Origin of the sequence: Flavobacterium magnesitis, assembly GCF_041729735.1 — a bacterium.
Classification (GTDB): Bacteria; Bacteroidota; Bacteroidia; order Flavobacteriales; family Flavobacteriaceae; genus Flavobacterium; species Flavobacterium magnesitis.
In genome coordinates, this window is the sequence record NZ_JBCFQK010000008.1 from 1 (window position 1) to 115,343 (window position 115,343).

Consider the following 115,343-nt stretch of genomic DNA (forward strand, 5'->3'; position numbering starts at 1 on the left):
ATACAATTCTGCGCTAACGTTTACGTATGTCCGAGCAATCGGGTTTTACCAAATATTCCAAATACAAACCAATTTTTCCATTAAGCCAAATACCCAAATTGCTTGTAGCGTGTGTTGGCGGCTCGGTTTTTTTTTATACGTTATTTTTCGGATTATCAATAAATTTAGCTATTCTACTGCTATTTGTCATCAATAAATATCCGATAATAACTTTACATAAGTCAAATATAATCCATCCAGTTTTTGGATAATCTTTGAATAAAGCTTGTTGCTGAAAAAAAATAAATATTTCTCTTAGTAAAATAGGAATATTTTCTACGAACATTAAACCTCCAATTACAATTGTTGCAATTGAAATAATTGTAAAGCTTTTGGAATTTAACTCGATGTTTTGAGTTTCAAAATCTCTGTCAAGTTTTAGCTTTTCGATTATCCAAGATGTTTTATAAACACAAATTTTAAACACAAAATAATAAATAATTAAAATGACTAAAAGGATTAAAATTAATATCGTTAAACTTTCAAAATCTCCAATTTGATAAGCAGAATATATAGAAGAAAACCATTGAGGAATTGTCGTTAATGCTCCCAAAATTAAAAGCAAACCTAAAATTTTCATTAAAATTGTCCAAAAAGTTTTAATCGTCATTTTTATTTATTTTAATTTACAATGAGGTTTTTTAGTTTTCGTTCGGCTAAACTGACCGCCAACGTTCTGGCGCTACACGAGGTTTGGGATTAAAGATGCGAAGTTTTTCGGTTAAACACAAAATTTCCCAAGTACAAAACCATCTTTAAATTCAACCTAATGCCCAAATCTCGTGTAACGGCTGTTGTGCGTTCGGTTTTTTTATTCATTTTGTTTTCCGATTAGTTCAATTTCGCTTTTCGTTTCTTCAACTTCTTTCCGTGTAAATAAAAATGGGAATATTAAACCTAAGATAATGCAAAATAAAGAATATTGCTTAAATGGTTCTACTCGTAAATATTCTGGAAACAGCGGATTTTCTGATGGACTTCCAATTTTTGAAATCAATATGAATAACCCAATACAAAAAGTTAAAATGCAACTCAAACAAATAATTAAGTTGAATTTTAGAATTTCGGATAAATTTTTCCGTTTTCTTTTTTCCGTTAACATTAAACCGCAAATTGGAATTGATGAGATTAAAAGATAATCGAAAGTATTTATGTCAACTCCGAAAAAGTAACCTGTTTTATTTTGTATAAATTTTGCTAGACCAAAAACAGAAGTTGGGCCTAAAATAAAGTTTAGGAATATGAATAACGCAACTGAAATTGAGATTGATAAATAAAGATATTTTTTATTTAAATTATCTAACATTGATTAATTAATTTTCTGTTTTACTTCTGATTTTCTGCGCTCCGCCAAACTGACGCACAACGTCTTGGCACTACAGCGGGTTTGGGACTAAATTAAGACCTATTTTCGGAATTGCCAAATCATCCCAAGTATAAAACCAACTTTCCATTAAGCCAAATACCCAAATCCGTTGTAGTGGCTGTTATGCCTTCGGTTTTTTATTTATTACAATTTCGGTTTCGCTTCCGCACCGCTTTTAAGTCGGAAGTATTTTTAAATTTAATTATTATGAAACTTACTTTAAATAACGAAAAATTTTACCGTGTAATGTACTATTTTTAGTTTATTGCTTTTTTGATATTACTTGTTTCTTATATGAATTTATGGAGTCTTTATAAAGAACAATGTCAGATTTCAAAAGAAAATTTTGTTCTTTCAAATCAGCTTTTTCAAGATTTGAAAAATAATTCAATAAACCAAAAATGATTGCTGTAATTACTGATAAAGCAGTTATTGATAATTGCATTATTTGGAATAAAGATAATTTTTTAGATTCTTTTTCTAGTTTGGCAAAAGTTGTAAATCTCCATCCTTTTTCTGTTAATCTAAAACTTTCTTTTGACGTTCGTTCTAAAAGTAAAAAATCTTTTTCTAATGAATATATAACCTTTTCAGCGGAATTATTGTCAGGCAAAAGATGTAATAAATCCATACCAGGCACAATCTTAGTTTTGTCTGATTTTTTAAAGAAATCAATTACTTTTTCCGCAAGTTCTTTTTGTTCAGGATTCATTTTTTCGGTGTTTCGGTTCTTTAAACTGAGGCATAACTAGTATATAGGTCTGACAAAATCAGACCTATCACCCCTACATAGGGTAGCTTTGTCTGACAAACGTCAGTATTTATTTTTCGCTAATATATAAATAATTCTTACAAAACCCCCTACTTCTTTATCATTTCTCTTAGGGTTTCGAGCTGGATTTCCAGTTTCTGGATATAAGCGTTTTTTTCATCGAGTTCTTTTTTTAGGGCTTTTTCACGTTTGTTCTCGTATGGAAAGGGGACATATTCCCCCAGTTGTGCAATAAAATTGTGCTTGAGGGCTAGACTTAGCTTCCAGAGTATAGCAAACTGTAAGGACTCTTTTTTAAAATATTCGTTCAATCCTGTGGGAAGTATACCGAGTTGTCTGGCTACTTCGGCTTTCTTAATTTTATGATGTACAATGTGATAATGAATAAAATTACCTATTACGGGGTAATGTTCTCCTTTTCCGTTCTTGTATTTGTTGCTGGTGGATATCATCTTTTATTTGCTTTGTGTTATTAGTTTATAACATTTCCCTTAAAAACTAGTGCTAAACACTAATAGTATTGGTTCGAACTACATATATTATTGGTTCAAACTAGATACTTTATTGGTTCGAACTACATATACTATTGGTTCAAACTAGATGCTTTATTGGCTCGAACTACATATATTATTGGTTCAAACTAGATGTTTTATTGGTTCGAACTACCTATACTATTGGTTCGACAAACCAATAAAACAGGTTCGAAGCACCTATACTGTTGGTTCGAACTAGATGTTTTTTTGTTTCTTATCAATCAGAAAAACGACAAAAAAATCGCTTCTTTATGACAGAAGCGATTGTAGCTGCTTTTACTAATTGTTGTATTACTCAGTAGGCATGACAGGTGGTGTTGTAACCGCATTGCCTTTGCTGGCTGCAAAACGAGTTTTGAGTTTATCGACAATGCTGTCGGCACCCAGTACTCCGGCATCGGCGGCAGTGCCAAAGGATTTATACAGGCTCAGTGCTGTATTGTAGGCCTCGCTACCCGCCAGCATTTTAGTATCCTCAATGCGTTCGCACAATTGGTTGGCTAATCCTGAGATTTCGTCCATCTGGGCAAAAAGAGTCAGGTCGTTTTGCATAGTAGGCACCGAAATATAACCGGGAACCAGCGTGGGATTGTTTACAGCTGCACTGAGGGCGTCTTCGGCAAAGGCTTTGTTGTTGACATCTATGGCGTTTAAGGTTTTCCTTTCGTCGGCAGTAAGCCCCACCAGAAAAGGAAGATTGGTCAAAATGGTTTGAAAAGCGGCTTTTACTGCTGTTAGCTGTGCTGCCGTAGCCGTAGTGTTGACACGGTTGTTGAGTAAATTTGACATAAAATAATAGTTTAATGGTTTATAATTAATAAGATTATACACTCAAAGCTAAACTATTTTTCTTTTGGTTTGTAGTTTTTTTAGTTCTTTTTTTGATTTTTTATAAGTAATGCGATATGAAAATGAAAAACGAAGGAACACGCCCAATAAAAATCAAGAAAAAACCTCCTTCAAAACATCAAGCGATTTTGGTCTTTTAAAACCATCCAAATGATAGGAATAATAATCGATAAGAATTTTTAAAACCAATTGTCTTTCGATAACATGAAACACTTTTTGATTGCTGTCCAGTTTTAACTGAATTAGTTTTTTGAACAGATGGGTTTCATGTTCAGTCAAAGAACCCATGGCATGAAACAGAGTGAAAACACCTTCGTTCATTTCGAAAAAGGGCATATCCATATCCGAAATATCAGGATAGAAACCAAAATACTTGGTCATTTCCAGCATTAAAATCAGGTGAAAATTAGCCATTTCATCGTGTTCGTCTAACCAATGCAGGGCGGCTTCTAAAAACTCAAAAAGGGATTCGTTTTTTTCTTCTTCATGAATAGAATGATGCAAAATTTCCGAAATAAACATCACAATGGTACTCTTATAAATATCCGAATGAATGGACTGAAACGGTGCTGCAATTTTAATTTCCTTAAAATGCTCTAAAGTTCCTTTGTTTTTGTGATTGGCTTCAATTTCGAGAATAGTCATTGGCTGAAAATAAGCCATTTTTTGATTGGATTTTCTATTCGAAAAAGCATCCCGAACAAAATACGATTTCAATCCATGCGACAACGTAAAGCATTTTACTATCAGGCTTTTTTCCTGGTATTTTAAAGCCGAAATAACAATTGCCTTGGTTTTTATTTGCATGGATTTGATTTTGCTGAAATGAGTTGCGAAGATAGCTAAAAGTCCTTAGTCCTTAGTTGGTGAGTCCTTAGATCTAAACGCATAAACTAAAGACTATGGACTATGGACTAACTACTAAGGACTAAAAGGCTAAACCACTCCCTGAGCCAGCATTGCATCGGCAACTTTTACAAAACCTGCAATATTAGCTCCTTTTACATAATCTACATAACCATTTTCATCGGCACCATATTGCACACAAGCCGCATGAATATTAAACATAATGGCTTTTAATTTTTCGTCTACTTCTTCTGCTGTCCAACTCAATCGCAAGGAGTTTTGCGACATTTCTAATCCTGAAGTGGCTACACCACCCGCATTAGAAGCTTTTCCTGGAGCAAACAAAATTTTAGCATCATGAAAAACAACAACTGCTTCATAAGTAGAAGGCATATTAGCTCCTTCGGCAACACAAAAACAGCCGTTAGCCACTAAGGTTTTAGCATTTTCTGCATCCAATTCGTTTTGAGTAGCACAAGGCAAGGCTATATCGCATTTTTGACCCCAAGGCTTCTCATTGTCATAATATTTTGCATTAGGATATTTTACAATATAATCACTAATTCGGCTTCTGAGTTCGTTTTTCAAAAACATAATGTGAGCTAATTTATCCCCATCAATTCCATCAGCATCATAAATATAACCTCCAGAATCTGACATGGTAACTACTTTAGCTCCTAATTGTGTCGCTTTTTCAACAGCATACTGCGCCACATTTCCCGAACCTGAAACCACAACAGTTTTATCTTTTAAATCCTGTCCTTTTCTTGCCAGCATACTTTGTGCAAAATATACCGTTCCGTATCCCGTAGCTTCTGGTCTTATTAACGAACCTCCAAAAGAAATTCCTTTTCCGGTTAAAACTCCAGTAAATTCGTTTCTGATTTTCTTATATTGTCCAAATAAGTAACCTACTTCTCTAGCGCCAACGCCAATGTCTCCAGCAGGAACATCCGTATCAGCACCGATATATTTCTCTAATTCAGTCATGAAAGCTTGACAAAAGCGCATGACCTCAATATCTGATTTTCCTTTTGGATCAAAATCTGAACCTCCTTTTCCACCGCCCATTGGCAAACTGGTTAAACTATTTTTAAAAGTTTGTTCGAAAGCTAAAAATTTTAAAACACTCAAATTTACCGTCGGGTGAAAACGAAGACCGCCTTTGTAAGGACCAATAGCCGAATTCATTTGGATACGATACCCTCGATTTACTTGGGTTTGTCCTTTGTCATCAATCCATGCCACACGAAAAATCACAATCCGATCCGCTTCCACCATGCGTTCTAAAAGCTTTTGGTTTTGGTATTTTTCATTTTGTTCGATAAAGGGAATTACGGTTTCGGCAACTTCTAAAACCGCCTGTAAAAACTCTGGCTCGTTAGGGTTTTTTAAAGTAACCCCATTTATAAAATCGGTAATAGTTTGAGACATAATATCTTATATTTTTAGTGTTAAAAACTTTTGCGTCTATTACAAATATACATTTTCTAAGGAAATCCGATTTAAAATTAACTAAATTAAAGAAAGAATTATCTTGTAAATTATGAAAATAAATTATCGGATTTTAATTCTTAAAAAAGTTGCTTTTTCATAAGAGACACTATCCTAATTAGTTTGTTATTATTTTAATAGATAAATAATGTTTTTTATATCTTTGTCCAGACCTGAATAGTTTTAAAATGCTCAGAAATAATTGGCTAACCTTATGCTCTCTTTTTATTTTGCTTGTAATATCAAGTAAAATAAATGCGCAGTTTGGTTTATCTCATGAAATTGGAGTTATTGCTGGTCCAGTTGCTTTTCAGTCGGATTATGGAGAGCGTTATGATTTAAGTACCAATCTTAAAAACTCAGGAATTGGAATAGGAATTATTCATTATCTCAATTTTTCTTATAAGGCAGAATGTAACTGTTATACTCCCGAAACCTATTTTAACGATCACTTTAAATTAAGAACTGAGTTATCTTATAACAAAACCGAGTTTAAACACCATGGCGAATGGGTAGCTCCTGACAAAACTTCACTTGGTGCTGACCAACTCCGCGCGATGAGAGGAAATAGTGCTGTAACCAACTTAGGAGTGCAATTAGAATATTTTCCACTAAGTATTCGCGATTTTACAGCAAGAATAGGAAGTTTGGGTCCGTTTATAAGTCTTGGTGGACAATTTAGTTATTACAATACCGAAGCAACTTCATCATTAGGACCTTTAGGCACTCCGTTAACCACATTTCCAAAATACCTTACTCCAACTGACGATCGTCAATATGGATTTTCAACCGAAAGCGGCAGCGTTTGGTCTATTGTAACCAGCGTGGGAACACGTTATAAACTCGCTCCTTTAAGTGATTTAATGGTTGATTTACGATTTCAATATTACTTCTCAGACTGGGTGGATGGTTTAAAACCCAATCCAACACTTTACAAAGAAAACAAAGCCAATGATTGGTTGGTTTGGTTTAACGTAGGTTACATTTATTACCTTCAATAAGATTAAATACATCTTTCGATTTTTATTTTTAGCAATAAACCGCTATCTTTCAATCCAAGACTTTTTTGAAAACAGACATAAAAGTTTAGCACTTAATTAGCCGAAACATTTTCTTGTTCGAATAAAAAAATATAAAATGAAATATACTTTATTATCTCTATTACTATTAGTATGCATAAGTTGTTCAAAGGAATTGGATTTTGAAACTCAATCTTTTGAAAAAACTTCAACATTAGATTGTACCGAAAATTGTCCAGAAATCCAACTAGAAATTCCTGTTGCTAAAAATTCCAAGATTATTTCTGACAGCATCAATAATACCGTTTTTGCAGCCGTAAAATCCATTGTCGATTTTGGAGACAAGCCTAATAATTCGAGTAATTATGAGCAATTAGCCAATTCTTTCATTCAGGCGTATGAAAAATTAAAAACAGATTTTCCTAAAGACCGTTTTGGCTGGGAGGCTAAAATTGAAGGAGAAGTAAAATACTGCTCGGAAAATATTTTAAATATCGAAATCAAACATTACACTTTTACGGGTGGCGCACACGGTTATGCTGGTTTACGTTCTTTGATTTTTGACCCAAAAACAGGAAAACAAATTCCAAACGAAAAATTATTTAAAAACTGGGAACTTTTTCAAGTTTTTGCTGAAACAAAATTCAGAAACAAATACAAAATCCCAAGAGACCAATCTATAAATAGTACTGGAATGTTTTTTGAAAACGATGTGTTTCAAGTAGCACAAAATATTTTTTTCACAGACAAAGGTATCATTCTTCATTATAATCCCTACGAAATTGCCGCTTATGTGGATGGTTCCAGAGATTTACTTATCAAATACGAAGAAGCAAATGATTATCTGATAACGAAATAAAAAAGAGCTTCCAGTGGAAGCTCTTTTACTGTAAAATATTTAATCAATGAATTAAACTAATTTTCGAATAGCCAAAATAACTCCTATATGAATTCCTTCGTGAAAATTATTAAAAGACATAGAATCGAAATTGTTTTTTAATACAAATCCTGTAGATGTTGAATATTCAGTGAAATTTTGGAACAAATTATTATCAATATCTATCTCCGTTTGTTCGATTGTTTTATGTAATAACGACAAAATTTCATCGACTTCTTCCTGAGAAGCCTCGTGCTCGGTTTTAGTTCCTTTTTTGTATTTCTCGATCAGCTCATCAGAAACCATCATTGGTAAACCTGCTAATTTATAAACTAACACTTGTTGAGTAACGATAATATGCGCCACATTCCAAATCAAATTATTATTAAAGCCTGACGGAACCTTATTTAGTTGCTCTAAAGCAAATCCCTGAATCAATTTAGAAACCATGTTTCTGCTGGTTTTTGTAACCTCTAAAAGTTCTTTCATTGTATTGAATTTGTAAATTTTGGCGTAAAAATAAACAATTAACGTTCTAAATGATTTTTCTTTGCATAAAGAAACAATAATTATGGCTAATAAAATATACTATCTCGCTTCTTGCGACACTTGTCGAAAAATCATCAAATCATTACCAAAAGACAATAATCTGGTTTTTCACGATATCAAACAAGATCCAATAACTGTTGAAGAATTAGAAGAAATGTATGCACTTTCGGGAAGTTACGAAGCGCTTTTTAGCAAAAAAGCACAACTGTACAAATCGATGGGATTAAAAGACAAAGGTCTAACCGAAGATGATTTTAAAAAATACATCCTGGAACATTACACTTTCCTGAGTCGTCCGGTTTTTATTATTGATGGCAAAATTTTCATTGGCAACAGCCAACAAAATATGCTTCAAGTAATGAAAGCTTTGGAAAAGTAGTATTATAAATTAAAACAACCATTTTAGGTACTGCGGACTGAACACTGACTACTGCAAACTTTTCTTTATCTTTGAGCACTTTTTAAGAAACAATATGATACAATCTATGACGGGTTTTGGTAAAGCCACTTTGCAATTACCAACCAAAAAAATAACAGTCGAAGTCAAATCTTTAAACAGTAAAGGCCTGGACTTAAATGTACGAATGCCTTCGTTGTACCGCGAAATGGAATTGGGATTGCGTACACAAATTGCCTCAACACTAGAAAGAGGAAAAGTAGATTTTTCTATTTACATCGAAAGTACCGCTGAGCAAACTTCGACCAAAGTGAATGTACCTATTGTAAAAGCCTACATCAACCAATTAAGAGAAGTGTATGCTGATGCCGATGAAACCGAATTGATGAAAATGGCCGTGCGTATGCCCGACACCATGAAAGTGGAAAGAGAGGAAATTGACGAAAACGAGTGGGCTGAGATCAAAAACGTAATCAGCGAGGGTTTAAATAATATTCTTTCTTTTAGAAAAGACGAAGGTCTTTCGCTGGAAAAAGAATTCCAATTGCGTATTGGAAACATCCGTCAATACATGAACGATGCACTGGCTCTTGATCCGGAACGTGTTCAGGCGATCAAAGACCGTTTGCAAACTGCGATTGATGAGTTAAAAGTAAATGTTGACGAAAATCGTTTTGAACAGGAATTAATCTATTATTTAGAAAAATTAGACATCACTGAAGAAAAAGTGCGTTTGACGAATCATCTAGATTATTTCTTAGAAACCATCAACGGAACGGAAGCTAATGGTAGAAAATTAGGTTTCATTACTCAGGAAATGGGACGTGAAATCAACACTATGGGTTCTAAATCCAATCACGCACAAATGCAAAAATTAGTCGTGATGATGAAAGACGAACTGGAAAAAATCAAAGAACAGGTTTTGAATGTTTTATAAAAGTAATTAGTCCTCAGTGGTTAGTCCTTAGCATAAGAAACTAAAGACTAAGAACTAAGGACTAGGAACTAATCACTAAATTATGAAAGGAAAATTAATCGTATTCTCGGCGCCATCAGGTTCTGGAAAAACAACTATAGTTAGGCATTTATTAAAACAAGAAGACTTGAATTTAGAGTTTTCTATCTCGGCAGCCACTCGTGAAGCCAGAGGCGAAGAAGTAAACGGAAAAGATTACTATTTTATCTCTTTGGACGAATTTAAAAGCCATATCAAAAACGAGGATTTCGTAGAATGGGAAGAAGTTTACCGCGATAACTTTTACGGAACTTTAAAAAGCGAAGTAGAACGCATTTGGGCTCTGGGCAAAAACGTAATTTTTGATATTGATGTTGCTGGTGGATTGCGTATCAAGCATAAATTTCCCGAAGAAACTTTAGCCGTTTTTGTAAAACCACCTAGCGTGGACGAACTAAAAAGACGTTTAAAAGAACGCTCTACTGAAAGCGAAGAAAAAATCAATATGCGAATTGCTAAAGCTCACGTAGAACTGGCCACTGCTCCACAATTTGATGTGATTATAAAAAATTATGATTTGGAAGTGGCGTTAGAAGAAGCGACTCAATTAGTAAAGGAGTTTGTGAGTAATTAGTCCTTAGTTTTTTAGTCCCTAGTCCTTAGAGATACATACTAAGGACTAGAGACTAACAACTAATTAACTAGAGAAATTATAAATTATGGGTGGAGTTAAATCATACAAAGAATTATTAATTTGGCAAAAGGGTATCAAAATTGTTGTTTTAATATATAAACTCACGAAGGACTTTCCTAAAGAAGAAATTTACGCCTTAACAAGTCAGTTAAAGAGAGCTAGTGTCTCAGTTCCGTCAAATATTGCGGAAGGATTTGGACGACAAACAGATAAATCATTTAATCATTTTTTAAATATTTCCAGAGGATCATTAAACGAAATTGAAACACAACTAATTATTGCAAAAGAGTTAGAATTTGTACTGGATGATAATTTATTTAATGAAATTCTGTTATTAATAGAAGAAGAAAGTAAAATGATAAATGCCTTCTCTAAAAAACTTAAAGACTAACAGCTAAGGACTAGGGACTAAAAAAACTAAGTACTAAAAAAATGAAAATAGGATTGTATTTCGGCACTTTCAACCCCATCCATGTTGGACATCTCATTATTGCCAATCACATGGCTGAGCATTCCGACTTAGATCAGGTGTGGTTAGTTGTTACGCCTCACAATCCGTTGAAGAAAAAAAGTACATTACTGGACGATTACCATCGCCTGCAAATGGTTTTTCTTGCCACCGAAGATTATCCAAAACTCAAACCATCGGATGTGGAGTTTAAACTTCCGCAACCTAATTATACGGTAACGACATTAGTGCATTTAGAAGAAAAATATCCGCATCATGAATTTTCTTTGATTATGGGCGAAGACAATCTAAAATCTTTGCACAAATGGAAAAATTACGAAGCTATTTTAGCGCATCATGAGATTTATGTCTATCCACGCATTTCTTCGGAAGAAGAAAGTTTAGAATTAAAAAATCATCCTAAAATCCGCATGATTGATGCTCCGGTTGTTGAAATTTCTTCGACTGCCATTCGGGAAAACATTAAATTAGGAAAAAATATTCGCCCTTTAGTTCCTACTAAAGTTTGGGAATATATTGATCATAATTTGTTTTATAAAAAGTAAATTAAGTTACTTAAACACCGCTTTTGAATATAATAAACTCTTTTAAAAAGTCTTTCTATTGCCTCCTGCTAAAGCAGAAGGCAAATCAAAACAATAATTGAATAATTCAGTTATTAAATAAATCAACTCAAAAGCTTTTTCAATTCTGATTCGATTTCCTGAGCAGCCAAATTAAAACCTGTATTTTTCGCTGACAAAAGATAGGCTTCAGTAGCAGGCATTTGGTCTGTTTTCCACAACAATTGCAATCTTTCCTCTTGAATAAAAGAACGTGCGTTAATATCCCAGGTTACAGCCACACCTGAATTTTTAGAAAGCACTTCTAACATTTCAAACTCTGATGGAATAATGTAATTTGAAACCATTGAAGGCCTTTTTTTATTGAAAACATGCAACCAAAACAATTTTATATGTGGAATTCCTGAATCATGGCTGTACCATTTTTGGTCGTTTAGCCAATTTTCAACGGCGTTATAATCACTATTCTGAATGTCCGATTGTAACTTTGTAGTATCAATATTTTTTGAACCTACTATGATTTGCCTGATGTCACCCAACTTTTTTTGCACCGTGTCAAAGGTGTCATACTTTTTAGTTACAATAGCAAAATCAATCTTTTTAGCATTTACCAATTCGAAAAGCGCATCGTTTTGATGAAAGCTGAAATCGATATAATCGAATTTGGAAATCAAAAGACTAGCCATACTATTAAACAAATGTTTCGAAATACCTACCGTAATTAACCGATTGGCATCAAATGCTTTAGACCGAAAACCATTCTCTACATTTTCTAAACGATCTAAGGCTTCTATGATCAAATTATTGAGTAACTTAGCGTATTCTGTTGGTTCAACTCCTTTCGATTTTCTATTGAATAATTTATAACCCACATGGGCTTCCAACATTGAAATTTGCTGACTCACCGCTGGCTGGCTGATAAATAGTTCTTTGGCTGCCAAAGAAAAATTTCTGTTTTTATATACCGATTTAAATGTTCGATACCATTCTAAATTCACCATGATATAAATAAATTTATCACAAACATAATTTAAATTATTTTTACTAATAACATATCTGCCGTAAATTCGCAATAACAAAAAACAATTATCATGAAAAAAGCATTACTCACGATTATAATTTTAACTGCTTGTTCGATTACTGCAACAGCACAAAATAACGCAAAGATGAAAAAAGTATTATTTGTAGTTACTAGTCACGATAAACTAGGAAACACGGGAGAAAAAACAGGATTTTGGACTGAAGAATTGGCTGCGCCTTATTATGAATTAGCTGATCAGGGAATTCAAATTGACATTGCCACTCCACTAGGCGGACAACCACCCATTGACCCAAAAAGTGCAGATCCCGCATCGGCAACTGAAGACACAAAACGATTTGATGCCGACACTGAATTATTGGCTAAACTAAAACACACGCTAAAATTAAATCATGTCAAAGAATCGGATTATGATGCGGTGTTTTATCCTGGTGGACACGGACCATTATGGGATTTAGCCAAAGACCGAAATTCGATTACATTGATTGAATCTTTTTATAACAACAATAAGCCTGTTGCTTTTGTTTGTCACGCTCCAGGCGTATTAAAAGATGTGAAAATAAAAGATGAATATTTAGTAAAAGGAAAAAAAGTAACAGGATTTTCTAATTCCGAAGAAGCTGCTGTAGGATTGACTAATGTAGTTCCGTTTTTATTAGAAGAAGTACTTCAGTCCAATGGCGGAATTTATTCTAAAACCGAAAACTGGCAGCCTTATGCCGTTGAAGATGGATTATTAATTACAGGACAAAATCCAGCTTCCTCTAAACTAGTAGCACAAAAATTATTACAACAATTAAATAAATAAGATACTAAGTCTCTAAGTGGCTAAGAAATTAAGATTTAAATAACTTAGCAGCTTAGAATCTTAGTATCTCTAAAACTAAAAGAATATGTTAAACTTCGAATTATACAATCCTACCAAGTTAGTTTTTGGAAAGGGACAAATAGAAAAACTATCCGAATTAGTTCCGAAAGGCGCCAAAATCCTATTGGCTTATGGTGGTGGAAGCATTTTCAAAAACGGAATTCACCAACAAGTAATGGATAATCTTAAAGGATTTGAAATAGTAGAATTTGCAGGAATTGAACCGAATCCGCATTTTGAAACTTTGATGAAAGCAGTAGCCATTGTCAAGGAACAGAACATTGATTTTATTCTTGCAGTTGGTGGAGGTTCCGTAATTGATGGAGTAAAATTCATTTCGGGGGCAGTACATTTCGACGGAAATCCAATTGATATTCTGCAAAAACATATTTTAATAAAAGAAAATGCAGTGCCTTTTGGAACCGTTTTGACTTTGCCAGCAACAGGAAGTGAAATGAATTCTGGTTCGGTGGTAACAATTGCTGCAACGCAAGAAAAACTGGCTTTTGGAGGTTCGGCTTTGTTTCCGCAATTCTCGATTTGTGATCCAATAGTAATTCAGTCTTTACCAAAAAGACAATTGCAAAACGGAGTAGTTGATGCATTTACACACGTAATGGAACAATATTTAACCTATCCGCATGAAGGTTATTTACAAGACCGAATTGCTGAAGGAATTTTGCAAACTTTAATCGAAGTAGGACCAGAAGTTGTAGAAAATCCTACTGATTATGCTTTGGCTTCTAACTTTATGTGGAGTTGCACCATGGCTTTAAACGGATTAATTCAAAAAGGAGTTCCAAACGACTGGGCAACACACATGATTGGTCACGAATTAACAGCGCTTTACGGAATTGATCATGCCAGAACATTGGCTATTATTGGTCCTAATTTATACCGAGTTTTATTCGAAACCAAGAAAGAAAAACTTGCACAATACGGAAAACGCATCTTTAATTTATCTGGAACAGTGGATGAAATTGCTGATGAAGCCATCAATAAAACCGTAGAGTTTTTCCACACGATGGGAATGGATACCAAACTATCACAATACACAGATGATTACAGCAAAACTGCCGATTTTATTGTTAATCGTTTTGATGAAAGAGGTTGGAAAGCTATGGGAGAAAGACAAAATATTACTTTAGAAAAATTAAAAGCCATTGTAGAAATGAGCTACTAAACAAGTATTTTTTTAACAAAAAAGGCGTCTTCGAAAACCATTCTTAGACGCCTTTTAAATAACACCAAAACTAAATTAACTAATACTAACATTATAAAAAACACAAATTACTTATTTATAGAATATTACAACGAAAACATTACAATTTATATTGTATGGATTCAGAAAAAAATATAAAAAATAATTCTTGACCTAAACTAAAACCCAATTCCAAACAATTCCTCTTGTTTCATTACTACATTTTTAAGTACTTTTGGTTAAACTATAAAAAGATGAGTGAAAATATAAAGTTTGCAGTAATTGGTGGTGGAAGCTGGGCTACAGCCATTACAAAAATGCTATGTGTCAATCTTTCTGAGGTTTCATGGTATATGCGTAATGAATCGGCAATTGAGCATATAAAAGCACACAAACACAACCCAAACTACATTAGTTCAGTGGAGTTTGACATCAAAAAACTGAAACTAACTAATGATATTAACGAGGCGGTTGCTTATGCAGACTACCTTATTTTTGCTATTCCGTCTGCTTTTTTAGACACCGAATTGCAAAAACTAACCGTTTCTCTAAAAGATAAAATCATTTTCTCAGCCATTAAAGGAATTGTTCCCGAAACGAGTTTGATTGTTGGAGAACATTTTCATTTTCAATACGACATTCCTTATTACAATATTGGCGTAATTACGGGTCCTTGCCACGCCGAAGAAGTCGCTTTAGAGCGTTTATCATATCTGACAATTGCTTGTGGTGATGCCGAAAAAGCAAAGAATGTAGCCAAAAATCTAGCTGGAAATTACATCAAAACGAAGATTACTGACGACATTATTGGTACTGAATACGCTGCGATGCTTAAAAACATTTATGCTATTGCAGCCGGAATTGCACATGGTTTAGGTTACGGCGATAACTTCCAATCGGTTTTGATGAGTAATGCGATTCGTGAAATGAAGAAATTCATTCGAAAAGTACACAAGATGAAACGCAACATCAATGATTCGGCTTATCTGGGCGACTTGTTGGTTACGGGTTATTCGGTTTTTTCAAGAAATAGAATGTTCGGAAACATGATTGGGAAAGGCTACACCGTAAAAAGCGCGATGATGGAAATGAGTATGGTTGCCGAAGGTTATTATGCCGCTAAAAGTGCTTACAAACTCAACCAGGGTTATGGTGCCAAAACTCCCATTATAGATGCCGTTCATGAAATTTTATACGAAGGTAAAAATGCCAAAGCCGTATTTAAAAAACTGGTGGATAAACTGGATTAATTTATACTGTTTAATAAAATTTAAAACCGCAAATTCGCAAATTATTAGTTTGTGAATTTGCGGTTGTTATTTTTTGACATTTATTTAAAAATATTCTCGAAGAAAATATAAAATTAAATTACTTTTTAAAGTTTTATTGAAAGTTCCAAATGCCCACCCAATCCAAGCTCAACAATTTTCTGTAATGTAGATAAGCGTACTTCTTTTACATTGTTTTCAATTTTTGAAATATAAGACTTTGTAGTACCACATTTAATAGCAAGTTGCTCTTGTGTCATCCCTTTTTCAAGTCGTGCCTCGTGTATCAAAACTCCCAATTTAAACTGATCATAACCAGACTCTAATTCGTCTCGTTTTACAGTTCCTATTTCACCATAGTGTTTATCTTTAAACTCTGATAGCGTTTTTATATTATCCTTTTTCATTTTTATATTCCTCCATTATTTTAAGTGCTTTTTCAATTTCCTTTTTTGGTGTCTTTTGCGTTTTCTTTTGAAAACCATTTGCTAAAACCACAATTTTCCCTTTGTCAAAAAAGCAAAATATTCTAAAAATATCACTCGATTGTTGAATTCTAATTTCATAAAGTCCATCCGTACTTTCAATATGCTTAAGATAGGTTTCTGGAACTTTGTCAATTTCTTCTATCAAGTCAAAAGTCCAAATTATCTTGGCTCTCACTTTTTCCCTTTGTTTTATGAAAAAATCTTCAAAATAATCTTTGTAAAATACTATTGTTCTATTTTTTGATTTTTCTTTCACACTTTAAAATTACAAAAGTTGTACAAAAGTACAACTTATTTTTTATTTAAAATTGATTATTAAGTCATTAGATTTCAAGTACACAAAATTTCGAATGCTGAAAATCAATTCTGAGCAAACGATTGTGGTTAATCTGAGTGGTCGATAAACAGAAAAAGCTAAAGTTTAAGTAAATTGGCATAACCATAAAACAGCTGTATTTTTGCCAATTAATAAATACACAATATTATGTCAATTCAAAACGAATTAAAAAAAGAAATTTTAGCCAAATGCAACGAATTAGAATTAAGCAAATCTATTAAAGATGTTCGGAAACTTAAGTACGACATCTTAAATTTAGCTTATCAAAAAATAAATATTTTTGTTTTAGACAAATGGCAATATTATGTGAACATCAGGATTTATGAATTAGAAAAAAATTTGAATCTCTCAATTGACGATAAAATTCTATGGTTACACAACGAAATTGAATAATAAAAAAACCGCAAATTCACATTTATAATTTGCGAATTTGCGGTCAATATTTTTTTTAGCTAATAGCTTATCGAACAATCACACCATCTACAAATAGAATAGGCACTTCTTCGGTATTATTTTCGTTAATGGAATTGGCTTTAAAGATAAACTTCTTGTCGTATAAAGTATTTCCAATAAAGAAAGTCAGCATGAATTCGTTATTCAACGCCAAAACACTTTTCTCTACCATTTCTATTTTCACTACTGAAACTGCGGGAACTTCTACAAAAGCGTGACGCAAAATAGAGGTTTTCTTCATTTCACCATCGATAGTTCCAAAAGCTTTAGAAACCACCATGGCACTTTCAATGTTAAAATCGCTATCGTTTACTAGATAAGCATACCATACTTTCTCCATAAAATCATCGCTCCATTCTTGAACGGCAGCAATAAATACGTTTTCTACTTCGGGGATTGTAATATCAGCTTTCATATATTAAGTGAAGAGTCCTTAGTACCTAGTCCTTAGCAAAAAATATTTCACTAAGGACTAGGTACTAAGGACTTTTTTTAAAATTATATTATCGATTTGAATTGCTCTAAGAAACGTACATCGTTTTCATAAAACATACGGATATCGCCAATTTGGTACAACAACATTGCAATACGCTCCACTCCCATTCCAAAAGCAAATCCGTTGTATTCGTCAGGATTGATACCACAGTTTTTCAAAACATTAGGATCTACCATTCCGCAACCACCAATTTCTAACCAACCGGTTCCTTTGGTAATTCTGTAATCGGTTTCGGTTTTTAATCCCCAATAAATGTCAATTTCGGCACTTGGCTCCGTAAATGGAAAATAAGAAGGACGCAAACGGATTTTTGATTTTCCGAACATCTCTTTAGTGAAATACAAAAGCGTTTGTTTCAAATCAGCAAAAGAAACGTCTTTGTCAATATACAATCCTTCCACCTGGTGGAAAATACAGTGTGAACGTGATGAAACGGCTTCATTACGGAAAACACGACCTGGAGAAATAGTTCTAATAGGCGGTTTATTGTTTTCCATATAACGCACCTGAACAGATGAAGTATGGGTACGCAATAAAGTATCGGGATTAGTCTGGATAAAAAACGTATCCTGCATATCACGCGCCGGATGGTATTCTGGCAGGTTCAATGCTGTAAAATTATGCCAATCGTCTTCAATTTCAGGACCTTCAGAAACGTTGAATCCAATGGTTGAAAAGATATCTATAATTTGGTTTTTTACAATAGAAATCGGATGACGAGACCCAATGATTACTGGCTCAGCAGCACGAGTCAAATCGCCATAAATTCCTTTAGATTCTTCTTTGCTTTCTAAAGTTTCCTGGATTGATTTTACTTTTTCCTCTGCAGAAGTTTTAAGCAGGTTAATTACCTGACCAAATTCCTTTTTTTGCTCATTAGGAACATTTTTAAATTCAGCAAAAAAATCTTTTAAGATTCCTTTACTTCCTAAAAATTTAATTCTAAATGCTTCTAATTCGGTAGTATCTTGTGTTGAAAAAGCTTGTGCTTCACCAATATATTCTTTTATCTTATCTATCATTTTCATCCAATAATTGAGAGTGCAAATTTAAGCAAAAGTTGTGAGTTATGAGTCATGAGTTTTTGGAACAAATCACAAATCATCAATCAATGAGCTCTTTTTCTATAAAATAGCTAACTATTGCCTCTTTCATCAAAACCGTTTGTTCCCCAGCCTTCAATGCTGGCAATTCTTCTTTTACTTTATAATGTGGCCAGCCATCTTCATCAAAAAAGTCGAATTCATAAAAACCATAAGGTTCTAACAAACGACAAATGGCAATGTGCATCAGGTTTAGTTTTTCGTCTTTTTTATATTCACGTTGAAATTTTCCTAATTCCTGAACTCCAATTAGAAAAATAATGGCATCTAAATCTAAATCTTCACCTTGCGAAAATTGATTAGAAAGTATATCGACAAGCTTTTCCCAGCGTTCTTTAAGTTGTGTGTCTCTTGACATATTTGAAAGTTAGTAGTTAGAAGTTAGAAGTTAGAAATTGATATTCTGATTTTCTACTATCTAAAATTATTTCGGCAAAGATACCAACATAATTCTTTTATCTTTGCTCTTTATTTTTTTCTCTTTTTACTATGAGTTTTTTAGATATTATTTTGGGTGCTTTATTAGCATTCGCACTTTACAAAGGAACGGTAAACGGTCTTTTTATCGAACTGGCTTCCTTTCTTTCGTTAATTTTTGGAGTTTATCTGGCTGTTAAATTCTCTGTTATTACTAAAAACATTCTTGCTGGTTTTGTGCATTGGAATCCAAATACCATTCAGGTTATTGCTTTTCTACTCACTTTTATTCTGGTGGTAATTGGCATTCATTTCTTAGCAAAAATACTTACTGGAATAGTCGATTTTGCTTTTTTAGGCTGGATAAACAAACTAGGTGGCGGATTATTTCGGGTTTTAAAAACAGTACTGCTCGTTGGAATTGTGTTTTCTATTTTCGAAAAAATAAATTACAATCATTTTTTTGCCAAAAAAGAAACGCTTGACAATTCCATTTTTTATTATCCCATACAAAAAACGGCGGCTTTTATGTATCCTTCTATTGTAGAATGGTATGGCGATTTGAAGAATAAGTAAGTAGATTTCAGACCGCAGAAGGCTTCTGTTATCTGAAATCTATAATCTTATTTCTATTTCACTTCTCGAATAGCATCGCTATCAATCCAGCCTTCGGTTCCATCAGTCAATTCAACTTTTTTCCAATTATCTACCTTTTGTTTTACAAAAACTTTGGTTCCTTCGTGCAAGATTACAACGCTGGCACCCTTGTTTTGAGGCTCGCTTTTTACATCGGTCATTTCTGCAAAAATAATGGCTGGTCTTTCATTTTTAAAATAACTTCTTTCGAAAATAGCAGAAGAAACACTAATAACTAACAATACAAGCATTATAAACATTCCGAAGAAAAAGAGTCTTTTATTCAATGCCAAAGCTGAAAAATAATAGCCTAGAAACGACACTAAAAACAGCACCGAAAAAGCAATAGCAATCCATGCCCAGGTATTGTAATGATAATTTCCCGTAAAATCACGAAGCAGTTTTTCAAAACCTACTTTTGGCACTACTTTTATCTCATCTACGGTACGTTTTTGAGCAAATCTTAAATTATTAGCAATATCAACATCATTAGGTTTCAGTACCAAAGCTTTTTCATAATTGTAAATTGCTGGCGCTACTTTGTTCAATTTATAATAACAATTTCCCAAGTTAAAATACAAATCTGCTGATTGCTTTTTATCACTCAAAACAGAGTTGTAAGCATCAATAGCTTGTTCGTATTTGCCATTTTTATACAAATCATTTCCTTTTTCAAAGCCACTTTGGGCAAAGAAAACCTGACTTACCAACAATAATATGTAAAATATATTCTTCATTTTAGTACTCATTGTATCCTTTGGTTAATCTTTTTTAAGAAAGCTGTTTTTCTAGATCCGAAATTATCAATACTGCTTTTTCGTAATCTTTCTGAATTGTTGCACTGGATGAAGGTGCATACCTTGCTACCTCACAGTTTTCAGTAAGTGCAATAAACTCATTGATTGATTCTGGATTAGCATTTCTAGACAACAAAATTTCCTTGATATTATCCTTACTCATTTCGGAAGTTTCAATATGCAATTTTGCTTTCAGGAAATTATGCATCGCTTTTTCAAGTGCCACATAAAATGGTTCTTTGTTGTTGATTTGTTTTTTTGCTTCCGATAAATATTTCTTCGCCAATCGGTTGTTTCTCTTGATTCTGTTTCCAACAATATCACCATCAATGGCTTCTTTTTTCTTCTTAGCCAAAATAATAACTGGTACTAATCCAAAAGGAATCAGCAACAAGCTATAGAATAAGTTTGAACCAAAGAAATCATTAGCTGTAATGGGTACTAATTCGGTTTGTAACTTGATGTACTTGAATTGTTCGTTAGCCACTACCTGATTTTTTCCTGCTGCTGAATTCGAATCACTAGCTATAACCTGTGTTGGCCCATCCAGAACTTTAACGATTATTTCTGGAGAAGTAATGGTTTTATATTTTCCGGAATTCAAATCAAAATAAGAAAACTGCATTGGTTTGATAGGATAATCACCTTTGTATTGTGGAATAATCGTATAACTATCCGATATTTTTCCTGTCATTCCAGAAAGCGGTGTATTCACTTGTTCGTTATGGACCGGATCATACATTTCTAATGCATTAGGCACAACTGGTTTTGGTAAACTAAATAATTTTAAATTTCCTTTTCCTGCTACACTTACCACTAAATCTAAACTTTCACCATTTTTAAGTGAAGTTTTACTTGGTGTAACTTTAAAATCAAAACTACCCACAGCTCCCGAAAAATCATCTGGTTTCCCTGCTTCCGGCAATGGTTTAACCGTAATAGTTTTAGCTCCCGCAGAAACTCTTTTACTGTCTTCTTTGATTAACATTCGTCCAAACATATCTCTACGATTGGTAGGCAATTGTACATCAATATCTAATGAAAGCGGCTCAATGGTTAGCTTACCTGACTTTTGAGGATATAAAACTGTTTTTTTCAAAACTACATAACGAAATTTTTCCCCTTTAAACATGCCTTCTTCAAGAAATTGCTTGACATCGATATTTTGACTCCAAAAATCATTGTATTTTGGTTTATTTAATTCTTGCCAACGATCAATTCCAATATTATAACTAAAGTATAGCTTATAAACTACCGTAATGGGTTCGTTTAGATAAGGATTTGTTTTAGAAATATCGGCAACGAGATACAAATTATCATCTGCCGAAATACTAGTATCATTAGGATCTTTGGGCTGTTCTACTGCTGCGGTAACATTAATTCTTACTGGAGAAGTTTTATACACTTGCCCATTGTATTCTATGGTAGCCTGTTTGATAACCAAATTTCCTTTTTGATTGGGCATCAAATAATAAGAATAGATTTTTTCAAACGAACTTTTTCCGTTAACCCAGGATTGACTCACTTGCTGACTTGGTCCTGCAATAACTCTAAAACCCTCAAAAGAAGGTTCGTCAAAATTATCTCCATCAATATTCATAACAAAATCCACACGAAGTCTTTCGTTCAAACCCAGTGTGTTCTTGCTTACTTTAGTCTCAAACTGTACTTGTTGAGCCCAAAGTCCTTGAAAACATAATAGTAATAGAATTAGATATCTTTTCATTAATTGTGTAATCGTTTGTATGTTGAATTCTTGAATCAGATTTTGTTAAACTGTTGCATCGAATAAACGATTAAACAATTTAGCAACTAAACAATAAATCTTACCAATCTTTCTCTGTTTGAACGGGTTTCCCTTTTACTTTTTTAGCGTTTACTTTGTCCTGAATTTTCTTCTCTTCATTGTTAACTGCATCCAAAAGATTTTCTAGACGATCTTTAGAAATTCCACCTGGCTGTGGCTTTGGCGGCTGATTTTCATCTTTTTTGTCTTTGCCGTCTTTCTTATCCTGATCCTTTTTGTCTTGATCTTTCTTATCCTGGTCTTTTTTATCTTGATCTTTCTTGTCTTTATCCTGATCTTTTTTATCCTGATCCTTTTTGTCTTGATCTTTATTCTTGTCTTTGTTTTTATCGTCCTTATCCTTAGGTGGCGGATTTTCTTTTAGCATTTTTTTAGCCAAGGCAAAATTGTATCTGGTTTCCTCATCAGTAGGCTTGTTTCTTAGCGCATTTTTATAAGCTTCTACTGCCTGAGTATAATCTTTCTCTTTCATGAACACGTTCCCTAAATTGTGATAGGCTTTGTGTTTTTGAATTCTTGATCTCGCGTTTTTTAAAGCTTTGGCATAAGCATATTTTGCCTCCGAAGCTTGATTTTGCTTATAAATAGCATTTCCTAAATTAAATGGCGAAACCGATCTATTTGGGAATTTTGAATTTGATATTCTATAATTAGCTTCCGCTTCGGCAAACTTATTTTCCTTGTATTCTTCATTTGCTTTAGGCAAAATATTGTCTTTTTGCTGCGCCAATATTCCTCCTAAACTAAGGAATAGCAGTGCAAAAAAAGTAAATCCGTATTTAATACAATTTTTCATTTTCATTTCTTTATGTTCTTCCTCAAAAGTGATTTGCTTTAAAGGAATTAGCATTTATTTTTCGTCGTTAAATAAGTTTAACTTCTTCACCCAATTGGTTTTTTTCTCTAAAAGGAATACATCCAGGAATAAAAGCAAAAATGCAAATCCTAAAAACCATTGAAATTGCGATTGAAAATCGGCCATTTGAGTCGATTCAAATTCGGTTTTTTGAATATTATCTAAGGTTTTCTTGATGTATTCTACCACTTCTTTGGTATTATTTCCGCTTACATAACCTCCCTTTGTGGCTTTTGCAATGGCTTCTAAATCAGTTCGGTTTAATTTTGTAACTACCACTTCGTCATTTTGATCTCTTTGGTAACTTTCTACAACGCCATTTCTTTTTAGCGGAATTGTACCTCCTTTTTCGGTTCCAATTCCTACCGTAATAATACGCATTCCTAGTTTATTTGCTTCTTCGGCTGCAGCTTGTGCACCTTCAGAATGATCTTCTCCATCTGAAATAAGGATCAATAACTTAGAAGTCTTACTTTTTTCATCAAAATAAGTTGACGATAATTTGATCGCTTCATCCAATGAGGTTCCTCTGGAAGAAACAATATCGGTATTCATGCTTTGCAAAAACATTTTTGCCACACTATAATCGGTCGTAATAGGCAAAACTGGAAAAGCACTTCCTGCGTAAGCTACAATTCCTATTCTATCGCTTCCTAATTGATTGATAATTTGAGAAACAACTTGTTTGCTTTTTTCTAATCTATTAGGTGCAACATCTTCAGCAAGCATACTTTTAGAAACGTCCATTGCAAAAACAATATCGATTCCTTCTCGTTTTACCGTTTCTAATTTTGTTCCTATTTTTGGATTTACTAATGCTAAAATCAACCCCAGCAGGGCTAAAACAATAACAACCAATTTGAATACGGGTTTAAAAACCGAACTTTCCGGACTCAATTTTTTTACAATTTCTAAATCACCAAATTCCCGTTGCTTTTTTCTTTTCCAATACATATTCAACAGGAAAAGCAACACTACAATCGGTAGTATAAAAAGTAAGTATAAATATTTTTTTTCGTCTAATTCCATAAATTATTTAAATTCCAAATATCAAAAACCAAATTCCAATTGTAGCAACGAAAGCTGAAAAAATTAAATTCCAAATTTATACTCCAATCATTGGAATTTGGAATTTCAAAAAATTGATTTTTGTTTCATTTAAGAAATATTGATTTTAACTAAAATCAATATTTCTTAAATGAAACTTTTATAAACCGTATTTCTTAATCCAATTTCGAGTAATAGTAAAAATCCAGCCAACCAAACAAAAGGTCTGTATTTCTCGTCATAATCATAAAATTTCAATTCTTCTATTTCAGTAGTTTCTAGTTTATTGATCTCTCCATAAATTTCAGCCAATTTATCATTACTCGTGGCTCTAAAATATTTTCCATCAGTTTTTTGAGCAATGCTTTTCATCAATCGCTCGTCGATTTCTACTTTCATCATTTGGAACAAAAATTGTCCATTTGGACCAATGGCATACGGAAATTCCGCCATTCCATTCGTCCCAATTCCGATAGTATATACTTTTATACCGTATTGTTTAGCAATATCAGCAGCAGTTTCTGGTTCAATAAAACCTGCATTATTTACTCCGTCGGTCAATAAAATAATGACTTTACTCTTGGCTTTACTGTCTTTTAAACGGTTTACTGCTGTGGCTAATCCCATCCCGATTCCTGTTCCGTCCTGCAAAACATTATCGTATTTTATACTTCCTATAGCCTCTTCTACAATGGCTTTATCGCTAGTTACGGGAGTTTTTGTGTAAGCTTCTGAAGCATAAACTACTAATCCTATTCGGTCATTTGGTCTTTCTTCAACAAAATCAGCCGCTACTCTTTTTAAAGCTTCCATTCGGTTGGGCTTTAAATCCTTAGCCAGCATACTTCCTGAAACGTCTACTGCCATAACAATATCAATTCCTTTTGTTGTCTTAGTTTTGTTGCTAATATCAACTGTTCTTGGTCTTGCCAAAGCCACAATTAAAGAGCTTAACGCCAATATTCGAAGTACACTTAAATAGGGTTTTAATTTTGTCCAGAACGATTGTGAGGATTTAAAACCTTTAATCGAACTTATTTTTAAGGTTGCTGATTGCTGGTTTTTCTTTAAAACTAACCAAACAATGGCCAATGGAATTAAAAGAAACAACCAAAAAAACTCTGGATTTAAAAAAGTTATTTTTGCCATTATCTACCTCCTTGTTTTAGTTCGACTGAGCTTAACACTCGTTCTGAAATTTCATTTGCATACTTATCTCCTTCTTGATGTAAAATCAAAACCTGTTGTAAACCTCCTTCTTGGCTAAACAATAAAATTTCATAATACATTCTGTCTTTTTCATTCGTTAACTCATTTACTCTAGTGAAAGTTCCGTATGATTTTATTCCCGTAATTCCTTCTTTAGTTTCATAATCTTCTTGTTTCACAATCATATTTTGTGCGCCTAGAGATTCCATATATTGTAAATAAGCTTCCATAGATTTTTTCAAATCAATTTGCGCTTCCTGTTTGTATTTCAAAGTTGAAACCATCAAATGAAAGGAGTCTATCAAACTACCATACACAAAAGACTGCATTTCTTTAACCAATGCTAATCCTTCTTTAGGCAATGATTTGGTTAAATCAGTTCGTTTTAAAACTTTAGGTGTTTTGATTATTACTGAAGGATTTCCGTACTCACTTCTTACCCATTCGCCTTCTAATAATTCTTTAGATGGATGACCAATAAGATTGTCTTTTACGTAATCAAACCCTCGGGTTGCCATAAAATAAAACGTGGTTGCTAACAATAAGAAAACAACTGCAGCTACACTAACCGCAATTCGGTTGTTTCTTTTTTTCTTTAATTGAAGTGCAATTTGTTTTTGACGTTGTGCTTCATTCAACAAAATATCTTCTTCCACAGGAATCTCAACCGGAATCGAATTGTCTAAAGTTAAAATTGCTTTTTGGATTTTATTTCTATCCTCGGTTATTTCATATTCCAGCGGTTTTGATTTTGCAAATTTTACTAAATCGGCTTGTTTCAACACTCTTTCCAGATTTTCGATAGTCTCTGGAGTAAGCGTCATTTTCTTTCTAACTGAAGCCGCTCTTAATCCCAAAATCAATTCGGATGTTGTACTTTCCATTGCTGGAATTTCTATTGCTTCTTCGATATAATTTCGAGCAATATCAGTCAATTCACTGTAATATTCTTTAATTGCTCCTTTTTGCCAAAGCTCTTTCTTTTCCAGATTATTTAATAAACTTGTAGCTTTTTCTATTGGAGTTTTATAAACTTCTTCCTCAATTTTTTTCTTTTGTCTGTTTTTAAGAAACCAATAGATTCCTGCACCAATTCCAACAATGACAATCAATGCTAAAAGGTATTTCCACCAATCTCCAATGGCATCATTGGCAGGTTGAATATCCTTAATGTCATACATTTTTTGCTTTAAAGTATCTACCTGAACATTCGCCACTTCAACAGCAATCGAATCCGTTTGATATGGTTTTTTATTAATCAGAATTTGGATACTAGGAATTACATAGCGACCCGAATCAAATTGTGCTAATCCGTATTTTTTAATCAACTCATAACGGTCGTTGTTTTTTACGGTATCCACAGGATAAGACTGGATTACTTCCAGAGCACCAATATTTTTTAAATTAGGAAAAACAACCTTAGACAAAGTATCTACGGATGTTTTTACAGTTAATTTAAATTCGGCTCCTATTTTATTTTTTGTGGTATCGATACTTGTTTCTACTCTTTTTTGTTGCGCAAAAACCGCAGTAGAAAGTAGTAGTAATAATATTATTTTTTTCATCCTTTTATTGGGAACTTTTGATTTGAGATTGAAGATTAACGATTTTTGATTTCAGATGTTTCTCGAAACCATTAAATCATTCTTTTTTCAAAATCATTTCATATTTGTTTTAGCCGTTTTAATACTTGATACGAAAATAGAAATTAGTTCATTGGCTTCTATTTTTGCAATCGATAAATTCTTCAGATCTGTTGTTAAATTTGCTTTTTCAATAATTTTTAAACAGACAAAACTTTCTCTTAATTCTTTTAAACAAATCCCCATTTTATGAACGAAATCTTTGCTGCTTTCGGCACTTTGGGCTTCTCCATAATTTAAAGCTGGAGATGTTCCTGAACGAATAATTTGAGCTGCTAAATGATTTCCTGCATAATTTTTTTCAAAATTACTAGCAACAATTATTATAGTTGCTGCAAAATCGATCAATCTATTCTCCAGTTCTTGTTTATTCATTTCTAATAAAATTTTAATTCAAAAACTCTAATTATTTATTCCAACCAAATCTTAAATCAAAAATCATTAATCTTCAATCTGAAATCTTTATCTCGATTTGAAATAACCCAATAACTTGGTTACATAACTTTCGTCAACTCTGGTATTTACTACACCAGAACCCGATTTACTGAAGGTTTCTTTAAAATAATTCAACTGGTCATGATAATATTTCTCATAATTCATTCGAACTGCTTTAGAACCAGTATCTACTAATTGTATCTCTCCAGTTTCAGCATCCAGCATCGGAACCATTCCCAGATTTGGCATTTTTTGTTCTCGAATATCATACACGCGAATTCCAGTTAGATCGTGTTTTTTAGCAGCAATTTTCAAAGTTTGCTCATAATCGTCCGACATAAAATCAGAAATAACAAAAACAATCGCTTTCTTTTTTTGAGTACTGGACAAAAATTTCAATGCCTGAGCAATATCTGTTTTATGACTTTGTGGTTCAAATTCAATCAATTCTCTAATGATACGCAAAACGTGTGATCTTCCTTTTTTAGGTGGAATATACAATTCGATTTGGTCCGAAAATAAAATCAATCCAATTTTATCGTTGTTTTGTGTAGCCGAAAAAGCCATCGTTGCAGCAATTTCTGTCACGATGTCTTTTTTAAATTGATTCTTAGAACCAAAACTCTCCGAACCCGAAATATCAACCATTAACATCATGGTTAACTCTCGTTCTTCTTCAAAAACTTTTACGTGAGCTTCATTATAACGAGCGGTAACATTCCAATCAATATTTCGAATATCGTCTCCATATTGATATTGACGCACCTCACTAAAAGTCATTCCACGCCCTTTGAAAGAAGTATGATATTCCCCTGAAAAGATATGATCACTCAATCTTCGGGTTTTGATTTCTATTTTTCGTACTTTTTTTAAAAGCTCTTTTGTATCCATTTGATTATTGATTGTTGATTAACGATTGTTGATTTCAGATCTAAAATCCAAAATCAGTAATCTAAAATCTAAAATCTTTTTAAGGTACTTCTACTTCGTTTATAATTTTATTGATGATGTCAACCGAAGTAATATTTTCAGCTTCTGCTTCATAAGTTACTCCAACTCTGTGACGCAATACATCATGAACTACTGCACGAACATCTTCAGGAATTACATAACCACGACGTTTGATAAACGCATAACATTTAGCTGCATTAGCTAGATTGATACTTCCACGTGGTGAAGAACCAAAACTGATTAATGGTTTCAAATCAGCTAATTTGTATTTCTCTGGGTAACGAGTAGCAAAAACAATATCTAAGATGTATTTCTCAATTTTCTCATCCATGTAAACTTCACGAACGGCTTGTTGCGCACGTAAAATTTGCTCAACAGAAACTACTTGATTCACTTTCTCGTAACTTCCAGTTAAGTTTTGACGAATTACCAATCGCTCTTCATCCATTTTAGGATAATCAATCACCGTTTTCAACATAAAACGATCAACTTGCGCTTCTGGCAATTGATACGTTCCTTCTTGCTCGATTGGATTTTGCGTAGCTAAAACCAAAAACGGTTTTTCTAATTTAAAAGTGGTATCACCAATAGTAACTTGCTTTTCCTGCATGGCCTCTAACAATGCCGATTGTACCTTAGCTGGCGCACGGTTAATCTCATCAGCAAGAACGAAATTAGCAAAAATTGGTCCTTTTTTAATTGAGAATTCATTTGCTTTAATGTTGTAAATCATGGTTCCTACAACATCGGCAGGTAATAAATCGGGTGTAAACTGGATACGGCTAAAAGATCCGTGAACTGCTTGCGAAAGTGTATTAATAGCTAATGTTTTTGCTAACCCTGGAACACCTTCCAGTAAAATATGGCCTTGCCCTAGTAATCCAATTAATAATCGTTCAATCATGTGCTTTTGACCCACAATCACCTTGTTCATTTCCATAGTAAGAAGGTCTATAAAAGCACTCTCTCTTTCTATCTTTTCATTGATTGCTCTAATGTCTAAAGTCGACGTATTCTCTTCCATAAAATTATTTTTAATACCTTGAATTTAATGCCTTAGTTTTGAGAGTGCAAATTGAATTTTTTTTTACAGGTAAGATGTTAAAAAATGGTTAAAACTTCTGCCAATCCTGCAATTTTAAGGTCGAATTATGATACAATTTCCATAATTTTAAGAACTTTAAGAATTATACTTTTAAAAGCTTGATAAATTGATTTTATTCGAAAAATTAAAACGATAAAAAAGCATCCAATTATCAGAAATTAAAGGGGTTAGAAATGACAGAATAAAAAGGCAATTGTTGTTTATTTCAAAAAATAAATTCGCACTTTTAAATATTTTTTTCGCTTAAAATCAAGAAAAAGGCAACCAATTTTGAAATTAAGAAAATAGTACAACCAAAAAACATGAATAAAACAGCATTAATAACTGGCGCAACTAGCGGAATAGGAAAAGCAACTGCTCAAATTTTAGCTCAAAATAATTACAATATTATCCTTTGCGGAAGACGTCAGGACCGATTAAATGAACTTGAAAAAGAACTCAGTCCAATTACAAAAGTACACTGTCTTCAGTTCGATGTTAGAGATAAAAAAGTGGTTTTCGAAAAAATAAATGCTTTGCCAGACGCTTTTTCTAAAATTGATATTTTAATTAATAATGCTGGAAATGCGCATGGATTTGAACCCATTCAAAATGGAGATCCAGACGATTGGGATGCCATGATTGACATCAATCTCAAAGGACTTTTATATGTTTCGAAAGCGATAATTCCAAAAATGATAGCCCAAAAATCAGGACATATTATCAATATTGGTTCCACCGCAGCAAAGGAAGTTTATGCCAATGGAAATGTCTATTGTGCTACAAAACACGCTGTAGATGCCATCAATCAAAGTATGCGAATTGACCTGAATCCGCATGGAATTCGTGTAGGTGCAATTCATCCTGGAATGGTGGAAACCGAGTTTAGTCAAGTCCGTTTTAAGGGAGACAATGAAAGAGCTGCTAATATTTACAAAGGATTTACGCCTTTAAAAGCCGAAGATGTTGCTGATATCATTCATTTTGTAGTTTCGAGACCGTATCATGTAAATATTGCCGATCTTGTAGTCATGTGTACCGCACAAGCTAATTTTTCGACAGTAAATAAATCAAGCTAATTTCATGATTAACAAAAGACTATTAATAAAAAATTTATTGGCCCACAACGACGAGAATAGTTTTTACGACAAAAAACGTCAGTTGAATTTACACACCAAAGAAGGCAAAGCCAAGTTCCTGAAACACATTTGCGCTTTGTCTAATTCTAATCCAGCCAATAACTCTTATATTGTTGTTGGGGTCGAAGATCAGGACAATGAAATTATAGGAGCTGATTTTTTTGACGATAGTCACATTCAAAATCTAATTAACGCTTATTTAGAAAATCCGCCCAAAATTCAGTACGAAAATGTTCCTTTTCCCAACTTACCGAAAGACAAAGTAATTGGATTAGTAACTATTAAACCAAAAAATAAAATTTCCTCCTTCAAAAAAGGAATTTACACCATTCCCATTCATAGTGTTTTTGTAAGACGAGGCAGCAACACTACTCCTGTTGAAGACAAAATAGAAAAAAATTACCCTAATACTGAAACCGTAATTGACCTTGAAAATAACTCCCGAAATAACATCAAATATACCCTAGACGGTGTTTTTGACTTCATGAATTTCAGGCACAAGGACATGGCGCCAAAATATAAAGTTTTCAAAGAATTATTTGTGATTTGCTGGGCGGGAATTCCTAAAACGGTTCGGGATAAAACCTTCTTATCCCGTGTGGATATTGAATTAATTAATGAGCATATTAAACTATTTTATTCCGCTCAGGACGTAGTTACTATTTCTTTTGACGAAGATACTTTTACCATTATCGAATATGTTCCGCTGGGTTTGAACGATAAGACCAGTTATTATCCACTGGAACAACAAACCATTTATTTTTTCGAAAATGGCTATTATAAAATTGAAAACAAAATGCTTTTTGAACCGCCTGTTTTCAATAAAAAAATGCTTTATCACATTTACAACAACAATGAAGCATTGATAAACAAACTCAAAAAAGGAATTCAATTGACTCCCAGAGAGCTCAAAGATCTTGAAAACTTACCTTCTACTTTTATGATTTGTTACCTCAACGGGTTTGAAAATGCCAAGAAAAAATTGATTGATGCTAAAACCCACTTAAAAGCCTTTCCATCCGTTTATTTATCTTTTAAAGAAGCGATGCGTGTTTTACGAAAAATGAAATACGACGTTCAATAAACACATTTCTCTAATATTCTATTTTTACATTACAAAAACAAAAAAATAAAGAAAGCTGCTGTTTTTTTCTTTCTCTTTTATCTATTTTTATTATATTAGAATTTAAACGCAGATTTCAAAAAAATGAGAACATTAGTTATAGGAGATATTCATGGTGGTTTACGCGCCTTACATCAAATTATGGAAAGAGCTCAGGTTACCGAAAAAGACAAGCTCATTTTTCTAGGCGATTATGTAGATGGCTGGAGCCAATCGCCACAAGTACTCGATTATTTGATTGCTTTAAACACTACAAATGATTGTGTTTTTATTAGAGGAAATCACGACGAATTATTATTGCATTGGTTAAAAGACAGCACCGATAATCTTTTATGGTACAATCATGGCGGCGAAGCAACAGTAATAGCTTACGAAAAAGTGAATAATGAAACCAAGCAAATCCACATTGAATTTTTACAATCCTTACAAGATTATTATCTGGACGATGAACAGCGTTTATTTATTCACGCTGGTTTTACTAATATGAACGGAGTTAATTACGAATATTTTCCAAAATTATTTTACTGGGACAGAACCTTGTGGGAAACGGCTTTGGCTCTGGATAAAAATATGCTTCCAGATGATTTATTGTATCCAAAAAGATTTACCTTATACAATGAAATTTACATTGGCCATACTCCCGTTTCCCGAATTGGAGAAACCATTCCTGTAAAAAAAGCTTGTATCTGGAATGTAGACACGGGAGCAGCTTTTAAAGGCCCATTAACCATAATGGATATTGATAGTAAAGAATATTGGCAAAGTGAACCATTAAGCAACCTATACTTTGACGAAAAAGGGAGAAATTAAGTACATTTACACAAAAAAATTATCATGAAAAAGACATTCACATTATTATTTTTAATTACTGCGGGTTTTATCAACGCACAAGCCTTTATAGGTAAGGGAGATATCAAATTTGACATAGCCGCTAACATCCAAAACGGAGGTTCCGGAATTAGAATTTCTAATGATTATGGTTTAGGCGAAAACATTTCTATGGGTATTTTAACCTCTTATTTATTAACTGTTAGCGAAGATGAATTAGGGAACAAACCTGATTTTGGAGATCGTATCGATTTGAAAGCTCGTTTTAATGCTAACTTAGGAAATGTTTTTGATTTTAACGAAAAACTAGATATCTACCCTGGATTAGATTTAGGATTAAGAAATTTTGGAGCACATTTTGGCCTACGCTATTTCTTTACCGAAGGTTTTGGACTAGTAAGCGAAATAGGATTTCCTATTGCAAAATACAAACCCGAAGCAACTGGCTTTGATCGTTTGAACAATCAATTTACATTTAATATTGGAGCTTCGTTTAATTTGCAATAAATAATACTAAGAGCCTGTTTAAATTTATTTTTTTAATAAATTTTCTTTTCCCCATCCCTAAAGGGTGGAAAATTTCTTAAAAATTCATCAAAATTACATCCGCTGCGGCGGAAGGAGGAAATTAATTTTGATGAATTTAAACAGGCTCTAAGTAAAATATTATTTTTATCTAAAATTCATTCTTTAAACAGACATATTATCACTTTTTATAGAAAATTCGTGTAGAACTAATTCTACACGAGTTTTTTAAATACTTTACATTATTTGTAATGAATATCCCTAATTTTGCACCAAACAAAAGGATGTTTATTATAAATTAGTTATTTGAGATTTTCCCCAAATCAATATTAACAATTCCTTATTTGTTATTTAACGCAGTTAATCTATTTAATATACTGATTATTAGAATCATATATTAAACAACATTATTATAAATAATTCGTTACCAGATAAAGCAATTAACAAATTGCATTTTTATCTTGACGATTAATTATAGCTGTTTTTTAACGAATAACACCTTAAATAAAACAAAATATATTCTATCCATTTTATAATTAAGATTAAAAAGTAGTCCCTATTTCCTTCAATTAATTTTTTAATATTAAATAAATTTTGAGTAAAATATCACCCCCATCCAATGCTTTTTATTTAAAAAAATTAAAATTTGAGCATAGAAAAATAATTCACTATACTTTGCTGGCTAGTGTTATTTTGTTACAAATTATCGCTATTGCTATCTGGTATAACGAAACCAAAAATGAAGCAAAACTTTCCAGTGCTATTGAAGAAATCGCGTCTTCGAGAAAAATAATTAACTACACTCATCTTGCAAACACTTCTTTAATCGAGTCGCAAGAATATTTTAATAATTATTTGAATAACAGAGATAAAATTTCATTCGAAAAATACTCTTCTTCTTTAAACGATATCAGTAACTTATTAGATAGTTTGCGTTTTCTTTCGAGTGGAAACCTGGCTTACAAAAAAATAATTGTAAAAAAAGACAAGACTGAAGCTGAAATTTCAATTTTAAAATCCTCAATTGATTCTATTATTGATAGCCAAATTAATAAAAGTAATGATGATATCTCTAAGCTTTTTAAATTCACAAAATTTGAATCTAAAAAAATTCTGGATAGTATCAAAACTGACTCTTACATTAAAGTCGATAGTGTTTCTCAAAAAGGACTATTAGCCAGACTTGGAGATGCTTTTGCCGGAAGGCTGAATGTTCAAAAAGAACAACTAAATACAGTTGTAACCATGAAATATAAAGACGGAGTAGTTTCTGGAAGTATTGAAGACCAATTAAGGAATGTTTTTTATAAAACGAACAGTTATTACCAGAATGAATTTATCAATTTAAGAAAATCATTGTTAGAATTAAGAAATAAAGATTCTCAATTAATTATGCTCAATAATGAACTATTGAACATTAGCCAAAACATTGTTTTTGATTATAAAAATTCTGCCGAGTTGCTTCAAAAAAGCAATGAAAACAACATAATCAACGAATATAAATCCAATCAGGTAGTTAGAAATTATTCTATCATTTTCTTAATTATTTTAATGTTTATTGTGTCTATTATCCTTCTTAGTTTTACTCATGTCGCTTTTGAATATGAAAAAAGACTGATTGCGGCTCAAAATCAAATCCGCCAAAGTTTAGTTTTTAAAAATCGAATTATGGGAATGATTAGCCACGAAATCCGATCTCCTCTAAGCATTATATCTATGTATAGTAGAAAAGTTCGTTCTCTTATTCAGGAAAAGGAACTCAATGCTACTTTTAAATCTATAGAATTTACAACAAACTCACTGATTCTTTTATCCAATCAAATTTTAGAATACTCTAAAGACGAAAACAGAGAATTAAATTTAAAAAATAAAAATCTTTATCTAAAAACTGAAGTTTACCAAATCATCTCTTCGATGACTTCATTAGCAGAAGTTAAAGGAAACAAAATAAACATTCATTCTAATCTTGATGACAATTGCGAAGTATGCACCGATGCAACTAAAATTCACCAATTATTTTACAACATAATAGGTAATGCAAATAAGTTTACCGAAAATGGAAACATCAACATAACTATCAATATCGAAGACATTTCAGATTATGAAATGAATCTACTTGTTAAGGTTGCTGATGACGGAACTGGTATTAACCAAAACGATTTAAAAAATATTTTTAAATCCTATTATCAAGGCACCGTTTCTAAAAGCGTGAATGATTTAGGTGTAGGTTTAGGGTTGAATCTATGCAAAGAAATTGTCGAATTGTTTGATGGTGAAATCAATATCGAAAGTCAGGAAGGACAAGGAACTACCGTAGAATTCAACTTGATATTGAGTAAAATTTAGAATAAAAATTATTAGTAAAATGAAATTATCAAATAACTGTAGCTTTTTAATCACTGACGACCACAGCATAGTAAGACAAGGAATTTCTATGTTGATTAACGAACTGTTCCTGAATCCTAAAATTTATATGTCAGGAAATTTTAAAGATACTTTTAAAATAATAAACGAAACTAAAATTGACTTATTGATTTTAGACATCAATTTTCCTGATGGAAATAGCATCAGCATTATTAAGGATATTAAGATTATTCAACCCGAAATTAAAATTTTGATATTTACCGCATACAATGAAGACATCTATGCTTTACGCTATTTGAACTCGGGTGCATCAGGTTATTTAAACAAAGGAAGTTCAGAAGAAGAAATGAAACAAGCCCTAACTAGCATGATTTTATCTGGAAAATACTTGACCCAAAATGTAAAAGATAGAATTTTAGATTCTTACATCTCTAAATCGCCTATTAATCCCATTGAGCAATTATCAAATCGAGAATTAGAAGTGGCCAGAATGCTCATTAAAGGCTATGGCAACTTAGAAATATCCGATCTTTTAAATGTAAAAAAGACAACCGTTAGTACTTTTAAAAACAGGATTTTCGAAAAATTAGAAATTGACAACTTAGCCGCTTTAATCGAACTTTTTCGTCTGTACAATGATGATGGCGAATAATTTACACTTCTATTTCTTGTAGAAATAATTCTACAATGCACCATTAAACACTCTACAAAATATTGGTTTATCAGCGATTACTTTTGTTACAACAAACGCAATCAGTTAAGTTTAAAAGACAAAATCTATTTTATACTATTTCGTTTTAATCCAAATCAACACTTTTAATTTTTTTGGAATGTCTTGACTTTTTTAAACTAAAGAAATATGAAATCACATTTTCACAACAGCTATGATACTAAAAATCCAAATGATTTTCAGGAAAAATTATTTAAAGATTTATCAGAAGAGATGTTCATATTTAAACTTTCTCCTGACAACGATTTTCATAAATTATTTATAGACAAATCAATCTGCAAAACATTTGAATTGCCTAATAATCTTATCTCTGATACCATTCTGCCATTATTCTATAATAGGATTTATAAAGAAGATAGAATTAAAGTACTTCGCCTATTTATACAACTTCAAACAACCGAAGAAAAAGCAGAAATTGAATTTAGAAGTTTACTGCCTAAAAAAGGATTATCTATTTTTAAAGCTTATATAAAAACAAAATTAGAAGCTAATGGTAGCACTATTTTTTATGTAACTTTCTTTAGAATTACTTCTATCGAAAGAAATAAATTAGAGGATACTATTTCTAATAATCTCATATCAACAGCTACTGCTTTAAAAAAAGAAAAGGAATTAGAATTATTTCAAACTCTAAAACTATACCGTGAGCACAATAATCGTTTGTTGAATTTTTCTCATATCACTTCTCATAATTTAAATACGCATTCAGGAAATATCAAACTGCTTTTGGACATGATTGATACTGAAGAAAATGCTCAAACAAGAAAAGAATACCTCAATCATTTAAGAACTGTTTCTAATGATTTGAATGAAACAATTGCTGATTTATCACAAATAGTTACTATTCAAAACAACCGGAATGTAATTAAAGAACCTTTGGATTTAAATAGCTATTTAGATAAAAACAGTACGTTAATTAATAATTACGGTTTTGAAAACAAAATCACTATTGTAAACAAAGTCCCAAAAGGTTCTATTATTAATTTCAACTCGGCTTATCTGGCGAGTGTTTTATTAAATTTTAGCACCAATGCTGTAAAATATGCCCATCCGGACCGATTTCCAATTATCACATTTGAGTTTTTTATAGAAAACCAAAAAAAGGTTTTAACCATTACTGATAACGGTTTAGGAATCGATTTAGAAAAACATGGTAATTTATTATTTGGTATGTATAAAACATTTCATAAACATAAAAATGCAAATGGTATTGGTTTATACATCACAAAAAACCAAATTGAATCCATGAATGGAATAATTACTGTAGAAAGTAAAGTAGGCGAAGGAACTACTTTTAAAATTACTTTTTCCGATTAAATAAATGAATAACTAAAACAAATAAGTACTCCAAATGGAAAAATTTGTAATTAGCAAAAATACAAATGGCGAGTTTAAATATGAATTTCTAGATCAATTTGAACAATTAATATTTGGCAAATCAGGTTATAAAAATAAAGCCATGTGTTTAAAAGTAATTGAATCCATAAAACGAAATGCTCAGGAAGATTCTAAATTCTACAGAAAAAGAACTGCTGACAATGAATGCTATTTCAATCTAAAATCATCAAACGGACAAATTTTAGGCATTAGCGAAATCTATCAAGACAAGGCTACTCGTGAAGATATCATTCAGTTTGTAAAAACCACATCAGCTAATGCTTCTATTGAAGATTATTCGAAAAAAGTAACACAAACGGCTTTCTAAATTTTACAAATCAAACTTTATTCCTTGTGCCAATGGTAAAGTACTGCCGTAATTAATAGTATTGGTTTGTCTTCGCATATAGACTTTCCAGGCATCTGATCCCGATTCACGGCCTCCGCCAGTTTCTTTTTCTCCGCCAAAAGCACCACCAATTTCGGCACCTGAAGTTCCAATATTTACATTCGCAATTCCGCAATCAGAACCGGCGACAGATAAAAACAATTCGGCTTCACGCAAGTTGTTGGTCATAATTGCCGAAGACAATCCTTGGGCAACGTTATTTTGAATAGCTATCGCATTTTCTACAGTTCCTGAATATTTTAGCAAATACAAAATAGGAGCAAAAGTTTCCTGTTGCACAATTTCTAAACTATTATCCGCTTCAACAATAGCGGGTTGCACATAACAACCACTTTCATATCCAGCTCCCGAAAGTACCGCTCCATCCACAAGAATTTTAGCTCCTTGGGCAACTGCTTTTTCTAAGGCTTTGCCGTATTTTTCGACAGCATCAATATCAATTAATGGTCCAACATGATTTTTTTCGTCCAATGGATTTCCAATACGCAATTGTTGGTAAGCAGCAACTAGTGACTCTTTAATTTTATCATAAATACTTTCGTGAACAATTAAACGACGCGTAGAAGTACAACGTTGTCCAGCTGTTCCAATAGCACCAAAAACAGCACCAATAATGGTCATTTTAATATCGGCATCCGGAGTAACAATAATAGCATTGTTTCCGCCTAATTCTAATAAAGATTTGCCCAAACGGGTAGCCACAGTTTGCGCTACAATTTTTCCCATTCGGGTAGATCCGGTAGCCGAAATTAACGGAACTCGGGAATCTTTAGTCAATAGTTCTCCTAATTTATAATCGCCATTGATTAAGCACGAAATTCCTTCTGGCAATTTATTTTCTTGTAAAACTTGTGCCAAAATATTTTGACAGGCAATTCCGCAAAGTGGTGTTTTCTCAGACGGTTTCCAAACACAAACATCCCCACAAACTAGAGCCAAAGCCGTATTCCAGGACCAAACGGCAACTGGGAAATTAAATGCCGAAATAATTCCGACTACACCTAAAGAATGATATTGCTCATACATTCGGTGATTGGGTCTTTCTGAATGCATCGTCAAACCGTGTAATTGTCGGGAAAGTCCAACAGCAAAATCGCAAATATCAATCATTTCCTGAACCTCACCATAACCTTCCTGCAAGGATTTCCCCATTTCGTAAGAAACTAATTTGCCTAAGGCTTCTTTATTTTGACGTAATTTTTCTCCAAACTGACGCACAATTTCTCCACGTTGTGGTGCCGGAATTAATCGAAAAGATTGGAAAGCTTCGGTAGCGGCCTGCATTACTTTTTCATAATCGGCTGCTGAAGTTGTTTTTACTTTTGCAATCAACTGACCATCTACCGGCGAATAACTTTCCAGAATTTCTCCTGAAGAAAAAGAGTTCGTCCCTGTGGATGTTCCTTCGTTAATAGCGCTAATTCCTAATTGTTCTAAAGCGGCTTTTATTCCAAATTGTGTTGCGATTGTTGTCATGATAGTTTGTAGGTTTCGTGTTTTAGCCCCGATAGCAACGGCATCCTTTTCCTGATTTCTTTAATCAGGAAAAGATAGAGTGGATAACGGGAAATAGCTCCTGAAAAATTATTTTTTAGCTGTAAATCTTGGATCGGTTTCCATAACGGTTCCACATTTTTCGCAAGTTCGAAGTTCTTCGGAATTGTAAAAATGTTCAAAATGAGGCAGGAAATCTTTTTCGATATTGTTGAGTTCAAAATACACTTCGTGCAACTTGTGATTGCAGCTATCGCAATACCACAACAATCCGTCTGTAAAACCTTGTTGGGCTCTTTTTCGCTCAATTACCAAACCGATAGAGCCCTCAGAACGAACAGGAGAATGCGGAATTCCCGCAGGATGCAGGTACATATCGCCAGGATTAAGTTCCAATACATGACGCTCGCCATCTTCCTGAATAATCACCTGAATCGAACCTTCTAACTGATAGAATAATTCTTCGGTTTCATTGTAATGAAAATCCTTTCGGGCATTTGGTCCCGCAACAATCATTACAATATAATCGCCTGAATCTACATACAAATTTTTGTTACCAACGGGCGGTTTTAACAATTGACGGTTTTCGTCAATCCATTTGGTAAGATTAAAAGGTCTTGAAATTGCCATTTTGAGTTTTTTTTAAGAAAAGCTAAGGTACGAAAAAAAGAATTTTGGTTTCATAAACAAAAAGACCAAACTAATCTAACCGCAAAGAGCGCAATGAGAAATTATTCTTTGTCCTTAAGAACACAAAGCTTTGCGTTCCTTGCGTACTACTTTGAGATCTTTGCGGTTAAAATTCCAAACATTTTTTTTCAAAAAAGTAGTTTGTTTCATATCTATTTAGCCTCTTTAATCAGATAAATATAAACGGGAAAATGATCGCTAAAACCCACTTCGGTTGCCGAATGCCGTTTGGGATAGCCTTTGTATTGTCCAGAATTTTGAATCAAATAGCTTTTGTTAAAAATACCTGCTTTCCAATATTGATAAGTAGAAAAGTCGCTTTTTATTAGTGATTGTGTAACCATAATTTGGTCGAAAATATCCCAGGAATCTCTATAAGCAATAGTTCCTAAACCTTTTTTGGCCATTTCTTCAAATGGATTGTAGATTCCAAATTCAGGAACTTCTTTTTTTTGACCTTTGGCTCCAAGGATTTTTTTAATGCTGTTATTGAAAGGACCATCGTTCAAATCGCCCATTGTAATTACCTTGGCATTGGGATTTATTTTTTGCAAAGAGTCAATTATTTTCCGATTCAGCATTCCCGCCGCTTCCCTAAACGGACTTGATTTTTTCTCACCACCAGAACGCGACGGCCAGTGATTGACAATAATATGAATCTCTTCGCCTTCCAGAAAACCAGTAATTAAAAGTTGGTCACGCGTAAAAACCCTATTATCATAACTATTTTGAACCATTTCATCATCATCTTCTAAAGTAGAAACCAATTCCTGATGCTGAACTTCTTTTTTGTAGATGTAAAGCGGAATATTTGTATAAGAAGTAGGCGAAAAATATTTATTTTGAAACAACAAAGCCACATCAATACCTCTTTTATCAGGCGAATCAAAATGAATGATTCCATAATCCTGCAATGCCATTTGAGGCTGTCGCACTAAATCTTCCAGTACGCCTCGATTTTCAATTTCGGAACAGGCAATAAGTGTAGGCGAATTAGCATTTTCCGGTTTACCAATTTCGGTTAAAACGCGCGTCAGATGCTGCAATTTTTGCTGGTATTTTTTAGAAGTCCAGCGTTGTGCACCTTGCGGAGTCCACTCGTCATCATTAGTTCTTGGGTCATTGATAGTATCAAAAAGATTTTCGAAATTATAAAAAGCTACTGTATGGATTCGGTAACTTTTTTGCTGGGAAAACCCCATCTGTGCTAAAAATAAAAGAACAATTACAATCAACTTCAGTATCCGCATAAGCAACTCTATTTAAGTACTGTAGTAAATTTAATTCATTTTATATAATAAGCATAAATTATTTTCGAATTTCGCTATCTTTGTTTTAATGCTTCACAAAAGCATTTCAATTTTTATTTATTCAGGAAAAATACCACTATGCCTACTCCTCGATTTTTAGTTTTAAACCGAACCTTTAGTTTATTCCTGATTTTAATTTTTCAATCTTTCAACAGTCAAGCCCAAAAACACATGATTACACCAGCCGCTTTACAAAAAGGAGACACCGTTGCCATTGTGGCCACCGCAAGAAAATATACTGATAACAATCTAAAACCCGCTATAGATTTACTCCATAGTTGGGGACTTGAAGTGGTTATTGGTAAAAGCATTGGACTTGACAACAACCAACTAGCTGGAACTGATGAACAAAGAACTGCCGATTTTCAAACACAGCTGGACAATCCAAACATCAAAGCCATTTGGTGTGTAAAAGGCGGTTATGGAACGGTTAGAATTATTGATGCCTTAGATTTTACCCAATTCAAACAAAACCCAAAATGGATTGTGGGTTTTAGTGACATTACCGTTTTGCACAATCATTTGAATACTTTAGGTTATAAAACCATTCACGGAATTATGCCTGTTACAGCTCCAAGAGCAACAGCTGAAGCCAAAGAAACTTTAAGAAAAGCTTTATTTCACGAACCTCTAAGACACGAAATTTCTTCAGATCCTATGAATCGAATTGGCAAAGCCAAAGGCGAATTAGTAGGCGGAAATCTTTCTATTTTATACAGTTTATTTGGCTCTCCATCAGCGATTGATTGTGATGATAAAATTTTGTTTATCGAAGATTTAGACGAATATTTATACCACATTGACCGTATGATGATGAACTTAAAACGAAATGGTTGCTTGGAAAGCATCAAAGGAATTGTGGTAGGATCGATGACAAAAATGAAAGACAACGACATTCCCTGGGGGAAAAATGCGGTTCAGATTATAGAAGATGTAACTAAAAAATACAATATTCCTGTTATATATAATTTCCCGGCAGGACACATTCAAGACAACAGAGCATTGGTTTTAGGAAGCACAGTATCGATAGAAGTTACTCCCGTAAAAAGTACGCTGAAATTTGAGAATTAATTATATTTACATTCCTAAATTATAGATATTCATAACAATAATTTAAATTAACATAATGAAATATATTTTTGATGTTGACAAAATTGTAAAATATCTAGAGAAATTTAAGGACAACCTTGGAAATTTATACACATGGAAAGTACATATTGAAAAATTAGTAGAATTAACAGTTTTAAAATCTGAAGAAATAGATAGCATAAATAAATTAAATCCTTATGAAAAGGAAATAATTTTGAAAAATAAAGTTAACTTAAAACTACATGAATTCCATAAACACGACAAGGATAATTTTGAAAAATTATGTTTATGGATTATCAAAGATTGGGGAGGAATATTAACCGCAAAAGATAGTAACTCAATAAATCTTATCTCTGAATTTTTAAATTCAGAAAATCCAAGTTATAAAAGAATTGCTAGTTCCTCAAAAGTTGGAGCATATATGTATCCGGAAAAGTACATTATTTATGATTCAAGAGTTGCATATTCTTTAAACTGGATAATTTTATCTCAAAATGCTGGAAATGTTTACTTTCCAATTCCAGATGGAAGAAATTCTAAAATGTCAGCTTTTGACATGAATGTTATAATCCGCATGAATAATATTACTAGGTATGTCCCTACTGATTTAAAAGAGCTAACCAAGAGAAAGTATATAAACGAAAGAGACAAATCTTTATATATCCCTGAAAAGGAAGCTTATATGGAATTAAATAAGCTTATTAAAAAAATCAATAATCAGCTTTGGGAAAGTGACAAATTTGATAAATTATTTTATACTGAAATGCTTCTTTTTAGCATAGCTGATAGAGAAATATTTAAAGATATTACAGAAAGAATAGGATTAACTATAAATTAAATTATATCAATGCAATTATTCGCAAAAACCGTTTAACATAAACACTGAACACTATTTCTAATGGCTGAGCACAACGAATTAGGAAAACTTGGAGAAGAATTAGCTGTTGAATTTTTACAAAACAACGGCTATACTATTTTAGAAACCAATTGGACTTTTCAAAAGGCCGAAATAGATATTATTGCTCAATTACAAGATACCCTTGCCATTATCGAAGTAAAAACCCGTTCTTCGATTGAATTTGGTCTGCCTCAGGACTTTGTAAATTCTAAAAAAATAAAACTACTTACGAAAGCCATAGACAACTACGTAGTTGAAAAAAATCTGGATATTAATGTCCGATTTGACATAATTGCCATCCAAAAAGACAATAAATCTTTTGTAATTGAACATATTACAGACGCTTTTTATCACTTTTAACTATATTTTTTGATGTTATTTTTGTAACAAATTGTTTTTTTAATTATATTTGCACATATTTTTAACGATTTGACTAAGTAAATCGATTCAAAAACTAAGTAAAAACACCTATTTGATTATGAAAACTGTTTCATCAATTGTCGAGAATTACATCAAAACAAAACCATTTTTATTGAATGCTTTGTCTCTTGGAATTATCAATTTAACTTCTTTATCCCGCAACATCATGTCGGAATTGGAGAGTGAATTTGGAAAAGAAGTAAAACAAGGTGCTGTTGTAATGTCGTTGAAACGATTAACAGAAGAATTGGATTTTAGACTGAATCATAAGATCAATAAAGTCATTAAAAATATAGGTGAAATCACAGTTCGATCTGCTTTGACTGATTATACTTTTGCAGTTTCGGAAACCGTTTTAAACAAACAAGCCGAATTAATTTCAGATATTAATGCCTTTCCAGATGTTTTTTACACTTCTTCAAGAGGCGTAAACGAAATCAATATTGTGGTAAGTAATACGGTAAATAAATTAGTAGACAAGCATTTTTCTAGCGAAAAATTAATCCAGAAATTAGACAATCTGGCTTCTATAACAGTGAAATTGCCAAAAGAAAATATTGTAGTTCCAGGAATTTACTATTTCATTTTTCAGCGTTTGGCCTGGGAAGGAATTATCATCAACGAAGTTATTTCAACTTCAAATGAATTCACCATTTTAGTTGGCGAAGATCAGGTAGATGTGGCCTTCAAAGTAATCAAAGATTTGAAGAATTAAAAAAGTTTGATTAAACGAAAAGCTGCCTTGTATTTATGATCATTAAAAAATAAATTCATTTTTTTCAACTTTCACAAAACCACAATTTTGTTTTACTCGTATATATACGATAACCTAAATTTATCGTATTATGAAAAAAATAAACTTAAACAATCGATTCGCTTCATTATTCCTTTTGGGAGCATTAGCATTAACCACTTTTTCCTGCAATGATGATAATGATTCATCTAATACAGGAATGGGTTCTGCACCCGATGTCAATTTTACAGCATTGACTAATAACAATAGTATCGTAAAATACAATGCTAAAAATTTGGCCACACCAACTAGCACAAATGCTATTAGTGGTTTACCAAATGGTGAAAAAATAGTAAGTATCGATTATAGACCTGCAACAGGACAGTTGTATGCATTAGGAACTTCTAGTCGTCTTTATTTTATAAATGAGGAATCTGGTTTAGCTACAGCTTTAGGAGGTGCAGTGTTTACTCCAGCTTTGAGTGGTACAACAGCTAATATTGATTTTAATCCTACAGTTGATAGAGTTCGTTTAGTTACTACAACAGGACAAAATTTACGTTTGCATCCTGAACTTGGAACTGTTGCCGCTACAGATGGTTCTATAAACGGAGGAACAAATCCAAGCATTGGAGCTGTTGCTTACACTAATAGTGTTGCTGGCGCTACTGCTACACAACTTTATGATATTGATTTTACACAAGATAAATTATATGTTCAAAATCCTCCAAACAATGGAACTTTAGAAGAAGTTGGTAATTTAACTATTGATTTTGAAGGAATTGGCGGATTTGATATTTCTCCTGATAATGCTACAGCATTGGCTGTTACTTTTAACAACAATGAATCAAAATTATATACCATTAATTTAACTACAGGAAAAGCTGAAAATGTAGGTGTTTTTGGATTAGCAGTTATTGGAATTGCGTTCAAAACAAATCCTGTTGCTTTTGCGGCATCTACAGATAATAAATTGTATCGATTTGACCCAACTAATCCTACTATGAATTCAGTAGCATTTATGGGATTAGCTAGTGGAGAAGTAATTGTTGGTTTGGATTTTAGACCTGCTACAGGAACACTTTATGCAATTTCTAATCAAAGTAGATTGTTAACTGTAAATACTTCAAACGGACAAGTTACAGCTATAGGAACGATACCAGGATTATCAGGTGCTACTTTTGGATTTGATTTTAATCCAAATGTAGATAGAATTAGATTGGTAAGCAATACAGGACAAAATTTAAGATTGCATCCTGATTTAGGAACTATTGTAGGAACCGATGGAATTTTAAATCCAAGTACTCCAGCAGTTAGTGGTGCTGCTTATACAAACAATTTTATAAGTACAGCAACAACTAATTTATTTGTTATTGATTATACTACCAATATGCTTTACAATCAAACGCCACCTAACAATGGTGTGTTAGTTCCAATAGGTGCTTTAGGAATTGATGTTGAAGCTGAGAATGGTTTTGACATTGGTGGTAGTTCAAATAAAGCTTTTGGTTTATTTAAAGTAGGAGGAACAACGGCTGTTTATTCAGTAAATTTAACAACGGGTGCTGCTACAAAAGTGAAAGATTTTAATATCTCGGCAACTGCAATGGCAGTTGGTTTAGGATTCTAAAATTAAAGTTTTTATTAAAAGCCCTGGTTCAGATTTAGAAATTTGAACTAGGGCTTTTTTTATGAATAAATCGCATTGGGAATTTTTTAATTCCCCCCCAACATCTCCATCAATTCCAAAGCTCTTCGGGTTGATTTTACGTTATCAAAAGTCAGCAACAAACGCAAACCGTTAGGGGTTTGTTTTTCTTTCATTTTGCAAATTGAAGAATGCTTTTGCACAAACTGCAATACTTTATGAAAACGATTCGACTGATAAAAATCAGATTGTTGATCGGATACAAAATAACCAATCATCTTTCCTTGTTTCATCACCAGTTTTTCGATTCCCACTTGGGTTGCCACCCATTTGATTCGGATACTGTTCATCAAAGCATTGGCTCTTGGAGGCAAAGGTCCAAAACGGTCAATTAATTTATTTTGGAAAACGACTAATTCTTCTTCGTTTTTAATTGTGCTCAATTCATTATACAAATTAAAACGTTCCGAAATATTGTTAATGTATTCATCTGAGAATAGTAACTCAAAATCGGTATCAATTTGTAAATCTTTTACATATTCCTTGGTTTCAATATCGTTTTCTACTGGATACAAATCTTTGAATTCGTTTTCTTTCAATTCATCGATGGCTTCATTCATGATTTTTTGATACGTATCAAAACCTATTTCATTGATAAAACCAGATTGTTCTCCACCCAATAAATCTCCGGCACCACGAATCTCTAAATCTTTCATCGCAATGTTGAATCCACTACCGAGTTCGCTAAATTGTTCCAAAGCCTGAATACGTTTTCTGGCTTCTTCAGTCATTGCCGAATAAGGCGGACAAATAAAATAACAAAACGCTTTTTTATTGCTTCGCCCCACACGCCCACGCATTTGATGCAAGTCTGAAAGCCCAAAATTATTCGCATTGTTAATGAAAATTGTGTTCGCATTCGGTACATCCAATCCACTTTCAATAATAGTTGTGGCTACCAGAACATCAAATTCTCCGTTCATAAAAGCCAACATCAGTTCTTCGAGTTTCTTGCCATCCATTTGTCCGTGACCAATTCCGACTCTTGCATTGGGAACCAAACGCTGAATCATTCCAGCCACTTCCTTAATATTTTCGATTCGGTTATTGATAAAATAAACCTGTCCGTTGCGCTGAATTTCATACGAAATGGCATCACGAATAATTTCTTCACTAAAACCTACCACATTCGTTTCAATAGGATATCTATTCGGCGGAGGCGTTGTAATTACTGATAAATCACGTGCTGCCATCAACGAAAATTGTAAGGTTCTCGGAATTGGCGTTGCCGTCAAAGTCAACGTATCCACATTAGCAGCAATGGTTTTGAGCTTGTCTTTTACATTTACTCCAAACTTTTGCTCTTCATCCACAATCAGCAAACCTAAATCTTTAAAAACCACATTTTTGTTGACCAATTGATGCGTTCCAATAACAATATCTAGTTTTCCTTCGGCTAGTTGCTTTAAGGTTTCCGACTTTTGTTTGGCTGTTCTAAAACGATTCAAATAGCCAATCGTAACAGGCATGTCTTTTAGTCGCTCCGAAAATGTACGGAAATGTTGGTACGCCAAAATAGTTGTTGGTACTAAAATCGCTACTTGTTTGCTATTGTCCACTGCTTTAAATGCGGCGCGAATAGCTACTTCGGTTTTTCCAAAACCAACGTCCCCACAAACCAATCGATCCATTGGGCGATCACTTTCCATATCGGCTTTAACTTCTGCGGTGGATTTGGTTTGATCTGGCGTATCTTCATAAATAAATGAACTTTCTAATTCATTTTGCAAATAGCTATCAGGTGCATATTGAAAACCTTTTTCCAGTCGTCTTTTGGCATACAATTGAATCAAATTGAACGCAATATGCTTGACTCTCGCCTTGGTTTTTTGTTTTAAAACTTTCCAGGCATTCGAGCCTAGTTTGTATATTTTTGGAGGTGTTCCGTCTTTACCATTGTATTTCGAAATCTTGTGCAGCGAATGAATGCTCACATACACAATATCATTATCGGCATAAACCAGCTTAATGGTTTCCTGTGTTTTTCCTTCGACCTGGATTTTTTGCAATCCCCCAAATTTCCCAATTCCGTGGTCAATATGCGTTACATAATCGCCCACCGAAAGTGTGGTTAGTTCTTTAAGTGTAATATTTTGCTTTTTCGAATAGCCATTCTTGATGCTGAATTTATGATAGCGTTCAAAAATTTGATGATCAGTGTAGCACGAAATTTGGTTTTCTTCGTCAATAAAACCTTGGTACATCGGCAAAACTATAGTGTTGTATTGCTTTCGAATATTTTCCGAATTGGCTTCATCCAAAGTTTTTGACCCTTTTTTTATTGTTTTTGATTGGTGGTCAAGAACCGTCTCATTAACTTTATTTTTCTGAATGAAATTTTCGTCTAAGACGGTTTCAAAAATATCATGAAAACGCTTTGCCTGCGCTTCATTCGAACAGAATAAATAATTTTTATAACCGTTAAAATGATGCTCGCTCAAATTATTCAACAACAAATCAAATTGTTTATTGAACGATGGCTGCGGCTGAATGTGAAATTCGAATTTCTTAGTTGTTCTAAAAATGGCTTTCGAACTCAATTCTACAACAGAAAAATCCAAAGCCCGTTTTACAAAAGCCTGCTGATTCAGGAATAATTGTTCCGGAGTAGCGTGTTTGATATCCTTAGACAATTTCTCGAAAGCTTCTTCTGCTCTCGCAAATTGTCGGTCTAATTGCGATAACAAATCTTCAGTATCCTGAATAAAAATAACCGTTTGTTCCGAAATATAATCCAGGAAACTTTCTCTGTTTTCCTGAAAAACCTTGTTTTCCACATTAGGAATAATGGTAATTTTCTTTTGTTGTGCCAATGACAATTGCGTTGCCACATCAAAAGTTCGAATACTTTCGACCTCATCACCAAAAAACTCAATTCGGTACGGATTATCATTCGAAAAAGAAAACACATCGACAATTCCTCCACGAACTGAAAATTCGCCTGGTTCCGTAATAAAATCGACTCTTTTGAATTCATATTCGAATAACACTTCATTGATAAAATCAATCGAAATCTTATCGCCAACGCTTACTTTTAAGGTGTTTTTATCTAAATCACGTCGCGTCACTACTTTTTCGAAAAGCGCTTCAGGATAACTAACAATTACGGCGGGTTTTTTACGGGAATTAATACGGTTTAATACTTCGGCACGAAGCAAAACATTGGCATTATCCGTTTCTTCAATTTGGTACGGACGACGAAACGAACCCGGATAAAACAACACATCCTGCTCACCTATCATTTGTTCCAAATCATTCAAATAATACGCCGCCTCTTCTTTATTATTTAAAACAACTAAAAAAGGAAGCTCTGATTTTTTAAATACCGAACAAATAACAAAAGAAACTGCCGAACCCAGCAAACCGCTAAGATGCAGTTTTGCTGTATTTTTTTCCTGCAACGAAGCAATAATTTGTTGTGTCTTAGGCGAAGTTTCGTAGAGGGTATATAAGGCAGATTTACTCAACTCTTGGGGCGTTTGGGTTAATTATTGCTCTTGTACTTGCTGGAATAACGGATGGATTGGGCATCATTGGATTATTAGGAATCGCTCGTGCTGAATCCAATAACATTCTTCTCATTTCGTCTTCGCCTTCCTCAACTGGAATTTTACTTTTCTCGGTCAAAATATCCATTTGACGTTGCAAAGTGGCCAATTCTTTGTTGATTTCGCCCACTAATTGCACCACTTTTTTATCTGGAATATCATCTAAATGAATAAACATATCAAGCAAACGAACCTTGGTAATCAAAACCGAAATACGGCTTTTTATTTGTGGTTTATTGAATAATTCTGGAAGATTATTATTCAAAGCCATAGCTTTCTTAGAAATTGCTTTGGCCTTTTGCTGATAAGCACTTATTGTTTTCTTAGGTTTTTGTGCCAATTCCTGAATAAACAAACGCAATTCGTTCCAGGTTTTTACGCCTTCTTCGGTAGCTTCATTAATAGGTTCATCGTAAAAATCCCAGCCTTTTTTGATGTTCTCAAAAATGATTTTCTTCTTTTGAGCATCTTTGGCATTTTCGGCAATTCTTTTTTGATTGTCTTCTCCTTTACAAGAAACTATTAAGACAAGCAAACAAAGAAAGTAGGATAGTTTATATTTCATCGGTATTTTCATTAAACCGCAAAGTTACAAAGTAAATTAATACTAAAAGAGGCAAAAACTTTTGAAAGACTTCTAAATAAACGCACTACTTTTTCTCAAAAACATTATTGGTCAATTGTACATCAGCCATTAAACCACTTGGGTCAATGGTTATTTTTTTGATAGTGCTTTTAGGTTTTTCAATACTCAATTCATATTTCGGATTAGCCCAAGTCCAATCATTTAAAACCGTTCTTTTAATTTTAGGATTTGGATTTTCTTTTTCAAAAAACAGCATGCGCAACGGAATATAAAAACTCTCCTTTGTTCCATCTACATATTCTACTTGTAAATCAATTGGCATTGGCATTCTGCCAATTCGTTCCAAACTTACCATAGTATTTTGACCATTTTCTTTAACCTCGGTAATTCCGTAATCAATTGTATTTGTTGTTTGTGTCCACTCATTCAAATACCAATCCAATTCTGCTCCCGAAACACGTTCGGCAGTTCGTTTGATGTCATTTGGCGTAGGGTGTTTGAATTTAAATTCCTGATAATATCTTTTAATGGTCTTAGCTAAATTATCCTCGCCAATTAAATAACCCAATTGCGACAGGAAAATACTTCCTTTAATGTATGACGAAATACTATACGGTCTGTTCTCATCATATCGGTCAGCATGTGTAGTTTGCGGTTGCTCTTTGCCCGTATTTACTAAATTTGCATAAGCCACATAATTTTGCTTAAACGGATTTTCTACTTTTTTAACCGCCATTTCATTGGTTACAACATTCTGCACATAAGTCGTAAAACCTTCATCCATCCAAGCGTGTTTCGACTCATTAGAAGCTAAAACATGCTGAAACCAGGAATGCCCCAACTCATGCAATGCCGTTCCATAAATTCCTTGAAGCGTTCCATTTCCTAAAATCAGCGTACACATGGCATATTCCATTCCGCCATCACCCCCTTGAATAAAAGAATATTGCTTGTACGGATAATCTCCAATGTGTTTGTTATACAATTCCATGACTCTAACCATCAAAGGCTGGACATTTTTCCAGTTTTCAAGTATTTTTGGATTGTTCTTGTATAGAAAATGCAAATCGATCTCATTTGGTCCTTTGACTACATCATGAATATAATCGGGATCAGCAGCCCAGGTAAAATCATGAACCATAGGTGCAACAAAATGCCAGGTTAAGTTTTTAGTTTTCTTTGGATATTTTACCTCAACTCCATTTTCCTGATAACCATGACCAATTTCGTTCGGATTTTGCAAGTAACCTGTACCTCCTAAAACATATTCTTTGTCAATGGTAATTTTTACATCAAAATTTCCCCAAACACCATGAAATTCTCTGGCTATGTAAGGATCGGCATGCCAACCTTCAAAATCAAATTCTGCTATTTTTGGATACCATTGCGACATAGACAATGCCACTCCTTCTGAATTATTTCTGCCTGAACGGCGAATTTGAACTGGAACTTGTCCGTCAAAATTCAATGTAAAAGTGGTTTTAGAATGGGGCAGAATTGGCTTTGCCAAAATAACTTCTAAAATAGTCCCAATGGTTTTTGTTTTTGCTTCAACACCATCTTGTTTAAAATTACTGATTTTTAAATAACCAATTTCGTCAGGCTTCAAATTCTCAATACGGTTCTCTCTTACCTCTACGCCATTAACTTTCGTTTTTTTCACCATTCTGGCATCAGCATCATTAATGTTTTGTGCTCTGACAGCCATTTCACTTCCCGGTTGAAAAGCATTGTTGTACAAATGATAATACACTTTCTTCAAAGTATCCGAAGAATTATTGGTATAAATCAATTCTTGTGTTCCTTTGTATTGAAAGTTTTTCACATCCATGAACACTTCCATTTTATAATCAACTTCTTGTTGCCAATAAGAAGCATTCTGAGCGATTACAGAAAAGACATTGGATAAAATTAACGCCAGTAAGAGGATTTTTTTCATTGTTATATAATAAAAAAATGGAAGAACGTCTGTCCTTCCATTAGATTCATACTTGTGAAATTATTTTTTTTTAGCCATTTTATTAGCCATTAAAATCGCATTGTATGCGTTTACTATTTTTCCTGTTTTTGACAATTCATTAAAAGGACGCACATCTTTTGGATTTCCTCCTACAACTACTTCTTTATCAATTGCCACACCTGATTCCAGTAAAATATGTTTGACTTGCGAAGCTGATAATTTTGGATAATACGAACGAATTAATGCCGCCACTCCAGCTACATTTGGTGCAGCCATCGATGTTCCTTTCAAAAATTTATAGCTATTTTCGGGAGTTGAAGCATAGATTTTTACTCCTGGTGCAAATACATCTACATTAATTTTTCCAATATTTGAAAAACTAGCTACCACTTGATCTCCATATTCAAAATTCAAAGCTCCAACGGTCACTAAATTATCTGAAATCTCTGTTTTTCTATCTTCAGAATCATTAGGGAAATTATCAAAATAATCAATATTCTTTGCATCATTTCCTGCTGCATGAATAATCAAAACGTCTTTTTCAGCAGCATATTTAATGGCATCAAAAACCCAGTTTTTATGAGGAGAAAAAGCTTTTCCAAAACTTCCATTAATTACTTTTGCACCATTATCCACAGCGTAACGAATAGCTAAAGCAATATCTTTGTCATACTCATCGCCATCTGGAACGGCACGAACAGTAAGGATTTCTACATTATTTGCAATTCCGTCACCTCCAATATTGTTATTTCTTACCTGAGCAACAATTCCAGCTACGTGAGTTCCGTGAAGCGCTTCTTGCTTATCTGGTCCTATCACATTATTATTGCCATAATTTGTATTAGTAATATCATTTGGATTATCACCAAGTACTTTTCTATAATCTGGTTTTAAATTATCGCCACTGATAATTAATTCGTTTTTCTCAATTTCGCTTTTAAATGTATCTTCTAATCCTTTTATGCTCATGCCATAAGCAAACATTTTTTTCATGATTATTTTACTCTTTTGAATAGCATCATCTTGAGTATCTATCGCATCCAATTCTTCAACAGTATAAACACTTTTACCCAATTGATTGGCAATAACCTTATCGGCTTCTTGCATCGCATTTAATTGGCTTTCGTAATGTTTTTTATACAATGGTGCTTCGGCAACGACTTTGTCATTGAATTTTTTGGCTGCCTGATAGGTTTCTTCGTCAGTAATAGTTTTGTCTTTGACGATTCTTTCGTATTCTAGATTTTCTTTTGTAATATCACCTAGAAAATTCCATCCGTGAATATCATCAATATAACCGTTATTATCATCGTCGATTCCATTACCAGCAATTTCTTTCGGATTTGTCCAAACTACCGATTTTAAATCTTCGTGCTCAATATCTACTCCCGAATCTACAATTCCAACAATTACTTTTTCTGATTTTCTATTTTTCAGTAATTCAGCATAAGCCCTGTCCACACTCATTCCTGGAACGGTATCTTTTACAATATCATAATGGTTCCAACGCTTCAACTGCGTTTCAGTTAAAGCCTGTTTTTTGCTAACATTTACAGCTGCGGTTATTTCTGTAAAGGATTTATAATTTGGTAATTTTTGTGCTCCACATCCTGCTAAAACCAAAGCAGATAATAGAGAAAGACAGATAGGTTTTATCGTATTCATGTACATTAATTATTTAGTGCATTTCAAATATAGATTAAAAATAATTTTCCTTTTCGAAAAAAATGAGGATTAACACTAGATTAAGATATCCGCTAAGGAAAAAACTTCCGATAATCGCACCCCTTTTTCAGTATGTTTCACAGTAATTATTGGGTTGTGTGCATCATGTTCCAAAAACAAATAATAATTATTATCAGCAGCAGCATTCATGAATTTTGTTTTTTCATCCATCGTTAAAAGTGGTCTGGTATCGTATCCCATCACATACGGAATCGGAATATGCCCAGCTGTTGGCAACAAATCAGCACAAAAAACGATGGTTTTTCCTTTGTATTGAATATGTGGAATCATCTGTTTTTCGGTATGTCCATCGACAAAGAAAATTCCAAAATCCAATTCTGATTTTTCCAGAAAATCAGTTTCATTTCTTTTGATAAAATTCAGCTGACCGCTTTCTTGCATAGGCAGAATATTTTCGGACAAAAAAGATGCTTTTTCTCTAGAATTGGGTTCGGTTGCCCATTGCCAATGATTCTCATTCGACCAAAATTTAGCGTTTTTAAAAGCAGGTTCGTATCCTGTTTTATCTGAATTCCATTGAACACAACCGCCACAATGATCGAAATGCAAATGCGTTAAAAACACATCGGTAATATCATCTCGATGGAAACCAAATTGAGCCAACGAAGCATCCATAGAATGACTTCCCCAAAGCGAATAATATCCAAAAAACTTCTCAGATTGCTTATTTCCCATTCCGGTATCAATCAAAATCAATCGATTGCCATCTTCAATTAACAAACAACGAGCAGCAATATCAATTAAATTATTAGCATCGGCTGGATTGGTTTTATTCCAAATTGTTTTGGGCACTACACCAAACATTGCGCCTCCATCCAATTTAAAATTTCCTGTTTCTATGGGATATAATTTCATGTTTTGTATTTAAAAATTCTAAAATAATTAGCAATGGCAATTTATGGAAAAAGGAACGCATTTGTAAAAAGAAAATGATGATTTATTGCCTAAAAAATCAAAATAAAATATACTCATTCTAAATAAACATGATAAATAACTATTATCTATTTGCTTATTAGTTATAAAAATGTTATCTATTGTGCAATACCGTTTTTATGCCTTATCTTTGCAGTTAATTTAGACAAAATCAATACACAATGATAAAGGTTTCTGATACTGCCAAAAAGAAAATCATCGACTTGATGAAAGACGATGGTTTTGATGCCGCCACAGATTATGTAAGAGTAGGTGTTAAGAGCGGCGGATGTTCGGGCTTATCCTATGATTTAAAATTTGACAAAAACAAAGGAGAAGACGACAAAATATTTATAGACAACGATATAACTATTGCTGTAGAAAAAAAATCTTTCTTATATCTGGCTGGAACTATTCTTGAGTTTTCAGGAGGATTAAACGGAAAAGGTTTTGTTTTCAATAACCCTAATGCAACTAGAACTTGTGGTTGCGGAGAGAGTTTTTCACTATAAAATAAAAAACATTTAAACCATAAAGATATTAAGTTGATTAAGTCTTAACGGATTTTAATTTTTTAATGGTTTTAAAAAATAAAAAAATGAGTAAATACACAGAAGACGATTTAAAAATCGAACTCGAAACGAAAGAGTACGAGTACGGATTTTACACCAATTTAGAATCGGAGACGTTTCCTATTGGTTTAAATGAAGACATTGTTCGTGCCATTTCACAAAAAAAAGAGGAGCCTCAATGGATGACCGATTGGCGTATTGAAGCTTTCAGAGCATGGGAACAAATGACAGAACCTGAATGGGCGAATGTACAGTATACCAAACCTGATTTTCAGGCAATCTCTTATTATTCGGCACCAAAAACAATAGATCCAAACAAAACTCTTGACGATGTTGATCCAGAACTTTTGGAAATGTACAAAAAACTGGGTATTTCTGTCGATGAGCAAAAAATGATGAATAATGTGGCAATGGATATTGTAGTAGACTCGGTTTCAGTAGCTACAACATTCAAAAAAACATTGGGTGAAAAAGGAATTATCTTTATGAGTATTTCTGAAGCCATCAAAGAACATCCTGAATTAGTTCGTAAATATTTAGGAACTGTTGTTCCACAAAAAGACAACTTTTATGCTGCTTTAAATTCGGCTGTTTTCTCTGACGGCTCTTTTTGTTATATTCCAAAAGGGGTGAAATGTCCAATGGAACTTTCAACTTATTTCCGTATCAATCAAGCGGGAACAGGTCAGTTTGAAAGAACATTACTTATTGCCGATGCAGGTAGTTATGTTTCTTATTTAGAAGGTTGTACTGCTCCAAGTCGTGATGAAAACCAATTGCACGCTGCAGTAGTGGAGCTTATTGCTCTTGAAGATGCCGAAATTAAATATTCTACAGTCCAAAACTGGTTTCCTGGAAACAAAGAAGGAAAAGGTGGGGTTTATAATTTTGTAACCAAAAGAGGAATTTGCGAAAACAATGCTAAAATTTCCTGGACACAAGTAGAAACGGGTTCAGCGATAACCTGGAAATATCCTTCCGTTATTTTGAAAGGTGATAATTCTGTAGGTGAATTCTATTCGATTGCTGTAACTAATAATTTCCAACAAGCCGATACGGGAACAAAAATGATTCATTTAGGAAAGAACACTAAATCAACCATTATTTCTAAAGGTATTTCGGCTGGAAAATCGCAAAACAGTTATAGAGGATTAGTGCAAATTAGCGCTAGAGCCGATAATGCTCGTAACTTCTCTCAATGTGATTCCTTATTAATGGGGAACAATTGTGGAGCGCATACTTTCCCTTATATCGAAAGTAAAAATCCAACAGCTAAAATAGAACACGAAGCAACCACTTCTAAAATTGGTGAAGACCAGGTTTTCTATTGCAACCAACGCGGAATTCCAACTGAAAAAGCTATTGCCTTAATTGTAAACGGTTTTAGTAAAGATGTATTAAACAAGTTGCCAATGGAATTTGCTGTAGAAGCTCAAAAATTATTAGAAATTTCACTAGAAGGTTCTGTAGGATAAAATTAGTTTAAAGTATAAAAAACACATTCGAAAAATGTTAAGTATAAAAAATTTACATGCCTCAATTGGGGAAAAAGAGATATTAAAAGGAATTAATCTTGAAATAAAAGCAGGAGAAGTTCATGCGATAATGGGACCAAACGGAGCTGGAAAAAGTACACTTTCGGCAATTATTGCTGGAAATGAAAATTTTGATGTTACCCAAGGTGAAATCCTATTGGAAAACGAAGATATTTCTGAATTAGCTCCTGAAGAAAGAGCTCATAAAGGAGTATTTCTTTCGTTCCAATATCCTGTTGAAATCCCTGGAGTTTCGGTAACAAACTTCATGAAAACAGCTATCAACGAAACCCGTAAAGCTAATGGTCAGGAAGAAATGCCAGCCAACCAAATGCTGAAAGTAATTCGTGAGAAATCAGAATTATTAGAAATTGATAGAAAATTTTTATCTCGTTCTCTTAACGAAGGTTTCTCTGGTGGAGAGAAAAAACGTAATGAGATTTTCCAAATGGCAATGTTAGAGCCTAAACTGGCTATTCTTGATGAAACCGATTCTGGATTGGATATCGATGCTTTACGAATTGTTGCTAATGGAGTAAACAAATTGAAAAGCGATAAAAATGCTGTTATAGTAATTACGCACTACCAAAGATTATTAGAATATATCGTTCCTGATTTTGTTCACGTATTATACAATGGAAAAATTGTAAAATCTGGTGATGCTAGCCTGGCTTTAGAATTAGAAGAAAAAGGATACGACTGGATTAAACAAGAACAAGAAGCGTAAAATTAGTTTGCAGTTTACAGTTTGCAGTTTGCAAAACTCCTAACTTATAACTCCTAACTTATAACTACAAAAATGGAATTAAAAGAAAAATTAATCTCATCGTTTATGGCCTTTGAAGAACGCATCGATGTGCAATCAGCACTTCATGATGTAAGAACTTCGGCTCTAAAAAACTTTGAAACAAAAGGCTTCCCTTCTAAAAAAGACGAAGCTTGGAAATATACTTCGTTAAATGCCATTCTAAAAAATGACTTTACCGTTTTTCCTAAAAAAGATAGCGCAATAGAATTCAACCAGGTAAAAAAATACTTTATTCACGAAATTGATACGTATAAAGTGGTTTTTATTGACGGTATTTTTAACTCTCACCTATCTTCAACTACTCACGATGGAATTGATGTTTGTTTGATGTCTTCGGCATTGACAAAACCAAAATACAAAATGGTTATTGATAACTATTTTAACAAAATTGCGAGCAAAGATGACAGCTTAACTTCATTAAACACTGCTTTTGCTTGTGAAGGAGCTTACATTAATATTCCAAAAAGTAAGGTGGCCGACAAACCTATTGAGATTATGTATTTCTCAACAGGAAACGAATCAGCATTAATGGTTCAGCCAAGAAATTTAGTAATTGTAGGCGAGAATTCTCATGTACAAATTATTGAGCGTCACCAAAGTTTAAGCGAAAATCCTGTTTTAACCAATTCGGTTACAGAAATTTTTGCTCAAAAACGTGCCATTGTGGATTATTACAAAATTCAAAATGACAATCATCAGGCTAATATAATTGACAACACTTATGTTTCGCAACAAAAAGAAAGTCATGCTTCAGTTCACACGTTTTCTTTTGGTGGAAACCTAACTAGAAACAACTTGAATTTCTACCATTACGGAGAAAGATTGATAAGTACGTTAAACGGAATTACCATTATTGGCGAAAAACAACACGTAGATCACTACACTTTAGTAAATCATGCTGAGCCAAATTGTGAGAGTTTCCAGGATTACAAAGGAATCTTCTCTGACCGTTCAACAGGCGTTTTCAATGGAAAAGTATATGTAGAAAAAGAAGCTCAAAAAACAAATGCTTTCCAAAAAAGCAACAACATTTTATTGAGTGACAAAGCTACCATCAATGCAAAACCACAATTGGAAATTTTTGCTGATGATGTAAAATGTTCTCACGGTTGTACTGTGGGACAATTAGACGAAACTGCTTTATTCTACATGCAACAACGCGGAATTCCGAAAAAAGAAGCCAAAGCTTTGTTGATGTATGCGTTCTCTAATGCCGTTATCGAAAACATCAAAATACCAGAATTAAAACAAAGAATTACAACCATTATCGCCATGAAATTAGGCGTGAAATTAGGATTTGATTTGTAGTTTTAAACGAATTAATACAAAAAGGGCACAGAGTTTTACTAAACTTTGTGCCTTTTGTGATTTTATTAAATTTTGATCAAAGATTATCTGTTTTAGTATTATAAAAGCCTTTCAATAAATTAAACTGATACTACAATCAATCAAAACGAACAATTGCGGCAGAAAACAATTTTAGTTTTAGTACTTTTGTATTACCCTTTTTTCTAAATAATTATGTTAGACATTCAAAAAATAAGAGCTGATTTCCCTATTCTCAACGAAAAAGTAAACGGAAAACCCTTAGTATATTTCGATAACGGAGCTACTTCACAAAAACCTCAAGTGGTTATTGACGCCATTGCAAAATATTATCAGGAGATTAATGCCAATATTCACCGTGGCGTGCATACTTTAAGCCAATTAGCTACTGATGCTTACGAAATTGCTCGTGGCAAAGTTCAAAATCATATTAATGCAAAAAATGCCCATGAAGTGCTTTTTACTTCAGGAACAACTTTTGGGATTAATTTGGTTGCCAATGGATTTGCTTCCATTTTAAAACCTGGTGATGAAGTTCTTGTTTCACATTTAGAACACCATAGCAATATTGTGCCTTGGCAAATGTTATGCGAAAAAACAGGAGCAACGCTAAAAGTCATTCCGATGGATGAAAATGGAGAGTTGATTATGTCTGAATACGACAAATTACTTTCGAATAAAACCAAAATTGTAACGGTAAATCATATCTCAAATGCTTTAGGAATTATCAATCCTATCAAATACATGATTGATAAAGCGCATGAAGTAGGTGCTGCAGTATTAATTGACGGAGCCCAAGCCGTGCCGCATTTAAAACCCGATGTTCAGGATTTGGATTGCGATTTTTATACTTTTTCAGGACATAAAATGTGCGGACCAACAGGAACGGGAATTTTGTATGGAAAAGAAGCCTGGTTAAACAAATTACCGCCTTATCAAGGTGGTGGCGAAATGATAAAGGAAGTTACTTTCGAAAAAACTACCTATGCCGAATTGCCTCATAAATTTGAAGCGGGAACCCCTAATATTGCTGGAGGAATTGTTCTAGGAACTGCCATTGATTATATGAATGAAGTAGGTTTTGAAAACATCCAACAACAAGAATTAGAATTGTTAGACTATGCAACCGAACGTCTATCGGAAATTGAAGGTTTGCGTATCTATGGAAATTCCGCAGCAAAAACTTCGGTTGTTTCCTTTAATATTGATGGAATTCATCCGTATGATATTGGTACTATTATTGACAAATTAGGAATTGCTGTACGTACAGGTCATCATTGTGCACAACCAATTATGAATTTCTACGAAATCCCAGGAACCATAAGAGCTTCGTTCTCTTTTTACAATACTAAAGAAGAAATTGACGCCTTGGTGGAAGCGGTCAAAAAAGCACAATTAATGCTATCATAAAACACGAATATGAAATTACTATCGTTATTATTATTGACTATTTTTCTAGGTAAAGGCTGTGAAGACAATACAAAGCAAAATATTGAAATAGCCCAAATTACCTACACGGCAAATACCAGAGGTTATTATCAGGAAATTAGCATCGAAAAACAAACTGTTAGTATAAAAAACGATAGAAAAGGAGAAGCCGTTCAAATTAAAATTTCTGACGATGACTTGAAAGAATTGGTTGAACTTTTTCAGGAAGTGGATTTAGAAGAAATAAAAGATTTAAAATCACCAACAGAAAAACGTTTTTATGATGGTGCGGCTATAGCCAACTTGAAAATAAATTACGAAGGAAAAAGCTATGAATCACAAAGTTTTGACCATGGTTTTCCTCCTTATGAAATAAAAAAAATAGTGACAAAAATTAATTCATTTGCAAAACAAAATAATGAAAATTAAAGAGATACAAGAAGAAATAGTAGACGAATTTTCAATGTTTGATGATTGGATGCAACGTTATGAATACATCATCGAACTGGGAAAAAATCTTCCGTTAATCAAAGAAGAATCTAAGATTGAAGAAAATTTAATTAAAGGTTGTCAATCCAAAGTATGGTTACAAGGCGAACAAAATGACGAAAAAATAGTTTTTACTGCCGATAGTGATGCGATATTAACCAAAGGAATAATTGCAATATTAATTCGTGTTTTTTCGAATCAAACTCCAAAAGACATCATTGATGCCAACATGGATTTTATTGACGAAATAGGATTAAAAGAACATTTATCGCCTACAAGAGCAAACGGTTTGGTATCAATGATAAAGAATATTAAAATGTATGCTTTGGCATTCGATGCTAAAAAATAAGTTTTCTTAAAACATATAAGTCATATAAGTTTTTTTTTTAAAAGCTAGTGAAAAAGAAGTGATAAGCAATTCTAATTTTTAAAATATGATTATAACACGAAATTATCTTAAAGATTTGGTTTATCAAGTTAATGGAGCAGCTATTGAAGTTCATAAAAGTATAGGTCCTGGTCTTTTAGAAAGTGTGTATCATCAATGTTTAAAAAAAGAATTAGAATTAAGAAAAATTAATTATTCTTCGGAACTATTAATTCCTTTAAAATACAAAGGATATGATTTAGAATCGAAACTTAGATGTGATTTATTTATAGAAAACAATCTCGTAGTTGAATTAAAATCGGTTAATGAAATCAATCCTATTTGTGAAGCACAATTACTCGCTTATATGAACTTATTAAATGCACCAATTGGTTTGTTGATTAACTTTAATGTAAAGAACATTTTTTATGAAGGTCAGAAAACATTGGTAAATGAATTTTATAGTAGACTTGAAGAATAAATTTAACATATAAGTCATATAAGCCAGAAAGCTAATATGAACTTATATTTAACTTTTAAATAAAAACAAAAAACTTATATGACTTATATGGTTCAAAAAGATAAACATATAAGCATATACAATCTAAAAACAAAAACAAAATGGAACAAGAAATAGACACCGCAGAATTAGGAGAAGCAATTGTAAAAAAATTAAAAACCATTTACGATCCAGAGATTCCTGTAGATATTTACGAATTAGGATTGATTTATGATGTAATGGTAAATACGGATTTCGAAGTAAAAATCTTAATGACACTTACCTCTCCAAACTGTCCTGTAGCCGAAAGTTTACCAAGAGAAGTTGAAGAAAAAGTAAAATCGATTGAGCATATAAAAGGTGCTGAAGTAGAAATTACTTTTGACCCGCCTTGGAGCAAAGATTTAATGAGTGAAGAAGCAAAATTAGAGTTAGGAATGCTTTAATAAGAGTGCCCAGTAATCCGTTTTTAGCATTCAGTTAGTAACTGACCACTAAAAACGGATCACTGATTACTTAAAAATTAAGAAATGGAAGAAATAATTAACAAAGTGGCTAATAGTGCCTTGGAAGTATTCGATCTTGAAGATTACTACCCAAAAGGGATTCGTACGCAAATTGATATTTCGCAGTGGTTACTCGAAGGATTTTTATTAAGAGAAAAAGACTTTAGAGAAGAACTAAAAAACCATGATTGGGCACAATACCAAGACCATTATGTGACCATAAATTGCAGTACTGATGCTATTGTTCCAGCTTGGGCTTCTATTTTAGTTGCAATACAATTAGCACCTTATGCTAAAAAAGTCATTGACGGAAACAGTGAAGATATGGATGCGGCATTGTATGAAGAGTTGCTTCCTAAAATAGATTATACGGCTTACAAAAATAAATCGGTGATTATTAAAGGTTGCTCTAGAAAGCCAGTACCTACTCGTGCTTATGTATTAGCGGCACATTATTTACAGCCTTTTGCCAGAAGTATTATGTACGGAGAAGCCTGCTCAGCAGTTCCACTATATAAAGCTAAAAAATAACCAGAAACCCAATACTATCACTATGAAAAAAGCAATTTTATCCCTTGTTTTAATTGTAGCAACGTTTACATTACAAGCTCAAGAAACGGTAAAAGACACCACAAAATTTTGGACAACTAAAGGAAACACCTCATTGTTATTAAATCAATCGGCATATAACAAACAATGGCTTGGCGGTGGAATTTCAAACGTGGCTGGGAATTTTGGTTTAAACTACGATTTCAATTATAAAAAAGGAGATGTAGTTTGGGATAATAAATTCATTTTGGCTTATGGATTGAGTAAAATAAAAGGAAACGAAAGTACCGCAAAAACCGACGACCGTCTGGAATTGAACTCTCTTTGGGGTAAAAAATCAAAGGCTAAAAACTGGTATTATTCGACGTATTTTAACTTTAAATCGCAAATGGATATTGGTCTTGACATGAATGGCGTGAAAATTTCTCATTTTTTCTCTCCCGCCTATTTTCAATTTGGACCTGGTTTCTTGTGGAAAAAAGATGATAATGCAAGTATTAACATCGCTCCTGCAGCTGGAAAGTTAATTATGGTTCATAAACATTTTACAGAACTTGGACCTTCTTTTGGTGTTTTACAAGGAGACAATACCCGTTTTGAATTTGGAGCCAGCGTTACAGCTTATTACAAATTTGTTGCTCTTACAAATGTTTCTATAGAGAATCGTTTGAATTTATATTCTAATTATTTAGAAGATCCACAAAATGTTGATATCGACTACCAAATGAACGTAGTGATGAAAATCAACAAATACCTTTCGGCAAATATTGCTTTACAAACCATCTATGACGATAATGCTATAAAAGGTGTTCAGGTGAGAGAAGTATTTGGATTAGGAATCAATTACGGTTTTTAGAGAAATCTAATTATATAAAAAATCCCTTTTCAGAATTTAGATTCTGAAAAGGGATTTTTTATAGCATCAAATTAAAGTCTTTTTTCGTCCAAATACGAAACGAATTCCAAAACCAACATTCAACGGATATGTTCTTGCATTCGAATATTGCGAAAGGGGATTATTAGCAAAACGAATGGGACATCCTAGGAGAAAATCGAAACGGAAAACTTGCGAACCCAGACCTAATAAAAATCCTGGTTCTACCACAAAATACTCAGAATGAATACGATCTTGGGTTGTGTTTAAATGGTTTCCATTATAAAAGAAATAACTGTTTTTCAAACAAAATATAGCATCTCCTTTAATTCCGCCTATAATTTTACCACCACTAATTCCTGCATTGAACTGTACAAAAGGACGCTGAAAACTTCCTTCATATCGCTTAGCAACCTGTGTACTATCAGTATAAGCAAGATTAGAACCAAAGCCCATTCCGCCTGATATATATAAATTTTTTGTAAAATATCCTAAGGCAACTTCTCCTTCATGAGAACGATAATTGTTCATCCCTCCTGCATTATACATTCCCATAACTCCAAAATGTTCTGTAAGAGACATCGCAGCTTTAGAAGTAAATCCCGAAGAGCCTACTTCAGCGGAAACATGCACTTCGCCTTTATTATTAAATAACACAGGATTTACTGTAGGAGCAAAATACTTGTAGTTAGTAGATTTACAGGAAGATAAAACAATCAAACTAAAAAGTAAAATAGATTGGAATAATTTTCTCATAGTCGGTTTTTTTAATCCTGCCAAATATACAATTTAATTAAATTTCAATAACAACTTCAAAAATCAATAACTATACTTAAACTAAACGTGCTGTATTCCAAAAAAAATCCCTTTCGAAAAATTCAAAAGGGATTGGCTATTTTATATTTCGAGGAAAATTATTCTTTTTCTTCTTTTTCAATCGCATCCTTATAATCAGGATACAAAAACTTATTATAAGGAAAACGAGTTATATGAATTTGGCGAACAGCTTCGTACACTCTTTCTCGAAATTCTTCGAAATTCTCTTTATTAGTAGCCGAAATAAACAAAGCATTTTGCTCTCCTACACGACTCATCCAAGTGGATTTCCACTCTTCCAGAGTATAATGTTTTGTGGTTTTTTCGGTCATTAAATCGTCTTCGTCAATCGTTAAATGTTTGTAAGCATCGATTTTATTGAAGACCATAATTACGGGTTTATCACCCGCTTTAATGTCAGATAAAATTTGGTTTACCGAAGCAATATGATCTTCAAAATCCGGATGTGAAATATCAACTACATGCAACAACAAATCGGCTTCACGCACCTCATCCAATGTACTTTTAAATGAATCCACCAATTGTGTTGGTAATTTTCGAATAAAACCTACCGTGTCCGAAAGTAAGAAAGGTAAATTTTTGATGACCACTTTTCGAACAGTAGTATCCAGCGTGGCAAACAATTTATTTTCGACAAAAACATCACTTTTTCCAATAGCATTCATCAAAGTCGATTTTCCCACATTGGTATAACCCACTAAAGCCACACGAACCATAGCACCACGATTGCTGCGTTGCGTTCCCATTTGCTTGTCGATAGCTTTGATTTTTTCTTTCAATAACGAAATTCTGTCACGCACAATACGACGGTCAGTTTCAATCTCCGTTTCTCCAGGACCACGCATTCCGATTCCTCCTTTTTGACGTTCTAAGTGTGTCCACAATCCCGAAAGACGCGGCAACAAATAGATACATTGCGCTAGTTCTACTTGGGTTCTGGCATAGGATGTTTCAGCTCTTTGGGCAAAAATATCGAGAATCAAATTGGTTCTATCCAAAATTTTACAATCAATAATTTTGGATATATTTTTTTGTTGCGAAGGTGTTAATTCGTCATCAAATATGATAGTTGAAATTCCGTTTTCTTTTACAAATTGATTAATTTCATCTATCTTTCCTGTTCCCAAAAAAGTTTTTGGATTGGGTTTATCTACTTTTTGAAAAAAACGTTTCACCACCTGACCACCAGCAGTAAAGGTTAAAAACTCTAATTCGTCTAAATACTCATTAAGTTTTTCTTCACTCTGATTTTGAGTCACAACACCAACAATGGCTGTTTTTTCGAAATTTATTACTTCTTTTTCTAACATATCTTATTATAAGCTACAAATTTAATGATTTGCGAAATAGAAATGTGATTTAAAAATTTTAAAAAATAACTCAAATCATTAAAATTATTCCTTTTTTTGGAAAAATGCTTTAGTTTACCGATATCAATTTTACTTCAAAAATCAATACTGATCCTCCTGGAATACTAGCATAATCATTTCCTCCATATCCTAATTTTGCAGGAATTACAAGTAAAGCACTTCCGCCTTCTTTTAAATAAGATATTCCTTCTGTCCAGCCTTTAACAACCTGATTCAAACCAAAAGAAATTCCTTTCTCATCACTTTGGTCAAATACTTTTCCGTCCATAAAATAACCTTTGTAAGCTACTGTTACATTAGATTGAGGTGTTGCCTGAGCACCTGTACCTGGTTCGTTGATTACATAATATAATCCAGACTCACTTTTAATTCCTTTTAATCCTTTTTCTGCAACATATTTTTCAATTTCTTTTTCGTTTTTGGCAACATACGGAATTTCACTTGGTGCTTCGCTGCTATTGTTGCTTTCTTTTTTACAAGAAATAAAAAGTGTCATAACCAATAGTGCCGATAATAAATGTTTCATGATAAAATTATTTTAGAGAAGCCAAATATAGTAAAATTCAATTATCCCTGTAAAAATTAACCATTCCGTCAACAAAATTCAAAATAAATTCAATAGTAAAAACTGTTATTTTGTTTAGCTGACCTGTATTGATTTCAGGACACTACAAGATACCACAGGATACTAATTAACTTACAGCTAATTAAATTAGCCTCTGACTATTAACCAATAACCAAATTATTTATGACTAGAAAAACTACTTTTTCTTATCGTCTGCTATGCCTTAAAATTAGCTTGACGGTATGTTTTTTGTTGAGTTGCTTTTCCTCCTTTGCACAGCAATGGGACATATTAGGCAACGAACAAGCGATCTCTTCAGTTGCTTCCTCTCACACCAGCATTGCAGTGGTAAAAAATGGAAACAATTTTATTCCTTATGTAGTGTTTACAGAAGCGGGTGTACCCAAAGTAAAAAAACGTTTAACCAATGGAAGCTGGGAACAAGTGGGAGCTGACCTAGCCACCAATGCTTCTCACACTCGTATTTATGCCAATGCAATTGGTGATTTGTATGTAACTTACATTGATCTTTCTGCTGATTCAAAATTAGCTGTAAAAAAACATGATTTTACCAATGGAACCTGGAATTCACTAAATCCTGAAGACAATAACACTCTTTACATTTCTACAGGAAACGCAAATGGTATGAATGCTGTAGGTCAATATGGATCAACCCAACGTTGTTCTATGGCATTCGATTCATTCAACGTTCCTTACATTGCTTTTAGTGAATCGGGCATGGTTCCTTATGTCAAAAAATTCAACGAAACAGCATGGGAAACTGTAGGCACAGGAGCTGTTTCTGGAGAACTTGCTGCTGCAGTTGGTTTAGCAATTGATTCTAGTGACAAACCCTGGTTAGTCTATTCAAAATTAGCTGCTACTAACTCTACTACAGGTAATATGGTATTATACAATTTCAATGGTAATACCTGGGATCTAATAACGAATAATCCAATTCCAACTATTGGTGTACGTCATACAAACATTGCTATTAGAGACAATAACAACATTTGTATAGCCTATTTCAACACTGGTTCTTCAAATAGAGCTACAGCAATTTTATACAACAAATCAACAAATGAGTGGGGAACACCAACAACTCTTGCTTCAAGAGACTCTCCAAACATCAGTTTAATCAATGATAATTCGGGCAATCTGTATTGCTCATTTATAGATTATACCGCTTCGGCAACTGTATTCCCTACCCGAGTGCGTTTTCTAGCATCAGGAAGTACTACATGGACCGAATTGAAAGATCCTGCTGTAATTAGAGGTATCGATGAACCAACAGGCTGGCCAGCCATTGCTATAGGAAGTGCGCCTTATCCTTATGTAGTTTACACCAAAGCAAATTCAAATGGGGTAAATACTCCTATTGTTAGAATGTATATTCCACCACCTCCGCCAGCAGAACTTACTACAAACAATATAACCAATATAACTACCACTACAGCAGTATCAGGAGGAAATATCACATCAGATGGTGGACAACCCATAACCGAAAGAGGTGTTGTTTACAGTAATTCAAATCCCAATCCAACCACAGCTGATACTAAAGTAGCTGATGTTACTGGAGGCATCGGAAATTTTTCTGTGACGCTTACAGGACTTATATCTGGTACGTTTTATTACGCTAGAGCGTACGCTATTAATGGCGGTTCAGCTTCTTACGGAAATACTGTTAGATTAAGTACGTTACAAATACCCGATGCAGTAGTTTCTACCCCTAAACAAGTTGAATTTTTAGACAGAGGGCTTATAGCAGTTCAAAAAACTTCTGGCACCGTATTTTTAAGCTGGAGATTACTTGGAGATGATCCTTCCAACATTGCTTTTGATGTATATCGCAATGGAGTGAAAATTAATACTTCTCCAATTACTAATGCAACTAATTATACTGACGGTACTACGACTAACAATAACGTTTACAGTGTTAAACCCATAATAAATGGAGTTGAAGGAACCGAGACAACTCCTGTTACTGTTTGGGCAAAAAACCAATTAGAAGTTCCTATTCAAATGCCTCCTGGAGGTACTGTACCCGACGGACGTGCTTATACTTATACTGCCAATGATGCTTCGGTAGGTGATGTTGATGGCGACGGAGTTTATGAAATTATATTAAAATGGCAGCCTACTCTTGTCAATGACAACGCAGGTGGTTACAGCGGTAAAGAAATTTTTGACTGTTATAAATTAGACGGTACCCGATTATGGCGCATTGACTTAGGAATCAATGTAAATGCTGGACCACATTACAACCAATTTATGGTCTATGACTTTGATGGTGACGGTAAAGCCGAAATTATTTTAAAAACTGCCGACGGTACAATTGATGGATTAGGAAATGTTATTGGTAATGCTTCTGTTGATTATCGTAATACTTCCGGATGGGTGCAACAAGGACCTGAATTCCTAACCGTTTTTAATGGGCTAACAGGTGCTGCAATGGCAACTGTACCCTATCAACCAGCTCGTGATAATGTTGCTGATTGGGGAGACAATTATGGAAATCGTCAAGACCGATTTGTATCTGCTGTTGCTTATCTTGATGGAGCCAGACCCAGTCTAGTTGTAGGTCGAGGTTACTATAATAGATTAGTTCGTACAGCTTACAATTGGCGAAATGGACAACTTACCCTGTTATGGAAATTTGATAGTAAAGATCCTGCGCATCCAGAATACAATGCTTATTCAGGGCAAGGAAATCATCAAATGACAATTGGCGATATTGATGGAGATGGAAAAGATGAAATAATTAATGGTTCTAGTGCTATTAACGATGATGGAAAACCACTTTGGACATACAAAATGGGTCATGGAGATGCTTTACACATGACCGATATGGATTTAGATCGTCCAGGACAAGAAATTTGGATTTGTCTAGAATCTCCAGGAGAATATGATGGTATGGGACTGAGACAATACGATGCAAAAACAGGAGAAACCAATTGGGGGATTCCAACCACTGGAGACGTTGGTCGTGCTATGGCTGCCGATTTAGATCCTAACTACAAAGGTTATGAAATGTGGGGATCTGCAGGTGGTAGTGTATATGATGCCAAAGGAAATGCAATTAGCAGCAGTGTACCTTCCTATAATTCTGGAATTTGGTGGGATGGCGACTTAGGACGTGAATTATTAGACAGAACTTATATAGACAAATGGAATCCCACTACTAAAAGTGCAGGCCGTTTATTTACTATTTATCAGGCTGCTCCTATTTCTTCTAACAATAGCACTAAAAGCAATCCTGCTTTACAGGTGGATTTATTTGGTGACTGGAGAGAAGAAGTCATATTCAGAAAATCGGACGATACAGCACTTGTTATTTTTACAACTGATTTAGCAAGTAATTATCGTATTCCAACATTAATGCACGATCCACAATATCGTACGGCAATTGCCTGGCAAAATTCTGGCTACAACCAACCGCCTTACACCAGTTATTACATAGGATATGATATGGATGTAAACAATATCCCTACGGCAAAAATTGCAATAGCAGGTCAATCAACAGTAGGCATTACAGCAATAACTAGAAAAACACCTACTACTGCATCTACAAACGCAAACAGCGTTGTTTATAATCTAGCCTTCTCTGCAAATGTAACTGGAGTTGATAGTAGCGATTTTACCTTAACTGCAACTGGTACTGCAACAGGAACAATTGCATCCATAACTGCTCTTACCGCTGCGTCTTATGATGTAACTGTAAATAATATTAGCGGTGATGGAACACTCCGTTTAGATGTAAATGCTAGTGGAACTGAGATTAATGATGAATCAGGTACTACAATAATAAGTAAATTTACAAGTGGTGAAAGCTACACTTTCGACCATACTGCACCTACTTTATCCTCTGTTGTTATTGTTTCGAATAATACTAACACAACTTTAGCAAAAACAGGAGATACTGTAACTTTAAACTTCACTGCATCCGAAAATATTACGAATCTTGAACTAAGTATTGCGGGACATACTATAACAACAACCGACTTGGGTAGTAACAATTACAGCGCAACTTACCAATTGACAAATACTGATACAGAAGGAGTGATTCCATTTGTAATCCAATTTAAAGATTTGGCAGGGAATACTGGTACAGCAGTTAGTACAACTTCTGATGCAAAAACAGTCACTTTTGATAGAACAGTACCTACATTACCCACGCTTACTTTTACTTCGAATAATGCAAATAACAGCATTGCAAAAGAAGGAGACGTAGTTACATTAAACTTTACCACTTCAGAAACAGTTAAAACACCAACAATAACTATTGCTGGTCAAAGTGTAACTGTTAACACTATTACAACTAATAGTTTTTCAGCAACTCATACTATGCAAACTACTGATATTGCGGGTATAATTCCTTTTACAATTGACATTAGTGATTTGGCTGGAAATGCTGCACCACAAATTACAACTGCAGCAACCACAGTAAAATTCAATCATACTGCTCCAATAATTAAAGTGTATGTTGAAACACCAAGTTGTCCTGGCAAAGCCAATGGTAAAATTAATATTGCGACTAATATGAATACCTATTTGTACACAATTGCTATCAAAGGGAATGGAATAGACCAATCTTCTCAAAATGTCGAAATAACCACAACAAAGAATTGGGAACGAGAAAATCTTGCAGCAGGAACATACCAAATTACAGTTGCTATTCCTTCCATCGCTTTCGAACAAAGCTTTGGTGTAGTAGTTAACGAAATTGGTGCCATTACTGCTAAAAGAGTCGAAATAAATAAAACCGTTAACTATACCGTTTCTGGAAGTAAAGAATATATTGTTACTGTAAATGGAGTTTCAAAAAATTATACTACAACAACTAATGAAACTTCTAAAATTGAAATTGATGCTGATTTACTTCAAGAAACTAATAATGTAACAATTGCAACCAATAACGACTGTCAGGAAACTGTAGAAGATCAGTTTATTATGAGTCCCATAATAACCGTAAATCCTAATCCAACTTCTGATATCATTACAATTAACAATGTTAGTAAAGCTCTAGTACAAGTATACACTAATACAGGTGCTTTAATAATAGAGACCCATGTTGAAAATGGAAAAAGTATCGATTTAAAAGGAAATTCAGCAGGAATGTACTTAGTGAAGATTACTCAGGGAACAACCGTAGAAACATTTAAAGTTATTTTGAAATGAGAATAATAAATATAAAAACAATATTCCTTTTTATAGGATTAGGACTGATGGTTTCTTGTGGCAGTGGTGGAAACGATTCTCCAGAGGAACCAGTGGTAAACTTACCTGAAAAACCAGCTTTGGCTTTGCCAGTTAATGGAGAAACCTGTAGTGATTTCACAGTAGTTGCAAATAACGATAACAAAGCGGAAATTAGTTTTACCTGGTCAGCAACGGCACATGCCAGCAGCTACGTTTTAAAAGTAACTCAATCTGGAACAGAAATAACCAGTCAAACGCTTACAGGAACTAATTACAAGCTTATTCTTGATAAAGGAAAAAGCTATTCTTGGACAGTAACTGCTAAAAACAACGATGGTGAAAACACTAGTGCAACGCATTCTTTTACCACACCGGGAAATCCTGTGGGGAATTATGTGCCGTATGCAGCCGTAATCAACTTTAATGTGAACAGCAGCACAAGTATGGCTACACTTTCCTGGATAGGAAAAGATGAAGATTCGAATACAAACGAATTAAAATATGATATCGAAATCAAAGAAGATAGCAATGTCTTGGTTTCCTTAACAAATCAAACAGCGACATCGGTTGCTGATTTTGTTGCCAAATTAAATTCGACTTATCGAATAAAAATCAATACTATTGATAAAAATGGTTCCTACTCCAGTTCCGTTTTGAGTTATACGTATCAATAATATTAGACTACTATTTTACAAATAGTAATAAGGCAGCTCGTAACAAATATTACGAGCTGCTTTTTTTATAAAACAATAAAAAAACTAAGAGCCTGTTTGAAATTTTCCACGCTTTAGGGAAGGGAGGAAACAAAATTTATTTCTTAAAATAAATTTAAACAGGCTCTAATCTCCATAAATTTGGACATCGTCTACTTGAAAAGCACCATCTAAGGCTAAATTTCTCCCTGAACCAATGTATTTAAAAGCAATATTGATTTTTCCTGTATAAGCAGACAAATCTATTGATCCCGAACCAATAAACTGATACCATGGCGTAGCTTGCGTTGGGATTTTTGCCGAAATTCGAGTCCATTTAGCAGCACTAATATTGACTCCATCAAAATTATCTGAAATGTAAACTTCAAGCGTATTTAGGGGCGAATCTACATCTAAATGATGCTGAGCAGTTCTAAACGAAAGCGTTTCATTGGTATGCGTATCCATATCAATTTTTGGCGAAATCAACCAAACAATATTCGACACTACCTTAGTTCCAGTTATAGCAAATTCAGCATACCCATTTGTCGAAGTAATACCACCTTTCCAAACTATGGCTCCCGCTTGTATAATATTACTCCAACCAGGCAAACTCAAATTAGTTCCATCTGAAACACTCTGAAAATCTTCAACAAAAAAAGGAATGTTGCGTTTTCCAGACATATTAACATCGGTTTCTTTTCTAGCCATTAATTGATAATCAGCGGCATATTTAGTTAAAACACCTCGCACTTTCCCACTTCCTTCCGGCACAATACTTTTGGAAAAATCGGCAAAACTACTGGTTCTAAAAATCATTTGATTGCCATTTTTGTCAACCAAATTCCAGTTGGTCGCACCACCTACATTATTTGTTTCTTCAAAATAATGACGCCCAATAGCTGATTCTATAAATTGCACATCCGACAATTCAATAAGCGTATTCAAATGACTATCATTAATTTCGCCTAAATCAATTGAGCGAATCAATTGTTCTTCTTTCACATTCGTACAAGAAGGAAATAACACCTTTTTATAATCATTTTGCGAAAGCCGCCCTACTCCGCCTTGGTTATAAGCATTCACATACAATCCGCCAATGCGTAAACCACCATAATACAAATCAGTATGTTGATTTTTTAATTTTACATACACTTTGTTACCTAAACGGTAATCAACATACAAATTAGTGACATCTACAGGAACACTAAATCCAATGGAAGGAGTTGTTGCTGTAGCCAAGGTTTGAAACGAAATGGTTTTAAAAAAATTACCATTTTCATCGCTAGAAACTACATAGCCTTCAATCACATCGTCATAAGGATACTGGGCAACAATTTTAGCAGTAACATCCTTAATTTCAGTCACCGTTTTATTAACTGGAATATCAGGTTGATTACAACTTAACACTGGAATTTTCACTTCATCATTAGCACAAGATTCTAAAACCGCCAAGGATAACATCATTAACAAAAATTGAAAAGTATAATTTTTCATAAGATCTAAATTTTAAATTAGAAACTGAAATTGAGATTCACAAAATACGTTCTGCCGTATCCATAAAAATATTTATTACCAAAAGAAGGTGTTCCACTGGAAACATCCTGATTGAGTTGCCTAAAATTGGCATTCCTGGCTTGCTCATAACCGCCAGTTTTGTACTTGCTGTCCAGCACATTATTGATACTCACAAAAAGTCCTAGAAATTTTCCTTTAATACGCCAAGATTTTCCACCAATTAAATTGAGTAAACTCACGGGATCAAATTTTTGTTGTTTTAATAATTCCGCTGCTCTTTCTTCGGTTGCTTCGGGAAAAGGAAATCCGCTAGCAGGATTAATATAAAACCGATTAGTTCTGGAAATAGGCGAAACATCAATATAATTCTCAGCTAGATAATTTACATTCGTACCTATCCACCAATATTTTGGATCTCGGTATTCTAAACCCAAACTACAGGCCTGTTGTGGCATTCCCGCTTGTTTGTAATTTTTTAAAAGTGCTGTACCAAAATCAAAGGAAGGTTTGGTGTTTTCTGCCGTTGCCACTGCATCATTGTTGATACTCACATTCGGATTACTATCAAAAGTAAATTGTCCATACGCCGCCGAAAAAGTCGTTTTTAAAGTCGCGCTAATTTGGTATTCAAAACTCAATTCAGCTCCAAGATTTTTTCTGTTTAAATGCGTTAAAGTCTGACTCACAAAAGCATTGGTATTGGTATAACCTGCTTCGTTATCAAAGATTCCTTCAGCATAAAAAAAGCTAATTTTAGTCGCATCTTTAATCGTCGAATAATAAGTTGTGAGTCTCGTTTTTAGTTTAGGCGTACGAAAAACATAAGTCGCATCCAGACTGTTGAGTGTTTCACTTTCTAAACCATCAACTATAGTATTATTCAATCGGGCATTCGCAAAACTACTTCTCAAATTAGGTGCTTTTGTCAAATGAGCCGCATTAAAATTCAAAGATTGTTTCCCAGAAATTTTAAAAAGTATTCCACCTTTAAAACCAAAATTCTCAAAGTTCAGTTTTTGGCTTTTGCCAAAAGAAATCGTTTCATAAATTCCATTTTTATACAAGCCTTCCCGTTGATAATTGGTCTTGGAAAAAGATTGTGCCAAATAGAAATCAATAGTATTATACGAAAATTTAAACTGAGTGAAAGCTTCTAAAACAGCGGCCGAAAGTTTATAATTATAACCATAGGTATCTCCAACCCTGACTTGGCGATTTGGATTGTTTAAATCTGATTGGGCTTGAGTACCGCTATAAAAACCATCTATATCTTCAAAAAAAGCACCGCCTAACAAATCCAACAACTTTTGGTAATTATGCGATTTCAAATCCCGAAATAAAATTCCCGCGTTTACAATCAAATTTTCAGAAACCTGCGAATTAAAGTTAGAATTAAACGCCATCGTTTTATCATCTGCTCGATCTTCATATAAAACATAATGACTTTGAGCGGCTTCATAGCCAATGATATTCGAATTGGCATCCACTACAGGATTTTGATTGGCTCGGTACATCGCTTCCCAATCCATTTGAGGATTAGCCAAAAATGCTATTCTACTTTGCTCAGCATTCTCATAATCCGGAGTAAAAGCACCTGAGAATTCTCCGTTATCCGCTGCATACAAAGAGGTGTAATAACTTGGCATTTTTCTAAAATAAGTGGGATCAGGACTATTGGCATTTTGAAAATCAATATTGCTATTACCTACTTTTCCAAACTGATACAACACCGCCGAATTCAAATTAGTATGATCGTTTATCTTAAAATAATGATTCAACATCACAATAGGTTCTTCAACCGTTCTTACTCGGGCATTTCTTTTTTCTCCGTTTTGGTAACCCCAATATGAATTGTAGGTTTCACTAGTTAAATTAGTTACTTCGGCGGTATTGGGTGAATTTTTTCCGCGTTCGTTTGGCGTGTAAAATCCTGAAATATTAATCGAATGTTGGTCGTTTAATTTCTTTTCGATACTTAGAAAAAGAGAATTTGCATCATAATTAGTGCCTTCAAAATGGCCTTCCTGAGCATAGCGTTTTCCTGCCGAAATAACATAAGCCCAACCCGAATTACTCATCCCCGAAGCATGCGTAGCCATGATACGTCCGCTATAATTAGTATTTGCTCCTGATAATGTGATTCGGTTTCCTTTTCTGTAAATAGAGGCTCGGGTATTGATTTGCTGCGTTCCCAAAATTCCTCCAAAAGTATAATCAGACGGAGCAGTTCCAATGGAAAATTCCTGATTTCGAGTAGCATCATTGAGTCCGCCCCAATTATTCCATTGCGGTCTGCCGTCATAGAGTTTGTTCATGGTAACGCCGTTAATCATCATAGTCGCATTTTCACTATCCAAACCTCGGATTCTAAACCGAGCTTGTCCCCAATTGAAAGCCGCAGCCTGCTGAAAAGCATCTCTGGAAGACTGCAATAATCCTGAAGTATTCTCGGAACTGCTGTTGTCATCCGTTAAATCGTCTTCAAAAAGCTGAATCAAAGCGGCTTGTTGGTCTAAAACCTGATCTAATTCTAATAAAATAGTTCCCAAATCTATTGCTAAAGTATTTTCAATTGAAACGGGAAACAAGGCATCTTTGTAGCCTTGACTGTGAAAAAGCACTAAATAATCGGCTACTGGAATGGATTCGAAAACAACAATCCCTTCTGAATTAGTCAATTGGGTAAAATTGGTATTCTGAATAGAAACTACCGCAGCAACTATCGGTTTTAGAGTTTTAGCATCTAAAACCTTGGCTGAAATTCGAGCTTGATCTTGTGCTAATCCTGAATAGACTAACCCAATACCAAAAAGTAAAACAAGAAAATATTTCATAAGCCCAAAAAATTAACAGCAAGTATTCTTTGTTTACAAAAGAACATTGCACTATCATACAACTAGAAAAAAGTGATTTCTAAGCATAAAAAACATTCCCAAAAAGGAATATTCTCAATAAGTATGGATTGTTATTTTTGGAAATGGGGTTAAGCCTAAAACGACTCAGCCAATATAAAAAGTGGTGGTATTAAACAACTTATAAAATCATCTAGCACTTTTTAACGAATTAAAAGTAAGAAAAAACTTTTTACAAAAATATTTTTTGTGCTATTTTTTTTATATCACAGCATCTGATAAAAGACAAACTCAATAAAAATGGGCTTCCAACCATTTTAAAAATTATATTGCTTTTTTTCGCGAAAGCCAATTTTTATCATAAATCTTACTGAATCACTTTGATTCTTGGAACAAGAAAAGCGATTATAATTCCGAAAATTCCAATAAAAGCAAACGAAAATCGAAGACCAAACAATTCGGCTATGTACCCAATTACAGGTGGCCCCATTAAAAATCCAAGGAAACTCACACTGGAAACTGCTGTTAGCGCTTCGCCAGGAGGAATTGTTGGATGTTTTCCCGCGATGCTATATAATGTAGGCACAATAGTCGAAACACCTAATCCAACCAACATAAAACCTATGGTGGACGGAATTAGATATGGAAAAAATACAGATGCAAAAAGACCTGTTGAAATCAATATTCCTCCCGTTTGTATGACGCTTTTTCGTCCAAATTTATTAATCATTCCGTCACCTAAAAAACGTCCCGTTGCCATCATAATCATAAAAGAAGTGTATCCTAAAATGATTAAAGGTCCTGGTGCTTCGACAATATCTTTAAAGTAAATTCCGCTCCAGTCAAACATAATTCCTTCACTAGCCATCGATCCAAAACCAATAATTCCAAGCCAAACTAAGGACATATCAGGTTTTGAAAATAATTTTTTCTTCTCCGTAACTTTTCGTTTTTCTTTGGCTTTAACCAAATATTTATAATTGAAAGCAATAAGCAATACCGTAATTATCCCAACAACAATAAAATGATGATACGGTGTTAGTTTTAAAGCTAACATTCCTAATCCAACTAAAGCGCCTGTAAAGCCAGCAAAACTCCATACTCCATGAAAAGAAGCCATAATGGTTCTATTAAAAAGTTGTTCCGTATACACTCCTTGCGTATTTACAGCTATGTTATTCATGTTTCCGAAGATTCCAAAAAAGTACAGTCCTAAAGCCAGTTGCCAGGCATTGGTAGCCAAACCTAAATTAGTCAAACAAAATGCATACATACTCAATGATAATATCACCAAACGATGACTTCCATAACGAGTAACCAACTTACCAGAAAATGCCATCATGGTCAATTGTCCCACTGGAAGTGCAAATAAAATAGAACCTAAATCGGCATCACTTAGATTTAAGGTCATTTTAAGATCCGGAATTCGGCTCGCCCAGGTTGCAAAACACAATCCCATGCCAAAGTAAAAAGACGAAACCGCAATACGCACTCTATTAAGATAAGAGAGTTTGGCGTTTCTAAAACTCTTCTTGATCTTTCCTTGCGCTCTAAAGTTTCCTATAAAATTTAATCGTAACAAAGGCTTTGGGTTTTATATGAATTTAAGATGCAAAAATACAAAAAGGAATCTTGACGCTTTACTTATTTGGTTTAAGTGACTAACAATACATCGTTATCGTTTATAAGTTTATGGAATACTGCCTTCTGTTTTAATTATTAAAATGTCAATTCTAATGTTTTTTCGGTCATTAAACAGAAAATATTGAGAATAGTTTGAATTTAATTTTTTCCCATTAATCATATGTTATTTTAAATGATAAATTCATGGTTTAATAATTTTCTTTTTTGCTTGATCAAAAAAGAAACAAAAAAATCAAGTCTTACGCTTTCTCGTCGGTCAAATTAGTTTTCGAATACTAAAAGAAAAGAACTCGCTACGCTCAAACAGCTTTTCTTTTTACGTATTCTTCAAACATTTGACACTCGACTGCGAAAGCTAAGGACAATTAGATTTAGTAAATAAGAACTATATTTCTTAAAACAGAAACCGCCGATTCGCAGATTAAATAAAATCTGCGAATCGGCGGTTAATAATTCTAATTAAAAAATAGTTCACAAATCAACCACTCTTTTTTCCTGATTACTTTGGATTGCAGCTTCTATAATTTGCATTACTCTCGCACCATCCTGAGCGGTAACGGGTTCTGGAGTGTCATTAATAATCGAATTGTAAACACCATTAAAAAACTCATAATAATTCCCTTGAAGTGTTGGAATTTTTCCATGCATTATTTTTCCATTAATTTCGGTGTGTAAAAAACCTTCTTTTTCTATTGGTTCCGTTCCCCAGGAATCTAGATTGGGTTTTTTGAGTAACTTCAAATTGTCTTCTTGTACATCGCCTCGTGGTTTTAAAAACGAACCTTTTTTACCGTGAATCACATAGGCAGGATTCGGTTCGCGTACAAAGAAACTTGCTTTCAAACGCACTCTAAAATCAGGATAATACAACAAAATGTCTACCCAGTCATCCACAACCGAATTTTCACGCGTGGTTCTGATATCAGCATAAACGGCTTGTGGAAAACCAAACAAATACAAGGCCTGATCAATCAAATGTGGTCCCAAATCTTTCAGAATTCCCGAACCTGAATTCACCGTTTCCTTATGTTGTTTTTCACTCAAAAGCGGATTGTAACGGTCAAAATGGAATTCGGCTTCTACAATTTCGCCCAGAGCGCCGTCTAATAAAATTTGGCGTACGGTTTTCAAATCGCTGTCCCATCTTCTGTTTTGGAAAACGGCTAACTTCAATCCTTTTTCTTTGGCTAAAGCCGCTAATTCCTGAGCTTCGGCAACTGTTGTAGTAAATGCTTTTTCAACAATGGCGTGTTTTCCTGCTTCCAAAACTCTTTTAGCATATTCAAAATGAGTATCAATTGGTGTATTTACTACAACCAAATCAATTTCGTCGTTTGCTAAAATTTCGTCAATAGACGCGTAACTCTTCACATAAGGATAATCGACTTGAATTAATTTTTTGCTTCTTTCCCAGGAACCCAATAATTCAAAACCGGGATGTAATTCTAAAAATGGCGCGTGAAATACTTTCCCCGACATTCCGTAAGAAAGTAAGGCTGCTTTTATTGTTTTCATATTTTATATTTTTCCAACATTAAAAATTATTTTTTCACCATTAAGATATTAAGAAAATTAAGCTCAACCCTCAATGAAACTTAATGCCTTAATGGTTCAAACATTAAATTATCTTGATTTTGCTCTTTCATATTGTGGAGGCCAAGAAACATCTGTTGCTAATGCTTTTGCAAAATTTAATCCCAAATTAGGGTCGCGCAATGACTCTCTGGCAAACAAAACCAAATCCGCTTTTCCGCTCGTTAGGATTTCTTCTGCCTGATGCGCTACGGTAATTAAACCAACAGCTCCCGTTAAAATTCCAGTTTCTTTTTTTATTTTTTCAGCAAAAGGAACTTGGTAACCCGGTTCTAATGGAATTTTTTGATGCGAAACTGCTCCACCCGAAGAAACATCAATTAAATCTACTCCTTTTTCTTTTAGGATTTTCGAAAGTGCGATAGATTCTTCAATATTCCAACCGCCTTCCGCCCAATCTGTGGCTGAAATTCGAACAAACAAAGGCAAATTAGCAGGCCATTCGGTTTGTACTGCCTCCAGAACTTCTATTGTAAATCGGATTCGGTTTTCAAAACTTCCGCCGTATTCATCCGTTCTGCTATTCGATAATGGCGATAAAAACTGATGATTTAGATAACCGTGAGCCGCATGAATTTCGAGTACTTCGTAGCCTGCCTGAACTGCTCTTTTGGTTGCTGCTTTAAAATCGGAAATCACTTTTTGGATTCCGTTTTTGTCTAAAGCAACTGGCGTTTCATCGTCATGATACCCAATTGCCGATGGCGCTACGGTTTGCCATCCGCCTTGTGAAGCATCGAGTTTTTTATTTCCTTTCCAAGGGGATGAAACACTGGCTTTTCTTCCAGCATGTGCCAATTGAATTCCCGGAACAGCATTCTGACTTTTGATAAAAGCCGTAATAGTTTTTAGTTTTTCGATATGTTCGTCTTTCCAAATTCCTAAATCTTCAGGTGAAATTCGACCTTCGGGAGCCACCGCAGTCGCTTCCTGAATAATTAATCCTGCTCCACCGCTGGCACGACTGCCTAAATGCACCAAATGCCAATCGTTAGCAAAACCATCTTCTGATGAATATTGGCACATTGGAGAAATAACAATTCGGTTTTTAAACGTGCAATTTTTAATTTGTATAGGAGAAAATAATTGAGATGCCATAATCTTTTATTTTGTATCAGAAACGTAAAGTTACACTTCGAAAAGCAAAATGAAAATTATTAACAAACATTTATTATGGCGTAAAATTCTAAACCTTTGCAACTAAAACATAAAACATTACTTTTGTGCATCATATTAAGAACCAAAACTAAAAAATGGATATCATTATCAAGCTTTCTCAATTCCTATTGAGCTTATCATTACTAATTATATTACACGAATTAGGGCATTTTATTCCTGCCAAATTATTCAAAACCAGAGTCGAAAAATTCTACTTGTTTTTTGATGTAAAATATTCACTGCTAAAAAAGAAAATTGGTGAAACCGAATACGGAATTGGATGGTTACCGCTAGGTGGTTACGTAAAAATTTCGGGGATGATTGATGAGAGTATGGACAAAGAGCAAATGGCTTTGCCTCCACAACCTTGGGAATTTCGTTCTAAACCAGCCTGGCAACGTTTAATTATTATGTTGGGCGGTGTTACGGTCAACTTTATTTTGGCTTTCATTATTTATATTGGGATGGCTTTTACTTATGGCGATACTTATATTGCTATGAACGATTTAAAAGACGGACTTTTAATTGAAAATCCTGTTATGATCAAAGCTGGTTTTAAAACAGGAGATAAAATTCTTGCTGTTGATGGAACCCAAATTGAAAAATTTGACAGTGACATCAACATGAAAATTGCAATGGGTAAAGAAGTTCTTATCGAAAGAAACGGTGTTCAACAAAGCATAAAATTACCAAATGATTTAATTAATCAGCTATCTACTAAAACTGAAAAAATACCTATTGTTTCTATCCGAATGCCATTTGTAATTGGTGCAATTGCAGAAGATTCTAAAAATACGACTTTACAACCTAAAGATATTTTGCTTTCGTTAAACGGACAAAAAATAAAATATTTGGATGAAGCTAAAACCATCTTAGAAAACAACAAAGGAAAAACAATTCCTGCTACTATATTACGTGACCAAAAAGAAAAACAAGTCAATGTCACTGTAAACAAAGAAGGATTGTTAGGTGTTAAAATAGGAGGCTTAGGAATGGATTCTTTAGAGAAATTAGGTTATTATAAAGTTAGTACCGAAAAATTCAGTTTCATGGAGTCTATCCCTGTTGGAATCGAAAAAGGAAAAGACCAATTGATAGGTTACGGAAAACAATTGAAAATGATTTTCAATCCTGATACTGGAGCTTACAAACAAGTAGGTGGATTTGCAGCAATTTATAATATTTTTCCAAATACATGGAGCTGGGAAGTGTTTTGGACTATTACGGCTTTGTTATCGATTATGCTTGGAGTAATGAACTTATTGCCTATTCCAGCATTGGATGGTGGTCATGTGATGTTTTTATTATACGAAATAGTTTCAGGTAAAAAACCAAGTGATAAATTCCTAGAGAATGCCCAAATGGTTGGTTTTGTTTTACTTATCACATTGTTACTATTTGCTAATGGAAATGACATTTATAAGGCAATTGTAGGCAGGTAAAAAAAATCGAAATTTTTTTCATTTTTTGTTTGCTACATTGAAAAAACGTCTTATATTTGCCACCGCTAAGAACAAGATATAACATCTTAAAAATAGCAACCAAAAACGTTCCTTACGCATATTAAATATACAGTTTCCTCCTTAGCTCAGTTGGTTAGAGCATCTGACTGTTAATCAGAGGGTCCTTGGTTCGAGCCCAAGAGGGGGAGCTTTTTTAGAAAGGGTTTACAGAAATGTAAGCCCTTTTTTTGTTTTCTAAGTGCACTATCTAAGCGTACTTTTATTGGATCAACACAAAAACCTGTGGAGTTAGAAAAAAAATTACCGCAGAGAACACTAAGTTTTATACCCTTAGCTTTTATAAAAATCGAAAGTTCGCAAAGCTTTGTATTGTCTTAACTTTGCGAACTTTATACTTTTAGAAGCACATTCTTAGATTAAAATCTTTGCGTTCTCTGCGGTAAAAAATAATTAGAGCATATTTTTATGTTTCTCCAAAACATTTAGCATTAATCCGTTTTTAGTTTACCAACAATTGATAGGCAATTACATTGTTGTGGTTAAATGTTGGGATATACAACATATTATCTTTTGGATTATAACCCAAATCGGCGGTGTTCATTTGGCCCTGTACGTCCTGCAATTTCTTGATTTCGCCATTGGCTTTTACATAATAAATTAAGCCCGCCCAGCAGCTCACTATAAAATCACCGTTTTTAAGTTGTTCCAGTCCGTCACCTGATTTTTCAAAACCTTTGGCAACAACATTTCTATTTTTATTTTTATCAATTTTTAAAAGTTCTGTATTGGCTAAAACATACAGGTTTTTATTGATCCATTTTAAACCATTGGCACCGGTCACGTTTTCTAAATACAGTTCGCTTTGTCCATTTTTTATTCGGTGTATTTTATTGGTACGAGTATCAGACACATAAACCACTCCTTTATCATCTACCGTTACATCATTCAAAAAAACGGCATTTTCAATTTCCAGTTTATTAATGATTTTTCCACTAGGAATATCAATACTTACTACAGCGGTGATATCAGCCACAAAAAGCGTGTTTTTAAAACGTGCCAGACCTTTAGGTGCATCTAAACCTTCAATCCAGTTCTCATTATTTATCGAGCCATCTGTATTAAGAATAGCCACTCCGCCCTTTCCATCTTTTACATTCCCTGCACCATCAATCAGACTTACATATAGTTTGTTGTCAGCAACACTGTAAAGCACTGATTCCGGTACTGGTAGATTTTTGCTCTCCCAGATGGGTTTTGAAAGTTGTTGGGCTTTTGTGTTACAACTAAACAGTACAATAACAGAGAGTGTTCCTAATTTATATTTCATAATTTTAAAATATTGCGTTATACATGATTCATAACAAATGTAAAGTTTATTAAACAATTAGAAAACATCACGTTAAGTTTATCTGATATTAAAAGAGCCATAAGATGAATTAAATATTCTTCTTATGACTCATACTTGTTTTTCAAAAAAATTATTAATTCACTAAAACCACAGCTCCATTGCAAGGAATACTTACTTCTATTTCCTGATTTTTTTTCAGTTTTGTGGTGGTTAGTTTTCCGTTCAATTGTGCGTCATCGGTGAATTGTTTCAATTCAGAACCTCCAGCAATCATAGGGAGTTTTACTTTAATTTTAATGGTTTCTTTTTGAGCGTTTATTCCAGCTACGTACCATTTATTTCCTTGACGACGGGCTAATATGGCATATTTTCCAGGATAACCATCAATAAACTTAACTTCATCCCATGTTGTTGGCACTGTTTTCATAAAATCGATTGCCCATTTTGGCGCATCAGTTAAATTGTTTGGCGCCAATGCAAAATGCTGCACACCACTTTGAAACAGAACGGCTGTAGCCAAAGCATAAACATCAGAAGTCAGTCGTTTAGAACCTTTGTTGGGCGTGTTTTTATCATTGTAAAACTTGTTCAAAGCGCTTCCTCCAAAATCCATACTTCCTACCGTATTTCGAATAAAAGTATGCAAAGTAGCACTAAAAGCCTCTAGATTGTTGCTTTCCTGAGTAAAGAAAAGATTTTCACTTGCCAGTACTGCTTCACTGGAAGCATAATTAGGATACATTCTTTCCCATCCACGTGGCAGAGTCGTTCCGTGAAAAATAACCATAATTCCGTAATCATTAGCATCATACAAAATATCTTCGTACAACTTCATGGTTTCTTGTTTGTCCCCTCCAAAAAAGTCCACTTTGATACCTTTAATACCAATGCTTTTCATCCAAGCCATTTCTTTACGTCGGACAATGCTATTATCCATTTTTCCTCTAGGCGTTTGAGGCGCATCATTCCAATATCCGTTAGAATTATACCATAAATACAAACCAACACCTTTACTAGCACCATATTTTGCTAAAGCCTCTACCTTATCACGCCCAACCTGAGTATCCCAAAGGGCATCAACTAAAAGTGTTTGATAGCCTAAATCAGCACTAAAATCGATATATCTTAGTTGTTCCTCATAATTCATGCTTTTCTCCATACCAATAATCCAGCTCCAGGTTCCTTTAGTGTATTGGTATTTCTGAGAAGCTTCGTAACGAGGTTTTACTAAATCAAAAGGAACTGTTGTAGTTACAATAGGCTCTAAACTTTCGCCAACAGTAATCGTTCGCCAAGGCGTTTCGCCAGGAAGTCTAATTCCCGGAGTTGATGACCCAACACCATTGTTTTCGCCTTGCATAGGAAAACCAATAGTGTATAGACCTTTTTCATGACCAATTAATCTACTGGCGCAATAATAACTGTCAACACCTGTTTCTGAAATTAAAACCCACCCATTATTTTTAAGTTTAAAAAGACAAGGAAAAGTATAACCCTCCCCTTTTCCATTATCGCCTACTGGTGCATCAACAACATACGGAATTTCATAACTAGGCATGGTTCTCTCCCATCCTACCATCGCTTTACTTTGTGCCGAAAGAAACGAAGTAGTTCCGGCCGGGAATAAAAACCCAGATGCTTCTTCCTGAACCACTGCTGCAACCGTTGATTTTTGCGGATATACTTTATACTTAAAAGCCACATCATTGTTACTCACTCTAAAAATAATATCAATAACGGATTCTTTATTTTTTGTAAATGAAAACACGGTTTCATTAGCGATATAATGAACCTTACTTTGCTTGATATTTGGCAATTCATAAGTTTCATCAATCTTGTTTTGGATTTGCTTCTCTTTTAATTCTAAGCCTGTGCTAAAATCTCCAATATTGGTTTTTAATCCAATAGGTGAAGGTTCTAAAAACAACTTTCCTTTGTATGAAACACTATAAGTTGGTGTTCCATTATTTACAGCGAGATTTACAGTCAGTTTTCCGTCAGGGCTTGTTACAACAGCATGCTGTGCTTGTACATTGACAGCAAAAAAACTAACGAGCAAAAAACAATACAATGATTTAAGATTCATAAATAGATTTGATTTTAAAATTGAAAAGGTCATTTTTAATTTATGATTAGGTTAGAAAACCAAAAATACCAAATATTTATTAGTTTCATAACAATAAAGTGTAAATTACACACTATTTGATTTAAAACAATAAAGGGTATAAACTAAAACATAAAAAAGACAGCAATCACTGTCTTTTATGTTTCGAAAATTAAATACGTTATTTCTTTAAAACATCATTAGATGGCGCATATTTTTGTTGCCAATCACGATATTTATCCAATACTTTTTTAGGTTCATAAGTATACCAAGAATATCCGTTACGACGTTCCACACTCACCTCAGCCAGCGAATACAACAATTCACTGTTTCTGTCAGAAAACAAAGGTTTGTTGGTACCTAATTCATAATAACGTGCCCAGATAGGTGCAGCTGTCGAATCGACAACGGCTCTAACATCGTGTTTGACTGTTTTGTATTTTGATTCGAATGCGTCAATCTCAAAAGATTCAATTCGGGTGTTGTAAATTTTAGAATCTTCAAACCATTTTACAGCACTTTGTATCGATTGAATGATTCTTTCGTTTGGATTTTTGATTTTCATTAAAAACAAAACCACATCCACACTTTCGGCATTACAAATACTTGGCGGTTCAAATTTTCGAGCCCAGGCAGGAGCTAAAGTCACCTCATCATGTTGCTGACACCAGGCGGTCAATCTGCCATTATCCTTAATTTGCATGTTTAAAATACAATCGATTCCTTTATTATAAGACTGAGTTACTTTCGACTTTAATGCTGCATCTACAAAAGAAAAATTAGGATTGTTATTGACTATTTGGTCTAACAAATTGATAATTCCAATGTAAGCTCCATCGTTGAAAGTAATATATCGGCTGTAATTTTTTTCCAAAGGAAAATATTGTGGCCAACCGCCATTTGCATATTGGGCATCAATTATAAACTGAATTCCTTTTTCGCAGGCTTCTTTGTATTTTTCAATTTTAGTAGCCGTATAAACCTGAGCTAAATAATAGACATGAGTATAAGAGGTTTCATTGTCAAAAGTAGTGTGCAAAATAGCTTTGGTAGAGGCTACTTTTTCGACTTGCTCTGGAGTTAGAATCGCCTTCATATCATAATTTTTTGGCCAGCCACCATTGGCACGCTGAAAAAGAATCATATTATCGGCAATTTTAGTGTAATCGGATTCGGGATATTTTTGCTGATTAGGAACTGGATCTACTAAATTATTTGGATCTTTAATTCCGTACCAATGTCTTTCGCTATCGCCAAATGGTTTCGTAGTAATAAAATCAGCATCTTTCTTATTCGATTGGGCATTTATAAAAGCATTTGATAGCACAAATACAATTAATAACACTAAATAATTCTGGTTTTTAAAGGTCATGGTTTATAGCATTTTTAGGATTGGTTATAGCTTAGAGTCTTAAAAACTGATTTGGTTTAAGCGCTTCGGGCGAAATTTGTATTTTATAAATAGCTCCTTTAAACCAAGTCACTTTATTCATTCGTACACCAATGGAAGTTTGTCCTTCTTGAATAGGGTTAAAAGTATAATCCTTATGCAATTCCTGTTTTCCATTGACAAAAGTGGTCAGACTATTGGGTGTAACCACAAAAGCCACATGATACCATTTTTCTAAAGGATGTAATAATTCTTCGGTTGCCAAAGCCAATTTTACTCCTTTGGAAGCCACAAAACCATCAAAATACCAATTGTCATCTACCACACGAATTTCTAACAACATTCGATCGCCTGTAATTTCACCTATTTGCAAAATGCGTTGTTCAAAAACCCCATTGCTTTCGGGTTTAAAAATCATCTCGACAGTAAAAGATTCTAAACCTTTTAGTGGCATTTCTTTTAGAAACAAAGCATCGTCAATTCCATTAAAAGCAACTACATTTCCGTAAGGAGATTGAACCATTGTTGGGTTTCCTAAAATTGTAGTTTGCTCTGTTTTGTTTTCAAGTAAAGATGCAACAATCCATTCTTTCTTTTTATTCGATAAAGCATCTTTACTTTGAGCTTTAGAAACAAAAGAAAAAACCATAAAAAGCAAGACTGTAAATACCGAAGTTATTTTCATTTTTAAGGTTTTTAAGAATAGTTAAAGTGACTTTTTCTAAATGAAATCAGGGATAAAAAAATCTCCAGAATTAGCTAACTCTGGAGATCTTAATTGGTTTATTTTATGTTTAGAATTTTACAGCGCCTTTAGGAACTGATTTTCCAATGAACGTTTTCTTAGATAAATCAGTATTGGATGAAGAAGTCAATTGGATTTTTTCAGAAGCTGCTCCATTGATAGTAACTGCTTTTGGCGATGTTGAATTAAAATCAACATTTTTAAGAGACATATTTTTAACATTATAAACATCAAAAATCGCACTGTCTTTAATATCTAAAGTCGCATTTGTAATTTTAATTCCGTTGGCATCAACAATTGTAAAACCTTTATCAGCCTTCGCTTTCAAGTTAGTAATTTCGATGTTTTCCAAATTCATTTCAGGTAAACCTTGTAAAAATACTGCTTGATTTGCTCCTGCAATCGTGATGTTTTTCATCGAAATATTCTTGAACTGTGGTGTTTTTTCATCAACAGGAACACTCTTGTTTACCACTGGAGTTCCGCCTTCTTCCAGAGTTTCAGCAATCGATTTTCCTCCATAATACAAATTGAAAGAAATAGCCTGAGAAGGAATATCCGTCATGAAAATATCTGAAATAAAGATGTTTTCAACAACTCCTCCACGACCACGATTACTTTTAAAACGCAATCCAACGTCAGTCCCCATAAAAGTACAATTAGAAACGTGCATGTTTTTAACACCGCTAGACATTTCGCTACCTACAGTAACTCCACCATGACCGTGATACACAATATTGTTTCTGATAATAATATTTTCGCAAGGCACAGCGCGATCACGACCATCCTGATCTTTTCCTGATTTGATACAAATGGCATCGTCACCTACATCAAAACTAGAATTTTCTACTAAAACATTTTTACAAGATTCTACATCAAGACCGTCTCCGTTTTGAGAAAACCAAGGATTACGAACCGATACATTACGAACAATTAAATCCTCAATCATTAATGGGTGAATATTCCAGGCTGGAGAATTTTGGAACACCGGTCCGTCAAATAGTACTCTTTTACTGTTTTGAATACTTACCAATACCGGACGAAGAAAATCATGAATTTTTTCGAAATCTTCTTTAGTTTTTAAATCCGGACGTACATTTTGATCTGCACCTTTAGAAGCATTCATAAAAACTTCTGATGGATACCAGCTTGTTTTTGATTCGTTAAGCACACCACCTGAAGCAACAAATTTTTTCCATTGGCTTTCTGTAAGTTTGCTTTTTTTAACTTGTCTCCAAACTTCGCCTGAACCATCCCAAACTCCTTTTCCGGTAAAAGCAACGTTTTCTAAATTCTTACCATAAAGCGGAGAAATACAACGCCAGGTATTTAATCCTTCAAAACTAGTTTCTACTAATGGATACAAACTTTTATCTGGTGAAAATTTGATTAATGCACCTGTTTGTGCATGCAATTCAAGATTACTTTTTAGAATAATTGGCCCTGTTAACCAAATTCCGGGAGGAATAATTACTTTTCCACCGCCCTTTTTAGAAACAGCTTCAATAGCTTTAGCAAAGGCTTCTGTGTTTAAAACATCACCACCACTTACAGCGCCAAAATCTTTGATGTTTACTGAGTTATTTGGAATTACAGGTTCCTTAACAATAGCCATTTTAAATTCAATTCCTTCGTAGTTTGCATTCGAATTTGAACTTTGAGCTACACTATTTTGAGACCAGCTGGATAGCATGACAACAAAAGCAGCAAACAATAAATTTCTTGATTTATTTTTCATTCTTCTTTTTTTATGTGTTATTTTTTGAATTTAATGACGAATGTAATCGATTATCCCACAAATATATTTAAAATTAATTGATTTATGTCCAATAAGCATACCACTCTTTTCGATACTTTAATGTTAAAATTTACAATCGAAAGAAAACGGCTATTTTGATAACAAAAATTCGAGAACACATTTAGAAATTCGATAAATAAAAAAAGCCCTCTTTCCATTTCTGAAAAGAGGGCTTCGTGTTTTTAATAGTAATTCTTAATTAGTAGAACTTATACTTAAAGTTGCGGTTTTTAAACCTTTTCCAGTAACAGTTAATTCCATGTTTCCAGCTTCTTTAAGGGATTGTACTGTAACTACTAACTTTCCACTAAACAGTTTCATTGTTGGTAAATGAAATTGTTCTAAAGAAGTTGCGTCACCATTACAAGCTGCTTTATACTTTCCTTTTCCTTTTACCTTAAATTGCAATTGATTAGTAAGTGTCGGACACGGAACTCCATTTTTATCCACTACCGAAACAGTAACATAAGACAAATCTTTTCCGTCTGCTTTTATGGTTTTTCTATCAGCATCCAATACAATTTGGTATCCATTTCCAGCGGTATGAATTTCCTCTTCGGCAACTGCTTTTCCATCTTTATCAAAAGCAACTACTTTTACCGTTCCTGGTTCGTATTTGACATCCATCCACATCAAACGGTATCTGTTTTGCGGTGTTGGATTGCTCTTTTTTTGAATTCCCATGCTTTTTCCATTTACAAAAAGCTCTGCACTGTCATAATTGGTATACACAAATACTGGTGTTACCTGACCTTCACGTCCTTCCCAATTCCAGTGTGGCAAAATATGTAAAGTTTCTTTTTCGGTGTTCCAACGGCTTCTGTACAAATAGAATCTATCTTTAGGCAAACCTGCCAAATCACTGATTCCAAAATAAGAACTACGAGATGGCCAACTTTCATCATAAGGCGTAGGTTCTCCCAAATAATCAAAACCAGTCCAAACAAATTCTCCTATAACCCAAGGTTTATCATCTTGTAAAACAAAATCTTCATCAGGCACATTCGACCAGCTACAAGCTTCTAAATCATAAGAAGAACTTTGAAAATCAGGATATTGCTTGTTTTTTTCTTTTACTACAGGAAATTTATAAACTCCTCTTGAACTCACGGTAGATGCCGTTTCAGAACCTAAAATAAATCCTTGTGGGAATTTTTTAAAAGCTTCTTCATACAAATGCACACGATAATTCAATCCCGGAATGTCTAACAAGGCTCCAAAACCAGATTCCATAGTGGCTTTTACCTGATCCATACCAACTGTTACAGGTCGTGTAGGATCTTCTCTGTGGAAAATTTCCTGTAACCATTTGGCACGTTTTACTCCCGCTTCACCGTGTTGATCCGGAACTTCATTTCCAGAACTCCACATTACAATAGAAGGATGATTTCTGGTAGCGTGAACCAAATTAACAATGTCTTTTTCAGCATAAGCTTCAAAAAAACGGTTGTATCCATTTTTCACTTTTGGCTTTGCCCATTCATCAAAACTTTCAGCTAAAAACATAAAGCCCATTTCGTCACACAATTCTAATTGTTCCAATGACGGCATGTTGTGAGAGCTTCGAATAGCATTACACCCCATGTCTTTTAAAATAGTCAATTGACGGCGTAAAGCAGCCACATTTATTGCTGTTCCCAAAGGTCCTAAATCATGATGCAAACAAACTCCTTTAAATTTTCGAACCTCACCATTTAAACTAAATCCTTTATTGGCTTCGTATTTTATATCTCGAATTCCAAAACGAGTCGTAACCTCATCTTTTAATTCGTCTCCAACAAACCATTGCGAAACGGCTTTATACAAATAAGGACTTTCCGGACTCCACAACTTAGGGTTATCAACTTTAATATTTTGATCGAATTCGTTTCCGAATTTTGTAGTTGCTTTATCGGAACTTAATTTTTGTCCATTGGCATCAAAAACAGTCGTAATCAAATAACCATTTTCTCCAGTAGCCTTTGTTTTTACATTTACTTTAGCTACTTCTTTACTAATAAATGGTGTTGTAATGGAAGTTCCCCATTGATCAATATTTTCCTTGTTTTTTACAATAAGACTTACTTTTCTATACAAACCAGCACCCGGATACCAGCGTGAAGCAAAATCCTTGTTCGTTAGCTTTACAGCCAAAGTATTCTCTCCTGCATTGATAAAATCAGTTACATCAAAATAAAAATAGCTGTAGCCATAAGCCCATTCGCCTACCTTTTTCCCGTTTAAATAGATTTGTGGTTCGCTCATAGCACCTTCAAAAAGCAGAATTACTTTCTTTCCTTTCTCGGCAGCCGAAATCGAAAACTTGTTTCTGTACCAAGCCGAACCAACATGAGGTAAAGCACCTGTTCTTCCTGTTTTTTCGGAAGCTACTTTTTCGCCATTTTGAACAATAGCAACAGTCTGTTTGTCTATTTCTTTATCAAAAGGGCCATAGATTGCCCAATCGTGCGGAACTGTTACTTTTTCCCATTTAGAATCATTAAAATTAGATTGAAAAGCATTCTCAAAATCTCCTTTTTGAAACTTCCAGTTGCTATCCAATTCCCTTACGGTTCGCACCTGACCAAGGGAAATTTGTGTAATAATAAAAAAAGTAAGCAGAAAAATTCTAAATTGTGTCATCTTAGGTTTTTATGATTGGTGATTGTTAACTCTAAAATTTTATAAAAGTAGCTACTTTCTAATTGTAAATCAAAATTAGTAATTAAGTTATTTTAAGCTGTAGTTCACAGCACTAAAACAGCTGTTATCTTTCTTAATGAAATAGTATTATATTAGTGGGAAATAAAAACGGCTTATTAAAAAAATGAAAAAATATGAGTAAAATAAAATTATTGCTTTTAATATCATCTTCTATTTTTTGTTTTTGTTCCAAAAAAGAACAAAAGCCTAGCCATAAATATGAAGAAAAATCCACTTATAAGTATTTTGAATATTCATTTGAATCATCTCATTATATTAATCCAGATCATATTAATTTTTCGATACAAATAAAACCCAATGACAGTATTTATCTTAGAGATCGAAAATATTATGAACAAACAGAAAATAGCATTCGATTAAATGAAATCGAAACATACTATTTAGCAATTATAACTAAATCACAACGAAAAGAATTAAATAGCCTAATATCAAAAATTCCATTTAAAGAATACGACACAATTTATCCACAAGATTGTTACAGCACACATTATGTTACTTATATCGAAAAAAATTCCATTAAAAAATTAGTTTTTGTTAGTAATTTTGATAGATCACCAGACCAATTGGATAGCTTAAGCAAATGGTTAAATGAACTTAAAACGAATTCAAAATGGATTAAAACAAATAAAAAAATAGATTTTATAACTACAAAATATGTAACTATACCACCGCCACCACCAATGCCTGTAAAAAAATAACTAAAAAAACCCCTCTTTCCATAAGCAGAAAAGAGGGGTTTCATATTTTATAAAAAAAGCAATTAGGCTACTTTTTTCACTTTATGTCCAAAAATTCCAAAGTAAAGAATAATCAGGAAGCACACTAACGGAATCAAATAACCCGATTGAATATCATCATGATTCATATCAATCAAAGTTCCCATTCCATAAGGTAAAATCGCTCCTCCCACGATGGCCATTACTAACCACGAAGAACCTGTTTCAGTATTATTTTTTAAACCAACTATTCCTAAAGAGAAAATTGTTGGGAACATAATCGACATAAAGAACCCGATAGCTCCTAGAGCATAAATTACATAAATTCCTGTTCCGTAAATTGCTACAGCACAAAGAATAGTACTCAATGCAGCATAAATGGAAAGCAACACATAATCTTTTACATATTTCAAAAAGAAAGTTCCAATGAATCTTCCAGCTGTAAACAATGCACCATAAACTCCTAAATAGTAAGCGGCTGTTTTTTCGTCCATATTAGCACCTTGCTCCGCCATTCTAATAAAGAAACTTGTTACACAAACCTGTGCTCCTACGTAGAAAAACTGTGCTACTACAGCCCAGCTCAAATGACGGTGTTTTAAAACTGAAAAAAAACCGGGCTTTACCTCAACTTCGGTATGCTCTGGTTTCATAGATGGCAAATGCATGAAATAAAACAAAATGGCCACCAATATTAATATAGTTCCTAAAACAATATAAGGCATTTTTACTGCTGCTGCTTCCTCTGCTAAATAAGATAATTTTTCTGCTTCAGGCATAGCTGCCATTTGCTCTGGAGTAAAACTTTTTCCCGAAAGAATAAAAAGCGAACCTACAATTGGAGCTACCATTGCTGCCAAACCATTAAAGGAAGCTGCCAAATTCAATCGTTTTGAAGCCGATTCTGGTGGTCCTAAAATAGCAGCATACGGATTCGCACTCGTTTCAAGGATGGTTAATCCACAACCAATGATAAATAAGGCAACTAAAAACAATTCATAAGCCTGTGAATTCGCTGCTGGAACAAACAAAAAAGCACCAGTTGCAAAAACCAAAAGTCCAATAATAATACTGTTTTTATAACCTACTTTTTTAATAATCATTCCCGCTGGAATGGCCATTAGAAAATAAGCCAAAAACACCGAAGTATCAATCAAAGTCGATTGTCTATTATTTAATTGACAGGCTTTTTTAAGGTGCGGAATCAAAATTGAATCCAGGTTGTGAGCCATTCCCCAAAGGAAAAACAAACTCGTAATTAAAATAAAGGGCAGTACATAATTTGGTCCTTTCCCTTTTTCTGTAGGCACAGCGTGTTGATCCCCCAGCTGATTGGTTACTTGCATAAGTTTATGAATTGGTTGGTTAGTTTTTCTTTTTTACCAGTAACAAATGGTCACAAACCATCACTACTTCACCTCTTTGGTTAATAATTTCTACATGTTCTGTCACCGTTCCCATTTCTGGTCTTTTTGCTTCTCCCTTTTCTGAAATCGTAATTTCAGAATGAATGGTATCGCCTATATGAACCGGTTTTACAAAACGCATTCTATCATAACCTTTTGAAAAAGCTTCCGGATTAATTTCTGATGCTGTTAGTCCAATTCCAATTGCAAATACCATTGTCCCATGAGCAATACGTTGACCAAAAGGCTGAGTTTTGCACCATTCTTCATCCATGTGATGCGGAAAAAAATCGCCTGTATGTCCTGCATGCACTACAAAATCCGTTTCTGTAATGGTTCTTCCCAGTGTTACACGCTTTTCATTTAATTGGTACTCTTCAAAAAAAGTTGATTTGAAATACATATTTTTTAGTTTGTTAGTCCTTAGTTGTTAGTCCTTAGTAATTAGTCTATCCTTAAAAACTAAGGACTAGGGACTAAGGACTTTTTTTCGTTTTTATAAATCCATTTGTGGAATTCCACCATTTTTGTTGCTAATATAACAGGCTTCTACTACTTTCATAGTACCCAGCACATTTTCAACGCTAGCATGCAATTCGCTGTCCGAACCTTCTTTGTAGCGCATCAGGTTAGCCATCGTACCCACAAAAGCTTCCGGAAACCACGAACCTTCCAGTTGTACTTTTTTCCATTCGTATTTTCCAGCTTCATTTTGAACTGAATATTCAAAAACATCTTCCAAACCGGCTGGATAGTTCATCAACAAGCCCATTTTAGCTTTGATGGCTCCTTTAGTTCCTTCCCATTTAATGTAGCTTTCTTCATGTTCTGGTCCAAAATGATGGTCGTGATTCGTATTGATAACCGCACGCATGGTATCGCCATAATCTAAAATAATTGTCGAACGCGAAGACGATAAATCCTTCAACGGATGTCTCCAGGTTTTTGCTAAAACACTTTTTGGATCTCCAATAAACGAACGAATGCAATCCACATAATGCACACTATGGAACAAAATCTCTAATCGAGGATGTACTTTGATTAATGGGAACAATTCCCAAGGCGTATTTACAGTCACTTTGAATTCCATGTCATACAATTCGCCAATGATTCCTTCATTAATTAAATGACGCGCTGCTGCCACAAAAGGAGCAAAACGCAATTGGAAATTAATCGCACCAACTAATTTTTTTCGCTCGCAAACTTCCAGAATTCCTTTGGCTTCAGCCAAATCATTTCCCATTGGTTTCTGAATCAAAACCGCTGCGCCATCGGGTAATTGTTCTAATATTTCAATATATTGTTCTGGTAAAACCGTAATGTCATAAACAGCATTTGCAGGAGCACTTTTCACTGCATCTGCCACTGTTTCAAAAGCATGAGGAATCCCAAATTCCGTAGCCATTGCCTGAGCTTTGGCAAAAGTTCTGTTTGTAATCCCGAAAACTTCAAATCCTGCCATTTTATAAGCAGGCAAATGCGCATCTTTTACAATTCCACTAGCACCAATAATTACTATAGGTTGGTTGGTTTTTGGCAATTCGGGTTTATATGGAATTTGCATAATTATAGTATTTTTTCAATTTCAATTTGTGTGTTTTTTAATAAATCTGCCGATGGAATATTTGTTTTTAGTGCCTGCAAAACCATCTGATCTATCAGTATGGCAATATCTGGCCAAACCGTAATTTGAGGCAAAGTCAACGCATTTTCGTGCAAACTTTCTAACTTGTGGTAATAAGGAATGGTGGCGTTAATTTCGGCATCCGTCCACGTCGATTTTCTACAGCCTATTCCGCCTTCATTGGTCAATAATTTATCGCTTTCGGCAGTCGTGGCAAATCGTAAAAAATCATAGGCTAATTTTTTATTTCTACTTCCTGCTCCTATGGTGTATAACCAATAGACATTCAGCGAAGCCGTTTTTCCACCAACAGCAAAAGGCAGGGTGGTTACATCTACTTTCCCTTTTACTTTGGATTCGGCAATGACTTCGCACATTGAAGCAAAACCAAACCAGTTAATTGTCAATGCGGCTTCTCCATTGGCGAAAGCCATACCTGCTTCGACCGAACCAAAATCAGCAGACCCCGGATGAACAGCAGCGGTGTTTTTAACAATATAACGGTAATAATCTAAGGTGTCAATGGCGGCTTGTGTGTTGATATCCATTTGGTTTTCCGCATTCAATAATGAACCGCCACGAGTCCATAAATGCAAACAAAAGTCGAAAACCATATTGTGCCCATCAGGATAATTGGCAAAAATGCAGCCGTACAAATTTTCGCTTGGACGATTAAAAAAAGTTGCAATTTGCTCGAATTCTGCCCAGGTTTTAGGTGGCGCTAATTCGTAACCAAACTGCTTTTTAAAATTCTGTTTTTCTATCGGATCTTCGAATAAATCTTTTCTATAAATCAAACATTCAGGACCATCGTGAAAAGGCAAACCATAAATTCCTCCATTGATTTCTTGCAAATGCAATAAGGAATTGTGCCAGCCTTCGGGAAAATTTTGCGGAGCTTTTTTAGCAATAAAAGGCGTTAAATCCTGAACTGCATTGGCATGGGCTGCATCAAAAATCCAATCGGTATTGATGTGGGCAATATCCCAATCTCCTTTTTTCAAACCGCCTTCGCTGATGGTTTGTTCGTACAAATCATGCAGTTCCATTGGCACCATTTCGACCGAAATACTAATATCGTATTTTAAACAAAACGCATCCCAAAGTTGCTGCATGGCACTTTCAAAAGGCCCAAATTTTCTAACCGCGATTCTAAATGTTGTGTTTTCCATTATTATGTATTTTTCCATTATTCAACGGATTAAAATCCGTTGCTACAATATGTCTCGTACGACACAGCGGACTCTCACATTACGTGATAGAGCCATCGGCTCGACCCATTTTATAAGGCTGGACTTTTGTCCAGTTTAAACTAAAAACTCCTTAATAATACGTTCGTTATCCTGACCCAACTTTGGCGAACCTTTACCCGAAGTAAACAATTCCCCATCAATTCTAATAGGACATCTTGTTGTTTTATAACTATAGCCATCAAGCATTTCTACTTGCTGCACAAAGTCTAAAACCTGAAATCCTTCCTGAGCAAAAAGCTGCTCGTAGTTCAATACATTGGCACACCAAATATCAGCTGGTTCTAAAATATTCAACCAATATTCTGAATCCTGTGTTAGTAAATGTGCTGCCAAAATCGATTTGATATCGTCTCTTAAGGTAAATTTATTTTCTGGAAATTGCTTCAAATCGGCACAAGATAACAATTCTGCTAAAACAGGAATCGATCCCATAGCCAAACTCATGTACCCATTTTTAGTCTGGTAAATTCCGTAAGGTGCGCCTAAATAAGCATTGGCGTTGTTAGTTTTTGTTCTAACAGGCAATTCGCCACCATCATTAAAGAAAGTAGTAATGGTTTCAAACTGAAAATCAAACGCCGATTCCAGCATACTTACTTCAACCAAAGCGCCCACATTTTGAGTCACTTTTCGATACAAAGCCGCCAAAATCCCCTGTGCCAAATGCGCTCCCGCTAACATATCCACAATAGACAATCCCATAGGAACCGGTCCATCGTCTTCGTTTCCTGTTAGCCAGGTTAAAGCCGTTAACGATTGTAACAACAAATCCTGTCCCGGCAAATCTTTAAAAGGACTTTTTGAACCGTAACCACTTATTGAGGCATAAATCACATTCGGATTTATCTTTTGTACTTCTTCATAACTTAACCCAATGCGTTCCATAACACCTGGTCTGAAATTGTGCATTACCACATCAGCTTTTGCTAATAACTTCTTCAGTTTTACTAATTCCTCAGCTTGTTTGAAATCAATTGCGAAAGATTCTTTGTTTCTATTTATGGTATGAAAAACGGAAGATTCTCCGTTCATAATCAAATCCGAAGTATATAAGGTTCGGCAAATATCACCTGTTCCCGGTTTCTCAATTTTAATAACACGTGCACCCATATCGGCCAGACGTAAACTGGCTGAAGGCCCCGAAAGAAACTGGCTGAAATCTATTATTAAATAATCTTCTAATGGTTTCATCTTCTAATTTAAAATAGTTTTCTGTATTATTTTATTCTGCTCTCCAACTTTTGGTGCTGCTTTAGCACTGGTCAAAATTTGACCGTCTAACTGAATCGGACTTCTGGTAGTAACTATCTTTTTATTTTCTGAATTTTCGATAGTTTGTTTCATTGGCATACCAAAATCAATTTGATCCAATTCCTTATAATTCAGAACTTTCGCACACCAAACACCTTTTTGCTGCAACAATTGCAACCAATGATTTGTTGGTTTTTGAATAATTCGCGCTGCTAATAAAGTTCTGATTTCATCACGACGGGCAAACCACAAATGCTTTTCCTCATACTCTTCCAGAATAACTCCGACTAATTGACCAATATACATCAAATCACCCATAGCCAAAGACAAATAACCATCTTGAGTTTTATACACTCCATAAGGCGCACTTAAAAAAGCATGTGCACTTCCTGCAACATCACCTCTTTCCTGCAATTTTCCACCATCATTCAAGTATGAAGTAATGGCTTCAAATTGAACATCTAAAATCGATTCAATTAAAGAAACCTCAACCAAAACTCCTTTACTAGTTTTCGCTCTTTTTAATAAGGCTGCTAAAAGTCCTTGTACCAAATGATTGCCACACATGATATCAGCTGTAGATAAACCAAAAGGAACTGGACCCTGACTATTTCGTCCGCTTAACCAAGTTAAACCGGATAATGATTGTACTAATAAATCCTGCCCTGGCTTTTTAGACCAAGGTCCTGTTTCGCCATAACCCGAAACTACTCCATAAATAATTTTTGGATTGATGGCAATGGCATCGGCGAAAGCCAAACCAATTTTATCCATTACACCTGGTCTGAAATTATGTGTCATAATATCAGCCTTGGTAATTAGTTTTTTAACCAATTCTAAATCGTCCGGATTTTTAAGATCGGCTGCAAAAGAATCTTTATTTCTATTAATGGTATGAAATAACAAACTACTTTCGTCTACAAATAAGTCTTTGATACTCAATTGGCGACAAGCTTCTCCTTTTACAGGTCTTTCAATTTTGATTACTCTGGCTCCCAAATCGGCTAGTTTTAATCCCGCGGAAGGTCCTGCTAAAAATTGGCAAAACTCTAAAACCACTACGCCTTCTAAAGGCCTCATATTGTTTGGGCATTAAAGGATTTTACATACAAAGCATCCATAGCTTCAAGAACTGCTACCTCATCGCCGCCATTCATCAAATAATCACGCACTAAGTCGCCGGCATGATCTTGAAAATACATGTGTCCAGCATATCTTGGGCGCAAGAAAGCGCGCTCTAAAGCAGGCAAGGTATTCTTGAAATAATCATGAGTGATTTGGTTGATTCTATCGCTTTTCCAAGCTTGTAAATGCCCCGGCTGCCCACCATTATCAGCAAAAATATTCTGTTGAACATGCGAAGAACCAGTAAATTCAGCATATTTCAATGCTTCTGGAAGGTTTTGACTAAAAGCAGAAACAGCTAATCCTGTTCCTCCTAAAGAACTAATCATCGGTTGATTGTTCAACTTTACTAAGTCATAGAAATGAAGTAAATTTTTGCTGTAACCCATTCGGGAATAATTAGAATAACCGTAAGCAAATGGGCAATAGGCAATTTCATCTGTATTTACCATTGCTTCGTACACCTGAATTGGATTTCTGTTAAAATTAGCAGGATTCATCAACTGCGCTAATTCGCGGTGCATTTGCAAAGCTTTAATTCCTATTTCTTTTGAAATTACTTTCTCCTGAGATAGAAATGGTGCTTCGCCCAAACTGCAACAAAATGAATAAAAAGACATTAATGAATCTACTGGAATTCCAGCAAAAGCAACCAATCCTTTTTTAGCTAAAGCCAATAAATCTTCGTAAGTTTCAGGCACTTTTAATCCTTTACTTTCTAAAATATCCAAACGAGCTGCCGCCACTGGCGTAGCCGCATCGATAGGCAAAGCCCAAAGTTTGTTGTTAAAAACATAACTTTCGTATGATTTCCCTACGGTATTGACTTCCTGATCTTTTATATATTCGCTTGAAAAATGATCTGACAAAGGAACAATGGTATTAGTATGTGCACCAAAACCTGTCCATGGATGATCAATTACCAATAAATCAAATCGTTTCGCTAAATCTTCAATTGAGGCATCTGCAAATTCTTGTAAACTTCTTTTTTCCCAACTAATTTCTACATCTGGATTCAGCTCGGTAAAACGCTGAGCAGTAGCAACCATGGGCAAAAGCCCTCTTGTATGGTTCCATGTAATCCCTTTCAACTTCTTCATTTTTGTTCTATTTCTTTTAAATTGATATCGAAAGTAATGCTTTCGATATAAAAATTAATATTTTTTTATAATTCTACATCCCCACAAAAGTGAACCTGAATTCCCAGTTCTTGTAAGGCTGCAGCTTTGATTCGACACAATTTGTTGGCTTCTGTTTCGTTTTCGGCATACACGACTTGAATGTGATTCGCTTTATGACGTCCCATCATTTGGTCACGACTCACGCCTTTTAAAATAGCATTCATAATTGGCCATTGTGGCGTAGTCATATTCCATCTTCTGTCTAATTCTTCTTTTGGTAAATCGACACATTCTCCAATTCCCATATCACAATGCAATGCATCATCCATCACATAAATACGACTCCAAACAATGGAACCTGGTTTACTCACTCCTTTTACACTTCCGCCGCCTAATCTAAAATACATTTCAGGTTGTCTCTCGCTGGAAGTTCCTTCATAACCACCTACAAAATGCTCTGGTGGTGCCGCTCCACTGATCAAGAAAACCCAAACAAATCCGTCAATATTTTCATTTTTAAAATGCTCTCCGTAACGCAAATCATGTAGTGTATTTTCGCCTTTTAATCCCATAGAACGCCATAAATTATAGGTTACTAAGGCATCAATTCCGGCACATTCATCCACTTCATTAAAATGTGGTAAAGCTTCTCCGGCAAACAATTCGTTTCCTTCTTCGTCAAAAACGGGAGGTCTGTTTTGATTGTTCAATAAACCTTCGACCAAATCACTGGCAGGAACTAAATCCTTCAACCCTTGTTGGTATTGAATTCCGATAGTATCACAACCAAATTCAGCTGCAATTCGCACTGCAGCAATATACATTTTGCATTGCAATAGCGTTTGATTTTTAGTTAATTCAGTCACTTCATCCGTTCCCCAATTGAATTTCATTCCTTTATCCAGCAACCATTGTAAAACAGTTTCTGCTTCTTCATCTTTTACCGTTAGCATTTTTGCGTAAAGCGATGATTGAGATAATCTTTCTTTATAAATTCCTGTTGGATGCAACAAATGATCGGGAACAATGGCATTGAACATTCCCATACAACCTTCGTCAAAAACACCCATAATGGCTTTTTCATTTCTAAAAGCTTTCGCAAAAGCAACTCCCTTAGCCAATTCATCCGAAGGGATAAGTGATTTATCAAATGCTTTTACGTGACTGAAATCAGGTTTAACGGTAGCGGTTTGTAACCAATTTTTCAAATTACTTTTGAAAAAATCATCGCTAAAATCAATACTCCAAAGCGTGCTGTATTCCACCCCTGCCTTAGTTAAAGAACCATTCAAATTTAACATCCCCACTAATCCTGGCCATTCGCCACTCCAGTTAGCCACTGTTAAAATAGGTCCTTTATGTGTAATTAAACCCGCCAAAACATGATGCGAATATTGCCAAACACTTTCAGCAACAATTAGTGGTGCTGTTGGGTCAATGTTTTTAAAAACCTGCATTCCCATTTTCTGGCTATCAATAAAACCGTGTTGTTTTTTCTCATCATAGGCATGTGCTCTAATGATTTTTCCACCTGCTTCGGCAACAGTTTCTGATAATAATTTTTCCATTTGGGCTTGTGCTTCCCAACATACTTGATTTGCTGACAAACGTAAATCGCCACTTGCTACTAAATAGATGTTCATTTTTTAAATTATTTATAAGCAATAAAACACAAAACCAATTTGAATTCCTGTTCAAACTGTTTTGTGATATGCTATTAAGGTTTATTTATTTCTTCAAACTACCACCAGTACCTAATTAGACGGTTCTAGTGTATTTTCAAATATGCTAAAAATTAGACTTTGAGTCTTATTATTTATTTGCATCTATTTATAGGATATTATCATAAAAACATTTGTAATTGTAAAAATTACACTAATTTAGCGTAATTAATCCAAAAGCGTTGTTTATGAAGCCTTTATTTCACAAAGTTCCTACCAGCATTCAAAGTTCTTTTGAAGTGAGACACAACAAAGAACCTAATTTTGGTAAGATTTGGCACTACCATCCTGAACTAGAATTGCATTATGTAATCAAAGGCGAAGGGGTACGTTTTATTGGCGACAACATCAGTAATTTCGGCTCAGGAGAGCTTATTTTGTTAGGTGAAAACTTGCCTCATACCTGGCGTTGTCATGAAGAATATTATCAGAATAAAAAGGAATTAGATGTCGAAGCCATTGTAATTCAGTTTTTACCGGATTGTTTAGGCAAAGATTTCATACACTTACCTGAATCTTTCCAGATTCCGAAGCTTTTTGAAAAGGCAAAAAAAGGGATGATTATTCATGGTAAAACCAAAGAATTAGTAATGGAGCAAATGAAAAAAGCGCCCAATGCCAATCATATTGACAAGCTGATTATTTTATTAAATATCCTGAAATTTCTATCGGAAACAGAAGAATATACCGAAATCACAGCTTCCCATGCGTTTTATCAATCCAATGAATCGGATTCGATTCGGCTGAATAAAATATGCAGTTATACACTTTCGAATTATAAAAAAGAGATTACTTTAAAGGAAATTGCAGCTTTCAGTAACTTAAGTGTTACTTCTTTTTGCCGTTATTTTAAGCTGATGACTAAGAAAACCTATTATGATTTTTTAATAGAAATTCGCATCAGTCATGCTTGTCGATTACTGATTGAAAACAAAATTCCTACCGAAATGATTTGCTTTGAATGTGGTTTTCATAATGTATCCAATTTTTACCGCCATTTTAAAAAAGTAGCTGGAATTACTCCTATGGAATACAAGAAAAGGTATTTGTCGAATTAAGTTTAGCTAATTTTTAACCGCAAAGAGCACAAAGGTTTTCGCAAAGTTCACAAAGAAATTTTCACCATATAAGGCATATAAGTTTTTGGTTTCTAAAAAGTGTTTAAAAGTTCAAATAAGTTATTTTCATAAATGAAAATTAAAATCTGTGGTAATTCTTAAACTCAAAGATTAGAAAAAAATTAGTGAATTCGTGGCAAAAAAAAAGAATAAAATTATTAATCCGTCTGTCCAAAAAACTTCCATTGGAAATCGTATTCAGAACCAAAATTATGGTCAAAAAAGGCTCTCAACATTTTTATACAATGACCAAAATTGGGAGGAGCGGCCATTTAAAAAACAATCGAACAGACGAGTTAATAATCACTAACACTAACCAAAATATATAAACTAGAATGATAATTCACTCTGGAGAATATCGTACTCATTTTGCAGTTGATCTACTGCGTTTTTTACAATTGGAGTAAAATTACCTACTTCTCTACGTGTAAAATTAGAGATAGACAATCCTCTTTTTTGTAAAGCATATTTAGCCACAATAGGATACACATCGTGCATAACTCCCATATTAGACTCTAAAAATTGTTGCACTGCTGCTAATTCATCCGCTTTAGAAGCATCATTATAATTATCGCAAATCCAAACAATCAATTCAGGGAAAAAATTCCCTTGGATACAAGACAATCCTGCAGAACCTGCTTTTAACGATTCGATTGCATGTACCATGTAAGCATCATACAATCCAAAATCAGGATTTTTTACCACACTCAATTTCGCCTTAATCTGATTGATATCTAAGCTGGTATCTTTATGGTAAACCACTCTTCCTGTATTCACAAAATCTTCTAATTGCGTAGCCGTCAACACTCTTTTATAAGGAACGGGACATTCGTAAAAACCCGTTGGAACACCTGGTGTTAAATTCAATAACTGATGTACATTATCAACAAACACCGCATCCGAATCGTTTTCTTTAGCCAATAATCCCGAAATTAATATCACTGCATCAATTCCTGTTCCGTAAATTTTATTGGTAAAATCAGCTTGTTGCTGAATGGTTCCTTCAAAAGTTCCTGTAGCAACAATTGGCACCTGACCTGCTACTACATCCACAACGTGTTTTGTTAGTTGAAGACGTTCAGCTTCTGATAATTCAAACATTTCGCTAGACAAACAATTGGCAAATAAACCAGTAACTCCCGACTTTAAATAAAGTTCCGTAAGAGCTGTTAATGTTTTGTAATCAATGCTACCGTCATTATTAAATGGGGTTAACATTACCGGAATAAATCCTTTTTTTGAATTGTTCATCGTTTTAATTTTAGTAATTAGTAATTAGTGACTAACAATTAGTCAAGAATCACTGCTGTAATCTTTATTCTTATTTTTATTTTCTAACTTCAGTTCTCTATTTTTTAAACACAAAGCGCACTAAGATTTTCACTGCTTTCTTCCTTCTAATTTCTAACCTCTAACTTCTTAAATACTGCTTTCTAACTTCTTTCCTCTAATTCGAGTGATAATAATTCCTGTCAAAAAGATACTTAGCGTTCCTATTACAATAATCATATTGTTGTCAAATGGACTTTTCAAATATGGATAACTCACCGCAATTTTATCTGAAAGCGACATCCACAAAATGACTACTAAACCAATCGCTGTTGCAATCATGGCTTCGAGATTTTTAGATTGTCTACTCAAAATTCCGAGCAAGAACAACCCTAGCATTCCGCCAGAAAATATTCCGCTTAATTCCCACCAAATATCTAAAACACTCTTTGTTCCTATCAGCATAATTCCTACTCCCATTCCTGCAATTCCAAATACTGCTGTAGCGATATAAAGCAATCTTAAAAATTGTTTTTCGCCTAAATTAGGATTGAAATATCTTTTGTAAATATCAATGCAAAAAACCGTTGCTGTAGCATTCATTCCCGAGCTAATGGTACTCATAGCTGCCGACATAATTGCCGAAATAATCAAACCTACTAATCCTGAAGGAATTTCTTTTACCATAAACATAGGCATCACTTTATCGCCGTAATCCGATGGTTTTAATGTTTGAGCGCTCAATGAAATTTGCTCTGCCGTACTGCGAAGTGGAAGTCCTTCTGCTGCTGCTTTTAGCTTTACTCCTTCAATTAAATCCGGATTAATATGATAATAAGCAAAAAGACAAGAACCAATCACAAAAAACAACAACGAAATTGGCACATACATCACCACACAAATCCATAAAGATTTAGCTGCTTCCTTTTTAGTTGCAGCCGCGTGATAGCGTTGCACATAATTTTGGTCAATTCCAAAATTGTTCAAATTGATAAAAAAACCATATAATAAGATTACCCAAAAAGTAGGCGAAGTAAAATCTAACGAAAAAGAACCAAGACTGAATTTACTATTGGCTTGACCAATTTCGATAATCTCACTAACACCGCCTGGCACTTTATTAATGATGGTAAATAAAATTAATAGTGCTCCAAAAGTCAGCAAAACCGCCTGAATAACTTCGGTCCAAATTACTGCTTCAATTCCGCCTAAAACGGTATAAATTACAATACAAACTCCTACCACAATCATAATCGATTGCATGTCGTAACCCGTAAGTGCCTGCAAACTCAAAGCAATTCCAAAGAATATAGAACCCATTCTGGCGAGCTGTGTCAAAATAAAACAAACCACGGCATAGGTTCTTGCCCATAAGCCAAAACGCTTTTCTAAATGAGAATAAGCGGAAACTTCCTGTACATTTCTATAAAACGGAATGAATAATTTGTAGGCTATTATGGCTGCAAATGGCATGGACAAACTAAATACAAAAGCACTCCAGTTACTACCAAATGCTTTTCCTGGAACGCCTAAAAAAGTATTACTACTTAAAAAAGTAGCATACAATGACAATCCAATTGCCCAACCCGGAATGGCTCCTGAAGCCTTGGTATATTGCTCTGAACTCTTGTTCTTTCTAGAGAAATAAATTCCCACGCCCACCATTGCAACCAAATAGATTACAATAATAGCGATATCTAATAATGGTAAATTTTTCATTTATTAAAGATGGGATTTTAAATTCAATTTTGATCATCAATAAACATATCGTACAACTTATTGATGATTTTACAAATTTATCCGAAAACTACAACGATTTAATATAAAATTTTCTCAAAACATTATAGGATATTACCATAAAGTGTTTAAAATACTCTTATAAATAATTAATACGCATCTCGAATTCTGTAAACAACTCTTAATAAACAGCTTGCATTTACTAAATATTAAAATAGATTAGAAGAATTCTGAAATTTAAAATTCAGTTTAAACTTTTTCATTACCTTTAAAAACAAAGTTTAATACACAAACCATGAAAACATTTTCACTACTGTTATTTTCTTTTTTTATTTTAAGCTGTGAGGCACAGTTAAAAACGAACAATGAAATTCCGTTACAGGAAGAAGCAAAGAATTACCGTTTAGAAACCGTAGCAGACGGTATTAACAATCCATGGGGAATAGCTTTTTTACCCGATGGTTCGATGTTAGTTACAGAGAAAAGCGGTGTTTTATTTCATATTACAAAAGGCACAAAAACCGAAATTAAAAATGTTCCTGCAGTCTATAATCGCGGTCAAGGAGGTTTGCTCGATATTGTTTTGCATCCAGATTATGCTAAAAATGGCTGGATTTACATAACTTATGCTTCTACCGAAGGCGAAGGAAATGGCGGTAATACCAAACTTATTAGAGCCAAATTAGAAAACGAAAGCTTGACTCAAATAGAATCTTTATACAAATGCGAACCCAATACGACTAAAGGACAGCATTTTGGTTCGCGAATTGTTTTTGACAACCAAGGTTATTTGTATTTTTCGGCAGGAGAACGAGGCGATCATTTCGTAAATCCGCAGGACATTACCCGGGATAACGGAAAAATTTATCGTTTGAATGATGATGGAAGCATCCCAAAAGACAATCCGTTTGTGGGAAAAGAAAATGCTAAAACTGCCATTTATTGTTATGGAAACCGTAATCCACAAGGATTAGCCATTCACCCTACAACAGGTGCTATCTGGGAACACGAGCACGGTCCACAAGGCGGAGACGAAATTAATATTATCAAAAAAGCAGCTAATTACGGTTGGCCAGTGGTAACCTACGGCATTGATTATGATAATTCCACAATTAGTACGGAGCAACAAAAATCAGGAATTGAAAATCCTATTTATTATTGGGCACCTTCTATCGCTCCAAGCGGAATGACTTTTGTAACCAGCGATAAATATCCTGACTGGAAAGGCCATTTATTAGTAGGTTCATTAAAATTTCAATATTTAGAATTGGTGAAATTAGACGGTGAAAAAATCATTGGAAGACAAAAAATCGCTACTGATATTGGTCGTTTGCGTAGTGTAACACAAGGTCCTGATGGCTACATTTACATTGGAGTGGAAGGAAAAGGAATTTTAAAAATTATCCCAAATTAACCTTATAAAAATCAAATAGATGGTTACTAAATTAACTTTCGGATTTACTTTGCTGGCATCCGCATTTTTCTATTTTTCGAAAAATAATCTCGATTTTAATTCGAAAACAAATTACATTACTATAACGGAACAACAACAAACGCCATTGCAAAAAAGCATGGCTCGAGGCAAAGAAGTCTATACTGATTTTTGTATCCAATGCCATCTAGCCAACGGAAAAGGAAACGGAACTACATTTCCGCCTTTGGATGGTTCCAATTGGTTAAAAACCAAAATAACCGAAAGCATTCATGCGGTAAAATACGGCCAAAAAGGCGAAATTGTTGTCAATCAGAAAAAATTTAACTCGATTATGCCGCCCATGGGATTGAGCGATGAAGAAATTGCCGACGTAATGAACTATGTGCTAAATTCTTGGAGTAACAAGAGCAAAAAAATGATTACAACAAAAGACGTTGCTTTAGTAAAACCTTAGAAAAACAAAACAAATTTTAACAGCATAATAGCATTCAAATCCAGTAAGCACGGTATTAAATACGCTACTTTTGTATTTAATACCATTTCTCTTTATGAAAAAATATGCTTTCGCACTATTGATTAGCCCTTTTTTATTTTTTATTTTTACCAACTGCAAAAAAAGCAAATCCAACACTGAAAAAACTCCTGTAAAAGACACTATTGTAGTAAAAATAGATTCGGTTGAAAAAAAGCCAATCACAACAATTGACACCGTCGATTTCAACCAAAGAATGTTGGCGCTAAGCAACAAAGATACTACGGGCAGATGGCCGGTAAAAGCACCATATCCTTTGCCGGGTGCTTTATTGCCTTACAACCGAATCATTGCTTTTTACGGCAATTTATATTCGAAAAGAATGGGCGTTTTAGGCGAGTATCCCAGAGCCGAAATGATTGAAAAACTACAAGCAGAAGTAGCCAAATGGCAAGCTGCCGATTCAAGTGTAACCACTATTCCAGCTTTGCATTACATTGCCGTTTCTGCGCAAGCCGCTCCAGGAAAAGCAAACCGACATAATATGCGAATGCCTTTCAAACAAATCGATACGATTTTAAGTTGGGCAAAACCCATAAATGCTTTGGTTTTTTTAGACATTCAAGTGGGACATAGTACGGTTAAGGAAGAAGTAACTCAACTTGAAGAATATCTGGCTTTACCCAATGTTCATCTGGGCATTGACCCTGAATTTTCAATGAAAAACGGTGAAATTCCAGGTAAAAAAATTGGAACTATGTCTGCCGATGATATTAATGATGCGATTGCTATTTTAGCTCGAATTGTTCGTGAAAAAAAATTGACCCCAAAAATATTAGTCGTACATCGTTTTACCCAAGGTATGGTGACGAATTATAAAGCCATCAAGACCGTTCCTGAAGTTCAAATTGTAATAGACATGGACGGTTTTGGGAGTCAGGTTTTAAAACGTTCTACTTATTTAAGATACATTTACAGAGAACCCGTTCAGTTCACGGGCTTTAAATTATTTTATAAAAATGACAACTGGAACGACTGGAAAATATACACTCCAGAGCAATTATTAGAATTTACGCCAAAACCAAGTTACATTCAGTTCCAATAATTGTGAACGTATTCCAAAAATGAACCTTTTTAATTTAATCTAGCTTCTGCTAACATTTATTCGTTTTCTTATTTTTAATATTATTTTCTCAAAATCCTTGTACTCAAATGGATAAAAAGACTGTGTTCTTTATTTTTATAGTTGAGAAATCTAAAAAAATTTTAGTTTTAAAACACTAATTCTCAAAAAACATATCGGCAAAAAAAGAATGCTACATTAATTACATTATTCACAACAAAATTTAAAATACTTATCTACAAAATTGTTAAATTAGCCTAAAGACTGATGTTTTTTTAACCAAAATTAGTTTTTATTAATTTTTCAATAATTTATAGAATGGTAAATTTGACACCTAAATTAAGTCCAAAGGGATGGGATGAAATGTTTTCTAAAGACGGAGTAAGAGATTCTTACAAACAGGTCTTGCAAACATTAGAGAGTTTAAATATTGATAAGCTGAATCTAAAACAAAAACAGGCTTCGGATATTTTTATGAACCAGGGGATTACATTTACGGTTTACAGTGATGACAACCAGGGAATCGAAAGAATATTTCCTTTTGATATCATTCCCAGGATAATTACCAAAAACGAATGGATGGAAGTCGAAACTGGAATTGCCCAAAGATTAAAAGCGTTAAACCTGTTTCTGGAAGACATTTACAACGAACAATTGATTATAAAAGAAGGTATTATGCCGGCTTCGTTAATTGCTTCTTGTCCGCATTATATCCCAGAAGTTCATGGAATTAAAGTTCCGCATGACATTCACGTTCACATTGCCGGAATTGATTTAATAAGAGGCGAAAAAGGGGAATTTTATGTATTGGAAGATAATCTAAGGTGTCCCAGTGGTGTGAGTTATATGCTAGAAAACAGGGAAATTACTAAGAGAATTTTCCCAGAGATGTTTCGTGCCAATAATGTAAGTATGGTGGCCAATTATCCTATGATTTTCCATAACATTTTGATTTCGCTTTCGCCAAGAACCATCTCAAATCCTAATGTGGTTTTATTGACTCCCGGTGTTTTCAATTCGGCTTATTACGAGCATACTTTCTTAGCAAGGCAAATGGGAATTCCGCTGGTAGAAGGTCGTGATCTTGTGGTTAACAATCACAAAGTATACATGAAAACCACTTCGGGCTTGCAACAAGTAGATGTTATTTACCGACGCTTGGACGACGAATATTTAGATCCATTGGTATTCAAACCTGATAGTACACTGGGCGTTCCTGGATTAATCAGTGCTTACAAAATGGGAAATGTCGCCTTAGTAAATGCGGTTGGAAATGGCGTTGCCGATGACAAAGCCATTTATGCTTATGTGCCAGAAATGATTCGTTATTATCTTAACGAAGAACCGATTCTGAAAAATGTGCCTACATACCAAATGGAAAATAAAGAAGAACGGGAATTGGTTTTTGCCGACATGGGAAATATGGTAATCAAAGAAACCAATCAGAGTGGTGGCTACGGAATGGTAATGGGAAATAAGGCTACTGAGGAAGAACTTGATGCAGCAAAAGTGGCTATTTTAAATAATCCCCGCAATTTTATTGCCCAACCCATCATTCAGTTAAGCACCGTTCCCTGTTACATTGACGGCGAATTAAAACTACGACACGTAGATTTACGACCTTATGCTTTATGCGGTCCTAACGGAGTAACAATTGTTCCTGGCGGACTTACCCGAGTCGCACTAACAGAAGGTTCTTTGGTAGTAAATTCCTCCCAAGGCGGTGGTAGCAAGGATACCTGGATCATGAAATAAATGAAGTCGAAATTGTTTTTAAACTTTAAAAAAAATAACTATGGAAGTAAATATGCTCAGTCGCGTAGCCGACGGAATGTTTTGGCTCAACCGATACATGGAAAGAACCGATGGGATGTTGCTTACACTCAACACGCTTTATATCATGTCTTTTGACCAAGAGACTAATGATTATCAAGGATACAAACCCTTATTAAAATATTATACTGATTTATCTCCAGAGTACATTGCGGAATTTCAGCACGACACTAATTTTGTGTTGAAATATGTAATTTGTGATAACAAAAATCTCAATTCGGTTCGGAATTTAATCACTAAAGCCAGAGAAAATGCCCGGGGTTCTCAGGATAAAATTACCAAAGAACTTTGGGAACACATCAATTCAATGTACCATTACATCAATTTACCAGACTTGCCTAAAAGGCTGGAAACACCCGATGCGATTAATATTTTAGCTAAACTGAATAAGGACTTTTTACTTTATAATGGGATTTTTCATGTAACCATGCCCAGAGGATTAGGTTGGTGTTTTTCGAGTATTGGTAAACATATCGAAAGATGTTTGCAAACCATTTCGATGACACAATCGTATTATGCTCCAATTGAATACAACCTGGAAGGAAAAGAAGATTTATTGTATTGGCGAAAATTATTATTGTCTTTGTCAGGTTATGAGTTGTATCTAAAAAGCTATAGCAATATTCCACACAATCGAAAAGTAATCCAACATGTGATTTTCAATCCTGATTTTGCACATTCGGTAATTTTTACTTTAGGCCTAATCGAAACTTATTTAGAATGTGTTTTTAAAAACAATAATCTGATGGAAGCACGCACAATGCGCAATCAATTTGGACGATTAAAAAGTTATTTGGAATACACCGATTACCATCATCTGACCAATTTTCAATTAGAACAAGTGCTAAAAAACACCAAAGATCAACTGAATGATTTTTCGATGGATTTCTCTAAATTATTCTTTTCATATACCTAAAAATAAATGGCAATTTTCAACATCATCCATATTACAAGATACAAATACAATTTACCGATAAAAGAAAGTATCAACGAGATTCGTTTGTTCCCACATAACTTTGAGAATCAAGATGTGTTGCAGTACCAGCTTTTGATTTCTCAAAACCCTGATGTGGCTATTACAAAGGATTATCACGGTAATCGAGTGGGGAATTTTAACACCTTAGAAGCCCACACCGAAATGACCATTGAATCCCGAATGCTGGTTCGTGTCAATCATTCACTTAAAATTCCAGAAATAGATGATACTAAAGTCGAAGATTTGAACCTGCACAATGATATCTATTTACTGCGTCTTTGTTATCCAGAAACCATTAATAAACAAGATGAAATTAATGCTATTCTAAAAGAAATCGACTACCAGAACAAATCGATTATTGACATTGCCTTTGATTGCAGCAAATACATTTACACCAATTTTACGTATACCAAAGGAATTACTAATATTGAAACTACAGTAGATGAAATATTAGGACATAGAAAAGGTGTTTGTCAGGATTTTGCTCATGTACTTTTACAACTTTTAAGAACTGCTGGCATTCCGTCCAGATATGTAAGTGGTTATATTTGCCCTAACGAAAGCGGACTTAGAGGTGAAGGTGCAACGCACGCCTGGGTTGAAATTTACACCCCAAAACAAGGTTGGCTAGGCATTGACCCTACTAATAATATTTGGACCATGGACAACCACGTTAAACTATCCGTTGGAATTAACTTTACGGATTGTACTCCTGTAAAAGGAACTTTTAAAGGCGTTTCTAAACAAACACTTTCTGTTTTTGTTTCTATTGGATACGAAGATGGTAGGCATTTTGAAGAAATAAATGATGTAGAATTACAAAAAAACTCCATTGAATTTCAACAACAATTAGTGTATGCTGAACAACAGCAGCAGTAGTGTTTTGAAAAATCCAAACATAAAAAAAGCGAATCAGATCTGATTCGCTTTTTTTATGTTTTATATAACTGTTATCTATTTGACAACCAACCTTGTGGGTTCATATAACTTGTGTTTTGTGACAAAATAAATTTAAGTACAGTTTTACCAGTATCACCATTGGTACGAATCCTACCGATATTTTGTTTAATACTTACTTTCTCTCCTGCAGATACATTTACAGAGCTCAAACCTTGATAAACAGTAAAATAATCTCCATGCTGAATAATAACTGCTTTATTAACAGGAGATATTATCTGTACACTAGAAACTACTCCTCCAAATACAGCTCTTGCATTGGCACCGTCATTAGTGGTGATTTCTAAACCACTGTTATGAACTACCAATGTGTTGTATATTGGGTGTGGTTGATCGCCATAGCCTAATGATATAAATCCTTTTTCTACAGGCCAAGGAAGATTTCCTCTATTGGCTCTAAAATTATCGGCAATTATTTTATTCTCTGGTGTCATTTCTATTCTTGATGATGACACCGAAGTTCTAGCAACACTTTCTTTTACTTCTTTACTACCCGATTTTGATTTATCGCCTGCTGCAGCTTTGGCACGTTCTAAAGCCGCTTTCCTATTCGCTTCAGCTATGGCTTCACGAATCAAACGGTTAATTTGTGCATCAATTGTTTTTGATTCCCTTTGTTTTTTTCGAATATCAGAAACAATACGGTTTTTATCTTTTTTAATCGAATTGACTAATTTCTCTTGTTCTTGTTTTTCTTTTACAAGGGCTACTCGTTCTTTTTTGTTTTCTTCGAGTAATTTTTGTTTTGCGATTTTTTGAAGTTTTAATTTTTCATTAATACTAAGTAATTCCTTCGACTTGACATTAATTTCTTCTCCTTGCGATTTTCTAAAACTAGTGTATTGTTTTAAATATTGTGCTCTTTTGTAGGCTTGTAAAAAATTCTCAGAAGAAAGTATAAACATGGCTCTACTTTGCTCTGAACGACTTTTATAAGAATTGACAATTTTTTGAGCATAATCTTCTTTTAAGATTTTCAACTCTCTATTCAACTTATTTATTTTAAGTTGATTGCGATACATATCATCGGCTAAAAGTCGGGTTTGCTTTTCGGTAGTATTGATTAAGTTTTCTTTCAGTCTGATTTTATTTTTTTGAATCAAAAAAACGTTCATAGCTGATTTTTCC

The 115,343-nt window shown here is 34.1% G+C and carries 103 protein-coding genes and 1 tRNA gene (1 of these 104 running past the window's edge); 48 read left to right on the plus strand and 56 right to left on the minus strand.

Features of this window, described 5'->3' with window-relative positions:
* Positions 1 to 133: 133 nt before the first annotated feature.
* From AAGV33_RS07155 to gdhA, 7 genes are all read right to left on the minus strand, one after another.
* Positions 134 to 649: a hypothetical protein gene (locus AAGV33_RS07155; protein WP_373391284.1), complete on the minus strand. Its 516-nt coding sequence runs from the start codon at positions 647 to 649 to the stop codon at positions 134 to 136.
* 201 nt (positions 650 to 850) lie between these two features.
* Entirely contained in the window at positions 851 to 1,345 is a 495-nt protein-coding gene (locus AAGV33_RS07160) for a hypothetical protein (RefSeq protein ID WP_373391285.1), read from the minus strand.
* Positions 1,346 to 1,667: 322 nt separating this feature from the next.
* Entirely contained in the window at positions 1,668 to 2,117 is a 450-nt protein-coding gene (locus tag AAGV33_RS07165) for a hypothetical protein (RefSeq protein ID WP_373391286.1), read from the minus strand.
* Between the two features lie 149 nt (positions 2,118 to 2,266).
* Positions 2,267 to 2,629 (minus strand): transcriptional regulator, encoded by a 363-nt coding sequence (locus AAGV33_RS07170; protein WP_373391287.1) that lies wholly within the window; start codon positions 2,627 to 2,629, stop codon positions 2,267 to 2,269.
* Between the two features lie 372 nt (positions 2,630 to 3,001).
* A complete protein-coding gene (locus AAGV33_RS07175) occupies positions 3,002 to 3,499 on the minus strand; it encodes a hypothetical protein (protein ID WP_373391288.1) in 498 nt (165 codons plus the stop codon).
* Positions 3,500 to 3,652: 153 nt separating this feature from the next.
* Positions 3,653 to 4,366, minus strand: coding sequence for a DNA repair protein RecO (gene recO, locus AAGV33_RS07180; RefSeq protein WP_373391289.1), 714 nt, complete (start codon positions 4,364 to 4,366; stop codon positions 3,653 to 3,655).
* A 129-nt stretch (positions 4,367 to 4,495) separates the two neighbouring features.
* The gene (gene gdhA, locus AAGV33_RS07185; RefSeq protein ID WP_373391290.1) at positions 4,496 to 5,839 is read right to left on the minus strand and encodes an NADP-specific glutamate dehydrogenase; all 1,344 of its coding nucleotides are present in this window, start codon (positions 5,837 to 5,839) and stop codon (positions 4,496 to 4,498) included.
* Between the two features lie 248 nt (positions 5,840 to 6,087).
* Here gdhA and AAGV33_RS07190 point away from each other — a divergent pair, with 248 nt between their 5' ends.
* On the plus strand, positions 6,088 to 6,900 hold the full coding sequence (locus tag AAGV33_RS07190) for a THC0290_0291 family protein (RefSeq protein ID WP_373391291.1): 813 nt from the start codon (positions 6,088 to 6,090) through the stop codon (positions 6,898 to 6,900).
* 136 nt (positions 6,901 to 7,036) lie between these two features.
* Positions 7,037 to 7,777 carry a DUF3298 and DUF4163 domain-containing protein gene (locus AAGV33_RS07195; RefSeq protein WP_373391292.1) on the plus strand — a complete coding sequence of 247 codons (741 nt, stop codon included), beginning with the start codon at positions 7,037 to 7,039 and terminating at the stop codon, positions 7,775 to 7,777.
* Between the two features lie 51 nt (positions 7,778 to 7,828).
* Here the strand turns inward: AAGV33_RS07195 and AAGV33_RS07200 are convergent, their stop codons facing one another.
* On the minus strand, positions 7,829 to 8,284 hold the full coding sequence (locus tag AAGV33_RS07200; RefSeq protein ID WP_373391293.1) for a DinB family protein: 456 nt from the start codon (positions 8,282 to 8,284) through the stop codon (positions 7,829 to 7,831).
* Positions 8,285 to 8,366: 82 nt separating this feature from the next.
* Between AAGV33_RS07200 and AAGV33_RS07205 the strand changes: the two genes are divergently transcribed.
* The 5 genes from AAGV33_RS07205 (at position 8,367) to nadD (ending at position 11,404) form a co-directional block, all read left to right on the plus strand.
* Positions 8,367 to 8,723, plus strand: coding sequence for an arsenate reductase family protein (locus AAGV33_RS07205; RefSeq protein ID WP_373391294.1), 357 nt, complete (start codon positions 8,367 to 8,369; stop codon positions 8,721 to 8,723).
* 94 nt (positions 8,724 to 8,817) lie between these two features.
* The gene (locus AAGV33_RS07210) at positions 8,818 to 9,678 is read left to right on the plus strand and encodes a YicC/YloC family endoribonuclease (RefSeq protein ID WP_373391295.1); all 861 of its coding nucleotides are present in this window, start codon (positions 8,818 to 8,820) and stop codon (positions 9,676 to 9,678) included.
* Positions 9,679 to 9,757: 79 nt separating this feature from the next.
* Positions 9,758 to 10,330, plus strand: coding sequence for a guanylate kinase (gmk, locus tag AAGV33_RS07215; protein WP_373391400.1), 573 nt, complete (start codon positions 9,758 to 9,760; stop codon positions 10,328 to 10,330).
* Positions 10,331 to 10,415: 85 nt separating this feature from the next.
* Complete coding sequence (locus tag AAGV33_RS07220) at positions 10,416 to 10,781, plus strand: four helix bundle protein (protein WP_373391296.1); 366 nt, start codon at positions 10,416 to 10,418, stop codon at positions 10,779 to 10,781.
* 41 nt (positions 10,782 to 10,822) lie between these two features.
* On the plus strand, positions 10,823 to 11,404 hold the full coding sequence (gene nadD / locus AAGV33_RS07225; protein ID WP_373391297.1) for a nicotinate (nicotinamide) nucleotide adenylyltransferase: 582 nt from the start codon (positions 10,823 to 10,825) through the stop codon (positions 11,402 to 11,404).
* Positions 11,405 to 11,526: 122 nt separating this feature from the next.
* Here the strand turns inward: nadD and AAGV33_RS07230 are convergent, their stop codons facing one another.
* Positions 11,527 to 12,423, minus strand: a complete 897-nt coding sequence (locus AAGV33_RS07230) for a LysR family transcriptional regulator (RefSeq protein WP_373391298.1) — start codon at positions 12,421 to 12,423, stop codon at positions 11,527 to 11,529.
* A gap of 90 nt (positions 12,424 to 12,513) precedes the next feature.
* Here AAGV33_RS07230 and AAGV33_RS07235 point away from each other — a divergent pair, with 90 nt between their 5' ends.
* The 3 genes from AAGV33_RS07235 to AAGV33_RS07245 all read left to right on the plus strand — a co-directional run bounded on the left by AAGV33_RS07235 (position 12,514) and on the right by AAGV33_RS07245 (position 15,780).
* Positions 12,514 to 13,269 carry a type 1 glutamine amidotransferase domain-containing protein gene (locus AAGV33_RS07235; protein WP_373391299.1) on the plus strand — a complete coding sequence of 252 codons (756 nt, stop codon included), beginning with the start codon at positions 12,514 to 12,516 and terminating at the stop codon, positions 13,267 to 13,269.
* A gap of 85 nt (positions 13,270 to 13,354) precedes the next feature.
* Positions 13,355 to 14,512 carry an iron-containing alcohol dehydrogenase gene (locus AAGV33_RS07240; RefSeq protein ID WP_373391300.1) on the plus strand — a complete coding sequence of 386 codons (1,158 nt, stop codon included), beginning with the start codon at positions 13,355 to 13,357 and terminating at the stop codon, positions 14,510 to 14,512.
* A 272-nt stretch (positions 14,513 to 14,784) separates the two neighbouring features.
* A complete protein-coding gene (locus AAGV33_RS07245) occupies positions 14,785 to 15,780 on the plus strand; it encodes an NAD(P)H-dependent glycerol-3-phosphate dehydrogenase (RefSeq protein ID WP_373391301.1) in 996 nt (331 codons plus the stop codon).
* Between the two features lie 125 nt (positions 15,781 to 15,905).
* On the opposite strand, the gene AAGV33_RS07250 is transcribed toward AAGV33_RS07245, so the two are convergent.
* Both AAGV33_RS07250 and AAGV33_RS07255 read right to left on the minus strand, forming a co-directional pair.
* Complete coding sequence (locus AAGV33_RS07250; protein WP_373391302.1) at positions 15,906 to 16,205, minus strand: helix-turn-helix domain-containing protein; 300 nt, start codon at positions 16,203 to 16,205, stop codon at positions 15,906 to 15,908.
* Positions 16,192 to 16,542 carry a type II toxin-antitoxin system RelE/ParE family toxin gene (locus tag AAGV33_RS07255; protein ID WP_373391303.1) on the minus strand — a complete coding sequence of 117 codons (351 nt, stop codon included), beginning with the start codon at positions 16,540 to 16,542 and terminating at the stop codon, positions 16,192 to 16,194. The genes AAGV33_RS07250 and AAGV33_RS07255 overlap by 14 nt, the downstream gene beginning before the upstream one ends.
* A 228-nt stretch (positions 16,543 to 16,770) precedes the next feature.
* Between AAGV33_RS07255 and AAGV33_RS07260 the strand changes: the two genes are divergently transcribed.
* On the plus strand, positions 16,771 to 17,016 hold the full coding sequence (locus AAGV33_RS07260; protein ID WP_373391304.1) for a hypothetical protein: 246 nt from the start codon (positions 16,771 to 16,773) through the stop codon (positions 17,014 to 17,016).
* Between the two features lie 67 nt (positions 17,017 to 17,083).
* On the opposite strand, the gene AAGV33_RS07265 is transcribed toward AAGV33_RS07260, so the two are convergent.
* The 3 genes from AAGV33_RS07265 to AAGV33_RS07275 all read right to left on the minus strand — a co-directional run bounded on the left by AAGV33_RS07265 (position 17,084) and on the right by AAGV33_RS07275 (position 19,033).
* Positions 17,084 to 17,491, minus strand: a complete 408-nt coding sequence (locus AAGV33_RS07265) for a hypothetical protein (protein ID WP_128193441.1) — start codon at positions 17,489 to 17,491, stop codon at positions 17,084 to 17,086.
* An 83-nt stretch (positions 17,492 to 17,574) separates the two neighbouring features.
* Complete coding sequence (gene pheS, locus AAGV33_RS07270; protein WP_373391305.1) at positions 17,575 to 18,594, minus strand: phenylalanine--tRNA ligase subunit alpha; 1,020 nt, start codon at positions 18,592 to 18,594, stop codon at positions 17,575 to 17,577.
* 82 nt (positions 18,595 to 18,676) lie between these two features.
* Positions 18,677 to 19,033 (minus strand): hypothetical protein, encoded by a 357-nt coding sequence (locus AAGV33_RS07275; protein ID WP_373391306.1) that lies wholly within the window; start codon positions 19,031 to 19,033, stop codon positions 18,677 to 18,679.
* A gap of 131 nt (positions 19,034 to 19,164) precedes the next feature.
* On the opposite strand from AAGV33_RS07275, the gene AAGV33_RS07280 reads away from it, so the two are divergent.
* The gene (locus tag AAGV33_RS07280; RefSeq protein ID WP_373391307.1) at positions 19,165 to 19,668 is read left to right on the plus strand and encodes a CvpA family protein; all 504 of its coding nucleotides are present in this window, start codon (positions 19,165 to 19,167) and stop codon (positions 19,666 to 19,668) included.
* Positions 19,669 to 19,721: 53 nt separating this feature from the next.
* Here AAGV33_RS07280 and AAGV33_RS07285 read toward each other — a convergent pair whose 3' ends face one another.
* From AAGV33_RS07285 to AAGV33_RS07325, 9 genes are all read right to left on the minus strand, one after another.
* Positions 19,722 to 20,465, minus strand: a complete 744-nt coding sequence (locus tag AAGV33_RS07285; RefSeq protein ID WP_373391308.1) for a tetratricopeptide repeat protein — start codon at positions 20,463 to 20,465, stop codon at positions 19,722 to 19,724.
* 34 nt (positions 20,466 to 20,499) lie between these two features.
* Positions 20,500 to 22,251: a BatD family protein gene (locus AAGV33_RS07290; RefSeq protein ID WP_373391309.1), complete on the minus strand. Its 1,752-nt coding sequence runs from the start codon at positions 22,249 to 22,251 to the stop codon at positions 20,500 to 20,502.
* 100 nt (positions 22,252 to 22,351) lie between these two features.
* Positions 22,352 to 23,128 carry a tetratricopeptide repeat protein gene (locus AAGV33_RS07295; protein WP_373391310.1) on the minus strand — a complete coding sequence of 259 codons (777 nt, stop codon included), beginning with the start codon at positions 23,126 to 23,128 and terminating at the stop codon, positions 22,352 to 22,354.
* Between the two features lie 54 nt (positions 23,129 to 23,182).
* Positions 23,183 to 24,217: a VWA domain-containing protein gene (locus tag AAGV33_RS07300; protein WP_373391311.1), complete on the minus strand. Its 1,035-nt coding sequence runs from the start codon at positions 24,215 to 24,217 to the stop codon at positions 23,183 to 23,185.
* Positions 24,218 to 24,382: 165 nt separating this feature from the next.
* The gene (locus tag AAGV33_RS07305) at positions 24,383 to 25,384 is read right to left on the minus strand and encodes a vWA domain-containing protein (protein WP_373391312.1); all 1,002 of its coding nucleotides are present in this window, start codon (positions 25,382 to 25,384) and stop codon (positions 24,383 to 24,385) included.
* A complete protein-coding gene (locus tag AAGV33_RS07310; protein WP_373391313.1) occupies positions 25,384 to 27,009 on the minus strand; it encodes a hypothetical protein in 1,626 nt (541 codons plus the stop codon). Before AAGV33_RS07310 ends, AAGV33_RS07305 begins: the two co-directional genes overlap by 1 nt.
* Before the next feature lie 93 nt (positions 27,010 to 27,102).
* On the minus strand, positions 27,103 to 27,462 hold the full coding sequence (locus tag AAGV33_RS07315; RefSeq protein ID WP_373391314.1) for a four helix bundle protein: 360 nt from the start codon (positions 27,460 to 27,462) through the stop codon (positions 27,103 to 27,105).
* 87 nt (positions 27,463 to 27,549) lie between these two features.
* Positions 27,550 to 28,413 (minus strand): DUF58 domain-containing protein, encoded by an 864-nt coding sequence (locus AAGV33_RS07320; RefSeq protein WP_373391315.1) that lies wholly within the window; start codon positions 28,411 to 28,413, stop codon positions 27,550 to 27,552.
* Between the two features lie 79 nt (positions 28,414 to 28,492).
* A complete protein-coding gene (locus AAGV33_RS07325; protein WP_373391316.1) occupies positions 28,493 to 29,497 on the minus strand; it encodes an AAA family ATPase in 1,005 nt (334 codons plus the stop codon).
* Positions 29,498 to 29,880: 383 nt separating this feature from the next.
* Here AAGV33_RS07325 and AAGV33_RS07330 point away from each other — a divergent pair, with 383 nt between their 5' ends.
* The 8 genes from AAGV33_RS07330 (at position 29,881) to AAGV33_RS07365 (ending at position 37,971) form a co-directional block, all read left to right on the plus strand.
* Positions 29,881 to 30,636: an SDR family NAD(P)-dependent oxidoreductase gene (locus tag AAGV33_RS07330; RefSeq protein ID WP_373391317.1), complete on the plus strand. Its 756-nt coding sequence runs from the start codon at positions 29,881 to 29,883 to the stop codon at positions 30,634 to 30,636.
* A gap of 4 nt (positions 30,637 to 30,640) precedes the next feature.
* Positions 30,641 to 31,780, plus strand: a complete 1,140-nt coding sequence (locus AAGV33_RS07335; protein WP_373391318.1) for an ATP-binding protein — start codon at positions 30,641 to 30,643, stop codon at positions 31,778 to 31,780.
* A gap of 123 nt (positions 31,781 to 31,903) precedes the next feature.
* A complete protein-coding gene (locus AAGV33_RS07340; RefSeq protein ID WP_373391319.1) occupies positions 31,904 to 32,629 on the plus strand; it encodes a metallophosphoesterase in 726 nt (241 codons plus the stop codon).
* A 24-nt stretch (positions 32,630 to 32,653) separates the two neighbouring features.
* Positions 32,654 to 33,154 (plus strand): DUF6646 family protein, encoded by a 501-nt coding sequence (locus tag AAGV33_RS07345; RefSeq protein ID WP_373391320.1) that lies wholly within the window; start codon positions 32,654 to 32,656, stop codon positions 33,152 to 33,154.
* Positions 33,155 to 33,766: 612 nt separating this feature from the next.
* Positions 33,767 to 35,518 carry a sensor histidine kinase gene (locus AAGV33_RS07350; RefSeq protein ID WP_373391321.1) on the plus strand — a complete coding sequence of 584 codons (1,752 nt, stop codon included), beginning with the start codon at positions 33,767 to 33,769 and terminating at the stop codon, positions 35,516 to 35,518.
* 19 nt (positions 35,519 to 35,537) lie between these two features.
* Positions 35,538 to 36,188: a response regulator gene (locus AAGV33_RS07355; RefSeq protein WP_373391322.1), complete on the plus strand. Its 651-nt coding sequence runs from the start codon at positions 35,538 to 35,540 to the stop codon at positions 36,186 to 36,188.
* Positions 36,189 to 36,395: 207 nt separating this feature from the next.
* Positions 36,396 to 37,583 carry a sensor histidine kinase gene (locus AAGV33_RS07360; RefSeq protein WP_373391323.1) on the plus strand — a complete coding sequence of 396 codons (1,188 nt, stop codon included), beginning with the start codon at positions 36,396 to 36,398 and terminating at the stop codon, positions 37,581 to 37,583.
* A 34-nt stretch (positions 37,584 to 37,617) separates the two neighbouring features.
* On the plus strand, positions 37,618 to 37,971 hold the full coding sequence (locus tag AAGV33_RS07365) for a YegP family protein (protein WP_373391324.1): 354 nt from the start codon (positions 37,618 to 37,620) through the stop codon (positions 37,969 to 37,971).
* A 3-nt stretch (positions 37,972 to 37,974) separates the two neighbouring features.
* Here the strand turns inward: AAGV33_RS07365 and amaB are convergent, their stop codons facing one another.
* From amaB to AAGV33_RS07380, 3 genes are all read right to left on the minus strand, one after another.
* Positions 37,975 to 39,528, minus strand: coding sequence for an L-piperidine-6-carboxylate dehydrogenase (gene amaB / locus AAGV33_RS07370; protein WP_373391325.1), 1,554 nt, complete (start codon positions 39,526 to 39,528; stop codon positions 37,975 to 37,977).
* A 108-nt stretch (positions 39,529 to 39,636) separates the two neighbouring features.
* Entirely contained in the window at positions 39,637 to 40,176 is a 540-nt protein-coding gene (locus AAGV33_RS07375; RefSeq protein ID WP_373391326.1) for a 3-hydroxyanthranilate 3,4-dioxygenase, read from the minus strand.
* Positions 40,177 to 40,388: 212 nt separating this feature from the next.
* Positions 40,389 to 41,486 carry an endonuclease/exonuclease/phosphatase family protein gene (locus tag AAGV33_RS07380; protein WP_373391327.1) on the minus strand — a complete coding sequence of 366 codons (1,098 nt, stop codon included), beginning with the start codon at positions 41,484 to 41,486 and terminating at the stop codon, positions 40,389 to 40,391.
* A gap of 231 nt (positions 41,487 to 41,717) precedes the next feature.
* Here AAGV33_RS07380 and AAGV33_RS07385 point away from each other — a divergent pair, with 231 nt between their 5' ends.
* From AAGV33_RS07385 to AAGV33_RS07405, 5 genes are all read left to right on the plus strand, one after another.
* Positions 41,718 to 42,617, plus strand: coding sequence for a S66 peptidase family protein (locus AAGV33_RS07385; protein ID WP_373391402.1), 900 nt, complete (start codon positions 41,718 to 41,720; stop codon positions 42,615 to 42,617).
* 55 nt (positions 42,618 to 42,672) lie between these two features.
* Positions 42,673 to 43,473 (plus strand): hypothetical protein, encoded by an 801-nt coding sequence (locus AAGV33_RS07390; protein ID WP_373391328.1) that lies wholly within the window; start codon positions 42,673 to 42,675, stop codon positions 43,471 to 43,473.
* Between the two features lie 60 nt (positions 43,474 to 43,533).
* Positions 43,534 to 43,893, plus strand: coding sequence for a YraN family protein (locus AAGV33_RS07395; RefSeq protein WP_373391329.1), 360 nt, complete (start codon positions 43,534 to 43,536; stop codon positions 43,891 to 43,893).
* Between the two features lie 118 nt (positions 43,894 to 44,011).
* Positions 44,012 to 44,668 (plus strand): aspartate kinase, encoded by a 657-nt coding sequence (locus AAGV33_RS07400; protein ID WP_373391330.1) that lies wholly within the window; start codon positions 44,012 to 44,014, stop codon positions 44,666 to 44,668.
* A 130-nt stretch (positions 44,669 to 44,798) separates the two neighbouring features.
* The gene (locus tag AAGV33_RS07405) at positions 44,799 to 46,316 is read left to right on the plus strand and encodes a DUF4394 domain-containing protein (RefSeq protein ID WP_373391331.1); all 1,518 of its coding nucleotides are present in this window, start codon (positions 44,799 to 44,801) and stop codon (positions 46,314 to 46,316) included.
* 86 nt (positions 46,317 to 46,402) lie between these two features.
* Here AAGV33_RS07405 and mfd read toward each other — a convergent pair whose 3' ends face one another.
* From mfd to AAGV33_RS07430, 5 genes are all read right to left on the minus strand, one after another.
* Positions 46,403 to 49,861: a transcription-repair coupling factor gene (gene mfd, locus AAGV33_RS07410; RefSeq protein ID WP_373391332.1), complete on the minus strand. Its 3,459-nt coding sequence runs from the start codon at positions 49,859 to 49,861 to the stop codon at positions 46,403 to 46,405.
* A complete protein-coding gene (locus tag AAGV33_RS07415; protein ID WP_373391333.1) occupies positions 49,854 to 50,507 on the minus strand; it encodes a hypothetical protein in 654 nt (217 codons plus the stop codon). Before AAGV33_RS07415 ends, mfd begins: the two co-directional genes overlap by 8 nt.
* A gap of 85 nt (positions 50,508 to 50,592) precedes the next feature.
* Positions 50,593 to 52,467: a M1 family metallopeptidase gene (locus AAGV33_RS07420; RefSeq protein ID WP_373391334.1), complete on the minus strand. Its 1,875-nt coding sequence runs from the start codon at positions 52,465 to 52,467 to the stop codon at positions 50,593 to 50,595.
* A 60-nt stretch (positions 52,468 to 52,527) separates the two neighbouring features.
* The gene (locus AAGV33_RS07425) at positions 52,528 to 54,153 is read right to left on the minus strand and encodes a S8 family peptidase (RefSeq protein WP_373391335.1); all 1,626 of its coding nucleotides are present in this window, start codon (positions 54,151 to 54,153) and stop codon (positions 52,528 to 52,530) included.
* A gap of 75 nt (positions 54,154 to 54,228) precedes the next feature.
* On the minus strand, positions 54,229 to 55,089 hold the full coding sequence (locus AAGV33_RS07430; protein ID WP_373391336.1) for an MBL fold metallo-hydrolase: 861 nt from the start codon (positions 55,087 to 55,089) through the stop codon (positions 54,229 to 54,231).
* Positions 55,090 to 55,328: 239 nt separating this feature from the next.
* Between AAGV33_RS07430 and AAGV33_RS07435 the strand changes: the two genes are divergently transcribed.
* The 11 genes from AAGV33_RS07435 (at position 55,329) to AAGV33_RS07485 (ending at position 64,081) form a co-directional block, all read left to right on the plus strand.
* The gene (locus AAGV33_RS07435; protein WP_073242352.1) at positions 55,329 to 55,658 is read left to right on the plus strand and encodes a HesB/IscA family protein; all 330 of its coding nucleotides are present in this window, start codon (positions 55,329 to 55,331) and stop codon (positions 55,656 to 55,658) included.
* Between the two features lie 86 nt (positions 55,659 to 55,744).
* On the plus strand, positions 55,745 to 57,193 hold the full coding sequence (gene sufB / locus AAGV33_RS07440) for a Fe-S cluster assembly protein SufB (RefSeq protein WP_373391337.1): 1,449 nt from the start codon (positions 55,745 to 55,747) through the stop codon (positions 57,191 to 57,193).
* 34 nt (positions 57,194 to 57,227) lie between these two features.
* Entirely contained in the window at positions 57,228 to 57,980 is a 753-nt protein-coding gene (sufC, locus tag AAGV33_RS07445) for a Fe-S cluster assembly ATPase SufC (protein ID WP_373391338.1), read from the plus strand.
* A 72-nt stretch (positions 57,981 to 58,052) separates the two neighbouring features.
* Positions 58,053 to 59,369: a Fe-S cluster assembly protein SufD gene (sufD, locus tag AAGV33_RS07450; protein ID WP_373391339.1), complete on the plus strand. Its 1,317-nt coding sequence runs from the start codon at positions 58,053 to 58,055 to the stop codon at positions 59,367 to 59,369.
* A gap of 213 nt (positions 59,370 to 59,582) precedes the next feature.
* The gene (locus AAGV33_RS07455; RefSeq protein WP_373391340.1) at positions 59,583 to 60,797 is read left to right on the plus strand and encodes an aminotransferase class V-fold PLP-dependent enzyme; all 1,215 of its coding nucleotides are present in this window, start codon (positions 59,583 to 59,585) and stop codon (positions 60,795 to 60,797) included.
* Between the two features lie 9 nt (positions 60,798 to 60,806).
* A complete protein-coding gene (locus AAGV33_RS07460) occupies positions 60,807 to 61,244 on the plus strand; it encodes a hypothetical protein (RefSeq protein ID WP_373391341.1) in 438 nt (145 codons plus the stop codon).
* On the plus strand, positions 61,234 to 61,653 hold the full coding sequence (locus AAGV33_RS07465; RefSeq protein ID WP_373391342.1) for a SufE family protein: 420 nt from the start codon (positions 61,234 to 61,236) through the stop codon (positions 61,651 to 61,653). The genes AAGV33_RS07460 and AAGV33_RS07465 overlap by 11 nt, the downstream gene beginning before the upstream one ends.
* 85 nt (positions 61,654 to 61,738) lie before the next feature.
* Positions 61,739 to 62,152 (plus strand): GxxExxY protein, encoded by a 414-nt coding sequence (locus AAGV33_RS07470; RefSeq protein WP_373391344.1) that lies wholly within the window; start codon positions 61,739 to 61,741, stop codon positions 62,150 to 62,152.
* 140 nt (positions 62,153 to 62,292) lie between these two features.
* On the plus strand, positions 62,293 to 62,616 hold the full coding sequence (locus AAGV33_RS07475) for an SUF system Fe-S cluster assembly protein (protein ID WP_373391345.1): 324 nt from the start codon (positions 62,293 to 62,295) through the stop codon (positions 62,614 to 62,616).
* 84 nt (positions 62,617 to 62,700) lie between these two features.
* A complete protein-coding gene (locus AAGV33_RS07480; protein ID WP_373391346.1) occupies positions 62,701 to 63,207 on the plus strand; it encodes a DUF2480 family protein in 507 nt (168 codons plus the stop codon).
* A 22-nt stretch (positions 63,208 to 63,229) separates the two neighbouring features.
* Complete coding sequence (locus AAGV33_RS07485; protein ID WP_373391347.1) at positions 63,230 to 64,081, plus strand: DUF3078 domain-containing protein; 852 nt, start codon at positions 63,230 to 63,232, stop codon at positions 64,079 to 64,081.
* A gap of 66 nt (positions 64,082 to 64,147) precedes the next feature.
* Here AAGV33_RS07485 and AAGV33_RS07490 read toward each other — a convergent pair whose 3' ends face one another.
* The 3 genes from AAGV33_RS07490 to AAGV33_RS07500 form a co-directional block, all read right to left on the minus strand.
* Positions 64,148 to 64,855 carry a hypothetical protein gene (locus AAGV33_RS07490; protein WP_373391348.1) on the minus strand — a complete coding sequence of 236 codons (708 nt, stop codon included), beginning with the start codon at positions 64,853 to 64,855 and terminating at the stop codon, positions 64,148 to 64,150.
* Positions 64,856 to 65,013: 158 nt separating this feature from the next.
* Complete coding sequence (hflX, locus tag AAGV33_RS07495; RefSeq protein WP_373391349.1) at positions 65,014 to 66,246, minus strand: GTPase HflX; 1,233 nt, start codon at positions 66,244 to 66,246, stop codon at positions 65,014 to 65,016.
* A gap of 109 nt (positions 66,247 to 66,355) precedes the next feature.
* The gene (locus AAGV33_RS07500) at positions 66,356 to 66,832 is read right to left on the minus strand and encodes an FKBP-type peptidyl-prolyl cis-trans isomerase (protein ID WP_373391350.1); all 477 of its coding nucleotides are present in this window, start codon (positions 66,830 to 66,832) and stop codon (positions 66,356 to 66,358) included.
* Positions 66,833 to 67,054: 222 nt separating this feature from the next.
* On the opposite strand from AAGV33_RS07500, the gene AAGV33_RS07505 reads away from it, so the two are divergent.
* Positions 67,055 to 72,049 (plus strand): rhamnogalacturonan lyase family protein, encoded by a 4,995-nt coding sequence (locus AAGV33_RS07505; protein ID WP_373391351.1) that lies wholly within the window; start codon positions 67,055 to 67,057, stop codon positions 72,047 to 72,049.
* Positions 72,046 to 72,744 (plus strand): hypothetical protein, encoded by a 699-nt coding sequence (locus tag AAGV33_RS07510; protein WP_373391352.1) that lies wholly within the window; start codon positions 72,046 to 72,048, stop codon positions 72,742 to 72,744. Before AAGV33_RS07505 ends, AAGV33_RS07510 begins: the two co-directional genes overlap by 4 nt.
* A gap of 165 nt (positions 72,745 to 72,909) precedes the next feature.
* Here AAGV33_RS07510 and AAGV33_RS07515 read toward each other — a convergent pair whose 3' ends face one another.
* From AAGV33_RS07515 to AAGV33_RS07535, 5 genes are all read right to left on the minus strand, one after another.
* Positions 72,910 to 74,259 carry a DUF5689 domain-containing protein gene (locus tag AAGV33_RS07515; protein ID WP_373391353.1) on the minus strand — a complete coding sequence of 450 codons (1,350 nt, stop codon included), beginning with the start codon at positions 74,257 to 74,259 and terminating at the stop codon, positions 72,910 to 72,912.
* Positions 74,260 to 74,276: 17 nt separating this feature from the next.
* Positions 74,277 to 77,114: a TonB-dependent receptor gene (locus AAGV33_RS07520; protein WP_373391354.1), complete on the minus strand. Its 2,838-nt coding sequence runs from the start codon at positions 77,112 to 77,114 to the stop codon at positions 74,277 to 74,279.
* A gap of 385 nt (positions 77,115 to 77,499) precedes the next feature.
* Complete coding sequence (locus AAGV33_RS07525; RefSeq protein WP_373391355.1) at positions 77,500 to 78,714, minus strand: MFS transporter; 1,215 nt, start codon at positions 78,712 to 78,714, stop codon at positions 77,500 to 77,502.
* Positions 78,715 to 79,247: 533 nt separating this feature from the next.
* On the minus strand, positions 79,248 to 80,291 hold the full coding sequence (locus AAGV33_RS07530; RefSeq protein WP_373391356.1) for a Gfo/Idh/MocA family protein: 1,044 nt from the start codon (positions 80,289 to 80,291) through the stop codon (positions 79,248 to 79,250).
* Between the two features lie 108 nt (positions 80,292 to 80,399).
* Positions 80,400 to 81,467, minus strand: coding sequence for an NADH:flavin oxidoreductase/NADH oxidase (locus AAGV33_RS07535; RefSeq protein WP_373391357.1), 1,068 nt, complete (start codon positions 81,465 to 81,467; stop codon positions 80,400 to 80,402).
* Positions 81,468 to 81,622: 155 nt separating this feature from the next.
* Here AAGV33_RS07535 and rseP point away from each other — a divergent pair, with 155 nt between their 5' ends.
* Both rseP and AAGV33_RS07545 read left to right on the plus strand, forming a co-directional pair.
* Complete coding sequence (rseP, locus tag AAGV33_RS07540; protein WP_373391358.1) at positions 81,623 to 82,969, plus strand: RIP metalloprotease RseP; 1,347 nt, start codon at positions 81,623 to 81,625, stop codon at positions 82,967 to 82,969.
* Positions 82,970 to 83,104: 135 nt separating this feature from the next.
* A tRNA-Asn gene (locus tag AAGV33_RS07545) sits at positions 83,105 to 83,178 on the plus strand.
* 311 nt (positions 83,179 to 83,489) lie between these two features.
* Here AAGV33_RS07545 and AAGV33_RS07550 read toward each other — a convergent pair.
* From AAGV33_RS07550 to AAGV33_RS07575, 6 genes are all read right to left on the minus strand, one after another.
* Entirely contained in the window at positions 83,490 to 84,317 is an 828-nt protein-coding gene (locus AAGV33_RS07550) for an SMP-30/gluconolactonase/LRE family protein (protein ID WP_373391359.1), read from the minus strand.
* Between the two features lie 154 nt (positions 84,318 to 84,471).
* A complete protein-coding gene (locus AAGV33_RS07555) occupies positions 84,472 to 86,424 on the minus strand; it encodes a glycoside hydrolase family 97 protein (protein ID WP_373391360.1) in 1,953 nt (650 codons plus the stop codon).
* 199 nt (positions 86,425 to 86,623) lie between these two features.
* Positions 86,624 to 87,814, minus strand: a complete 1,191-nt coding sequence (gene pelA, locus AAGV33_RS07560) for a pectate lyase (RefSeq protein WP_373391361.1) — start codon at positions 87,812 to 87,814, stop codon at positions 86,624 to 86,626.
* Between the two features lie 31 nt (positions 87,815 to 87,845).
* A complete protein-coding gene (locus tag AAGV33_RS07565) occupies positions 87,846 to 88,517 on the minus strand; it encodes a LamG-like jellyroll fold domain-containing protein (RefSeq protein WP_373391362.1) in 672 nt (223 codons plus the stop codon).
* 109 nt (positions 88,518 to 88,626) lie between these two features.
* Positions 88,627 to 90,315 carry a glycoside hydrolase family 28 protein gene (locus AAGV33_RS07570; RefSeq protein ID WP_373391363.1) on the minus strand — a complete coding sequence of 563 codons (1,689 nt, stop codon included), beginning with the start codon at positions 90,313 to 90,315 and terminating at the stop codon, positions 88,627 to 88,629.
* 255 nt (positions 90,316 to 90,570) lie between these two features.
* Complete coding sequence (locus AAGV33_RS07575; protein ID WP_373391364.1) at positions 90,571 to 92,997, minus strand: DUF4982 domain-containing protein; 2,427 nt, start codon at positions 92,995 to 92,997, stop codon at positions 90,571 to 90,573.
* A gap of 194 nt (positions 92,998 to 93,191) precedes the next feature.
* On the opposite strand from AAGV33_RS07575, the gene AAGV33_RS07580 reads away from it, so the two are divergent.
* Positions 93,192 to 93,776 carry a hypothetical protein gene (locus AAGV33_RS07580; protein ID WP_373391365.1) on the plus strand — a complete coding sequence of 195 codons (585 nt, stop codon included), beginning with the start codon at positions 93,192 to 93,194 and terminating at the stop codon, positions 93,774 to 93,776.
* Positions 93,777 to 93,838: 62 nt separating this feature from the next.
* Here the strand turns inward: AAGV33_RS07580 and fucP are convergent, their stop codons facing one another.
* The 8 genes from fucP to AAGV33_RS07620 all read right to left on the minus strand — a co-directional run bounded on the left by fucP (position 93,839) and on the right by AAGV33_RS07620 (position 103,217).
* Complete coding sequence (gene fucP / locus AAGV33_RS07585) at positions 93,839 to 95,140, minus strand: L-fucose:H+ symporter permease (RefSeq protein WP_373391366.1); 1,302 nt, start codon at positions 95,138 to 95,140, stop codon at positions 93,839 to 93,841.
* 19 nt (positions 95,141 to 95,159) lie between these two features.
* Positions 95,160 to 95,603: a MaoC/PaaZ C-terminal domain-containing protein gene (locus AAGV33_RS07590; RefSeq protein ID WP_373391367.1), complete on the minus strand. Its 444-nt coding sequence runs from the start codon at positions 95,601 to 95,603 to the stop codon at positions 95,160 to 95,162.
* Between the two features lie 93 nt (positions 95,604 to 95,696).
* Positions 95,697 to 96,764, minus strand: a complete 1,068-nt coding sequence (locus tag AAGV33_RS07595; RefSeq protein ID WP_373391368.1) for a Gfo/Idh/MocA family protein — start codon at positions 96,762 to 96,764, stop codon at positions 95,697 to 95,699.
* A 2-nt stretch (positions 96,765 to 96,766) separates the two neighbouring features.
* A complete protein-coding gene (locus tag AAGV33_RS07600) occupies positions 96,767 to 97,996 on the minus strand; it encodes an extracellular solute-binding protein (RefSeq protein WP_373391369.1) in 1,230 nt (409 codons plus the stop codon).
* Between the two features lie 135 nt (positions 97,997 to 98,131).
* Positions 98,132 to 99,268, minus strand: coding sequence for a CaiB/BaiF CoA transferase family protein (locus AAGV33_RS07605; RefSeq protein WP_373391370.1), 1,137 nt, complete (start codon positions 99,266 to 99,268; stop codon positions 98,132 to 98,134).
* A 3-nt stretch (positions 99,269 to 99,271) separates the two neighbouring features.
* Positions 99,272 to 100,408: a CaiB/BaiF CoA transferase family protein gene (locus AAGV33_RS07610; RefSeq protein ID WP_373391371.1), complete on the minus strand. Its 1,137-nt coding sequence runs from the start codon at positions 100,406 to 100,408 to the stop codon at positions 99,272 to 99,274.
* A complete protein-coding gene (locus AAGV33_RS07615) occupies positions 100,405 to 101,553 on the minus strand; it encodes an ABC transporter substrate-binding protein (RefSeq protein WP_373391372.1) in 1,149 nt (382 codons plus the stop codon). The genes AAGV33_RS07610 and AAGV33_RS07615 overlap by 4 nt, the downstream gene beginning before the upstream one ends.
* Before the next feature lie 65 nt (positions 101,554 to 101,618).
* Positions 101,619 to 103,217 carry a hypothetical protein gene (locus AAGV33_RS07620; protein ID WP_373391373.1) on the minus strand — a complete coding sequence of 533 codons (1,599 nt, stop codon included), beginning with the start codon at positions 103,215 to 103,217 and terminating at the stop codon, positions 101,619 to 101,621.
* 266 nt (positions 103,218 to 103,483) lie between these two features.
* Here AAGV33_RS07620 and AAGV33_RS07625 point away from each other — a divergent pair, with 266 nt between their 5' ends.
* The gene (locus tag AAGV33_RS07625; RefSeq protein WP_373391374.1) at positions 103,484 to 104,353 is read left to right on the plus strand and encodes an AraC family transcriptional regulator; all 870 of its coding nucleotides are present in this window, start codon (positions 103,484 to 103,486) and stop codon (positions 104,351 to 104,353) included.
* A 390-nt stretch (positions 104,354 to 104,743) separates the two neighbouring features.
* Here the strand turns inward: AAGV33_RS07625 and AAGV33_RS07630 are convergent, their stop codons facing one another.
* Both AAGV33_RS07630 and AAGV33_RS07635 read right to left on the minus strand, forming a co-directional pair.
* Entirely contained in the window at positions 104,744 to 105,664 is a 921-nt protein-coding gene (locus AAGV33_RS07630) for a dihydrodipicolinate synthase family protein (protein WP_373391375.1), read from the minus strand.
* 168 nt (positions 105,665 to 105,832) lie between these two features.
* Positions 105,833 to 107,401 (minus strand): sodium:solute symporter family protein, encoded by a 1,569-nt coding sequence (locus AAGV33_RS07635; protein ID WP_373391376.1) that lies wholly within the window; start codon positions 107,399 to 107,401, stop codon positions 105,833 to 105,835.
* A 313-nt stretch (positions 107,402 to 107,714) separates the two neighbouring features.
* On the opposite strand from AAGV33_RS07635, the gene AAGV33_RS07640 reads away from it, so the two are divergent.
* From AAGV33_RS07640 to AAGV33_RS07665, 6 genes are all read left to right on the plus strand, one after another.
* Entirely contained in the window at positions 107,715 to 108,833 is a 1,119-nt protein-coding gene (locus tag AAGV33_RS07640; RefSeq protein WP_373391377.1) for a PQQ-dependent sugar dehydrogenase, read from the plus strand.
* A 19-nt stretch (positions 108,834 to 108,852) separates the two neighbouring features.
* Positions 108,853 to 109,308: a c-type cytochrome gene (locus AAGV33_RS07645; RefSeq protein ID WP_373391378.1), complete on the plus strand. Its 456-nt coding sequence runs from the start codon at positions 108,853 to 108,855 to the stop codon at positions 109,306 to 109,308.
* 94 nt (positions 109,309 to 109,402) lie between these two features.
* Positions 109,403 to 110,431 (plus strand): hypothetical protein, encoded by a 1,029-nt coding sequence (locus AAGV33_RS07650; RefSeq protein ID WP_373391379.1) that lies wholly within the window; start codon positions 109,403 to 109,405, stop codon positions 110,429 to 110,431.
* A gap of 336 nt (positions 110,432 to 110,767) precedes the next feature.
* Entirely contained in the window at positions 110,768 to 112,204 is a 1,437-nt protein-coding gene (locus AAGV33_RS07655) for a circularly permuted type 2 ATP-grasp protein (RefSeq protein WP_373391380.1), read from the plus strand.
* Positions 112,205 to 112,244: 40 nt separating this feature from the next.
* Positions 112,245 to 113,198 carry an alpha-E domain-containing protein gene (locus AAGV33_RS07660; protein ID WP_373391381.1) on the plus strand — a complete coding sequence of 318 codons (954 nt, stop codon included), beginning with the start codon at positions 112,245 to 112,247 and terminating at the stop codon, positions 113,196 to 113,198.
* 6 nt (positions 113,199 to 113,204) lie between these two features.
* Positions 113,205 to 114,137, plus strand: coding sequence for a transglutaminase family protein (locus AAGV33_RS07665; RefSeq protein WP_373391382.1), 933 nt, complete (start codon positions 113,205 to 113,207; stop codon positions 114,135 to 114,137).
* A gap of 71 nt (positions 114,138 to 114,208) precedes the next feature.
* Here the strand turns inward: AAGV33_RS07665 and AAGV33_RS07670 are convergent, their stop codons facing one another.
* Positions 114,209 to 115,343, minus strand: partial view of a murein hydrolase activator EnvC family protein gene (locus AAGV33_RS07670; protein WP_373391383.1) — the 3' portion only. Its footprint extends 149 nt past the window's final position; only the last 1,135 of its 1,284 coding nucleotides appear in the window; its start codon lies off the right edge, out of view; it ends in the stop codon at positions 114,209 to 114,211.

Excerpts from the sequence above, each read along its gene's own strand:
- AAGV33_RS07155 (WP_373391284.1), bottom strand. The coding sequence starts at position 649 with ATGACGATTAAAACTTTTTGGACAATTTTAATGAAAATTTTAGGTTTG.
- AAGV33_RS07160 (WP_373391285.1), bottom strand. The coding sequence starts at position 1,345 with ATGTTAGATAATTTAAATAAAAAATATCTTTATTTATCAATCTCAATT.
- AAGV33_RS07165 (WP_373391286.1), bottom strand. The coding sequence starts at position 2,117 with ATGAATCCTGAACAAAAAGAACTTGCGGAAAAAGTAATTGATTTCTTT.
- AAGV33_RS07170 (WP_373391287.1), bottom strand. The coding sequence starts at position 2,629 with ATGATATCCACCAGCAACAAATACAAGAACGGAAAAGGAGAACATTAC.
- AAGV33_RS07175 (WP_373391288.1), bottom strand. The coding sequence starts at position 3,499 with ATGTCAAATTTACTCAACAACCGTGTCAACACTACGGCTACGGCAGCA.
- recO (WP_373391289.1), bottom strand. The coding sequence starts at position 4,366 with ATGCAAATAAAAACCAAGGCAATTGTTATTTCGGCTTTAAAATACCAG.
- gdhA (WP_373391290.1), bottom strand. The coding sequence starts at position 5,839 with ATGTCTCAAACTATTACCGATTTTATAAATGGGGTTACTTTAAAAAAC.
- AAGV33_RS07190 (WP_373391291.1), top strand. The coding sequence starts at position 6,088 with ATGCTCAGAAATAATTGGCTAACCTTATGCTCTCTTTTTATTTTGCTT.
- AAGV33_RS07195 (WP_373391292.1), top strand. The coding sequence starts at position 7,037 with ATGAAATATACTTTATTATCTCTATTACTATTAGTATGCATAAGTTGT.
- AAGV33_RS07200 (WP_373391293.1), bottom strand. The coding sequence starts at position 8,284 with ATGAAAGAACTTTTAGAGGTTACAAAAACCAGCAGAAACATGGTTTCT.
- AAGV33_RS07205 (WP_373391294.1), top strand. The coding sequence starts at position 8,367 with ATGGCTAATAAAATATACTATCTCGCTTCTTGCGACACTTGTCGAAAA.
- AAGV33_RS07210 (WP_373391295.1), top strand. The coding sequence starts at position 8,818 with ATGATACAATCTATGACGGGTTTTGGTAAAGCCACTTTGCAATTACCA.
- AAGV33_RS07220 (WP_373391296.1), top strand. The coding sequence starts at position 10,416 with ATGGGTGGAGTTAAATCATACAAAGAATTATTAATTTGGCAAAAGGGT.
- nadD (WP_373391297.1), top strand. The coding sequence starts at position 10,823 with ATGAAAATAGGATTGTATTTCGGCACTTTCAACCCCATCCATGTTGGA.
- AAGV33_RS07230 (WP_373391298.1), bottom strand. The coding sequence starts at position 12,423 with ATGGTGAATTTAGAATGGTATCGAACATTTAAATCGGTATATAAAAAC.
- AAGV33_RS07235 (WP_373391299.1), top strand. The coding sequence starts at position 12,514 with ATGAAAAAAGCATTACTCACGATTATAATTTTAACTGCTTGTTCGATT.
- AAGV33_RS07240 (WP_373391300.1), top strand. The coding sequence starts at position 13,355 with ATGTTAAACTTCGAATTATACAATCCTACCAAGTTAGTTTTTGGAAAG.
- AAGV33_RS07245 (WP_373391301.1), top strand. The coding sequence starts at position 14,785 with ATGAGTGAAAATATAAAGTTTGCAGTAATTGGTGGTGGAAGCTGGGCT.
- AAGV33_RS07250 (WP_373391302.1), bottom strand. The coding sequence starts at position 16,205 with ATGAAAAAGGATAATATAAAAACGCTATCAGAGTTTAAAGATAAACAC.
- AAGV33_RS07260 (WP_373391304.1), top strand. The coding sequence starts at position 16,771 with ATGTCAATTCAAAACGAATTAAAAAAAGAAATTTTAGCCAAATGCAAC.
- AAGV33_RS07265 (WP_128193441.1), bottom strand. The coding sequence starts at position 17,491 with ATGAAAGCTGATATTACAATCCCCGAAGTAGAAAACGTATTTATTGCT.
- pheS (WP_373391305.1), bottom strand. The coding sequence starts at position 18,594 with ATGATAGATAAGATAAAAGAATATATTGGTGAAGCACAAGCTTTTTCA.
- AAGV33_RS07275 (WP_373391306.1), bottom strand. The coding sequence starts at position 19,033 with ATGTCAAGAGACACACAACTTAAAGAACGCTGGGAAAAGCTTGTCGAT.
- AAGV33_RS07280 (WP_373391307.1), top strand. The coding sequence starts at position 19,165 with ATGAGTTTTTTAGATATTATTTTGGGTGCTTTATTAGCATTCGCACTT.
- AAGV33_RS07285 (WP_373391308.1), bottom strand. The coding sequence starts at position 20,465 with ATGAAGAATATATTTTACATATTATTGTTGGTAAGTCAGGTTTTCTTT.
- AAGV33_RS07290 (WP_373391309.1), bottom strand. The coding sequence starts at position 22,251 with ATGAAAAGATATCTAATTCTATTACTATTATGTTTTCAAGGACTTTGG.
- AAGV33_RS07295 (WP_373391310.1), bottom strand. The coding sequence starts at position 23,128 with ATGAAAAATTGTATTAAATACGGATTTACTTTTTTTGCACTGCTATTC.
- AAGV33_RS07300 (WP_373391311.1), bottom strand. The coding sequence starts at position 24,217 with ATGGAATTAGACGAAAAAAAATATTTATACTTACTTTTTATACTACCG.
- AAGV33_RS07305 (WP_373391312.1), bottom strand. The coding sequence starts at position 25,384 with ATGGCAAAAATAACTTTTTTAAATCCAGAGTTTTTTTGGTTGTTTCTT.
- AAGV33_RS07310 (WP_373391313.1), bottom strand. The coding sequence starts at position 27,009 with ATGAAAAAAATAATATTATTACTACTACTTTCTACTGCGGTTTTTGCG.
- AAGV33_RS07315 (WP_373391314.1), bottom strand. The coding sequence starts at position 27,462 with ATGAATAAACAAGAACTGGAGAATAGATTGATCGATTTTGCAGCAACT.
- AAGV33_RS07320 (WP_373391315.1), bottom strand. The coding sequence starts at position 28,413 with ATGGATACAAAAGAGCTTTTAAAAAAAGTACGAAAAATAGAAATCAAA.
- AAGV33_RS07325 (WP_373391316.1), bottom strand. The coding sequence starts at position 29,497 with ATGGAAGAGAATACGTCGACTTTAGACATTAGAGCAATCAATGAAAAG.
- AAGV33_RS07330 (WP_373391317.1), top strand. The coding sequence starts at position 29,881 with ATGAATAAAACAGCATTAATAACTGGCGCAACTAGCGGAATAGGAAAA.
- AAGV33_RS07335 (WP_373391318.1), top strand. The coding sequence starts at position 30,641 with ATGATTAACAAAAGACTATTAATAAAAAATTTATTGGCCCACAACGAC.
- AAGV33_RS07340 (WP_373391319.1), top strand. The coding sequence starts at position 31,904 with ATGAGAACATTAGTTATAGGAGATATTCATGGTGGTTTACGCGCCTTA.
- AAGV33_RS07345 (WP_373391320.1), top strand. The coding sequence starts at position 32,654 with ATGAAAAAGACATTCACATTATTATTTTTAATTACTGCGGGTTTTATC.
- AAGV33_RS07355 (WP_373391322.1), top strand. The coding sequence starts at position 35,538 with ATGAAATTATCAAATAACTGTAGCTTTTTAATCACTGACGACCACAGC.
- AAGV33_RS07360 (WP_373391323.1), top strand. The coding sequence starts at position 36,396 with ATGAAATCACATTTTCACAACAGCTATGATACTAAAAATCCAAATGAT.
- AAGV33_RS07365 (WP_373391324.1), top strand. The coding sequence starts at position 37,618 with ATGGAAAAATTTGTAATTAGCAAAAATACAAATGGCGAGTTTAAATAT.
- amaB (WP_373391325.1), bottom strand. The coding sequence starts at position 39,528 with ATGACAACAATCGCAACACAATTTGGAATAAAAGCCGCTTTAGAACAA.
- AAGV33_RS07375 (WP_373391326.1), bottom strand. The coding sequence starts at position 40,176 with ATGGCAATTTCAAGACCTTTTAATCTTACCAAATGGATTGACGAAAAC.
- AAGV33_RS07380 (WP_373391327.1), bottom strand. The coding sequence starts at position 41,486 with ATGCGGATACTGAAGTTGATTGTAATTGTTCTTTTATTTTTAGCACAG.
- AAGV33_RS07385 (WP_373391402.1), top strand. The coding sequence starts at position 41,718 with ATGATTACACCAGCCGCTTTACAAAAAGGAGACACCGTTGCCATTGTG.
- AAGV33_RS07390 (WP_373391328.1), top strand. The coding sequence starts at position 42,673 with ATGAAATATATTTTTGATGTTGACAAAATTGTAAAATATCTAGAGAAA.
- AAGV33_RS07395 (WP_373391329.1), top strand. The coding sequence starts at position 43,534 with ATGGCTGAGCACAACGAATTAGGAAAACTTGGAGAAGAATTAGCTGTT.
- AAGV33_RS07400 (WP_373391330.1), top strand. The coding sequence starts at position 44,012 with ATGAAAACTGTTTCATCAATTGTCGAGAATTACATCAAAACAAAACCA.
- AAGV33_RS07405 (WP_373391331.1), top strand. The coding sequence starts at position 44,799 with ATGAAAAAAATAAACTTAAACAATCGATTCGCTTCATTATTCCTTTTG.
- AAGV33_RS07415 (WP_373391333.1), bottom strand. The coding sequence starts at position 50,507 with ATGAAATATAAACTATCCTACTTTCTTTGTTTGCTTGTCTTAATAGTT.
- AAGV33_RS07420 (WP_373391334.1), bottom strand. The coding sequence starts at position 52,467 with ATGAAAAAAATCCTCTTACTGGCGTTAATTTTATCCAATGTCTTTTCT.
- AAGV33_RS07425 (WP_373391335.1), bottom strand. The coding sequence starts at position 54,153 with ATGAATACGATAAAACCTATCTGTCTTTCTCTATTATCTGCTTTGGTT.
- AAGV33_RS07430 (WP_373391336.1), bottom strand. The coding sequence starts at position 55,089 with ATGAAATTATATCCCATAGAAACAGGAAATTTTAAATTGGATGGAGGC.
- AAGV33_RS07435 (WP_073242352.1), top strand. The coding sequence starts at position 55,329 with ATGATAAAGGTTTCTGATACTGCCAAAAAGAAAATCATCGACTTGATG.
- sufB (WP_373391337.1), top strand. The coding sequence starts at position 55,745 with ATGAGTAAATACACAGAAGACGATTTAAAAATCGAACTCGAAACGAAA.
- sufC (WP_373391338.1), top strand. The coding sequence starts at position 57,228 with ATGTTAAGTATAAAAAATTTACATGCCTCAATTGGGGAAAAAGAGATA.
- sufD (WP_373391339.1), top strand. The coding sequence starts at position 58,053 with ATGGAATTAAAAGAAAAATTAATCTCATCGTTTATGGCCTTTGAAGAA.
- AAGV33_RS07455 (WP_373391340.1), top strand. The coding sequence starts at position 59,583 with ATGTTAGACATTCAAAAAATAAGAGCTGATTTCCCTATTCTCAACGAA.
- AAGV33_RS07460 (WP_373391341.1), top strand. The coding sequence starts at position 60,807 with ATGAAATTACTATCGTTATTATTATTGACTATTTTTCTAGGTAAAGGC.
- AAGV33_RS07465 (WP_373391342.1), top strand. The coding sequence starts at position 61,234 with ATGAAAATTAAAGAGATACAAGAAGAAATAGTAGACGAATTTTCAATG.
- AAGV33_RS07470 (WP_373391344.1), top strand. The coding sequence starts at position 61,739 with ATGATTATAACACGAAATTATCTTAAAGATTTGGTTTATCAAGTTAAT.
- AAGV33_RS07475 (WP_373391345.1), top strand. The coding sequence starts at position 62,293 with ATGGAACAAGAAATAGACACCGCAGAATTAGGAGAAGCAATTGTAAAA.
- AAGV33_RS07480 (WP_373391346.1), top strand. The coding sequence starts at position 62,701 with ATGGAAGAAATAATTAACAAAGTGGCTAATAGTGCCTTGGAAGTATTC.
- AAGV33_RS07485 (WP_373391347.1), top strand. The coding sequence starts at position 63,230 with ATGAAAAAAGCAATTTTATCCCTTGTTTTAATTGTAGCAACGTTTACA.
- AAGV33_RS07490 (WP_373391348.1), bottom strand. The coding sequence starts at position 64,855 with ATGAGAAAATTATTCCAATCTATTTTACTTTTTAGTTTGATTGTTTTA.
- hflX (WP_373391349.1), bottom strand. The coding sequence starts at position 66,246 with ATGTTAGAAAAAGAAGTAATAAATTTCGAAAAAACAGCCATTGTTGGT.
- AAGV33_RS07500 (WP_373391350.1), bottom strand. The coding sequence starts at position 66,832 with ATGAAACATTTATTATCGGCACTATTGGTTATGACACTTTTTATTTCT.
- AAGV33_RS07505 (WP_373391351.1), top strand. The coding sequence starts at position 67,055 with ATGACTAGAAAAACTACTTTTTCTTATCGTCTGCTATGCCTTAAAATT.
- AAGV33_RS07510 (WP_373391352.1), top strand. The coding sequence starts at position 72,046 with ATGAGAATAATAAATATAAAAACAATATTCCTTTTTATAGGATTAGGA.
- AAGV33_RS07515 (WP_373391353.1), bottom strand. The coding sequence starts at position 74,259 with ATGAAAAATTATACTTTTCAATTTTTGTTAATGATGTTATCCTTGGCG.
- AAGV33_RS07520 (WP_373391354.1), bottom strand. The coding sequence starts at position 77,114 with ATGAAATATTTTCTTGTTTTACTTTTTGGTATTGGGTTAGTCTATTCA.
- AAGV33_RS07530 (WP_373391356.1), bottom strand. The coding sequence starts at position 80,291 with ATGAAAACAATAAAAGCAGCCTTACTTTCTTACGGAATGTCGGGGAAA.
- AAGV33_RS07535 (WP_373391357.1), bottom strand. The coding sequence starts at position 81,467 with ATGGCATCTCAATTATTTTCTCCTATACAAATTAAAAATTGCACGTTT.
- rseP (WP_373391358.1), top strand. The coding sequence starts at position 81,623 with ATGGATATCATTATCAAGCTTTCTCAATTCCTATTGAGCTTATCATTA.
- AAGV33_RS07550 (WP_373391359.1), bottom strand. The coding sequence starts at position 84,317 with ATGAAATATAAATTAGGAACACTCTCTGTTATTGTACTGTTTAGTTGT.
- AAGV33_RS07555 (WP_373391360.1), bottom strand. The coding sequence starts at position 86,424 with ATGAATCTTAAATCATTGTATTGTTTTTTGCTCGTTAGTTTTTTTGCT.
- pelA (WP_373391361.1), bottom strand. The coding sequence starts at position 87,814 with ATGACCTTTAAAAACCAGAATTATTTAGTGTTATTAATTGTATTTGTG.
- AAGV33_RS07565 (WP_373391362.1), bottom strand. The coding sequence starts at position 88,517 with ATGAAAATAACTTCGGTATTTACAGTCTTGCTTTTTATGGTTTTTTCT.
- AAGV33_RS07570 (WP_373391363.1), bottom strand. The coding sequence starts at position 90,315 with ATGAAAAATAAATCAAGAAATTTATTGTTTGCTGCTTTTGTTGTCATG.
- AAGV33_RS07575 (WP_373391364.1), bottom strand. The coding sequence starts at position 92,997 with ATGACACAATTTAGAATTTTTCTGCTTACTTTTTTTATTATTACACAA.
- AAGV33_RS07580 (WP_373391365.1), top strand. The coding sequence starts at position 93,192 with ATGAGTAAAATAAAATTATTGCTTTTAATATCATCTTCTATTTTTTGT.
- fucP (WP_373391366.1), bottom strand. The coding sequence starts at position 95,140 with ATGCAAGTAACCAATCAGCTGGGGGATCAACACGCTGTGCCTACAGAA.
- AAGV33_RS07590 (WP_373391367.1), bottom strand. The coding sequence starts at position 95,603 with ATGTATTTCAAATCAACTTTTTTTGAAGAGTACCAATTAAATGAAAAG.
- AAGV33_RS07595 (WP_373391368.1), bottom strand. The coding sequence starts at position 96,764 with ATGCAAATTCCATATAAACCCGAATTGCCAAAAACCAACCAACCTATA.
- AAGV33_RS07600 (WP_373391369.1), bottom strand. The coding sequence starts at position 97,996 with ATGGAAAACACAACATTTAGAATCGCGGTTAGAAAATTTGGGCCTTTT.
- AAGV33_RS07605 (WP_373391370.1), bottom strand. The coding sequence starts at position 99,268 with ATGAAACCATTAGAAGATTATTTAATAATAGATTTCAGCCAGTTTCTT.
- AAGV33_RS07610 (WP_373391371.1), bottom strand. The coding sequence starts at position 100,408 with ATGAGGCCTTTAGAAGGCGTAGTGGTTTTAGAGTTTTGCCAATTTTTA.
- AAGV33_RS07615 (WP_373391372.1), bottom strand. The coding sequence starts at position 101,553 with ATGAAGAAGTTGAAAGGGATTACATGGAACCATACAAGAGGGCTTTTG.
- AAGV33_RS07620 (WP_373391373.1), bottom strand. The coding sequence starts at position 103,217 with ATGAACATCTATTTAGTAGCAAGTGGCGATTTACGTTTGTCAGCAAAT.
- AAGV33_RS07625 (WP_373391374.1), top strand. The coding sequence starts at position 103,484 with ATGAAGCCTTTATTTCACAAAGTTCCTACCAGCATTCAAAGTTCTTTT.
- AAGV33_RS07630 (WP_373391375.1), bottom strand. The coding sequence starts at position 105,664 with ATGAACAATTCAAAAAAAGGATTTATTCCGGTAATGTTAACCCCATTT.
- AAGV33_RS07635 (WP_373391376.1), bottom strand. The coding sequence starts at position 107,401 with ATGAAAAATTTACCATTATTAGATATCGCTATTATTGTAATCTATTTG.
- AAGV33_RS07640 (WP_373391377.1), top strand. The coding sequence starts at position 107,715 with ATGAAAACATTTTCACTACTGTTATTTTCTTTTTTTATTTTAAGCTGT.
- AAGV33_RS07645 (WP_373391378.1), top strand. The coding sequence starts at position 108,853 with ATGGTTACTAAATTAACTTTCGGATTTACTTTGCTGGCATCCGCATTT.
- AAGV33_RS07650 (WP_373391379.1), top strand. The coding sequence starts at position 109,403 with ATGAAAAAATATGCTTTCGCACTATTGATTAGCCCTTTTTTATTTTTT.
- AAGV33_RS07655 (WP_373391380.1), top strand. The coding sequence starts at position 110,768 with ATGGTAAATTTGACACCTAAATTAAGTCCAAAGGGATGGGATGAAATG.
- AAGV33_RS07660 (WP_373391381.1), top strand. The coding sequence starts at position 112,245 with ATGGAAGTAAATATGCTCAGTCGCGTAGCCGACGGAATGTTTTGGCTC.
- AAGV33_RS07665 (WP_373391382.1), top strand. The coding sequence starts at position 113,205 with ATGGCAATTTTCAACATCATCCATATTACAAGATACAAATACAATTTA.